Genomic DNA, 115,343 nt, shown 5'->3' on the forward strand with positions numbered 1-115,343 from the left:
GCCGTCTACGAAGATTGTTTTGGCGTGATGTGTAAAACGCCCTATTTCAAAAGCATCTTCTTCTTTAAAAGGATACGGTTCTGACGAAAGAAAAACCAAATCGGGATCGCCTTCCAGACGCATCTTTTTGAGTTCTACTTCAGGATAGCGTCCTTTGTCTTCGTAGATGTTCTGAAAATGATTCAGTTGTAATAACATATTGATATATGTATCTTTTCCGGCCACCATATAAGGATTTTTCCAGATAAAATAAGCGGCTTTTTTAACCGGAATATCGGCTATGTATTTTTTGAAATCGCTTAAGGCGAAAGCCAGTTTGTTGTTCCACTTTTGCGCTTCGGTTCTGCAATTGAAGATTTGTCCAAAATCTGAAATCATCTGAAAATTATCTTCCAGACTTACGATATTGGTCACCCAAACCGGACAGATGGTACTGAGCTGCGCTACGATCTCAGCTGTATTTTCTTCTTTATTACAGATGATAATATCGGGTTGCAACAGCTTTATTTTTTCAAAGTGAATTTTCTTGGTTCCGCCAACCATTTTCTTCGTTGATTTTAAATGATAAGGATGCACACAGAACTTGGTTATGCCAATGATTTTTTCCTCTAAACCTAAATCATATAATAATTCGGTTTGGGAAGGAACCAAAGAAATAATACGTTTTGGTGCCGTTTCAAAGGAATGCAAAGTACCAAGCTGATCTGCGAATTGTTTCATTTAATTTTTTTGTTTCAGGTTTTCTTTGTTTCAGGTTATTTAACCGCGAAGTTCGCAAGGTTTTAAGCTAGGAACGCAAAGCTTTGCTTTGCGTTCCTAGCGGTAAATTATGTTCAAAGTAAAGCAATCTGAAACTTAAAACCTGAAACAAAAAAAACTATTTAGCACCAATAATCGATGCCATTTCCTGTTGTACTTTCAACGCTTCTTCTCTCGCTTTCGCTGCAAAATCAGTTCCATTGGAAGCGTAGATAATGGCTCTGGCGGAATTGACCAAAAGACCGATTTTATCATTCATTCCGTATTTGCAAACTTCCGATAAACTTCCGCCCTGAGCGCCGATTCCCGGAACCAGCAGGAAGCTGTCCGGAACAATTTTCCTGATGTCTGCAAAGTATTCTGCTTTGGTTGCCCCTACCACATACATTAGATTTTGGCTGTTTTTCCATGTTTTAGAAGTTTCCAAAACCTGTTTGTACAGTTCTTTTCCGTTGGTTGTTAAAGTCTGGAAATCGAAAGCACCTTCATTAGAAGTCAGCGCCAGCATAATCGTATGTTTATTCTCGAAAGCCAGAAAAGGTTCTACAGAATCTTTTCCCATATAAGGTGCAACGGTTACACTGTCAAAATTTAAATCTTCAAAAAAAGCTTTGGCATACATGCTTGAAGTGTTTCCGATATCGCCGCGTTTGGCATCGGCAATGGTAAAAATATCAGGATACTTTTCGTTGATATAATTAATGGTTTTCTGAAGCGAAAGCCATCCTTTAATCCCATACGCTTCAAAAAAAGCAGTATTGGGTTTGTATCCCACCGTTAAATCGTGTGTCGCATCGATTATGGCTTTATTGAATTCGAAAATAGGATCTTCGGTTTCTAATAAATGAGGTGGAATCTTCGTTAAATCAGGATCCAGTCCAACGCATAAAAATGATTTTTTCAGAAGAATTTGTTCGTGTAGTTGTTGTGTTGTCATTCTTGATTTTTTAGTCCTTCAGATTGGTAAGAAGCAGTTCTTTTTTAGAAGTATGCAAAAATAAAAAAAGCCACTCAATTAAGAATGGCTTTTTGGTATTATATTCAGTAAGGTTTACAAATTCCCTAAATAAACAATTTCAGTTCTTCTGTTTTCAGCTCTTCCTGAAGCGGTTTTGTTTGACTTAACCGGTTTTGTAGCTCCAAATCCCTGAGAAGTTAAATTAGCAGGATCTACTCCTTTACTAATCAGAAGATCCATAATTACTTTTGCTCTGGCTTCCGATAATTTCTGATTGGCTTTTGCATTCCCTACATTGTCAGTATGACCGTTGATCGCAAATTTAGCATTTGGATAATTTTTCAAGATTTCTTTAATAGCGTCTAATCTTCCTGATGTTTCTCCTTTTCTGGCATCATTAAGAGTCGCTTTTCCTGTTGTAAAAAAGATCGATTTTGCCTCTACACGCAATTGCTCTAAAGTAGCTTTAGAAACTTTCGGACAACCTTTGTTTTCTATCGGACCTGCCAATAAAGGACAATCATCTTCCTTATCGTTGATACCATCTTTATCCGCATCTAAAATCGGACAACCTTTGTTTTCTGCCAGACCCGGAACATCGATACAAGCATCATCTCTATCCAAAACTCCGTCTTTATCGGTATCCGGCCACGGGCAGCCTTTGTTTTCTACCGGACCGGCAACTGCAGGACAGGCATCAACGTTGTCTAATAAAGTATCTCCGTCAGTATCTTTCCACGGACAGCCTTTATTTTCTACCGGACCTTTTGTATCAGGACAGGCATCGTCTTTATCAAAAACTTTATCGCCATCCGTATCCGGCCAAGGACAACCGTTATTTTCTGCAGGTCCGGCTACTTTTTTACAAGCATCTTCCTTATCGATAACGCCGTCTCCGTCTGTATCTTTAAATTTCTTTTCATATACCGGAATCTTAACTCCTAAATGAAAATCAGCTCCTTTAGATTCCTTAGAAACTAAATTACTCACGATAGAACCCGAACCAATAAAGAACGCTCCTACTCTGATTCCGGAACCAACCTGCATTCCGCTATATTCCATCCAGGTCACTGGCAGATAATAACTAAACCATCTGCTCTCGTAACGTGGCGTCAGGCTTACTCTGTCTGCAATACCGTAAGCGTTTACTTTGTTGGCAGACACCATATTAATATCTCCATTCAGATTCAAATAGAATTTTTTGTACATATTCCAGTCCACATCTGCATGAAGCGCTGTTGGCAAATTGGTCTTCGCTCCTTTTGAAGTTGAGGTTTTTGTATAATGCTCGTTTAAAAAGTCGTATAAATTATCGGCATCATCAATCATCTGTTGCGTTACAATACCCGTTACATTATAGGTATCCTGTTTGGAATTTCTATAATCTATAGATCCAATGTCTGTAACAGATAATCCGAAACGAACTTTATATTTATTTAAGTCCCTAAAATTATTATCGGCTGGTTTGGCATTACTTAAATCATATTGCTCATAATCAGGTCTCCATTCGTACACAAGTCCGAAATCAAAACCGAAACCTCTTGAACCGGAATCAAAGTCATAATCCTCGTTGGCTTCAAAATCCTGGCTTGCCCCAATGGTAATTTCGCCGCTCGATGCCAGAACACCCGCCTGCGGATTAGCCGTGTTTTCAACGTACGTTACTTTAACATCTTTACCCTGAACATATCCGTTTACTCCGCCTTGTAAATACTTAGCGGTTAAACCACCTTTCAGAAAATGCTGATTCTTCTGGTATAAAACGGCAGCATAAGAAATGCCAACTTCGCCCCATGTATTTGAAGCTCCGTTTATATTCCCGGCATTGTAGTTAAAATTGCTGGATTGATCCAATCCGTCTTTCACCTGATCGATAAGATATCCGTTTACATTTCTGACATTGCTTACAGATCTCGCTCTTGTAAATACGGCCAGCGTATGTTTTGGAGCAATATTAAACATAAAAGAAGGCCCCATAACATCAAAATTAGCCTGGCCATTATTCGCATAAGAAGGAGTTCTTTTTGCCTGGCTGTCAAAATCGTAACCGTCTTTATAAACATCAAAAAGACGAACACCGTACAAATCATTTTGTACCGATCCGCTTACTGAAAATATATTAATATCCGTTTTAAAACGGGAATCGGCTATAGAAGCCGGATTAAATAGAACACTTTGTACACCTGCGTAATTGTCCTGAAAATAACCCAGGTAGGATTGGGCTTTTACGGTAATGGAGGCGGTAAAAAGTAATAAAATAAGTAATTGTTTTTTCATTCAAATTTTGGGTTTTAGTTTGATTCGGCGGCAAAACTACAATAAATGATTCATTAAGAGGTTACCAAAACATTGAATTCATGTAACATCTTCCACAAATTATGTAAGAAATAAAATGGAACGCTATTCTATTTTTGGAACGAACCGGAAATCAAACAATTATGAGCCCAAACATTGGAATTACAACAAAAAACTTAAAGAAAAGTGCCACCATATTAGCCACGATTTTATCTAACGAAATGACATTATACGTAAAAACCAGAAAATTTCACTGGAACATTTCCGGAAACAGCTTTATGGAACTGCACAAATTGTTTGAAGACCAATACAGGCTTTTAGAAAACAACATCGATGAAGTAGCAGAGCGCATCAGTCAGCTGGGTGAAAAAACAATCGGTACAATGAAGGAATTTATTGAAAATTCAACCCTGAAAGAATCCCCTAAAGAATATGCATCGCAAAAACATATGCTGCAGGAATTGCTGGAAAACCACGAACAAATGGTAACGGAATTCAGAGATTATATTCCCGCTTTTGAAAATGACAATCACGATATAGGTTCTGCCGATTTTATTACCGGTTTATTGCAGCAACACGAAAAAATGGCCTGGGTCCTGCGTCGTTATCAGGCTTAAAAGACCAAATGTGAATTATAAAACATTCTCAGAAATTGATATAAAAGCTATTCGATGATTAATTTGCAATTTTACAATACTATTAATCATTAAAACAAAATATCATGAATACTACAGAAATAAAAGGAAACTGGAACGAGTTAAAAGGGAAATTGAAACAAAAATACGCCGATCTTACAGATGATGATCTAATGTATGCTGAAGGAAAAGAAGATGAAATGTACGGAAAACTGCAGCAAAAATTAGGCAAAACCAAAGAGGAGTTTAAACAAATGTTATCAGAATTGTAAACCTTTTTTGACCCCAGAGAAAATACCGTCTAAATTATAACCTTAGACGGTATTTTTTTGGTTAAGTCAAATAATGACTTCGTAAAATATAAATATATTTAAACCTATAAGCCGTAAAAACCAAAAAAAAAATGATTATCTTTAACCCTATTTTAATCCTATGAAATTATTTATAAAGTTCGATATCAACACGATTTGTTCTCTTTTTCTGAAAGAAAAACTGGAAGAAGAAAACTTAAATTTTAGCACCTTAGGCTTTGGCGAAATTGAATTGGATGAGAACCTTGATATTGAAGGACTTGACAATTTAAAAAGCAAACTGGCACCTTTTGGTTTTGAAGTTGTTGAAAATCAAAAAAGTGTTTTGGTCCAGAAAATTAAGGATGCCATCATTGAACTTGTTTATATGGATGATAATAATAACTTTAAGAGTTCTGTTTTTTTAGCAGAGAAACTAAATCATAGTTACGGTTATCTATCGAATGTATTTTCGGAAGTAACCTATTCCTCTATTGAGAATTTTATCATTTTACAAAAAATAGAAAGAGCCAAACAATTGATGTTAGTCAATGAAATGAGCCTGACCGAAATTGCTTTTTTACTAAACTACTCGAGTGTGGCCCATTTGAGTACACAATTTAAAAACACGACCGGAATAACGCCATCGGCTTTTCAGAGGATTATTAAAAAGAGAAGAGAAAATTTAAAATAAAACCCAAATACCCGAAAAATCAATGCAAAAAAACGCATTACACATTTTACTCGCTGATGACGATGAGGATGACAGACTTTTTTTTAAAGATGCCTTTGAAGAAGTAAGAGTTCAAACCAAAGTAACTTTTGTCCATGACGGTCTTCAGCTCATGGAACACCTGATGACACCGGATATTAAATTACCGGATATTTTATTTCTGGATTTGAACATGCCGAAAAAAACAGGTAAAGAATGTTTGATCGAAATCAAAAAAACCGAGCATCTTAAAAATATAATTATTGCTATCTATTCTACTTCCTCTTCAGAAGAAGATATAGAAGACACCTTTATTGAAGGTGCCAATATTTATATCAAGAAACCAAGTGATTTTAATACCCTGAAAAAAATTATTAATGAAGTCGTTACCTTAAATTGGCACTATCACACCTCCGGTCTGAACCGAGATAACTTTTTGTTGCGCCTAAAATAATAACATTCCATGAAGTTGTTCCCCAAGTTTAATTCTTCAAACTCATTGAGAGTTATTTTTGTGATCGCAGTTTTCATTCTGTTATTTCTTTCTTCGCTTGGATACAAGCACAATCAGGATCTGAATGCATCCAGTAAGGTGGCCATGCATACCTATGAGATAAATATTCAGTTAGAAAGATTAATGTCAGCTATAAAAGATGCCGAAACGGGACAGCGCGGTTATATCATAACACGTAACAGTCGTTTTTTATCTCCGTACATTTATTCGCGCGATAAGGTCAACACTTCATTTATTACTTTAAAAAAACTTACAGCCGATAATCCGGTACAACAGGAAAACCTTCGAAGATTATTCAAATTAATCATTCAGCGTTTTACTTCGTTTGAAAACTGCTTCAAATACAGCGATCCCAAAACATATGATAAGCGAAAACTCGACAATCATATGTTTGGTGGCCGTATCCTGATGGAGAACATTCGTTTTCAGGTCGATAAAATGAATGATATCGAAAAAAAATACCTGGACAGAAGACTGAAAATTTATGACCAGGAGATTTCCCTGAGTCCCGTTTTCTCTATTTCCTTATTTCTTGCCGCCCTGCTTTTTATTCTCTTAGCCTACCGACAAATCAGTAAAGACATCCAGCGCCTTAAAGTTTTCAATAAAAAACTGCTGATCTCTTCCCGATTAATGTCTGAATCCGAATCGATTGGTAAATTCAGCACCTGGCAATGGGATTTAGATACCCAGAAAATTGACTATTCCGACAATCAGTACCGTTTGCTGGGCGTTCGGCCAAATGCTTTTGTTCCCGTTCAGGAAACTTTTCTGGATTTTGTACATCCTGATGACAAAGAAGCAATTGCTGCTTCTATGGAAGAGATTGTCACTAAAAAACATTTACCTTTTATCTATTATAAGGTATTACGTGCCGATCGTGAAATCAGATATTTTAAATCAACCGGAAAATTACTAACGGACAAGCAAGGCAGTAAAATTTTACTTGGAATCAATTTTGACATTACGGATGAACATTTATTGAATATAGAACTTCAGGAGCGTAATGATGAATTGGAAAAAAGCAATAAAGAACTGGCTTCTTTCAATCACGTAGCAAGTCATGATTTACAGGAACCGCTTCGAAAAATCCAGACTTTCATTTCCCGAATTCCTGAGGCAGAAAAAGCAGGAATGTCGGACAGCGCCAAAGATTATCTTTATAAAATTGAAGTGTCGGCCAAAAGAATGCGTGTTTTAATTGACGATCTGCTTTTATTCTCCAGAACAAACACCACCAAAAAAGAATTCATTAAGTCCAATCTGAATGAACTGGCCGAAAACGCCAAATCGGAACTACTGGAAATTATTGACGAGAAAAGAGCGGTGATTACCGTTTCTAAATTACCTAAACTGTCTGTCATTCCCTATCAGATCGAACAGCTTTTTATAAACCTGATCGGAAATTCCCTGAAATACAGCCGTCCGGATACTATTCCTGAAATTCATATTGAAAGCGAAAAAATCAATTCTTCCGATTATCCCGGTTTACTGGATCAGAATACCAGAAAATTTCATAAGATCACTTTTAAGGACAACGGAATGGGGTTTGATCCACAATTTAAAGAAACCATTTTTGTACTCTTTCAACGTCTGCATTCCAAAACAGATTATCCCGGAACAGGAATTGGTTTAGCCATCTGTAAAAAAATAACAGACAACCACAAGGGCTACATTACAGCAGACAGCACACCCGATAAAGGCTCAGAATTTACCGTTTTCCTCCCTGAGTAAATCCTACAAAAAAACACACCTTAAAACGTTATATAAATCCATTATGGGAATTATATAACGTTTCTTTTTTATGCTGTAAAGTAAAATATTCATTTCGTTAGCATCTTTGCAATGTAATACTTTATGAAGTAATTGATGGAAGCAAAACCCATAGTAAAAACAAAAATATTGAGAGTTCTTTTTTTATTGATCATTATAATATGCAGTACATCATGCAAAGAAAATAATCCGATAGAAACCAGCTTAAAAAACGAAGTTTTTATAAAAAGTGACAAAGAACAAAGTGAAGCTTATTTTTTAATTGCGACGGCAAATATTAGTAAGTCCATTATTGCGAAAAGTCAGATTGCCCAACAGGAAAGTTCAGAAAGTAAGATCGGGGAAATTGGTAAGAGATTACAAAATCAGCAAAATCTTTTGTTACAGGATGTAACGAGAATGGCCAATAACAGGCTCGTGGTTGTTGCAGGTATAAATACCGATAATAGAGGGGATTTATATGAACAAATTGAAAAAAATGACAACAATTTAAATAAAGCTTATGTCGATGCTGTCGCAACATCATTAGCAGAACAAATTAAGTTATTCGAATCGATTTCCAGAGACACAAATGATAGGATGATTTTAAAATTGGTATTACAGTATTTGCCTGAGAGTTACCAGCTGCTTAGAGAAGTAGCACAAATTAGAGAACAAATTAATTAAAAGCCCGTAATGCCCATTTATTAACTAAAATTATTTAAAAATTATGAAAATTCAATCAAAATTATTATTCGCCGTAACACTTTTTATGACAGCTGCATTTGGAGCGCTACATGCACAAAGTGAAAATGTAACCACAGAATTTGGTGTAAAAGGTGGTTTCAATATGTCAAACCTATACGATGACAGCAACGATCCTGACGACAACAATGTATTATATGGTTTTAATGCCGGTGTATATGCTACATTACCAATATCTGATTTTATTGCCATTCAGCCAGAGCTTTTATTTACTACAAAAGGTGCTGAGTTAAAATACAACAATGCTTTCGCGGAAGGAAATGCAAAATTCAAATTAAATTATATAGAACTTCCTTTATTAGTGCGTGTAAATGTGACTAAAAACTTTAATATTCAGGCCGGTGGTTATGCATCATACCTGGTAAGTTCTAAAGTTACAGGAAGCGGAGATTTTGACTTCGAGGAAGATATTGATACTGACGACTTAAACAAATTTGACGCTGGTATAGCTGCAGGTGTTGGTGTTGATTTCAGCCCAATTAGTATAGGAGTACGTTATAACTACGGTTTAACAAAAGTTGGTAAAGAAAGAAATGATGGTTTGGGAGGTACTTATACTTTTCCGGATGCAAAAAACAGCAATTTAACGGTATACTTATCGTATAAATTAAACTAAGAAACAAATTAATCATTAACCATAAATAAAAATAACACCATGTCAAATTTATTATACACAATAGCAGTAATCCTGGTTATTCTTTGGGCCCTTGGGTTCTTCGTTTACAGCCTTGGAAGCGTTATCCACATTTTATTAGTCATTGCAGTCATTGCAATTCTGTTCAGACTTATCAAAGGTCGTGACATTTAAAAAAACATTTAATAAATAAATTATATTAATCCATTAAATCAAATATTATGAAAACTAGTAGCACACTTTTAGGAATTTTAGGAGCCGCAGCGGCGGGAGCATTTTTAGGAGTTTTATTTGCGCCGGACAAAGGTTCAAATACAAGAAAAAAAATCTCAGATAAATCTAAAGATTACGGAGATAATCTAAAAACAAAAGTTGACGGAATTATCAGCACAATTACTTCAAACGGTAAAGATATTATCGACGAAGGAAAAGCAAAATTCAATGCTGCAAAAGAAGACTTCAATTCTATTAAAGAGGAAGCAAAAACTGTAAAAACGAACTATTAAAAAGTGAGATTTTTAAATCCTAAAACACCTTTATCATGGAAACAAATGCAACAACAAATGAGAACCTGAATCTTTATGAAAAAGCAGAAGATTATGCAAAAACGAGTTTAGAGTTAATTAAACTCAAAACCATATCGGCTGCCGCTGACGCATTGTCGACAGTAACATCTAGAATAGCGGTTGGAGCTGTTGTTGCATTTTTTACCTTGTTTCTGAATATCGGACTTAGTTTATGGATTGGAAAAGAACTGGGTGAGTATTATTACGGTTTTTTTATAATAGCATTGTTTTATCTGATTGTCGCCATTATAATTCATAAAGCGCAACACAGTCTTATAAAAACGCCAATTGGGAATATGATTATTTCCAGCATTTTAAAAGAAACTAAAAAAGAAATCAATCCTGATTTAAATTAATTGATAATTAAAAAAGACTGTTATGGAAACTGTTTACAATATTGATACATTAAATCAGAGGATTCAGCTATTGGAAAATCGACAGACCGAAGAATGGTGCTCGATAAAGGATGAGATTGAAGATATAAAACAAAATCTGAAACCTCTTAACCTTATCCGAAACACTGTTGAAGAAATCAACGAAACCGTTGGTTTTAAAAGTCATCTGGCGCAATCTGCAATGAGTATCGGAATTGGATACCTGGCCAAAAGATTTGTAGTCGGAAAAAGCGACAATATGTTCAAAGGTATTCTGGGATCTGTTTTACAACTTGTTGTAACCAATTTAGTTTCTCAACCACAATGACGATTCGAAAGAAGAATCATCACAACACGAATCATAACAAAGAGTATTGTCTAAACTTAAATTTATGTATTATGGAAAAGTTAAGCGAAATAGTATTAAAGAACGGTGTGTACATGTACTCTAACCTATATAAATGTTTTGAATTTACAAGAGTATTTTTAGGTATCTAACTCGCTTTATACGTTTTATAAACAAACGGTTAAACAGTTAATATCCTTCACTATAAATCTAATTCTAAATTAGAGCATTAAAAAAAAAAGCAAAGTAAACTAAATGTCTACTTTGCTTTTTTGTTTTTTATGTCAGTTCGTTATTCTTCTTTATAAGTTCGAACCTTAATATCCGGATCACCATTTTCATTTGCATACGATGTTTTAACAAGCAATCCTTGCGAAGAATATTCATAAGCAATTTCGGGGAAATTAGTTACAACGCCGTCTATATCGGTGATAGTTGTTTTAGTGATATTTAAATATAAAAACGGATCTAAAATTTCGTCTTGTGCAATTAAATAAGGCTTGCGCTCACTATCATAGATCGATATTTCAGAATCTTTATAGGTTTCTTCCGGATCTGTATAAATGGTATTTAATTTGTTTTTTTCATACGAATAATGGCGTATCATATAATACATGGTTCCTGTACTATTTCCATAATACGCTACAGAAAGTTTTCCATTTGAATTATATTCAAACGTATCAATTTCCGTTACTTTTCCGGCAGCATTTGAAACGGTAGATTTAGTAATTAAATTATTCGTGTATTCATATACCGTTTTACTCTTTAGAACTCCGTTACCATCATTCTGAATCTTACTCACTAATTTACCTTCATTGTAAGTATAATCAGTAACAGTCGTTAAGGGTTGTAATGTTTTTAAATTAATAGAATGACGAACCGATTGAATTAACGTAGTGTCGGCATAACTGTAATCTATTGTATAATTATAATTGCTATTTTGCGCCGTATAGGTTTCTTTTGTCACTAACTGTGTAAGGTTCTTTTTTGCAGAATCGGTTACGTCAAATTGATAATAACCGCCTGAAAAAGTTATAATAGCTTTCGCCGGGCTTGTGCTGGTTTTATTTACAATAGTACAAGTAAAATCAGTATTAATTTTAAAACTGTACGTTACCGAAATTTCATTTTCTACAATTCCGGTTACCTTATACTCTACTGTCGTATTATCAAAAATATTTGAAAATGAAATGGTTTGAGTTCTTGGATAAAAAATAACAGAAATTGGTTTGCTAATCTCAGTAGTTGGATTTACCTCGCTTGATTTTGAAGCTACCGAGCCCGAAATTTTACTCAATTTTGTACCATAAAAAGCTTTAAACTTAGTCTGAGTAGGTTTTACATCAGCATATGTAATTTCAGAAGAATTACCTTCTTCCGTATCACTTGAACAAGAGGTCAGCCCTACAATCATTACCAGCAAAAGCATCCATTTTTTAAACTTCATAAATATATTTTTAATTCACCCCGTTTATCATGTCAGGCTGTAGCATGTTTTTAACGTAAAATCAATTATTTTCTCATTAAAACGGCGAAATTACATTATTTACAGTAGCAATTTTAAAATGTTTGCAGAAAAAACCGCATTAAATTATAAGGAATTGATTTAAAAGAAATTAGTCCAAAAAAAAGCCGAACTTTTAGTTCGGCTTTTTTATTATGTTTAGTCTAAGAAGTTTAACTTCTAAGATAGCAGAAAGTCTAATTAAAAAACTTCTGACGCTTCCTTCAGTTTCTCCATATTGTTTACCAACTGTAATTCGGAAACAATTTTGTGGATATCACCGTTCATGATGTTTCCAAGATCGTAAAGTGTTAAACCCACTCTGTGATCGGTTACACGACCCTGAGCGTAGTTGTAGGTACGAATCTTAGCCGAACGGTCACCGGAGCTTACCTGAGAGGTACGTTTGGTAGCATCTTCGGCTTCTTTCTTGGCTAATTCCTGTTCGTATAGACGCGAACGTAAAACGTTCAGTGCTTTATCCTTGTTTTTATGCTGTGATTTCTGATCCTGACATTGCGCCACCAATCCTGTTGGAATGTGCGTTAAACGTACCGCAGATTTCGTTGTATTTACCGATTGTCCTCCAGGTCCTGACGAACAGAAGAAATCTACACGAACATCGTTCATATCGATTTGTACATCAAACTCTTCCGCTTCCGGTAAAACCATTACCGTAGCTGCCGAGGTATGTACACGACCCTGAGTCTCGGTCTGAGGCACACGTTGTACACGGTGTACTCCTGCTTCAAACTTCAAAGTTCCGTATACATCTTCACCCGAAACTTCAAAGATTACCTCTTTGAAACCTCCGGAAGTTCCTTCGTTCATATCTACTACCGAAGTTCTCCAACCCTGGTTTTCGCAATATTTGGTATACATTCTAAAAAGATCCCCTGCAAAAATACTGGCTTCATCTCCACCCGTTCCGGCGCGGATCTCGACCATTACGTTTTTGGCATCTTCAGGATCTTTTGGGATCAGCATAAACTTAATTTCTTCCTCAAGTTCCGGCAATCTTTCTTTTGCTTCATCCAGCTGCATTTTGGCCATTTCGGTCATGTCTGCATCACTTCCATCTGCAATAATTTCGTTTGCCTCATCTATATTAGCCATCAAAAGCACGTATTCATCACGCTTTTCAGCCAATGCTTTCAGGTTTTTGTACTCTTGATTCAATTGTACATAACGTTTCTGATCCGAAATAACATCCGGCTGGATAATTAAGTCCGAAATCTCGTCGAAACGTTGTTTTACTATTTGAAGTCTATCTAACATTTTCTAATTCCTTTTATTGGAGTGCAAATTTACGAAATTTTTGTTTAAAATTCTATCATTAACCTTTTGAGTTTTTTAGGGGTGAAATTTAGTGGAATCAGGATGGTTTTTAGGAGCTGTTTCCTGCTCCCGAAGCCTCGGGACGTTATATCTTTTTAGGCAGAAGGTTTACGGTTTAATTTTAGCTGTTTTGGTTTGCCTAAAAAGGATGCCGCTGCTATCAGGGTTAGGGCTTTTTGGGTTTTATGGATTTCCGGGAAAGCATTCTATTCAAAAATGATTTATAAATAATTTATAATCCGTGCTCCACTAGTCTCAATCGTAATCTAATTGAAAGTCTGAAACACATTGAACCGAATTTCGACTAAAAAATAACCGATTATCGACTAATACTTTACTTACAAAATGTATATTTTTGAATTTCTAATTAGAAAACAGGCCTTAATTAATGGTAAAAAAATCATAACCAAAATAAATCTAAAGATGGAACTCAATAAAATAATAAAAATCTTAGAGGAGCATAATTACAAATACCAAGTAAAAAATCAGATTATTGTTGTGTCCCTTGAATTTTCTCAAAATGTTGTCATTGATTTATCAAATTCCTCAAAAATTGTAATCCCTGATGATCTTGTCAATTGGAATTTTCTAACGGGCTGTATCAAAATGAGTTTAAAAAACGCCATTTTGTATAATTTTGTTCTCCTTATCTTTTTTGGCTTTTTTTGCCAATATGCCGCTTTTATAGAGTATAATTTCACCAGTTTGCTTTTGACATTTATTGCCTGGGTGTTATTGTTTTCTATATTCTACTTAATTAAACTGGAAAGCTTTAAATTACAATTTAAAATATTGACAAAGGAAATGTAGTAACTAAACCTTCTTCGTTATAAAATAAAAATGCGCAAAAGTTTTTATGACTTTTTGCGCATTTTTTTATTGTCACTTCTATCAAGGATTAAGTTTTTTTTGGTTTTAATTGGTTTTTATGGATTTACGTAAAATTGTTAAAATGAAAGGTTTTAGTTTTGAAAATAAGTTCAATCAACTAATCTTAATCATGAAAAAAATCTTACTCATTTTAGCAATTTTAGTATTTATGGCCTGTGAAAAAAAATCAAATGTTCCTAAAGATATACAATGGGAAATTACAAAAGAAAATCCAAACGATAATCTAAGTAAAAATAATATCGAAGTGCATTTGAATAAAAAAGTTGATCAAAAAGTGCTTCAGGAAATTGCAATGGAAATCAGAGAAGATCGTACACAATATGACAGGCTTTGGATTTTCTATCATATACCAAATATGACAGAAGGAATGGCTTGGGCTACAACACACTTTACACCAAATTTAGAAATTAATATCATAGGATCAACAGAAAATCAAGATGTAAAAACCTCTAAAACAACAGATATAGAAGGTGAGGTTTTGAATAAATGGCGTAGTGAAAAAAGTTTAATGGGTGCAACATTAATACTTTTTAAAAACTCATTTCAGAAAAAAATAATGATAATTAAATTTAAAGACGGCAGTAAAATGGAGAGTGAAATCGTCGAATCTAATGTAAATGGAAAAGTAAAATATCAAGATGATAACGAAAACGGAGAATATTATATTCTAGAATCAAACGGTAATTTAGGTTTATATGTTAAAAATGGAAAATTTGATGAAGCTATAAAAATTGAATAAAAATCAGGTGTTTTTACTTGGTGGTTAGTTTAAATTAAAGACGATGTTTGTTTTGTATTAAGTTATCTAAAATCGATTATTTCCTAGCAGGCGCGAACATGCCCTCATAAATTAAAGAGTATTAAAAAAAATTGAACCCAAAAAATATGCCTAGACAAGAGTTTATAGATTTAGTTAACAAAGTTAAAAAAGAAGGAAAGCCAGAAAGATTGACAATAAGGACTTTATTATGGGCATTTGGACATTATGAAAAACGTACAAGTGGAAATGTTTGGCGTATCAATGAATATCTAAAAAAAGAAAAGCTTATAATCGTTCCGAATTATCAAGGAGGTTGGGTCGATCAACATGTGGAGTTAAAAGAAATGGATAAAGCACGAATAAAAAGTGGTAATGAATCCGAAGAAGAAAAATTTGATCCGATTAATCGACTTTCTGTTTTAAAAGCTGCAGCGCAAACTCCTCTGTCAATCTCAAGAGATGCAGATTTAGAAAAAGCTTATCACCTAATGTGGAAGAATGATTTCTCTCAGCTTCCAGTTATGAATAATGATCGAGAAATTTTAGGAATAATAAGTTGGCAATCCATCGCAAAGGGCTTGATTGCTAAGAAGAATTCAAATTGTGTTAAAGATTTTATGACAAACGATTATAAAATTCTTTCCGAAGATACCCCGCTTTTTGAAGCTATTAAAGAAGTGATTAAAATAGAAATGGTTTTTGTTAAAACTCGAGAAAATAAAATTAAAGGACCAGTAACTCCATTCGATTTAAATGAAGAGTTTCTAGAACAAATTGAGCCCTTTATTTTACTCGAACAAATTGAAAATTTTATTCGTCTAATATTACATGACAAAATTGTTTTACAAGATATTATTAAGCTTCTTAATATTTCCGATGTATCAAAAAAAATAGAATCAATTAGTGATTTAACATTTGGTGAATATATTTTAATAATAGAGAATAGCGAAAACTGGAATTTACTTGGTTTACCTTTTGTAAGATCCGATTTCACAAATGAATTACATGAAATTAGAAAAATTAGAAATGGTGTAATGCATTTTCATCCAGACAAAATTTCAGATGTTGATTTAAATCATCTCCGAAGTATGTCTAAATTTTTAATGGACTATATTAGAAATTTTAATTTGTAACAAGATAATTGAAAGCTATTATAATCAAACTTTTTTCTTTAGATCTGAATATCGTCCTAATTATGCGAGCTTGCCACTTGAGAACATGAGAATAGTTTCATATTAAAATAAAACCTCTTATAATTTCTAAAATCAAGAATATGAAAATAATATTATTTACTATTTTACTTTTTATAGTTTCCAGCAAATCATTCTCTCAAAATGATGAATTTCAATATGTAACTTCTACAAAAGATGGAACTGAAATATATCTTTATTTTGAAAAAGATAATGATGGCATAAAAGAATTTTGGTTAAAAATGATTAATCCAATTAAAACAGTTAAGAATAAAAAAGGTAAAGTAATTAAAACTGGTGGTGATTCCAGCGTACAATTTTATAAATTAAATTGTTCTGAGAAAAGATATTCAACTTCAGATGGAGTTATTTATGATCGTGAAGGAAAAGTAAGTCAAAAAATTTATACAAACGCATATGATGATAAAATTATACCAGGAACAGTTCTGAGTGCAGTTCATAGATATGTTTGCGAAACTGAATAATCCGCTATCCGAATTGTTCCTTCTTAAAAATCAAGATTGCTGTGCGAAGTTTCCCAATTTCTTGGATAGCACGAGTTTCTCGCTCATACAATAAAAATCATAGTGTAGAAGTGATTACGTTTTAAAAATCCTGCAAAAAATGAAATATAGTAGAAAACAAATTACAAAAGCCGGAGAAAAATTACTTACTTCAAAATCCGACATAGAGATTGAAGAAGCATTAAATTTAATAAATAATTGGAGAGCTAATCATTTACATCCCTTGGTTGTATTAAAAAATAATTTACTACGATTATTAACCAAAAATAATATTCAGCCAAATTTAGTTTCTCAAAGATTAAAGCGTTTAACTTCAATCGAATATAAATTAGATTTAAATCCTACTATGGGTCTAGGAGGAATGCAAGACATCGGTGGTTATCGAGCAGTTTTAAAAGATGTTAGAGATTTGAAAAAACTTAGAGATGCTCTTAGTGATCAAAGAACAAATCATAAACTTGAAAGAATCGTTGATTATGTTAAAAATCCCAAGGATACTGGATATAGAAGTATTCATTTTGTTTATAAATATTCTTCAGTTAGAGATGTTTTTGATGGTTTAAAAATAGAATTACAAATTAGAACTAAATTGCAGCATAATTGGGCAACTGCGGTAGAAACAGCAGGAATAATAACCAGAACATCTCTTAAATCTAATCAAGGCCCAGATGAATGGCTAGATTTTTTTAAGGTTGTTAGTTCATTATTTGCAATAAAAGAAAAACTACCTGTCATGGAAGAACACAAAGACTTAACGATGGAAGAATTGATGGTTAAGTGTTATAATTATTGTCAAGAATTAAATATTTTAAAGAAATTAAAAGCTATAAGAGTTTCAACTAACAAAATTGAGAGTGATAATTTTCCTGGAGACTATTATCTATTAAATATTAATATTACCGAAATGTTTGTCAATATTCAAATATTCAATAAAAATCAATTTGAGGACGCTACTAAGCAATATTTAAATCTTGAAAAATCAATTAATGAAAATGAAAATGCTGTAGTTTTAGTTTCTGCGACGTCAATAAAAACCTTGAAAAAAGCATATCCAAGTTATTTTCTTGATACATCTGAATTTATTCAAGCAATTGAAAAAATGAATTCCAATTGTATTGAATGGAAATATATATAACAAACACTATCTAACCTTCGTGCACGCAATCAAAATCAATATCGAAAACTATTTCACACAAAATACACAATCGAGATAATCGCATTATTCAGTGAAATCATTAAAAAACTTTAAATAACAAATTATGTTTACAGTAACAATAAATTCAGAAAACAGAAAAAGCAGCTATGAACAATTCGAAAGTGATTTTTTTAAAATATGTGATGAACATCGGGAAAACAATAGAGCCTTAGTTTTTTCCTTTATATTGTATGATTTTGAAAATGAACACATTGCAAAAATATTAGAAGACCCGCATTATTGGCTTAGTTTAAATTCGATATCAGGTACCTATTTGACAGTTTTTAGTCTGCATTATAAAGCTGAAGATATGAAATCAAAGTTGATGGAAATGATAAAACAAAGAATGAATCAAGGCACAAAAAAGGAATTCAATATGATTGCAACAGATCAAAATCCATCTCAAGAAACAAATCATTTTATTCAAAAATATTTTGGCAAAGATTTTAAAATAAAATATCCCTCAGTTTTATTTTTTCAAGTAAAAGATGATGCTATTTCAGACAGCCGATTAATTCAATTAGATCAGGAAGGAATTGAAGCATCATTTTTAGAGTTAAAGCAATATATCAAAATTGCAGCGGAAGCTTTATACGAAGTCAACCGAAAAAATAAATACAATGTAAATGAATTATTTAGTTTAGTCGATCAAAATGTTTCTGGTCTAAGACAAAAAATACAAATCAAAAAGGGAATTAAAACTGTAACATCAATAGCAGAGTTAGCTGCGACGGTTACAGGACTAAATCCATCATGATTTTTCCGAGTCTTAGCTTCAAACCCAACTAAAAAAAGTCAACAGACAAAGGTTTAATTCGACAGCTTAAGTGTGGCGCCGATGAATAAAATATGAATAATTAAATACAAAAAACATGGATTACAAAGAAGAACTAGCCAAGCAACTTGAAGAAATTTTCAAAAAACATGACGAAGTTATAATCAATGATAAACTTTCACAGATTTACAGAGAACTTGATGAATTTACTGAGAAAATCAAAGATTGTTTATCTAAAGATCTAGACTTGTCAGAAGAAGATAAAAAGAGAATTGAACAATTGAATAAAGAATATAATACAAATATTGACAAATTTAAAAAACTTAAAGGCTTCTAATTTGTTCTGATAGCTATTTCTTTCAGAGTGATCCCATTCGCAGGCGCGTGCATCCCGCTAGTGAACGTAAACAAATAACCTAAGAAGTCACACGCATCTTTGTGGGCAACTATTACAAATCCAGATTATTGGAGGAAGCCATTCAAAGTTCATTTCTAAAATTAAAAAATTCTATTTATTATCAAAATATGAAAACAATATTTTATTCATGGCAATCTGATTTGCCAAATGCTACCAACAGAACATTAATTCAGCAATGTCTTAAAGATGCTGTATCGGAAATCAACGATCCTAATCTTGAAATAAATATTAGAGTGGATCAAGACACACAAGGACTCTCTGGCTCTCCTGATATCACTCAAAGTATATTTGAAAAAATTGATAATTCAGAAATATTTGTTTGTGATATAAGTATCATTAATAATGACTCTGAAAAAAGAAAAACACCAAATCCAAATGTTTTGATCGAGCTTGGATATGCAGCAAAAACAATTGATTGGGATAATGTTATTTGTATTTACAATACTGCATTTGGAGAAATTGACGACTTACCTTTCGATATAAAACAAAGAAGAATCCTAACCTACAATCTTTCTCAAGGAGAGGATAAATCTTCTACAAGAAGTTCGTTAAAAAAAAATTTAATATCATCAATAAATCGAATTCTTGATTCTGGAGAGCCTAAATTAAAACGTGAACTCTTAAGAATATTTAACGATATAAATCCAGAAATAATTATGTTAGTTAAAGGTGGTCAAAAAACTATTTCAATTAATATAAATAATCTCCATACTTCTGAATTATATAAACATTCAATAAACAAACATTTCAAAGAAGTAATTGAGATGATTCCTAATAGAAATACATTAGGTAATAACACTTGCAACAATGGAGGATTAAACGATAAAGGGCCAGGACAACTAGATGGCTATAATTTCACCTTTAAGGGTGAATGGTAATAAAATACCCCGTTCTCTGAAGTGTTACTTCTTAAAGGTAACGATTGCTGTTCGAAGTCTCTCAACTTCGTACCCACTCCAATAAGCCACAAAGAAAAGTAAAAACTATTGTATTAAGAATATAGCAACGGGTACGAAGTCGGGAGACTTAGCACATCACAGACATCTCGTTGACCAAGAAAAATTAAAAGACATTCACTAAAGACAAATACCAACTAATCAAAACAAACATTATGGGAAGAATTGGAGCACCAGAATTACTTATAATTGCAATTCCTTTTTTAGCACTTTACTTTTTACCATCATTTATTGCACTGAGTCGCAAGAAAACTAATCGTACTGCAATAATATTATTGAATTTCTTTCTAGGTTGGACATTTATTGGTTGGATAGCTTCATTAGTATGGGCCTGCACAACAAATAACGAACCTCAAACAATTGTAGTAAACAATAATCCCTATTCAAAAGAAGAAAGCCCATCCCATTTACAAAAGAATGATTTTGATGAAAAATTAAATAGTTTACAAAAACTAAAAGATCTGTTAGATTCTGGTGTTTTATCTCAAGAAGAGTTCGAACAGCAAAAATTAAAAGTTTTGGCTTCGTAATTTTCTACCTCTCTGAAGTGTTCCCTATTAAAATTTCGCACTCGCTTTGTGAACTCTCCCGACTTAGCAAAGCAGATTAAAAAAGCAAAAGAAAAATGTGCAAAAGTCAAAACAGACATTTGCACATTTTTTATAAAAGACTCATTCGAGTATTATTTTCCTTTCAGTAATTCCACCTTTTCTTTTTCGGCCTGAACTAATTCTTTTTCAGCCTGAATCAGACGTTCGTAAAGTTCTATCACTTTATCAAGAGGATTGAAAGTACAATGGTAGTTACCTGTAGTAATTGAGCCATGATCTTCAAAAGTATTCCCAATAATATTAAAAACAGCTTCTTCCGAAAAGTTTTTAATCGCTTCTACACTTACACCAAGAGCCTTTGCTACTTCAGCTAATTTTTCTTCCTCAATAGTCTCGCTGTTTTCCATAATAGAAACGGCCTGCTGATTGGTTCCTAAAGCCTGCGCTAAGGCTTCCTGTTTCATGTCTTTCAGTTCACGAATACGGCTTATTTTTCGCCCTATGTGATTTGGTTTTGTTGCTGTACTCATAATTCAAAGATATTTAAAATTCTTTTAAAAAATAATACCCGCCCAAAAACAAGATTGTTTTGGTACGATACTATTTGTTTGCTTGTTAGGGAGGAAACAAAAGTGCATTTTTTCGTACATAATTTACTACATCTGCTTATTTTTTCTTTTATCTGATCTTTTTGGAAGTCCTCCTCAATGCGCCAGGCAAAACTTGTGTGAAAGTTTATTTTTATTTTCATTTTCACACAGAAGTTGTGGGAAACTTATTTTTTATTTTCACTTTCCCACAGCGTTGTTGAACTGTATTTGTTTTTTTTATTTTTCAACAGAAGTTGTACAACAGAAGTCTTGCAACACTTATTTTTATTTTCGTTTACAGCGCTCCGAAGTGTTCCTTTTTAAATGTCACGATTGCTGTGCGAAGTCTTCCGACTTCGCACCCACTCCAATAAGCCACAAAGAAAATTAAAAACTATTCTATACGGAATATAGCAACGGGTAGGAAGTCTGGAGACTTCGCACAGCAAAAACATTTCCTAGCTATCTATTCATTTGGAAATCACACAAAATATTAAATCAATTTAAATTTTATAATCAAATTAAATATAATACCTTTGCATTTTAAAATTCAGTTGTATTTTTTTGATTTTTAAATGGAGGACATAAGTTGAAGCAACTAAATTTATGTAGATAGATAAAAAAACTTATTAAATTTTCAATTTATGAAATTTTTTAAGAAAAAAAAGTACCAATGGTTGCGAAAACTATTGATGCAAATTTTAATATTTTTACTAGAGACTGGCATACTACTAATTCTTAAATAGGATTAGATTTTAAAAATCCTCATCAGAAATGATGAGGATTTTGTGTTTAATTACTCCAATAAGTCACAAGGAATAGTAAAATATCCTAAACGGAATATAGCAAGGATACGAAGTCGGGAGACTTCGCACAGCAAATGCATCGAGTACTACCAATCATAAAAAGCCTTCCAAAATTCAGTCTTCAAGTCTTAAATTTAAAGTTGATTTTGTATTTGTAAACTTTATCTTAAAATTATACATTTGGGCTACCCTTTTCCAAAACCTTTCAAAATCACGATAATAATACTCTGGAGGATAGTACGAACAGCTGTAAAACAGATATATCAATCAAGAAATCAATCAATTAAAATGAAGCATTTAACTCAATTTATTCTAATTTGTATTTTTTTTGCAAGCAGCTTAGGAGCGCAAACAACTGCGGAAAAAAGAATCGATTCCTTATTTTCTAAGTATAACTCCAAAACTGCCGGTGTCGCCGTTGGGATTGTTAAAGACGGAGTCCTTATTTTTAAAAAAGGATATGGTATGGCAAACCTTGAATACGACATACCGATTACATCAAAAACTATTTTTAATGTAGGTTCCGTTTCAAAACAATTTACCACTTTCTCGCTTTATCTATTAGAGAAACAGGGTAAAATCTCATTGGATGATGATGTCAGAAAGTACATTCCCGAACTGCCTATTTATGGAAAAACGATAACCATCAGGCATTTATGTTCTCATACCAGCGGGTTAAAAGACCAATGGTCATTGTTGACCTTAGCAGGCTGGAGAATGGATGACGTCATTACTTCTGAACAGGTAATGAAAATAATCTGCAACCAAAAAGAGTTGAATTTTGAACCTGGGAGCCAATTTAAATACAGTAATTCAGGATTTACATTATTAGCCGAAATTGTAAAAAGAGTTTCGGGAAAAAGTTTTAGTGCCTTCGCAAAAGAAAATATTTTCGATCCGCTTGGTATGGAAAACACCTTAATATATGATGACAACGAAAAAATAGTGAAGAACAGAGCCTATTCGTACGGAAATGAAAACGGATTAAATAGTAAAAGAAACCTCAACAGTTCTTCCCCCGGGCCTACAAATGTCTATACAACAGTGGAAGATTTAAGCAAATGGACGATTAATTTTGAAAATCCTATCGTAGGCAATGCCGATTTTATTAACCGTTTTAATGAGCAATCCCTATTAGATGACGGAAAACCAACTATACTGGCAGTGAGAGACGGCGAAACAATTTACCACGCCAAAGGTCAATTTATAAGAAACTACAAAGGCCTTACCGTCTACAACCATACCGGAAGTGATGCTGGTTTTAAAGCTTATTTAGGTCGTTTTCAGGATAATAAATTATCCATTATACTTTTGAGCAATGATGAAAATTTTGTGGCATACAAAGCCGGAATGGATATTGCCGAATTTTATTTAGCCGATCAGTTTAAAAAGAGAGAAAAAGTAACTGAAGCTGAACAGAAAGCCGAAGAAAAGCCAAAATCTACTTCTGACACAAATCTAAAAGATTTCGAAGGTAAATTTCAGAACGATGATTTATCATCCCTTTTTAACGTCAAAGTTATCAATGGAAAGCTAACCATGACCCATAACAGATTAAGCGATGTTGTGCTGACTGAAGTAGAAAAAGATAAATTTTCGGGAGTAATTACATTTTCTGCGGAAGTAAGTTTTGAAAGAAACCAGAAAAACCAGATAACAGCCTTAAGCATTACAAATTTTGGGGCAACAAATGTCAAATTTATGAAACTAAAATAACGACTGCTATGCGAAGTCTCCCAACTTCGAACCCACTCCAATAAGCCACAAGAAAAATAGAACTATTCTATACGGAATATAGCAACGGGTACGAAGTCGGCAGACTTCGAAAAGCAAAATACTTTGCAACGGATTTGAGCATAAAACACCTAATAGACAAAGCTATATTTTGAAATTAGGGAACCACACATTCCATATTGTTTTCTTCCATGATCTGCATATCCATTATTTTTTGGGCGACAGTTCCTCTTTCGAATAAGCGAATGAACTTGAAAACGGCACTCACAAAATATCCGGGGTTTGACACTAATCGAGCAATTTCTGTTATGCGTTGATCTCTTAGCTGTATACAGGCTTCTATTTGGTTTTCGGGAACGGCCACAAATTCGTTGGCAAATTTCCAGGCGCCATCTCTTGCGGTTTGCATGCTAAAATCAATAAAGAAAGTGTCCATTTTGCCTGTCCATTTTAGTATCATGGTGAGCGTTGGCCAAATTTTGATTAAGCATTTTTCGACACCGCCTACCAAATTGCTCAAAATAGCGTTTATCTGATCGAAATCAGATTTTAAATCCCCGATATCTTCTACGGTGCTGACCTGGGCTGAAGCGATTCCTAAATCAAGGTTCACATGTGCATTAATTCCCAACAGTAAATGCTGCAGTACTATGGGCCAAAAGTTTTCTGCTTGTTCAAAAGCAAATCCCCAACATTCAGATGGTTTTTCTTTAGCCTGATATTGATAATACGCTTTTAAATACCGATTGGCAAAAATGACATCCAGTTTTTCCATCCGTTCACCATTTTGAAAAGAACCATCGCGAATACCTTCTTTTACTTTTACAGTAACTTCACGGTATAAAATCGCAAACAAACCTATAGCCCTTTGCTCTAGTTTTGATTTTTCTATTATTTCATCCAGTAACTGAATTACTTCCGCTATAGTAGCTGCTTGTTTTATACTCATTTATAGTGGTTTATAGTTAAATTAAGAAGAACGAATATAATTATTTTAATCTTTTGACGAGTGTTTTTTTTGAAGCAATTATCTTGTTATTTTTTTATTTTAATACAAAACTATTCTAAACGAAAATATAGCAACGGGTATGAAGTCGGGAGACTTCGCACAGCAGACTATTGAAACTTCTAAAACCGCAATTGGATTCTGAAAACTAGCCTTGCAAAAAATCATGCAATTTTTTTTTATATTTACAGAAAACAAAAAAATGATGACATTAATTGCAATTTTCTTTCCCTGTGTTTCTTTCTTTTTGAGAGGAAAAATAGTAACTTCAATTATTTGTCTAATCTTGCAAATAACTTTAATTGGCTGGATTCCCGCAGCAATTTGGGCCGTTATTTCTTTACAAAATTCAAGAGCTGATAAACGTAATAAGCAACTAATAAGAGCGATAAAAACCAAATCTTAAAAAAAACAAAGAACATCTCCAGCTCTCCGATGTCTTCATTCTTAAATGTCGCGACTACTGTGCGAAGTCTCCCGACTTCGTACACACTCCAATAAGCCACAAAGAAAAATAAAATCATGGCAAACGGAATATAGCAACGGGTACGAAGTCAGGAGACTTCGCACAGCAAAAAAAACTTCAATAAATTCATTTAACATTCCTACTTTTATCAGCTCTAAACCCAGAACAAAAAAAGAATGAAAACCTATTTTGTTGACTCGTTTACCAATCAAAAATACAAAGGCAATCCTGCAGCGGTTTGCTTGCCGGAGCGTGATTTAGATGCGGCTGAAATGCAAAGCATTGCGACCGAAATTGGCTTTTCGGAAACTGCTTTTATAAAACCCATAACAGGTAACACTTACAGCATCCGGTTTTTTAGTCCAAAGACAGAGATTCCGTTATGCGGGCATGCAACGCTGGCTTCTTCTAAAATTGTTTTCAGCACCACTTCGTTGGACAGCATAACGTTTATCAACTACGACAATGTGGAATTGGCCATTGAAAAAGAAGATCAGAAAATCAAAATGTTTTTTCCGGTTTATGACACCGAAGAGACAGCCGTGCCGCAAAAGATGCTCGTTGCCTTGGGCATTTCTGAAACGGTATCTCAAAGATATAGTCCCAACAATAAAATAATCTTTATTGAAATTGAAAGCGCCCGCGAACTGGCCGATTTAAAACCCGATTTCACGGCATTGGTAAATTCGCATAGCGGAATAAGCGGAGTGCTGGTGACCGCAGTTTCAGACCACACCGATTTTGATTTTCACTACCGCTATTTCTGGCCCTGGGCAGGAACAAACGAAGATCCCGTAACGGGTGGTGTTCAGACCTTTTTGACCAAATACTGGGCCCTAAAACTGAATAAAACAAAACTGAATGCGTATCAGTCTTCCTTACGAACCGGAACGATGAGTACGGAACTTTTACAGGACAAGGTTGCTATTTTAGGGGAAGCTGTAATTGTTTTGGAGGGTGAGTTTATTTTATAAATCTCACGATTTGAGAAGTTTTTATCTTTAAAAAGCGTTGCTGCTCGCTCCTATTAAAAAAGAAATAATTATAATAAAAATGAACTTAAATAAAGAATATAGTATAATTTTCATTATCCCTTTTGTTTTCTTCATGTTTTACAAACCTGTAATTTGTTTCTTAATGCTGGGAACAATAGCGTTGTTTTATGCAATTTATAGTGTTTTATCTTTAATTCAGATTACCAAAAATGGAGTCGAAAATCATGGAAAAATTTTATACTATGAATCAGATAATGAAGGCTATAAAACGCCAATTATTGAGTTTCAAATTTCTGAAGGGAAAAATTTTAAGGGAAAACCATTTTTACATACATCGTCAGATTTAGACAAATTTCAGTCTTACCAGAAAAACATAAATAAAACTATCAAAATAATCTACGATCCAAAAGATCCGGAAAAATTTGTTCTAAAAAACAATTCTAATTATTTTGGCTTGATAATCCTGATCATTGTAGGTTTTGTTTTTTGTAGTATTTCAATTGGAAATTTGCTAGGATATAATGATATATTTTAGCTAGCTAAATTAAAAAAAGCATAATCTTACTACTTTCCTTTCGTAAAAAAACATACTTTTCTTCATTCCAATACGCAAAACATTCTAACTCATTTTATGAAAAACCGGAAGTCAATATTTAAAGTACTCCTCACCCTATTCCTGTTATGGTTCTTTGGACACGTCCTTTATATTACCATTGATGGTTTGAGTGACAACGGGGAAAAAGCAGATATTGCGGTTATTCTTGGGAACAAGGTAAATGAAGACGGAACACTGTCGGAACGTCTGGAAAAACGCCTGGAATGCGGGCTTCGTTTATACCAAAACCATCGCGTAAAAAAAATAATAGTAAGTGGCGGTTTAGGCAAAGAGGGGTATTATGAAGGCGACAAAATGAAAGAATATTTAATTGCCAATAAAGTTCCCGATTCTGTAATAATTGTAGACAATCTGGGCAATAATACACGGGCAACGGTAGACAATACAATGAGATTGAAAGACAGCCTTCATTTTGAAAGTGTACTTGTGGTATCCCAATATTTTCATGTCACACGAACAAAAATGTTATTTAAAGAGCGCGGCTTTCAGAATGTCAGTAGTGTAAGTCCTGATTATTTTGAGTTTAAAGATATTTATTCCCTACTACGGGAATTTGCGGGTTATTATACACAATAAAAATAAAACCTTCCAAATATTAAATAACTTAGCGACTTCGTACCGTAGTAGCTAAACCCTATTTGAAATGAACAACGACTTCTATTACAAATTTATCCTGCCGGAAAAGCCACTAGCTGACTTTGTAGAAAACATTGGAATGATTCATAACCAATCCGATAAAGCAAAAGAAGTCATTCTGATGCCCGATGGAAGGGTTGATTTATTTTTTTTAGAATCTGAAGCAGCACCTTTTCAAATTGCACTTATTGGTCTGGAAACAGTTCCGGAACAACAGAATATTCCGCCACACACACTGGCTTTCAAAGTCAGTTTTAAACCGCTGGGTGTCGAATATCTTTTAAATACTTCTATTGCCGGACTTTTAAACAGCGCCAAATATTTACCGCAGGATTTTTGGGGCATCACTGTCGATGATTTAAAAGATTTTGATGCTTTTCATGAAAAAATACTGCTCAAACTAAACGCCCTTTTACCTAAAGAAATCGATGAAAGAAAACGTCAGCTTTTCGATCTGATTTATACTTCAAACGGCGAAATAAAAGTACAGGAGCTGTCAGAACGAATAGACTGGAGCAGCAGGCAGATTAACCGCTATTTCAATAAACAATTCGGACTTTCGTTGAATGCATTTTGTAAAATTTTACGCTTCAAGGCATCCCTGGAGCATATTGCAAAAGGCCGGCTTTTTCCGGAACTCAATTTCACCGATCAGACCCATTTCATCAAGGAAATCAAAAAATTTTCGGGCGTAGTACCCAGCGAATTATTAAAAAATAAAGATGACCGATTTATACTATTAACCGTACTCAAAGAGCTATAGTTTTGTTCCGACATAAGGCTGATCAGCCAACGGAAATAAAATTAATCTAAAATTGAAACGGAATGTTACTAGAAAATAAACAAGTTGCCATCGTTGGCGGCGGTCCGGGCGGACTTACCTTAGCCCGACTTTTACAATTGCAAAACGCAGCCGTAAAAGTATATGAAAGAGATTTAAATAAAAATGCGAGAGTGCAGGGTTCTCCACTGGACATGCATGAGGAATCGGGTTTGGCAGCGATTCACAAAGCCCATTTATTTGAAGCATTTAAAACCAATTTTATGCCGGGTGCAGATAAGACGCTCATTCTGGACGAAAATGCGACGATACACCTGAGTGACCACGACACAAACCGTGAGGAAGATTTCGGCAATGCCTATTTCAGACCTGAAATCGATCGTGGCGCACTACGAAAAATGCTGCTGGAATCCTTAGAACCCAAAACCATCGTATGGGACAGTCATTTTATTTCGATGGAAGCACAAGAGGAGGGCTGGTTACTGCATTTCAAAAATGGCTCATCTGTTTATGCTGATATTGTAATTGGTTCTGATGGTGCCAATTCTAAAATCCGTCCTTACATCACCGACATCAAACCCTTCTATTCGGGTATAACGATGCTTGAAGGTACTATTTACGAATCTGAAAAAGCAGCACCTCATATCCATTCCCTACTTAAAGGCGGTAAAATAATGGCCTTTGGCGATACCAAAAATATCCTGATGGGACAAAAAGCCGACGATGCCCTTGGCTTTTACGCCAGCTTCAAAACCGATGAAAACTGGGCCGCAAAAAGTGGTCTGGACTATGCTGATCCAACACAAATACTGGACTGGTTTAAAGAAGAATATCCGGAATGGAGCAGTATCTGGTACGAATTATTCGAAAATGTTTCAGTGCCTTTTATTCCGCGTCCGATTTACTGTATTCCTTTAGATCAGACCTGGCAATCTTTGCCGAATGTGACCATCATTGGTGATGCCGCGCATGTCATGCCGCCATTTGCAGGTGAAGGTGCTAATATGGCCATGCTCGATGCTTTGGAACTAAGTGAATATCTTACCTCTGATCACTATAAAACCATACCCGAAGCTATTGCAGCGTATGAAAGCAAAATGCGTGAAAGAGCAGCAAAAGCAGCACAGGAATCACTGGAAAATGGCGAGAAAATGCATTCGAAAGACGCATTACAAACAATGTTGGGCTTCTTTGGTGGAGAGTAGAGTTACTGAGTTACTAAGGCTCTAAGTTGCTGAGGTTCTGAGAAAAACTTTGCGTCTTCGCTCCCGATAGCTATCGGGATTGCGTGATTCTAATTTTAGCTTTTTAATATAACTGCGAAATTTTCACGCAAAGGCGCAAAGTTTATAGATTAAAGATTAAAAAAAAACTTCGCACCTCTTCGCGAAACAAAACAAACCTTTGAACCTCTGCCTCTTTGCTCCTCTGAACCTATATACTTTACCTATATACCCCAGCCTCTTTGCACCTTTGTACCTCTATAATTTCAATACCAATTTCTAAATCCTTAATTTCGCTCTCAAATAAGAAAGAGAAAATGAAGGTCTGTATTGCTGAGAAACCAAGTGTAGCACGTGAAATCGCATCTGTTTTGGGCGCCAATACCAAACACGATGGTTATTACGAGGGCAACGGTTATGCCGTGACCTATACCTTTGGACATTTGTGCACCTTAAAAGAACCCAACGATTACAAACCGCACTGGAAAAGCTGGGACCTGAACAACCTGCCGATGCTTCCTGATAAATTCGAAACCAAAGTAGTACAAAATGCAGGAATCGAAAAGCAATTTAAAATTATAAAAAGTCTGTTTGACAAAGCCGAGGTAGTCATAAACTGCGGGGATGCCGGACAGGAAGGAGAACTCATTCAGCGTTGGGTGATGAACGAAGCACATTATAAAGGCGAAGTACAGCGCTTATGGATTTCGTCCCTGACTACAGAAGCCATAAAAGAAGGTTTTGAAAACTTAAAACCCTCCGCTAATTACGATAATTTATTCTACGCCGGTTTTTCCAGAGCTATTGGCGACTGGTTATTGGGAATGAATGCCACACGTTTATATACCGTAAAACATGGTGGGTATAAACAGGTATTGTCTATTGGCCGCGTACAAACTCCAACACTGGCCATGGTGGTAGACCGGTTTAAGGAAATTGAAAACTTTAAACCTCAGCCCTATTGGGAATTACAAACCTTATACAGGGAAACGCTTTTTAGTTATGAGGAAGGCCGCTTTTTGAAAAAAGAAGATGGTGAACTGCTGGCGAATAAAGTCAAAGAAAGCGAATTTGAAATTGTTTCCGTTGAAAAAAAGAATGGGAATGAATTTGCTCCGAAGTTGTTTGACCTAACGGGATTACAGGTATTCTGCAATACAAAATTTGGATTTTCGGCAGATGAAACGCTTAAGATTGCCCAAACGCTGTACGAACAAAAAGTAATTACCTACCCCAGAGTGGATACTACTTTTTTACCCAACGATATTTATCCGAAAGTACAGGGCATTTTGCAAAAACTAACAGATTATGCTGCTTTAACCCAGCCCGTTTTAGAAAAAAAAATAAAAAAATCACCTAAGGTTTTCAATGATAAAAAAGTAACCGATCACCATGCGATTATTCCAACAGGAGTACAAAGCAATCTGCAATACAATCAGCAGCAGGTTTATGATATTATCACCAAACGTTTTATTGCTGTTTTTTATGACGATTGTCTGGTTGCCAATACCACAGTAGTGGGAAAAGCGGCCGAGGTGATGTTTAAAACTACCGGAAAGGAAATCCTGAAAAAAGGATGGAGAATTGTTTTTGAAGACCCAAACGCCAAAGAAAAAGAAGCCGATTTGTTACCGAGTTTCGTTGTTGGTGAAAAAGGGCCGCATGAACCTTCCTTTTTAGAAAAGGAAACAAAACCACCCAATCAGTTTACCGAAGCAACTTTACTGCGTGCTATGGAAACTGCGGGAAAACAGGTAGATGACGAAGATTTACGGGAACTGATGAAAGAAAACGGTATTGGGCGTCCGTCAACACGGGCAAATATTATCGAAACGCTTTTTAAAAGGCAGTATATTGTTCGAAACAAAAAACAGGTATTGCCCACACCAACGGGAATCCAGCTTATAGAAACCATTCAGAATGAATTGATCAAGTCGGCTGAACTGACGGGCTCCTGGGAAAAGCAACTGAAAGATATTGAAAAAGGAACTTTTACCGCAGCAGCATTTATTAAGAACATGAAACGCATGGTTGAAGCTTTGGTATATGAAGTACGAAGTGAAACGAGACATGCTAATATTTCGCACGCAGCTGCGACTGAGAAAGAAGTTGTAAAAACAGAAAAGAAGAAAGCAGCCGGGATTTTGGCAGAAACCTGTCCGAAATGCAAAAAAGCCACGCTTATAAAAGGAAAGTCCGCTTACGGATGCGGTAATTATAAATCGGGTTGTGATTTTCTTTTGCCGTATACTTTTGCCGATAAAAAAATATCAGAAAACCAATATTTAAGATTGGTTCAAAAAGGGTCAACCGTAAATATAAAAGGCTTTAAAACCGATGAAGGAACTGTTGAAGGTTTAATTCGTTTTGAAGAAAACTACAAACTCAAATTAGAACCTAAAAAGACGACTCCAAAAGCAAAAGCAGCAACCACATCGGATGCTTTAACCTGCCCGAAATGCAAAAAAGGAACAATTCTGAAAGGAAAAACCGCTTATGGCTGCGGCGATTATAAACTGGGCTGTGATTTTAAAGTCACTTTTGATGCCGTACGGGCGAAACTAAAAGATCAGAAACCGACAAAAGAACTGGTGTATTCCATTTTGAATGAAAGTGTTTAGATTTTTTTTTGCCACTCAGATAGCTATAGGGATAGAAGATTAGAAGTGTTTTTTGCCACGAATTACACTAATTTTCACGAATTATTTTTAATAGCTGATGCGCAAAACGTATATTAAAATCATTTTAATCTTGTATCCAGATATATATATATATCTGGAGTGGCAAGTTTTTCACATTGCAGACTAATCAATTCGTGAAAATTCGTGAAATTCGTGGCTAACTTTTTTTTCATACTTTAGTACTTCCATTTAACATCAAAAACCTAATAAAATATGTTTCAAAAAATCACACTTTTAATGCTTTTAGCAGTCGTTGTTTCCTGTCAGAAAAAGGAATCTGTTGAAAAAGATAAAATCAAAATAGCAGATTGGCTGATCGGGAACTGGGAAAACAAATCACCGGACGGGTTGCTGATCGAAAACTGGCAGAAAGTAAACGATAGTACTTTTAGTGCGACCTCTTATTTTATAAAAGAAAAAGATACTTTGCATTTCGAAAAGATAGTGCTGTCTCAAAAAGGTGAAAAACTAACTTACAGCGCTACAGTAAACGGACAAAACAATGACAAAGCCATTGATTTTCCTTCTACCAGCGAAACTGAAACTAAATTGGTTTTCGAAAATCCGCAACATGATTACCCTCAAAAAATTACGTACACCAAAGGTGCAAATAATACTTTAACAGCTGAAGTTACAGGAAAGTTACAAGGAAAACTGACTACGGAACGATTTATTATGGTGAAGAAGTAATTTGCTTATCAGAATTTCACGCCAAGTCGCGAAGCTTTTTTTTAAACTTTGCGACTTTGCGTGAAAATTTCGCACTGCTATTGAAAAGTAAAATTATAATCACGCAGAGTCGCAAAGTTATTTTATTTGTGGCTTATGGGATTACTACACTCGTTAGAAATACCAAAATGAAGCAATTCTATGGAATTTTTTAAACCTGAATGCAGACCCGATTAAAAAATCGAAACTTTCAACCATCACACAAAAGAAATAAAACCTAGAACCTGAGAACCTTAGCAACTTAGTACCTTTCAAAAAACCTACTCCTTCTCCCCGATCTTATTGACCATTACAATCATCAGTATACCTAAAAGTGCCATTACTAAAAAGGCCCATTTCATGCTTAGGTATTCAGATATAAAACCAACCATTGGCGGTACCAGTAAAAAACCAAGATAACCAATAGTAGAAATAGAGGTTAAGGCAGAACCGGTACTTAGTTTTGATGATCTGCCCGCAATGCTAAATACTAACGGAACGACGCAGGAAACCCCTATTCCGATTAAGACATAACCAAAAATAGTGGTATACACATACGGCAGAATAAAACAAATGGAAAATCCTAAAGTGATGAAAACACCACTGTAAAACAGGATTTTCTTAATTCCGAATTGCATTACGGCATAATCTCCGAACAAACGTCCTAAAGTTACAGCTGTGGCAAAAAATACAAATGCGGCACTGGTTAACTTTGGAGAGGCGTGCAAAATATTTTCAAAATAGATGCCACTCCAGTCGTACATCGTATTTTCACAAGCCATAGAAACAAAACAAATCACGGCAAACTTAATGAGGTTTTTTTCCGGCATTGAAAAGAACTTCTTTTTAACCGGTACAGGTTCATTATGAATACTCAACGGATAAAAACAAGCCGTAAGACCCATCATAAAGATACTGACTCCCAATAAATGATGCGCTGGTGCAATATGTTGTGTTACCATTACATACCCTAAACCTGCTCCCGAAAAAACAGCTATACTCCAAACCGCATGAAAACGGGTGATGATCGATTGCGTATATAATTTCTGAACCTCTAAAGATTGTGCATTAATAGACAAATTGAAAATATTACGAGACGCGCCAAAAATCAAAAGTATAATGACCAGCTGCCATACAAAAGCAGCCAAACCCGGTAATGACAGAACAATATTAAACATAATTGCACCTAACAACATAATATAACGGCTGCTGTATTTATTTAACAACCTTCCTGTAAAAGGCATTGTGAGCATTAAACCAATCGGAAAAGCAAATAAAACAGTTCCAAACTGAGCTTCAGATAAATGCAGCTGGTTTTTTATGTGCGGAATTCGGGAAACCCAGGAAGAATATCCAAATCCGGAAAGGAAAAAAAACACAGTATTGGCCAAACGGAATCCTTTGGGCGAATGCTGTATTTTTTTTAAGAAGGGTAAAATCATGGGGACAGTTTCATTTTAACGCGACAAAATTAAGGTTTTTGAAATGTAACTTCTACCCTTTTTATCTTTTTTAATAATCGTCAGAATTTTAACTCACTTTATTTCCCATTTGCCCAATTTTAAAAAAAAGTGCAGAAAATATAACAAAAAGTACCTCAAATCAAGTGAAATAATATTTGTTAAGGAAATAGTATTCTTTACATTTGCACTGTTTTTATTCAATCTAAATAATAATAATTCTAAACCAAATTTAAAAGCCATGAAATTAAAAACAAGAAAACAGTCCAAATATTTCCTTTTGGTCAGTATGCTATTTTCAGTGTTTACCGTCTTGGGACAACAAAGCAACGGAAAAATAAAAGGGAACATCACAACCTCTGACGGCAAGCCGGCATCTGACGTAAATTTAATCCTTAAAGACTCAAAATATGGTACCAGCGCCAATGAATATGGTGCTTTTGAATTTAGCAAAGTAAAAGCCGGTTCTTATACTTTACAGGTTTCCTTAACCGGATACGAAACCCTGGAACAAGAAGTAAACGTTACAGAAAGCGAAACGACAACGCTTAACCTGCAACTGAATGTTTCGGATAAAGAATTAAAGGAAGTGATCATTAACAATGATAAAATGATTTCCAAAAAAACAGATTATGTATCGCGTATGCCACTAAAAAATCTGGAAAACCCGCAGGTTTACAATATCATCACGAAAGAACTTTTAAAGGAACAAATCGCAATTGATATTAAAAGTGCGGTTCAGAACTCGCCTGGCGCAGTACCCATTATTTTTCCTTCGGGAGGTTTGGGAATTACTTTCAGAGGTTTCAATACGGGTATTAATGCGAGAAACGGAATGGAAACAGTTTCCGGAAGAAGTTCTGTTTCTGTTGACAATGTGGAGCGTATAGAAATCATGAAAGGACCATCTGGAACCTTGTTCGGATCTTCGGTTTCTTCTTTTGGAGGTGTAGTGAACCTGGTGACCAAAAAACCTTTTGAAACACCAAAAACCGAAATAGCCTACACGGGCGGAAGTTTTGGACTCAACCGTGTTGCACTGGATCTTAACACCCCGCTGACAGCCGATAATAAAGTATTGTTTCGATTAAATGCCTCTCTGAGTACAGAAAATAGTTTCCTGAACTATGGCTTTAATAAAACATTTCTTTTTGCCCCGAGCTTTATTTACAAAGCAACAGACAAACTTACTTTAAGTGTTGACACCGAAATTTACAACACCAACAATACACGTCCGATGTATGCACGCTCTTACGGAGCCGGAATTACAAATCCAAATGATATTAAACTGGATTACAGAAAAACGTTATTTAACGATGATGCAGATGCTCAGACCTCTTCATCAAAAGTTTTTGCTCAGGCAGAATATAAATTATCCGACAATTGGAAATCTACTACTCTTTTTTCTTTTGTAGACGAAGATGTAGATCACAGTTACCAATATTATACATCCTGGAGTTCGCCAACACAAGTAACCAGAAGCGTTTCGCGTTATGGCCCGGTAGTTAACAAATACACGAATTTTCAGGAAAATATTAACGGTGAATTTTCCACGGGAAGTATTAAACACAAATTATTACTGGGCGCCAACTACAGATTCACTAAAACAGCTTTCACCTATGGTACAACAGGAGTTCTGGATAATATTGACATCACACAGGCTTACGAACCTATACGCAGAAAAGCTGTTGACGCGGTAGTATCAGAACTTGTTTATGCCGTTCCGGAGGAAAATACATTTAGTGTTTATGCTTCTGATGTTATTAATTTTACAGATCGTTTTTCTGCTATGTTAAGTCTTCGTTTAGACAATTTTGTTCAGAAAAAAATCGAAGATACAAAAGGATATAATCAAACTGCTTTGTCCCCAAAATTTGGTTTAGTATACCAGGTTATTGAAGATCAGGTTTCAGTTTTCGCAAATTATATGAATGGTTTTCAAAATGCCGCTCCGGTATCTCAACCGGATGAATCACAGTTAATTTTGGACCCAATTTACGCCAATCAGTATGAAGGAGGAATTAAAGTGGAAGCTTTTGACAAAAAATTAAGCACGACTATCAGTTATTACAGCATCAATATTGATAATGCCTTAAGAACAGATGGTGACGGTTACAGTTTTCAGGATGGCAAGCAGGTCAGTAAAGGTTTCGATTTTGAAATTATTGCAGCCCCAGTAGCAGGTTTAAACATTATGGCAGGCTATGCTTACAATGACAACCAATTAAAATCTTCAGATCCGGCTATTGGAGAAATGAAATCCTCTAATGCTCCGGAAAACGTAGTCAACTTCTGGCTGTCTTATAAATTTCAAAATGTACTAAAAGGCTTCGGACTTGGGTTTGGAGGCAATTATGTTGACAAGCAATACAAATTTGATGATGAAGGCTTTTTCATTCCATCCTACTCTGTTTACAATGCCGCTTTGTTTTATGACCAGCCAAAATGGAGAGTTGGTGTTAAAGCGAATAATTTAGGGGATAAAAAATACTGGGATGCTTATGGCGTTTCTCAGGCCCCATTTAATTTAGGGGTTAATCTCGCTATTAAATTTTAATCCTTTCAATTCCTTAAAAAATGCCTTAGGCCATCCGAAAACAGGGATGGTCTGAGGCATTTTCTTTTTTATATTTTTAAAGAAATTTACTGCCCTTTAGAAAACAATACTCAAAAAAAGGGCAAAATAAAGTCAAAATTTAATCTTTTATTTTTAATTATTCTAAATAAGGCTTAAGTTTGTAAAAAATAATTATATCAATAATTTAAACTTCATCTTATGAAATCTAAAACTTTAAAGTCAGTCGCTTTTTTATTATTTATGTTAGTAGCAAGTCCGCAACTGTTTGCTCACGCCCTTTGGATTGAAACTAAAGCAACCGGAACAAAAGGAAAGGCTCAGGAAATTTCAGTTTACTTCGGAGAATTCTCTGAAAATGATATTACCAAAGCAGATAAATGGTTTTCTGATTTAAAAGACTTTTCTTTAATACTGGTCAGCCCTTCAAAAAAGGAAACAAAACTAACTGCAAAAGCCCTTGACAATAAGTATCAGGCCTTTTTCACACCCGATGAAGATGGTGTTTATACTATTGTGATGCACCATACCGTTGGTGAAGTTTACGGAACAATGAAATTAGATTACAATTCGAGTGCCACTATAGTGGTTGGAAATAAAACTGCCGGAAATTATGCAACGGCCAATAAAAACCAAATCGGTTTATTCTCTGAAAATGCTGATATAGCCAAAAAGAACGAAAAAATATCCGGATTTGCTTTGTATGAAGGTGCTTCTGCAAAAGAAACAAAGATTAAGGTAATTGCTCCAAACGGTTGGGAAAAAGAATTATGGACAGACGATAAAGGTTTATTTTCCTTTACTCCAATCTGGTCCGGAAATTACATGGTTGAATATGCTCATACCGATAAATCTGCCGGAGAACATAACGGCAAAAAATATGATGAAATCTGGAAAATGGCTACTTACCTGATTACAGTTAAATAATCGCTTTATTTCTCAAAAACCTTGCTCTTTCAGCAAGGTTTTTTTGTTGCTTCAAACTATAAATTTAACAGTAATCATTAACACATATAACAAATTAAAAATATTTTTCCTGTTAATTAAAAAATCAAAATGCTAAAAAACAACAAGTTACAATATTAATAATAATTAATCTAAATAAACTTTGTTAAAGAACATATAGCTAATTATATTTGCAAAAAAATTATTTTTAATTATTCTTAATAAACAACATGAGATATAATTTACTATTCGTTTTATCTTTTTTAAGTTTTGCCTCGTACAGCCAGGAATATACAACTGCTGAAAATACGGCTTCTGTACATGATACCGTAAAAAACAAAAAAGGAGAAGTCCTTAATGAAGTATTGATTACGACCAACAGAGAACCTAAACCTGTTACAGCAGTTCGTTCGGGATTAAAACCGATGGACAATCCACAAAGCCTGCAGGTTATCGGAGCTGAAGTAATCGAGCAGCAACAAGCGATTCGTTTAAGTGAAGTTATCAAAAATGCCAATGGTGTTTATGTGGGTTCTGCCCGTGGTGGTGCTCAGGAATCATTTTTCTCCAGAGGATATGACATGTCTGGTAATAATATGTTTAAAAATGGTTTTCGTTACAATGCCGGTTCTATTCCGGAAGTTTCTTCTTTGGAAAAAGTAGAATTCTTAAAAGGAGGTTCGGCTTTATTATTTGGAAATGTTGCTCCTGGTGGAATCCTGAATTTAGTTACCAAAACCCCAAAATTCACTCGAGGTGGCGAGGTAGCGATGCAGGTGGGAAGCTATTCTTTTTACAAACCTACAATTGATTTTTATGGCCCGTTAAATAACTCCATTGCTTATAGAATTACGGCTTCTTATGAGAATTCAGAAAGCTTTAGAGATTACGTAAAAAACGAGCGTATCTATGTAAATCCTTCGTTTTTATTTAGAATTTCAGATAAAACTCAGATTACATTACAGGGAGATTATTTAAGCGCTGACTGGACTCCTGACTTCGGAACAGGAATCTATGGTAAAACTATTTTAGACTTGCCCCGTAACGAATTCTTTGGTGCACTTTGGTCAACTGGAAATACAAAATCTTCAAGTGCTTCGTTATTATTCAATCATGATATTAATGAAAATTGGAAATTAAACTTCAATTCTTCTTTTCAGTCTTACAGAAGAACACAAACTTCTACAGCGCAGTTAAGTACCATTGAAGCTAACGGAAACTGGAAACGTGGTTTGACAAAAGCAGATGCTGCTGAACAAATTTTTGGTGACCAATTGAGTTTACAGGGAACTTTTAATACAGGAAGCATAAAACACCAAATTTTTACAGGTGTTGACTACGAAAACTCTCTCGCTCCAAGTTATACTTTTGGATTCTATGCTCCCGGAAAACCAGCAGACCTTTTAACAACAGAAGCTACAGCAATAAACTTATACACCTATGATTACAGCACGCAAAGTACTGTTATTCCTTACCCAACAAGAACTACGCAATTAACGAGTACAGAAACACAACGTTTTGGAGCTTATTTTCAAGACTTGGTTTCTATCAATAAATACGTAAAAGTTCTGGCAGGATTACGTTGGTCCTGGCAACAAGGTGAAGCTACCACTACAAAAGAAGTAATCGAGAAACAGAATAATGTAAATGTTATTACAACTCCTTATGAAAATGCAGTTCCTGTAACCGGAGCCAAAACGTTAAACAGAGCTTTTTCGCCAAAGGCAGGATTGGTAATTCAGCCAACAACCGATTTTTCGATTTTTGCAAGTTATTCGAACTCTTTTACGCCTAATACAGGAACAACGGTAGATTCAAAACCTTTAGATCCCTCTATTATTGATCAATTTGAAGTAGGTATTAAAAAAGATTTCTGGAAAGGTCTTTTGAGTACAAACGTTACTGTTTATCAAATAGAGAATAATAACCTGGCACAAACTGCGCAATTTTTACAAGATGGCGTTACGCAAAATGCTAACAGCAATTTAAAAGAATTAGTTGGGGCTACAAAAGGAAAAGGACTTGAAATAGATATCACGGCCAGACCAGTTGAAGGTTTGAACATTATAGCTGGTTACAGTTTTAATGAGACTAAAGTTTCTAAATCATCCGGAACTAATGGAAGTCTTATTGTTGGAGACGTTTTGGCAAGAACTCCAAAAAATACTGCCAATTTGAGCTTTTTCTATAAATTGCAAAGCGGAACATTAAAAGGACTGACTTTTGGAGCAATTGGTAATTATGTTGGAAATCGCACGGGAGGCTGGAACGATGATTATTTATGGACCGCTGTTACGCCAGCAACTACGCCACCTACCTATGTAATTACTATCAGAGATCGTGATATTCCGTTAGAAGGTTATACTACTATTGATGTTTCTGCGGGTTATGAATGGGGAAAATTTTCGTTCTTATGTAAATTATCCAATATTACAAACGAGTTAAATTACACGGTACACGAAAATTACAGTGTGAATCCGATAGCACCACGCCAGATTCTGACAAGCCTTCGTTACAAGTTCTAATAATTTGAATTCGATTTAATTTTTAATATACCAAACCTCATCCCTTACCGGATGAGGTTTTTGCTTTTAACAAAAGAAAGTGATATAATTATATTTACTTTTACCCATCAAATCAAAACAAACATTTTAAACATGTCAGATTCCAAAAAGAACCAATTAAAGAAAAGTCTCGGTCTAAGTTTTAATATTGCAGTGTTAATTGGAGGAACAATTGGAGTTGGGATTTTACGAACGCCCGGCACGATCGCGGGATTGTTGGATAATTATTGGCTCATCATTGCCTGCTGGCTTTTTGGTGGCTTGTTCGTCCTGATAGGTGCCAATTCGTACGCGGAACTGGCTACGATGCTTCCTAAAGCCGGAGGTTCTTACAATTATATCAAAAGAGCTTTTGGCAACTATGCCGGCTTCTTATCAGGCTGGTTTGATTATATTACCAATGCCATTCCACCTGCTTTTTACTGTATTGTCATCAGCGAATATATCATCATTTTGTTTCCGGATTTAAAAAATTATTCGACCGTAATTGCTATTTCGTTATTAGTGGCTTTTGTATTACTGCATTTAAGCGGTGTTAAAAACGGAAGTGCCTTTCAGCAAATCACCAGTTTTCTGAAAGTGATTTGTTTTGTCTGTCTGGTGGTTGCCTGTTTTATGTATTCGGATGTGAAAGTACCGGTTATTCAAAAAGACAATTCTTTCTTTCAGATTGGGTTATTATTTGGAATTTTCAAATCGCTTCAGTTAATCATCGGAACCTATAATGGCTGGAACAGCGTTTGCTTTTTTGCAGAGGAAAATGATGATCCGGGTAAAAATATTCCACGCTCTTTGTACAGTGGCGTTTTACTTGTAATTGCCATTTATGTTCTTTTGAACCTTGCTTTTTTCCACGTTTTATCAGTTGAGACGATTGCAAAATCTAATTTAGCGGCTGCGGATGTTGCTAATATTATTTTTGGAAAAAACGGAGCCGTGATCGTGATCGTCATTTCTATTTTTTCACTGATTAGTATTTTGAATGCTTTTATGATGATTCCCCCAAGAATCTTGTTTGGATTAAGCAGAGATGGTTTTTTTATCGAAAAAGGAACACAAGTCAACAAAGGCGGTACTCCAATTGTTGCGCTTTTAGTTTCGTCCTTATTCAGTTTATTTTTAATTTGTATCGGTTCGTTTGAAGTATTGTTTTCATTCGCGGCCTTTACCTCTATCATCGTTTGGGGACTGGCTTATTTCTCGCTTTTGAAATTAAGAACTACAGAACCTGATTTACCAAGACCTTACCGTTCGAAATTTCATCCCTGGCTGACGATCTTAGCCATTATTGTTTCCCTTGCATTGCTGCTTGGTTTTGTTTACAGTGATCCTAAAGGTTTCGGAATTATAGTCGTGATTACCTTAATTTCTTATCCTTTGTTTTTGGTTTTGAAGAGGAGAAAATAATTTGTCATTTCGAATGAGATTCCTTCATTCCTCGGAATGACAAATAGTAAAAAAAATAGGCTGTCTTTTTGAAGACAGCCTATTTTTTTATAGAAAACCTGATTCTGATTCTTACTTCAAACCGGCTAAACTTTGCTCAATTGTAGCAATTTTTGCCAATGCATCAGCTTCTTTTTGTCTTTCGTTAGCCAAAACTTTTTCCGGTGCTCCGGCAACAAATTTTTCATTGGCCAGCTTCGACTGCACTGATTTTAAGAAACCTTGTGTATATACTAATTCAGCATTCAGTTTTGAAATTTCAGCTTCAACGTCAATATTTCCTGTAATCGGAATAAAATATTCATTTGACTTTACACGGAAAGATAATGCACCGTCTACTTTATCAGAAACATATTCTAAGGAAGTAATGTTCCCTAGTTTCGTGATCACCGAATCAAAGTAAGTGGAAGCTTTATCGTTGTTTACCGCTTTCAATTCAATGGCATCCTTAAACGGAATATTCTTGTCTTTACGAATGGTTCTGATTCCGGAAATTACTTCAATTGAATTTTCAAAATCGCTTATTAATTTTGCATCAAATGATTTTAATTCCGGCCAGGTTGAAACAATTAAAGCTTCTTCCGGAGTTCTTTCAGCAATTAAATGCCAGATTTCCTCTGTTAGGAAAGGCATAAACGGATGAAGTAATTTCAGGTTACTTTCTAACATTTCAATTGCTTTATCAAACGTCTTTTTGTCAATTGGCTGTTGGTAGGCAGGTTTGATCATTTCAAGAAACCAGGAACAGAAATCATCCCAAACCAATTTATAAATGGCCATTAATGCATCTGAAATTCTGTATTTGTCGAAGTTATCTTCAATATCAACAAGCGTTTGCTGCAATTTCGCTTCATACCATTCGATGGCTACTTTTGAGGATTCCGGCTGTGGAATCGTTGCTGAAACTTCCCATCCTTTTATTAGTTTAAAGGCATTCCAAATTTTGTTCGAAAATGCTTTTCCCTGATTGCATAGTTCTTCGTCAAACATAATATCGTTTCCGGCAGAAGCGCTCAAAAGCAATCCTACACGAACACCATCGGCACCGAATGTATCGATTAAATCTAAAGGATCAGGAGAATTTCCTAATGATTTAGACATTTTACGACGTTGTTTGTCACGTACCAAACCTGTCAGGTATACATTTGTAAATGGCTTTTCTCCGGCATATTCGTAACCTGCAATAATCATTCTCGCTACCCAGAAAAATAAAATGTCCGGACCGGTTACCAAATCATTGGTTGGGTAATAATATTTAAAATCTTCGCTTTCCGGATCCATTATTCCGCCAAAAACAGACATTGGCCATAACCAGGATGAAAACCAGGTATCTAAGGCATCAACATCTTGTTTAAGGTTACTGGTTGTTAGCTGTTGGTTATTGGTTTTTTCTTTCGCTAATTTTAAAGCATCTTCAATGTTTTCAGCTACTACGAAATCTTCTTTTCCGTCTCCGTAATAATAGGCCGGGATTTGTTGTCCCCACCATAACTGACGGGAGATATTCCAATCACGAATATTGTTTAACCAATGCGCGTAAGTATTCTCAAAACGTTTTGGATGCAATTTAATGTCTCCGTCAACCAGTACTGACTGAATAGCCGGTTTTACCAAATCTTCCATTTTCAAAAACCATTGATCAGATAATCTTGGTTCAATTACGGCTTTGGTTCTTTCAGACGTTCCCACTTTATTCAAATGGATTTCAGTTTTTGCCAAAGCTCCAATTTCTTCCAATTCTTTTGCGATTTCGGTACGAACCACAAAACGGTCTTTTCCCTGATACTGCAATCCGAAGCTGTTTAATGTAGCATCTTCATTGAAAATATCAACGATTTCAAGATGGTGTTTTTCTCCTAACGTTTTATCGTTCATATCGTGCGCCGGAGTCACCTTCAAACATCCTGTTCCGAATTCGATATCTACATATTCATCTTCAATAATCGGAATTACTCTTCCGCAGATAGGAACGATGGCGCTTTTGCCTTTTAAATGGGTAAAACGTTCGTCATTTGGATTGATACAAATTGCAGTGTCCCCAAAAATCGTTTCAGGACGAGTTGTGGCGATGGTCAGGAAATCTTCAGAACCTTCAATTTTATATTTTAAGAAAAATAATTTGCCTTGTTGTTCTTCGTAAATTACTTCTTCATCAGACAAAGTGGTTTTCGCTTCCGGGTCCCAGTTCACCATTCGGTAACCTCTGTAAATTAATCCTTTGTTGTATAAATCAACGAAAGAACGAATTACGGAAGCAGACATATCGGGGTCCATTGTAAATTTGGTACGTTCCCAGTCGCAGGAAGCCCCTAACTTTTTAAGCTGGTCTAAAATTACACCACCGTATTTATCGGTCCATTCCCAGGCATGGGCCAAAAATTCTTCGCGTGTTAAATCATTTTTATTGATTCCTTCCGCTTTCAGTTTCGCCACAACTTTTGCTTCTGTAGCGATTGAAGCGTGATCTGTTCCGGGAACCCAGCAGGCGTTGAATCCTTTCAGACGCGCTCTTCGTATTAAAACATCCTGAATTGTATTATTCAACATATGTCCCATGTGCAGGACTCCTGTGACGTTTGGCGGCGGAATTACAATTGTATAAGGTGTTCTATGATCTGGTTCTGAATGAAAATAGTTGTTTTTCATCCAGTAATCATACCATTTATTCTCGATCGTCTTAGCGTCAAATTGTGCAGGAATACTCATTTATAGGTTTGTTTAATCGTGGATATGTTTAATCGTTAATTCGTATAATTGTTTAATCGTTAAATTGTTGATAATCGTTGATTTGCTTTTTGGTTGTTTTGAACCACAATTTCAGAAATCAATTAAATGATTAAACAGTTAAACAATTAAACCAAAACAAAATTGGTTCAATTTTTGTAATTGTAACTGACAGCAAAAGTAAATAATTAAGTACATTATAAAAAGAGAAATAATAATTTGTGTATTAATTAAATCAGAGTATATTTACTTACAACTTAAAAACAATTTCGAATGAAAAATGTAGCCACTTTTATTATAATCGCATTGTTTAGCACAATTGGTTATGCACAAAACGGCCCTAAAATTGAATTTGCAGCCCCGGATAATACAATTGATTATGGAAAAATCTCAAAAAATGATAACGGCCTTCGATCTTTCGAATTTACCAATACAGGAGATGCACCCTTATTAATCATCGGAGCAGAATCTACCGTTAGTTCTATAGTAGTAACAAAACCTGCTGCTGCCATTCAACCTGGAAAAAAAGGAAAAATTGATGTAAAATACAATATGGCTGCCGGTCCGATTCGAAAAACAATTACAGTTGAAACCAATGCCGTAAATTATCCTGACGGCAGAGTCGCCCTTAAAATTAAAGGAGAAGTCTTATAAAAAATTAAATTCTAAAAATAACAAAAGCCGTTTCTATTAGAAACGGCTTTTTTATGAAATAAATCCGACAGGTTTTGAAATGTATATTTTATTTTGATTTCTCTGTACAGTCAGCAGTATCAAATTTATATTTCACACGTTCAAAATCGATAGGTTTATCTTTAACCAAATAAGTAACTCCCATCGTCGTCTGCATGGTTCCGTTTCCTAAAATAAGTTGTTTCTCACGTTTTAGAAACGCCATTGGATTTTTGAATGTTTTATTTTTATTGGTTATTTCTATAAAAGTGTAATCTGCAAATAAGGTATCCCCATGAAATTCTCCGGTGATTTCCCCTGTTTTTTCAGGCGCACCAAAAACCTTCATGATCATGTTCCCGCTTAATTTTCCGCTTTTTAAGGTATTCAGTTTTAAATCAATAGTATCTTTTTCGTACACTGCTTTATAACATTCGGTACTTACTATCTTTTCGGCATCCGCCTTAGCAGCTCCTGCCTCTTTCTCGTTTTCATTTTTTTTACAGCTTTGGAGTCCGATACAGGCTAGTAGTAAACAGGAAATCGCTAGATTTTTCATAATTATTTTTTTAAAGGTCGTTGTTATCCTATAAAATTAAATAAAAAAGAAGCTAAAAAAAAGCTTCTAAATTAAAATTTCAATTTATTCAAAAAACAAACCCGACAAGTTTTGAAAACCTGTCGGGTTTGTTTAGTACGTACGATTCGTAAATCTACAAATTCTTAATTACGAATTCGCTTCGTCTGTTCAGTTCGTGTTCTTCTTCCGTGCAGGAGTCATCTGTTTTACATTTTATAATGGGTACTGATTCTCCGTAGCCTTTTGCGATTACCCTATTGGCCTCAATCCCTGATTCCAGTAAAAATTCTCTGGTTGAAGAAGCCCTTTTCTGGGATAAATTTTCATTAAACTTCGCATTACCTCTGGAATCTGTATGCGATCCTATTTCGATAACCATTCCCGGATATTTTTTCATCAGGGCAACAACCCTTCCTAAAACCACTTTAGATTCTTTTCGGATGTACCACATATTGTAATCAAAATAAATAGGATCGGTCTTTATAATCAATCGGTCCTTATCTTTTACAACATCTTTTTCCTGCTTTAAAATCTGCTCGACTTTTTCTTTTTTCTTAATTTCAGAAGCCACTATTTCATCTGCTTTTGCTTTTTTCTCTGCTTCTTTTAAAGCAATAACTGCCAAGGCTTCTTTCTCTTTTTTCTCTTCCACGAGACGCTGCTCTTCTAATCGAATTGCATCCAAAGATTTAAGCGCCATCGAAGCATCGTTGCCGGCATTTCTCGTTTTGCCCGAAGATATGGCTCTGGACTCATTCGTATACTTTTCCTTAAACGCTACAACAGTAAAGGAACTTTCGCAGGCAACCGTAAAACTAAATTTACCATCTGCGGAAGTAGTACTTGTATTGATTGTTTTTTTATCGGCATCCTGCAACATTACAATGGCATTCTCCAGAGCCCCTTTCGTACTAATATCTGTAATCGTACCGGTAATAAATTGTTTGCAGTCCTCTACAATCAGTTCTTTGGTTTCTTTGAATTGATAAATATCGTCACTTCCCTTTCCTCCTTCTCTGTTCGATGCAAAATAACCTTCTTTGCTGTCTGAAATATTAAATGAAAAATCATCTGAATTCGAATTTAAGGGCAAACCAATATTGACTGGTTTTGAATATTCATTTCCGTTAATTTCGGAAACAAATACATCGAGGGAACCATATCCTAAATGTCCGTCTGAAGAAAAGTAAAGTTTATTGTCCGGCGAAGCAAAAGGAAACTGTTCTCTTTTATTGGTATTGATAGCGGGTCCGAGGTTTTTTGGCGTGTCAAATGCTCCTTTATTAATATTGACGGAATAAAGATCAAACGAGCCTAATGATCCGGGCATATCAGAAGAAAAATACAGCACTTTTTCATCGGCATTCAGAGCCGGATGTTCTACCGAATAGTCTGCACTATTAAAAGGCAGTGATGTTATATTTGTCCATTTACCCTCGACTAATTCTGCTTTGAAAATTTGAAGATTGGAAATTTTCTGTTCATTTTTTTTCTTCTTACCGTTTTTAGAATTATTACGTGTAAAATAAATCGTATTCCCGTCTTTTGTAAAAACGGCATTGGATTCGTGCATTCCGGTTTTTAATTCCTTAGCGAAATAATGCACTATTGAATCTGCCGAATTGATGTTCTTCAAGGGTACTTTAACCAAATTCAGATACGTCTCATTATCCCATTTAAACTTTTTATCCAGCAATCCGGGTTTTAGTTTTACTGCGGCAAAGACCAGATTATCCCGGTACTTAACTGCTCCAAATTCAGAGTTAGGCGTATTTACAGCCAGGTTTTTAATTTCAAACCGATTACCAATTGCCGAAACATTTTCTAATTCTTTTAGCTCTTTTTCAAAAGAAACAAGATCTTCCGTATTGGCAGATTTTGCATAATATTCTTTCAATGCACCATTGGCATCATCGTAACTATTACTTGCCTTTAGGGTTTGTGCATATCTGTAGTAATATTCCCTGTCTAAATCTTTATCATAACTTTTAACCAAAAGTCTGTAATATCGCTGTGCTTTTATTAAATCATTTGTATAATAATAAGAATCAGCCAGATTTTTAATGACCTCTTGTGAAGGTTTTTCTTCTGCTAATTTCTCATATAAAATAATAGATTCACTGTAATATGTTTTATCAAAAAATCGTTTGGCTCTCACCAAATCCTGATCCTGGGCGTTTATAAACTGTATTAAAAATACGAATATAACAACGAGTATTTTTTTCATATTTTTCATTTTAGAAGAATCTTGGTGATTTATCATATCCTTTTCCTAATAAATCTAAATCAAAGAGCAGCATAATTTCGTGTGTACCAGAATTAAACTGCCCCAAATTTGAAAGGGTATAATCGTATGAATATCCTACCCTGAGTGAAGGTGTAATATTAATATTGAATAACCCGCTTACTGAATCATCTAAACGGTAAGCTGCCCCTAGTTCAAATTTGCCGTTGTATAAAACATTTGCCGTTAGATCCACAGTTATTGGAGATCCTTTAACAAATTTTGACATAAATGCGGGTTTTAATTTTACCCTGTCATTGATTTGAAAAACATATCCGGCCGTTAAAAAAGTATGAATTTCTTCTGATCCATAGGCATTTATTCCTGATTTTTCCTCAATATGTTTTGAACTCAATATGTTAGGAGCTGACAATCCGGCGTAGAAATTATTTCTGAAATAATAGGCACCAATTCCAATATTGGGCCGGGTCACGTTGATGTTTTGAGCGAATGCAAGATCAGTTTCCGTATCAGTAAAACGAAATCCGTTAAAATTGGTCTGCAAGGATGTAAACCCGGCTTTTAGTCCAAGTGAAAGTTTATTTTTTCCACCTAAATTCAGGACATAAGCAAAATCAGCATAAAAATTATTCTCTTTTTTGGCACCATCACCAATATCATCCGAAATTAACGACAAACCAACTTCTATCTTATCACTTATGGCGGTGTGTCCGAAAAAGGTAAACGTTTTTGGAGCACCATAAGCACCAACCCATTGGGTTCTGTAGAGTCCTCCAACATTCAGCATGGCAGGAGTTCCTGTCGCATATGCCGGATTGACCACACTCATATTATACATATAATGGGTGTATTCCGGATCCTGCTGCGCTGAAACTGAGGTTATATAAAAGAGAAGACTTATAAAAAGTATTATTTTTTTCATTTGAAAATCATATTAAAGAAGGCAACAATGAATCATCTATTTAAATAAAGACGCCCCTGCCTAGGTGGCTTATTATCTTTATTAAAATGGAGAACGTAAAAATAAACCCCGTTAGCTGCTACTCCATTACTAATACCGCTTGTTTCATAATTTATTCCATCCCATCCCAGTTTATCTTTAAAGCCTTTATACATTCGGCTTCCATATCTGTTGAAAATTTCAAGTACATAATCGGGATACAAAAAGTCGATATCCGGAATGACGAAAACGTCATTTACCCCATCTCCATTAGGAGAGAACCCATCGGGGATAAAAAGATTTTCGGGAGCGTCACAATTCGTTAACGATACAACAACTTCAATACTTTTTTCTGAAATACAATTGGTTGCATCTGAAAAATCGAATCCGTAATATCTTCCATTTTGAACCAAAGGTGTGGTTGAGGGCAAGAGGTTTCCATTAGCTGCGGCATCATACCAAACTACCGAAGCAGGTGAATTGGTGCGATTAGTCAGATCTAAAATCGTAGGATTATCCAGTCCGCAAAAACCTGATCCCTCTGAATTTAATTCGGGAGCAGCAGGATCATTTATGGTAACCGAAATCATCGTGGCTGGGGATGTACAGCCAGCCGCAGAAGTTTCTTTTACATAATAATTCTCTGATTGTAAAACATATGCAGGATCAAGAGGTGTCGTTGCCGTTTCAGAAATATACCATTTGTATTGCGCTCCATTGGGCTGCAAGTTGGCAATTGTTGCGTCATCAACCTTACAAAAAGACTGAGGTGCTGCGGATGGGGCAGCCGGGATCGCATTTATTAAAAAGCTATGCGACAAATTGCTGAGATTAACACCACATCCATTTTTATTATCCGTTAAATTCACAATATAAACGGCATAAGAGCCAGGATTTGAAGCCGAAGTGGAAGGAATTATAAAACTGGCATTCCCTCCTGAAACTAACAAATTAATTGTTAGCGGTGTAGATGTTGTGTTATCGGAAACAATATAAGATAGAGAGATATCGGTTAAGGCCCCTAATCCCGTAAGCGAAACGGTAACAGGTTCTTCAAAACATACATTCTTAATCTGCATTCTTAAAGCTGCTGTATAAGGTATATGTTTTATTACAATAGCACCACTCACATTTGCGGTATTAGAGCATTGAGAAATTACATGGGTAATATTCGTAATCGTTATTACTGCATTCCCGGGATTAGGACTTAAATTAGGCGGAAGCGTAAAACTTGCATTCCCTCCGATAAATGTAACTCTGGCTATTTGTCCGGATGCCTGATTGTCTCCTGATAAATTATAAGTAAGGTCATAGATTCCATCGCCAATTTTTACTGCATCGGAAATTTGTATCAGTGCACCCTGATTTTGGCAGGTTGTGGTTTGTGCAATTTTTGCGTTATCCAAATCCGGCAATGGATAGATAATTAAGTCATCCGACAAATTACCCATGATATTAGCACAGATTTTCAAACTATTTGTTTTATAAATACTTATAATATTTACGTTATAAGTTCCGACGTCCTGAAAATAATTTGGATTTATTGGGAATACAAGCGTTCCATTATTAAAATTTGCTGAGGCAATTTCAGTTCTTCCATTGAGTCCTGACACCTGAAATGTTACATAATAGGCACCATTAGGAATAGCTGCAGGTCCTTTTTTAATGGTAACGGAATAGTTTGCAGTTGGTATTTCGGTTTCACAGATATCACTATTGACTGTAACGGTAGCCCCTGTAAAATCAAGCTTTTTCTCGAGTCTGATCCATGCTACTTTTTCGTCGTCTGGACAAATTGGTTTTTGAGATAAAACCTTATAGCCAAAATAATAATATCCTTCACCAAATCTATCGTATATTTTTTCAATATCAACAAAGCGGTCTCCGGCAAATGTCAATTCTCCTGTACTGATACGATTTCCGTCTCTCCAGGTTCCCCCCGGATCTTGGCCTGCCAGTAAATTATTAAGATCAAAGTTCTTGTAAGCTGACAAACCATCTGATCCACACAAAGATAAATTTATATCTTCACCTGCTTTTGGAGCCCTGACAACCGTTATCACTGCCGTTGAAGATACCTCAGGGCAAGTACCGATAGCAGGTATCGTGTAGGTAAATCCGTAATCACCTTCTAATTCAGAAATATTAATAACGGGATCTACTTTTTTATTGGTAGTGTTATCATACCACTGTCCATAATCCTGTGGCCCTAAAAAGAGTCCATTAAAAGCCTCGAAAAGATTAAAAGTTATGTTTGCACTACATTGCGTAGAATTTGAGGCAACACCGGAATATCCACCAATAGTAACTGTTACCACTGAGGAATTATCGGTACAGCCTGCTGCACCATTTACTGTATACGTATAGCGGTACGTTTTGCTTTGGCGAATAAGATGCGCATTTAAAACTCCTGTATTTGCATCTAATCCTCCGGATTCATCATCATCTGACCAAGTTCCTCCAGCCGTTGGCGTTCCTCCCAATGCTGCATATAAATTAATGGATCTATTAGCAAGGTTTGGAATATCACAGACTGTAAGTCCACCATCATCACCTGCACATTGTGCATGAATGTTGCCGGATAATAATGAGGAAAAAACAAAAAATAATATAAATTGTAAGAATTTGATGTAGCTTTTTACCATAGAGTATTATTTTTCTGTAAACATAAGGAAATAGCGGGGTCTTTCAAATAAAAAGAGTATTTTTCTTATTAATTTTAATTACATTTAAATATATCATTAAAAATAAGACTAATTTAATGTTATTTCAGCCAACAACAGATTTATTACAACATTAAAAAATTATAATTCATCCTCAAGCTTAAATCTGAATTTTAAGATTAAGCTATTTCTTTCTACTTCTAAATTAATCCAGATATCATCTTCTGATTTTAAAAGGGCATTGATTTGTTGCAGGGTAAATTTGTATGGAACTACTTTATTGATGCTTACTATAATATCGCCTTTCATCAGACCACATTTTTCAGCAGCAGAAAACTTCCGGATATTTACGATTTCATAGACTGGCTTTAATAAAAATTTATATCTGAAATTATCATTTTTACTTAAAGTTTCATTGACATCCGACATAGACGTAGCCACTTGTACAGTCTGTAGATGAACCGTTTCCTGTACCCATTGCAAACCATTATGCTGAACGGTGATTCCGCTTTTATTATAAGTAAACGGTTCTGAAAATTTGCTGTTTTTTTTCAGATATAATTTCTGATCTGCATAATCTAAAACTACTGTAAATCTTTTCAAAATTTCTCCTCCCACAGAACCTATTCGACCCGGAACCATTTTTACATTTCGAATCGATGTCGAATCAGGAAAAGCAACAATAGAGTTTTTGAAATCAAAGTCAGCTATCGAAAATTTTGGAATTTTAGCCCGATGTCCTTCAATGTCCCCGCTAAAACCTTTTCCTAAAAAATCGGGGAAATTCTTTTTGGGCAATCTTATTTTATCATTTTCAAAAATCCAGAATGCATCACTATTACCAATGTCAATCAGTAATTTAGCAGTCACATCCTGATCCACTACAACCGCTTTTGCTTGAATATAGGGCTTTGATTTTTCTATGGTTATCGGGATAGATTTGAATTTTTTCTGAAGCCTGTCCCTCACCTTTTCGTTATTGGAGTGTACGATAATTTTCTTCTTCTGATAATTGATTTCGACTAAATTATTTTTAAAAAATTTGTAGCCAATAATTCCATTGACAGGAATCCCGATATGGGAAGACAAATTAAAATTCTGATCCAGAATGATATAAACTAAATGGTTTGTTGATTTTAAACCATGGGTTTCTAATATATTATTTGTTGATTTCAGTCCTTCAATTTCTTCCTCACTTCCCAGTCCTCTGAGCTTTATTTTCTCAATATTATTAAAGCTGACTTCCTGCTTCTCTTCCATACTGAACAAAATTGTTTCTTCGACCCCGGAATCCAGTAGGAAATTTAACTCAACCCCATTCACTTTTATAGGAATAAAAATAAGATTGTTTATCAATTTAAAGGGAATAGTAACTTTTGAATGATGGCTGTCCATCAAAAAATCATTTTGCGCATTAAGCACAAAAGGTGTTAAAAGTCCAAAAAACAATACAATATATTTTTTCATTGATAATTTTTTACCATAAAATTAATAAAAATATTGATAATTGTTACATTTTAATAAGTCCACTTATTGTTTACGCTAAATTCGAAAAAAAAATGCAAATTTGCACTTCAATACTAAAGCACATGCCAACAATTTCACTAAAAGGCACAAACATGCCCGAATCACCGATACGCAAACTTGCTCCTTTTGCAGATATTGCAAAACAAAAAGGACACAAGGTGTATCATTTAAACATTGGTCAACCGGATATCAAGACACCCGAGGTGGCCATCGAGGCGGTAAAAAATATTGATTTAACTATTATAGAATACAGCCCTTCTGCCGGATATGAGAGTTATAGAAAAAAATTAGCTCAGTTTTACCAACGCCAGAATGTAAATGTCAACCCGGAAGATATCATAATCACTACAGGTGGTTCTGAAGCCTTGTTGTTTGCCTTGGCCACAATAACAGATCCGGGAGATGAAATCATTATTCCTGAACCTTTTTATGCCAATTATCATGCATTTGCATCATCGACAAGCGCAACGGTTATTCCTGTAATTTCTTCTATCGAAAATGGATTTGCGTTACCAAGCATTGAAGAGGTAGAGAAATTAATTACACCTAAAACCAAAGCTATTTTAATTTGTAATCCCGGCAATCCAACGGGTTATTTATATACAGAAGCTGAAATTAAGCAATTAGCAGGTCTGATCAAAAAGCACGATTTGTATTTAATTGCTGATGAAGTTTACCGTGAATTCCTTTATGATAAAGATGATGTTCATTATTCTGTCATGAATTTAGAAGAGGTACAACAAAATGTAATCATGGTCGATTCTGTTTCTAAACGTTACAGTATGTGTGGCGCAAGAATTGGTTGTCTGGTAACGAAAAACAGAGATGTTTTGTCAACGGTTATGAAATTTGCACAGGCACGACTGAGCCCTCCTACTATTGAACAAATTGCCTGTGAAGCAGCGATAGATACACCTCAGAGTTATTTTGATGAAGTTATTTCAGAATACAAAAGCCGTCGTGATACTTTGATTACCGAATTAAATAAAATTGAAGGTGTCATCGTAACCAAACCAAAAGGTGCTTTTTATTGCATTGCGCAATTACCAATTGATGATGCGGATCAATTTGCACAATGGCTTTTAGAAAGTTATGACCTGAACGGAGAAACTGTAATGGTCGCTCCCGCAGCAGGATTTTATTCCACTCCGGGAATGGGTCTAAATCAGGTTCGAATTGCCTATGTTTTAAATAAAAAAGATTTAATAAGCGCCGTAAATGTTTTAAAAGAAGCACTGCTGGTTTATAATAAGAAATAACCTGAAATAAAACAGCCAAAAAGGCAATAACATGTTGATGTTATTGCCTTTTTTATTTTAAAAAATATCGATTTGCTTTTATTTTAAATTATATCCAAAAACTAACCACTAAATAGTAATAACGATAGAAAAGGTTTGCTTTTTATTAATTATCTTTACCGCCTTAAAAAGATATACCCACTATAATAGTAGTTTTTAATGATAAATAACGAAGATTTTTTAGACGAAATAGGAGACAATCATTTTAGCAGCAATGCACAAAACCCTGTGAGGCAGGATGCATTTGATCTAACTGATGATGAAAAAATAGAAAAAATAAAAAAAGATGTTGAAAACATCCTGCAAACCCTGGGAATGGATTTGACAGACGACAGCCTAAAAGGTACTCCAAACCGAGTAGCTAAAATGTTTGTAAAGGAGATTTTTGGTGGTCTTAATCCTTCAAAAAAGCCAAAAGCTTCTACTTTTGACAATAATTACAAGTACGGCGAAATGTTAGTAGAAAAAAACATTACGCTTTACTCTACCTGTGAGCATCATTTATTACCAATTATAGGAAGAGCCCACGTAGCTTACATTTCCAGCGGAAGAGTGATTGGTTTATCTAAAATGAACCGTATTGTCGAATATTATGCCAAAAGACCTCAGGTTCAGGAACGTCTTACCATGCAAATTGTTCAGGAATTACAGAAAGCGCTTGGTACGGAAGATGTTGCCTGCGTGATCGATGCCAAACACCTTTGCGTTAATTCAAGAGGAATTAAAGATATCGAAAGCAGTACCGTAACGTCTGAATTTGGCGGAAAATTTAAAGATCCTCAAACCAGAAGAGAGTTTTTAGATTATATTAAATTAGAAACTCAGTTCTAGTTTTAAACAATATTTCTATTATATTTATGGTCTAGCCCTGATAGTAGCGGCATCCTTTGATGGTGGGGTTCACCATCAAAGATACAGCGGATAGCAGGATTTAGCTCCTAAAAAACATCAATAAACTAAATATGCCTTTATACACGAGTCAACATTTAAAAATATACAATTCGCTTTCGGGTGAAAAAGAAAGTTTCAACCCTATTCATGAAGGAAATGTTGGAATGTATGTTTGCGGACCAACAGTTTATAGTAATGTACATTTAGGAAACGTCAGGACTTTCATGTCTTTTGATGTGATATTCAGATATTTTTTACATCTGGATTATAAAGTGCGTTACGTAAGAAACATTACTGATGTTGGACATATTGTAGATGATGTCGATGAAGGTGAAGATAAAATTGCCAAAAAAGCACGCTTAGAACAGTTAGAACCTATGGAGGTGGTACAGCGTTACACGGTAGATTTTCATGATATCCTGAAAGCTTTCAACTTTTTACCACCCAGCATTGAACCAACTGCAACCGGGCATATTATTGAACAAATTGAAATCATTAAAAAAATCATTGAGACGGGAATTGGTTACGAAGCCAATGGTTCTGTATACTTTGATGTTGTAAAATATAACGAAACCAACAATTACGGAATCCTAAGCGGCCGAAATATCGAAGATATGTTAGCCAATACCCGTGATCTTGACGGGCAATCGGATAAAAGAAACCCGCAGGATTTTGCGCTTTGGAAAAAGGCAGAACCGCAACATATCATGAGATGGCCTTCTCCATGGAGCGATGGTTTTCCGGGCTGGCATCTTGAATGTACAGCGATGAGTACCAAATACCTTGGCAATCATTTTGATATTCACGGAGGTGGAATGGATTTAAAATTCCCGCACCACGAATGTGAAATCGCTCAAAATGAAGCTTGTACCGGTCAGTCTCCCGTAAATTACTGGATGCATGCCAATATGCTTACTTTAAACGGTAAGAAAATGGCAAAATCAACCGGAAATAATATTTTACCGGGGGAAATTTTAAGTGGAGACAACAATATCTTAAGCAAAGCTTTTTCTGCTTCTGTAACTCGTTTCTTTATGCTACAGGCACATTACAGAAGTATTCTGGATTTTTCTGATGATGCAATTGTAGCTGCAGAAAAAGGATACAAAAGACTGATGGAAGCCGTTGACGCTTTATCTGGAATTTCTGCAGGAACAACAAGCTCCATTGATATTACATCATGGAAAAAGTTGTGCTACGACGCCATGAATGACGATTTTAATACTCCTATTTTAATCGCTCAGTTGTTCGAGGCTGTTCGTTATGTCAATCTGTTGAAAGAAGGAAAAGAAACCATTTCAATTGAAGATTTAAACACATTTACAACCGCAATTAATGCTTTTGTTTTTGATGTTTTAGGCTTGAGCGACGAGAAAGCCGCTGACAATAATAATGATAAATTAGAAGGAGTTGTAAACATGCTTATCGGTATGAGAAATCAGGCGAGAGCGGATAAAAACTTTGCTCTTTCTGATCAAATCCGTGATCAGTTGATTGCTCTGGGCATTCAGTTGAAAGATGGAAAAGAAGGTACGAGTTTTTCATTATAATACATTCAATTTCTAATAAACCATGAAAGTAATCACTCCATTTGTTTTATTAGTGCGTTTTTATCAAACTGCCATTTCGCCGTTTACACCGGCAAGCTGCAGGTTTGAACCAACGTGTTCAAGTTATATGATTCAGGCATTGCAAATACATGGATTATTTTACGGAGGTTATCTGGGAATAAAACGTATTTTGAGTTGTCATCCCTGGGGAAAAACCGGTTATGATCCTGTTCCGGAAAAGAAATGTTCGCACAAACATTAACTTTTCTTAAAGACTTACTCTGTTTTAAATATTTATTTTTACCAAACAAAAAACAATTTAACATATGACACACGCCTTAAATATCATTTGGAATCCTTCAGAAGGAATCGATTTAGGATTTTTTATGATTCGTTATTACAGTTTAATGTTCGTAATCGCTTTTGGATTAGGATGGTACTTAATGAAAAAGATTTTTGAACGCGAAAATGAACCCATCGACAAATTAGATTCTTTATTTGTATGGACTGTTTTAGCAACTTTAATTGGCGCACGTTTAGGTCATGTTTTATTTTACGATTGGGAATATTTCAGAAATCATTTACTTGAAATCTTTTTGCCATTTAAATTTGAACCAAAATTCGAATTTACAGGCTTTCAGGGATTAGCCAGTCACGGTGCTGCCATTGCCATTATCATTGCTATGTATTATTACAGCAAAAAGATCCTGAAACGTCCTTTATTATGGATTTTAGACAGAGTTGTTATTCCGGTTGCAAGTGGTGCCATTTTTGTTCGTTTAGGGAATTTTTTCAATTCTGAAATTATCGGACATGAAACTGCCTCGGCGTTTGGAATTCGTTTTCTTCACGATAAATACAGCAAAGCAGAAGCTGTAAATGCTACCAACATTCCGAATCCAAAAGAAGCTTATAATGCTATTGTTACAGATCCTAAATTCGCTGATTTATTAGCACAGGTTCCGGCAAAACATCCAACGCAGCTTTATGAAGGATTTTGCTATATTTTTGTATTTGCAATCTTATTCTTTTTATACTGGAAAACAAATGCAAGACTTAGATCCGGATATTTATTTGGATTATTTCTGGTCCTTTTATTTGTAGTTCGTTTCGTTGTAGAGTTTGTAAAAGAAAGCCAGGGCGGATTTGAAAATGAATTAGGTATATTTTCAACAGGACAATGGTTAAGTATTCCGTTTATTATAATTGGTCTTTTCTTTATCATTAGAGCTAAAAGAAACCCTTTAGCCACTTCATAATTCAAATAAAATCAAAATAAAAAAGCGTCCGGTATTTCAAATATACCGGACGCTTTTTTATAACGAATAAGAAATCCCAAACTCTATATTTTTAGTATTATAACCTGCGTTTGAACTGCCCAAACCCGCATTTGAAACATGTCTTACACAAGGACGAATATCAAATTGAAATCTTTGGACTTTAGCAGAAAAACCAATTGCCAATACATCCGCAAAAGCAAATCCCTCAGACATACGTTCTGTTTCGGTATCCGTGATCATCGGACCTACACTTGCCAAAACATAAAAAGAGAAACGCTCACTGATTGGTTTTCTGATCAAAAAACCAATGTTTAATACGTATTCGTGAACGTCTTTTAATTGTACATATTTAGCACGCTTTTCTATATAGTCAGGCTCTTCCGGTTTAACAAAATAGAAATTCAATAATTGATGTGTTCCAAAATTAATTTCCGGCTGAACCAAAATTTCATATTGAAAATTGCTGGTTTCCTTTAATCGGTAATACAATTGGGCTTTATAAAAATGATTGGTAAAGGTATAATTCCTATTATTGAATTCACTTCCGAAACCATAATTGAACCGAGTTTGTAAAAGAAAGCCAGGGCGGATTTGAAAATGAATTAGGTATATTTTCAACAGGACAATGGTTAAGTATTCCGTTTATTATAATTGGTCTTTTCTTTATCATTAGAGCTAAAAGAAACCCTTTAGCCACTTCATAATTCAAATAAAATCAAAATAAAAAAGCGTCCGGTATTTCAAATATACCGGACGCTTTTTTATAACGAATAAGAAATCCCAAACTCTATATTTTTAGTATTATAACCTGCGTTTGAACTGCCCAAACCCGCATTTGAAACATGTCTTACACAAGGACGAATATCAAATTGAAATCTTTGGACTTTAGCAGAAAAACCAATTGCCAATACATCCGCAAAAGCAAATCCCTCAGACATACGTTCTGTTTCGGTATCCGTGATCATCGGACCTACACTTGCCAAAACATAAAAAGAGAAACGCTCACTGATTGGTTTTCTGATCAAAAAACCAATGTTTAATACGTATTCGTGAACGTCTTTTAATTGTACATATTTAGCACGCTTTTCTATATAGTCAGGCTCTTCCGGTTTAACAAAATAGAAATTCAATAATTGATGTGTTCCAAAATTAATTTCCGGCTGAACCAAAATTTCATATTGAAAATTGCTGGTTTCCTTTAATCGGTAATACAATTGGGCTTTATAAAAATGATTGGTAAAGGTATAATTCCTATTATTGAATTCACTTCCGAAACCATAATTGAACCCAACTGAAAAATTGCTCTTCCCCTCCTGCCCATGCATTCTAAACAGGCATAAAATAAACACTAAACCTACTAGTAATCTTCTATCCATACATTTTCTTTATGGATTAAATATAGCACAAAAAAAAGATCCAACTTTCGTTGGATCTTTTTTTTATAATAAAACAGCTAATTAAGCTTTGTTATGCTTGTCTTCGATAGTATGTTTATCATCTTTAGAAATCGTGTCAACCAATACCGGTGTAGCGATAAATAACGAAGAATAAGTACCTACAACAATACCTACTAACATGGCAAAGATAAATCCTCTGATTGACTCTCCACCGAAAATAAACATTGTCAATAATACAATGATCATCATTAATGAAGTATTCAATGTTCTTGATAATGTAGTATTAATAGAAGCGTTTACAATATCTTCAAAACTACCTTTACGGTTTCCGATAATGAACTCTCTGATTCTGTCGAATACAATTACAGTATCATTCATGGAGTAACCGATTACGGTAAGGATTGCAGCAATAAAGTGCTGATCCATTTCCATGTGGAAAGGCATGAATTTATAACATAAAGAGTAGATTCCTAATACGAAGATCACGTCATGCGCAACAGCTGCAATCGCACCTAATGAATATTGCCATTTACGGAACGATACCATTAAGTATAAGAAAATCGCTGCCATAGCACCCAAAACTGCCCAGTAAGAGTTCGTTTTGATATCTTCAGAGATAGAAGCTCCAACTTTAGAAGCCTGAAGAACTCCAACTTTTTTACCGTCGTAAGTATTGGTAAATTTATCATAAGAAGTGTTAGGATAATATTTCGCTAACGCTTTGTATAATATTTGATTTACTTCTTCATCAACTGCTACTCCGTCTTCTTTGATTTTGTATTTAGTCGTAATTTTCAACTGATCATCGTCACCTAAGATTTTAGCTTCTACAGGCGTTCCGAAAGCAGCAGATAATTCATCTGAAACTACAGTTGCATCAACTGGTTTTTCAAATTTAACCTGGAAAGTTCTTCCTCCGACAAAGTCAACACCCTGATCTAATCCGTTAACGAAAAAGATAGAAATCAAACTTACTACCACTACAATTGAAGAGAAGATATAAGTAAATTTCTTGATTTTGATAAAATCAAAGTGGAAATTAGTAAACCAGTTTTTAGTGATATTCGTAGAGAAAGTCAAATCACCTTTTCCGGCAATATTTCTGTCAATAAAAATTCTTGCAATAAAGATTGACGTAAACATAGAAGTTACGATACCAATCAATAATGTTAAAGCAAAACCTTTGATTGGTCCTGTTCCGAAAATAAACAAGATCGCTCCGGTTAAAACGTGCGTAACGTTTGCATCAATGATAGAACGCATTGCTCCGTGCCATCCGTAAGATGTAGCTACTGCTTCAGACAATGACTTACCTTCACGTAATTCCTCTTTTGCTCTTTCAAATATAATAATGTTAGCATCTACTGCAGTACCTAATGTTAATACGATACCTGCAATACCTGGCAATGTTAATACAAAACCAAAACTTGCCATAATTCCAAATAAGAAAAGTAAGTTTAATAATAAGGCAAGGTTAGCATACCAACCTGCTTTACCATAATAGAAAACCATCCACAAACAAACTAATAAAAATCCAATTATAGATGACATTGTCCCTGCATCAATTGCAGCCTGACCTAAAGATGGCCCAACCACTGTTGATTGAAGAATATCTGCAGAAGCCGGTAATTTACCTGCATTCAATACGTTTGCTAAATCTTTAGTTTCAGCTACATCAAAAGAACCTGTGATTTCAGATCTTCCTCCTGCAATAGGTCCACTAGTAACACCCGGTGCAGAATAAACAATATTATCTAAAACAATAGCGATATAACTTTTTTGAGAAAAAGCTCTTCCTGTCAGTTCTTCCCAAACTTTAGCACCCTGACTGTTCATTTGCATAGAAACAGCCGGTTTACCCATTTGGTCAAAGGTATCTTTTGCATCAGTTACAAGACCACCGTTCATAGCCGGGATATTATCTCTGTTTCCTTTTAAAGCATATAATTCAACTACTTCAATATCTTTTGCTTTTGCATCTTTTATAGTAGTTGGTTTACTCCATACAAATTTTGCATAATGCTGATCAGCACCCAATAAAATTCTGATTTCAGGTCTCTTGAAGTATGCATTAACAGTTGCAGTATCTTTTGGAGCGAAATAACCTAAAACCGGTCCACCACCCTGACCTAAAATTTTGTCAAATAACGGGTTGTTTCCTTTTTTAGCTTCAGTTGAATCTTTAGTATCAGTCAATAAAGCATTCAATGAATCTTTAGCAACTGTTTTAGTTTCTGTTTTTTTGATTTCAGTCTTTTTCAGTGCTTCGTTTGCAGCTACTAAAAAGTTTCCGATTTCTTCTATTTTATAAGTTTCCCAGAACTCTAACTGAGCTTTTCCACCTAATAATTTTTTAATTCTATCTACATCTTTTGCACCTGGAAGCTCCACTAAGATTCTTCCTGTGGCACCTAATTTTTGGATGTTTGGTTGAGTAACACCAAATTTATCGATACGCTCTCTAAGTACTTTGTAAGCACTTTCGATAGACTCATCTACTTTTTTTCTAATCACTTTTTGCGATTGCGCATCAGTCATTTCAAAAGCAATTCCACCTTCACCCTGTAAGTTTCTGTTGGCAAAAATTTCAGGTGATGCTAATTTTGTTGTACCGTTTGAATTTGCATCAAAAGCCTCAAAAAATTTATCTAAATAACTTTTGTTTCCTTCTAAATTTGCAGTCGCATCAGCTAAAGATTTATTAAAAACAGGGTTTTTAGAATTATTAGCTAATCCTTTTAAAACATCTTTAATAGAAATTTGAAGAATAACGTTGATTCCTCCTTCTAAGTCAAGACCTTTATTGATTTGTTTGTTTTTTACTTCATTGTAAGTAAAATCCGTAAATCCAAGATTCACCACTTTTTCTTTACCAATAGAATCTAAATATTTTAGCTCTTTATCAGGATTATCTCCTGCAAAAGCCTTAGCCTCACTTTTGACATGGCTTGCCACATAAGTGAACGAAAGTTGGTAAATACTTACCAATGCAAATAGAATTGCGAAAAATTTAATAAGTCCTTTATTCTGCATTATTACTAAAAATTAATTATGTTTTATTGTTTGTTTTTGTTTTAAAGTCCCATAAAATAAGCCCTGACATGATTTTTTCAAAACTAAAAAACTAGATCACGAATTACAACATTTTTTTTAAACCGAGCAAATATATAATTTACGAAAAGATTAACCAATTTATTTATTAATTAATCTCAAAAAAAAGACTGCAAAAGTGCAGCCTTATCTTTTTTTTACCAAAATCATTATACTAAAATCGATTTTAGGGCATCATTCATACCTCTAACTGCATCTGCACTTTTAGCGAATAAAGCTTTTTCCTGCTCGTTTAACTGGATATCCAAAATTTCTTCCACTCCGTTTTTACCAATTATACAAGGTACTCCTATACATATATCGTTTTGACCGTACTCTCCTTCTGTAAAAACAGAACAAGCAATCATTTTCTTCTGGTCATTTAAAATACTGTCAACAAGGTATGCTACAGAAGCTCCGGGTGCATACCACGCAGAAGTTCCTAAAAGACCTGTAAGGGTCGCTCCGCCTACCATAGTATCTGCAGCTACTTTTTGTAATGCTTCTTCCGAAAGAAATTCTGTTACCGGAATTCCGTTGTAAGAAGCTAAACGTGTTAACGGAATCATAGTCGTATCACCATGACCACCAATAACCATTGCAGAAATATCATTTGCCGGTTTATCTAAAGCCAAAGACAAATAGGTCCTGAAACGGGAACTGTCTAAAGCTCCTCCCATACCAATAATTCTGTTTTTCGGCAATCCGGTAGATTTTAAAGCTAAATAAGTCATCGTATCCATTGGATTCGAAACTACAACGATAATTGTATCGGGTGAATGTTTTAATACATTCTCCGCAACTGTTTTTACAATTCCTGCATTTATACCAATTAATTCTTCACGTGTCATTCCGGGTTTTCTTGGAATTCCGGATGTAATAACCACTACATCACTTCCGGCAGTTTTAGAATAATCATTGGTTACTCCGGATACTTTGGTATTAAAGCCTGTGTTTGTTGCACATTGCATAATATCCAATGCTTTTCCTTCAGCAAAACCTTCTTTAATATCCAACAACACTACTTCGCTGGCAATTCCTCTATAAGAAATAACATCTGCACATGTAGCTCCAACATTTCCTGCTCCTACAATGGTAACTTTCATATTTTATACTTTATCGGTTATTAATTAATTTGTTTGTTTTATAAATCGACAATTCGTTTAATCGTCTAAGTAAATTTAAACAATTAAACGAATTGATGATTAAATATTATTACGCATCGATATTAGCGTAAACTGCATTTTTCTCAATAAATTCTCTACGTGGCGGAACTTCATCTCCCATTAACATAGAGAAAACTCTATCGGCTTCTGCCAGACTGTCAATGTTTACCTGACGTAAAGTTCTGAAACTCGGATCCATGGTAGTTTCCCACAATTGCTCCGCGTTCATCTCTCCAAGACCTTTATAACGCTGAATAGCAGCACTTCCACCCATTCTTTCGTTCGCCTGATCACGTTGCACATCATTCCATGCATATTCCTTTTTATTTCCTTTCTTCACTAAGTATAAAGGCGGAGCTGCAATATATACGTGACCTTCTTCGATCAGTTCTTTCATGAAACGAAAGAAGAACGTTAATATTAAAGTAGAAATGTGACTACCATCGACATCGGCATCACACATAATGATTACTTTATGATATCTAAGTTTTTCAAGATTTAGGGCTTTACTGTCTTCTGAAGTACCAACGGTAACTCCTAAAGCGGTAAAGATGTTACGAATCTCTTCGTTTTCGAATACTTTATGATGCATTGCTTTTTCAACATTCAGAATCTTACCACGTAAGGGTAAAATCGCCTGAAACGCACGATCACGACCTTGTTTTGCTGTTCCACCAGCCGAATCTCCCTCGACAAGGTAAACTTCACATCTTGCAGGATCCTGTTCAGAACAATCCGATAGTTTTCCCGGCAATCCGCCGCCACCCATAACCGTTTTACGCTGTACCATTTCACGTGCTTTTTTAGCAGCGTGACGTGCCTGAGCGGCCAAAATTACTTTCTGGATAATGATACGGGCATCATTTGGATTTTCTTCCAGATAATTCTCTAACATTTCTCCAACAGCCTGAGAAACAGGAGAAACTACTTCTCTGTTCCCTAATTTTGTTTTAGTCTGTCCTTCGAATTGTGGTTCTGCAACTTTTACCGAAATAATAGCGGTTAATCCTTCACGGAAATCATCTCCTGCAATTTCGAATTTCAATTTATCCAGCATTCCGGATGCATCAGCGTATTTTTTAAGGGTTCTTGTTAAACCACTTCTAAAACCTTGTAAATGCGTTCCTCCTTCGTGCGTATTGATATTATTTACGTAAGAGAAAATATTCTCTGTATAACTTGTATTGTAAATCAGCGCAACTTCAACCGGAATTTCACCTTTTTCGTGATCCATGCTGATAACGTGAGAGATAATTGGCTCACGGTTACCGTCTAAATAACGAATATATTCTTTTAGACCTTCGTCTGAGTGAAAAACTTCAACTTTAAATTCGCCCTTATCATCAACTTCTCTCTTATCGGTAAAAGTGATGGTGATTCCTTTATTTAAGTACGAAAGCTCACGCATACGTGCTGATAAAGTATCATAAGAGAACTCTGTAGTCTGGGTAAAGATCGTATTGTCAGGATAAAAAGTCTGACGTGTACCTCTTTTATCCGTTTCTCCAATTTGTTTTACCGGATATAAAGATTTACCTCTTTCGTATTCCTGCTCATAAATTTTACCGTCTCTAAAAACCGTAGATTTCATATGAACAGAAAGGGCATTTACAACTGAAACCCCAACACCGTGCAAACCTCCGGAAACTTTATAAGAATCCTTATCGAATTTACCTCCGGCACCAATCTTAGTCATTACTACCTCAAGTGCCGAAACACCTTCCTTTTTATGTAAATCAACCGGAATACCACGACCATTATCTTCAACTGTTACTGAACCGTCTTCGTTGATTGCAACACCAATAGTATCACAATGTCCTCCCATCGCCTCATCAATAGAGTTATCAACAACCTCATAAACCAAATGGTGTAGCCCTCGAACCCCTACATCTCCAATATACATCGATGGACGCATTCTTACGTGCTCCATTCCTTCTAATGCCTGAATACTATCTGCTGAATAATTGTTCTTCTTGATTTCTTCGCTCATATAATTTATTCTAAAAAAATGTAATTATTGTCTAACACGCAAATATATAAAAACGCAAATTATATATCCGTTAAATTACGATTTAAAGCTGGTAAGTTATTAACATATTGTCAAAAAAAGCCAATAAAAAAAGGAACAATCGATTTAAATTCCAATTTTTTAAAATTCCAAATTCCAAAAGTTGATTATGCAAAAAAACCGAAACAAACATCGTGATGTCATTTCGGTTTTTGAAGTTTTTATTTTTAAAATTTAAAATGCTAAATTGGAATTTGGAATTTTAAAAAATTGGATTTTTTTTTATTGTTTTTTATTAAAATCACCTACATAAATAGAAGTCATTTTATCCAGACTTAAATACTTTTTCAAAGCACTGTTTACTTCTTGTATTTTCAATGCTTTGACTTTGGTTTCTAAATCATCATAATCTTCCAGTGGTATTCCGTAAGTAAGGTGTGTATTAACCAGACTCATTAAAGTATCGTCACTTCCCAATCTGGTTTTTCTCTTATTCTGCCAGCTTACCAGATTTGTTTTCAGTTCTTCTTCTGTAAATCCGTCTTTTAATGCTTTTGTAATTTCTTCTTTTGTCGCCACTTCAACAGCCGTTTTTTTCGTGGGATTTAAAAATGCATAGTATTCCCAAAAAGCAACATCATTTGTAATCGGAACATCAATAAATGAACCTGCCCCGTAACTGATTCCTTCTTTTTCTCTTAATCGCATTGGAATTCTTGACGTTAAGAAACCTCCGCTTCCAATAATTTCATTAACCATAATGAAAGCTGGATAATCCGGGCTTTTCGTGTCCATTTTTAGACTGATTTTCCCAATAGCCACAGCGTTTTCCTTATCCGGAGTGCTATAATCTTTATCTAATTTCTGAGTATCAAAATAACTTGGTTTGGCAAGTTCATATTTAGATTTGGAATTCCATTTACCAAAAGTTTTTTCAAGAATTTCAGCGGTAGTTTTAGCATCTAAATCTCCGATCACACAACCTGTCCCGTTCTGTCCTCCTAAAATATTTTTGTAGAAATCTACTATTTCAGATTGTTTAATCTTCTTAAAAGCATCTATTTGTTCCTGGATTGTTGATGTATAAAAAATACTTTCTTTCGGATATTTGGAAGTTACTCTTGCAATTTCCGTAAAAGCTACCGACTGAGGATCATTCAGATTAGATTCCAGGTACGTGTTGTATTCCGTAATAGTCTTTGTTAATTCATTTTCCGGAAAAGTAGAATTCACCAGCAAATCAGATAAAATATCCATTACTTCTTTAAAGTTTTCTTTATAAGTATTGATATTGATCGATAGGATTTGTCTTGAAAAACCAAAATTCACACTAGATTTCAACTGATCTAATCTATCCTGAATTTGTTCTTTTGTTCTGGTTTTGGTACCTGTTTTCAGCAATTGTGCCAAAATTCCCCCTACATCAGATTTACCTGCCAGATCTTTCTCGTTACTTACAGGGAATTTAAAACTTGCCTGAACTTTTCCTCCTTTTATTTCTTTTTTAACCAATCCGTATTTCGCACCATTACTCAGCTTGCCTTCTACCAGATTTTGTTTTAAATTTTTTATGGAAGCTTCAAATGCAGCTGTTTCTTTTTCTAAAGCTTTTCCTTTATAATCTTTAGTAATCGCTGCTATTTGTTCATCTGTAATTTCTACAGTCTTTAATCGCTGCTCTTCTTTAGACGGAATAAAAATCCCTACAGTTCTGTTGTTGCTATTGAAATATTTTTCTGCAACTCTTTGTATATCTTCTTTTGTTAATTTCTCAACAGCATCACGATAGATAAACCCAAGTCTGTAATCTCCCGCTCCGATAACTTCTGTCAGATTGATTGCATATGAAATTGTATTGTTTTTTATGCTTTCGATCTGTTTAATAATTTTGGCCTTAGCTCTGGCTACATCTTCATCTGTATATTTTGTTGCAGGGATTTTATCCAGCTCTGCCCTTACGATATTTTCCGTTTCCTTAATGTCTTTATCATTTGGTACCGCTACTCCAAAATACACAAAACTTGCATCTCTTACTGTTGGCTGCCAGCTGTAAATACTAGATACTTTGCGGGTTTCCACTAACGTTTTATACAGGTAACCAGACGGATCTGCCGTTAAAATTTCTGTCAAAGCATCAATTGCAGCATAATCTTTATCAGCGTAAGGAGCTGTATGATACAAAGCACCTACATTTTTACTGTCCCCTGCTCTTCTTAATTCTACAAATTTCTCTCCATCCTGAGCTGGCTCAATGGTGTAGGTTTTATCTAAAACTCTTTTTGGTTTTGGTATCACTGAAAAATACTGTCCTATATATTCCAGTGCTTTTTGCTCATCAAATTTACCTGCAATAACCAAAGTTGCATTGTCAGGCTGATAGTATCTTTCGTAAAAAACCCTTAAAGTATTTGCTTTTACACGCTCGATATCTTCTTTACTTCCAATCGTACTATTTCCGTAATTATGCCATAAAAAAGCGGTCGAAACTATTCTCTCCTGCAAAACGCCGTCCGGATTGTTTTCTCCAATCTCAAATTCATTTCTTACTACAGAAAACTCTTTATCCAAATCTGTTTGCAGAATGGTAGAATTAATCATTCTGTCCGCTTCCATCTCAAGACTCCATTTCAGGTTTTCATCGTTGGAAGGGAAAACTTCATAATAATTGGTTCGGTCCAGCCAGGTAGTTCCGTTGGCATTTCCGCCTTTATCTGAAAGCATTTTTTTTATATCTCCAAGATTTTTTGTACTCTTAAAAAGCATATGCTCCAGTAAGTGAGCCATTCCTTTTTCTCCGTACCCTTCATTTCTGGAACCCACATTATAAATGATATTGACCACCATGTTGCTTTGAGAAGCATCTGAAATCAACAATACTTTCAATCCATTATTTAATGAATATTCTTTCACACCTTCTACATTTGTAATGTATTTAGGGGTTTCCTTTTTTTGAGCATAAACAGAACTCATTACGCCCAGTGAACAGCACAAAATTCCTTTGAGTAATACTTTTTTCATATTTTTCATTCAATTATTAAGACAAGATTAATTATTTATGACTAAACCAAATATAGTACTTTTCTTAGATACAACGAATCATTTAAAAAATTGAATCGCATAAAAAAATCCGAAACAAACATTTCAATGTCGTTTCGGATTTTGTAATCATCTCTTAAAGCCAACTATAATTCGGAATTATTTATTTTCTATTGAAAATTTTATCTCTAAACTCCCACACCTGATTTTGCAATTTTAACATCTGCTTTCAGGTGGGCTGCATTTGCTCTTCCGCTTGGATCCTGATTTTCCTGCCATTTTGGAATCCATTTTCGAACGGTTTGCGCCGCACTGACCTGTGGATAATGTTTATGGAAGATCGATCTGTATAAATAAGCTTCTTTTGTGGTTGGTGAATTGTATGGGAATTCTGCATTTGCACCTTCCAGTTGTTGATCCGTTACCTGCGTAGCACAATAGGCAATTAATTCGTCAATCCAGTTATACCCTACCCCATCTGAAAATTGTTCTTTCTGACGCCATAAAACCTCTGTTGGCAAGTATGGATTCTCAGGCGTATCAAATGCTTTTCTCAGAATATATTTCTCAATTCCGTCATAGGTCTTAGGCTGTTTTTCTTCCGGTTTTATTAACATATTCGCATCCAGGAAATCTTTGTCTAAAAACGGAACTCTTGTTTCGATGCCGTTTGCCATTGTCGATTTATCAGCACGCAATAAATCTGCCGTAAACAATTTCTGAACCCTTTCGATCGTTTCTTTTTGAAATCCTTCTGTCGACGGAGCATTTCTGAAATACAAATGACCTCCGAAGATTTCATCGGCACCTTCTCCGGAAAGAATGGCTTTTATTCCTTTTTCAGCTATCGCTTTCGACAATATAAACATGGGGACACTCGCTCTTACCGAGATTACATCGTATGTTTCAATATTCTGAATTATTTTTTCCAGAACTTCAATTCCTTCCTGAACAGAAAAATGAATTTCGTGATGTTCTGTTCCTAAAAATTCAGCTGCTTTTCTGGCAATTTTATTATCCGGAGCGTCAGCATTTAATCCAATGGAAAAAGATTGTATTTTTTTTCCGCTTCCGGCCAGTAATCGGGCAGCAATTGAAGAAATCAAAGAGGAATCCAATCCTCCCGAAAGCAAAACTCCAACCGGTAAATCGCCCATTAAACGTTTACGGACTGCTTCTGTCAGCGTCTCTCTTATTAAAGATAATTCAAGGTCGTGACTGGCCTTTTCATAATCCTCATATTCAGGCTGATAATATTTTACAAAACCTGTTTTTGGCGTGTAATAATGTCCCGGAGGAAAAGTTGAAAATGTTTTGCACTGATCTGCAATTGGTTTCATTTCGGAAGAAAAATAAATTCTTCCTCTTTCATCCAGACCGTAATACAAAGGCTTAACACCCAACGGATCTCTGCCCGCAATATAATCGTCTCCGTCAATAATTACAAAAGCAAAATCCCCATCTAACTTATTGCAAAAATCATATCCGAATTCTTCGTACAAATGCACAATAACTTCTGAATCTGATTTCGTTCTGAACGTATACTCTTTTAAAAGTCCGTTTTTTAATTCCTGATAATTATAAATTTCACCATCATGTGCCATCCAGGCATTCTTAGTTCCCTGAATAGGCTGTTTTCCAGAATTCAAATCTATAATAGACAAACTTTCATGGCAGATAATACTGCCATTTTCCAGGATCTGATACCCTCTTTCATCAGGACCACGGTGCGACATTCTTTTAGAAAGCTCCCTCACGAGCTGTGGGTCTTTTCCTTTACCTATAACGGCTAATATTCCAGACATACCATTCTTTTTTTTATTTCTATTCTTTTTAAGTAATCTTAAATTTTATTTCACAATACTTTCTAAGTTAGTTTTCAGCTATTCTTTGGGGAATGTCAAATATAAAAAAGAAAGTTAAATAATTGCCAATAATTATTTTTAAGTACCTGAAATAATACAATTTAACATTTAACGAAGAAAAACGTTCCCGAGAGGAGAACGTCTTTCTGATTAACAATTTTTAATTTAATGATTCTTATGCTTTTACGTAGGCGTCATCGTGTACACTTGCCACTGCTCTTCCGGAAGGATCATTCATGTTTTTGAAAGCTTCATCCCACTCCAGTGCAATTTTTGTACTGCAGGCCACACTTGCTTCCTGAGGCACGCACAAAGCGGCTGCATCACTAGGGAAATGTTCTGCAAAAATAGAACGATAGTAGTATTCTTCTTTTGAAGTCGGAGTCTGTAATGGAAATTTAAATCTTGCATTTGCCAATTGTTCATCTGAAACTTCTTTCCCGACTACTTCTTTCAAAGTATCAATCCAGCTGTATCCTACTCCGTCAGAAAATTGTTCTTTCTGTCTCCAGGCAACACTTTCCGGCAACATGTCTTCAAAAGCTTTACGAACTACCCATTTTTCCATCGGGTGTTCTTTGTTGATCATTTTATCCTGTGGGTTGATGCGCATGGCAACATCCATAAATTCTTTATCTAAAAAGGGTACACGGCCTTCAATTCCCCATGCTGCCAGACTTTTGTTGGCACGAAGGCAATCGTACATATGTAGTTTGCCTAATTTACGAACGTTTTCTTCATGGAATTCTCTGGCGTTTGGTGCTTTATGGAAATATAAATATCCTCCGAATAGCTCATCTGCTCCTTCACCGGACAATACCATTTTGATTCCCATTGACTTGATAACTCTCGCCATCAGCCACATTGGAGTTGAAGCTCTAACTGTGGTGACATCATAGGTTTCCAGGTTATAAATTACATCACGAACGGCATCTAAACCTTCCTGAATTGTAAATTTAATTTCATGGTGAATGGTGCCGATATGTTTCGCTACAATCTGAGCAGCCGCTAAATCCGGAGAACCGTCTAATCCTACTGAAAAAGAGTGCAGTTGCGGATACCAGGCATCTGTTGTATCATCTGACTCGATACGTTTTTGCGCATATTTTTTGGCTACAGCCGAAGTAATAGACGAATCTAAACCTCCTGAAAGCAATACTCCGTAAGGAACGTCACTCATCAATTGTCTGTGAACCGCTGCTTCAAGTGCTTTTTTGATTTCCGGAATACTGGTTTCATTGTCCTTTACGGCATCATAGTCTGTCCAGTCTCTTTTGTACCATTGTACAAATTCACCATCTTTACTCGTCATGTAGTGCCCCGGAGGAAACAATTCGATTTTGGTACAATATCCTTCTAACGCTTTCAATTCGGAAGCAACATAAAAAGTTCCGTCCTGATCCCACCCAATATATAATGGAATAATTCCCATGTGGTCACGAGCAATAAAATACTCATCTTTCTCAACGTCATAAATAGCAAACCCAAAAATTCCGTTCATTTCATCAATGAAATGAGGTCCTTTTTCCTGGTAAAGGGCTAAAATTACTTCGCAGTCACTTTCTGTCTGAAAGTTATATTTCCCTTCAAATTGTTTGCGCAATTCTCTGTGGTTGTAAATTTCACCGTTTGCAGCCAGAACCAATTTTTTGTCTTCTGTAAATAATGGCTGTTTTCCTGAAGCCGGATCTACAATTGCCAGACGCTCGTGAGACAGGATTGCTTTATCATTGCTGTAAATTCCGCTCCAGTCCGGTCCGCGGTGGCGAATGATTTTAGACATTTCTAATACTTGAGGTCTTAATGTTTCAGCTTTTTGTTTTAGATCAAAGGCACATACGATTCCACACATAATTATATATTTTTATTTTTAAATTTTATTTTGATAGGGCAAAGATGCAGTAATGGTTATAATTGAAAAACACAAAAGCCTATTTGAGTTACAATTTAAAACCATAAAATCAATTTTACATATAAATTGTAAAATTTTAGCACTAAAAAAAGCTTTGAACTTGAAAATTTTAATTTTGACCTGAAAACCGGTTTAAAATGTAATTTTTCAGAGAGAAGACTGAACTTTTTATTATCTAATTTAATTTTCATTGAAAAATCAACAAAGCTGTGAGTAAAAACAGCGAAAAGAATATTTTTTTAGCCGTAATGCTAAAATCGAAGCTTATTGCTAAATCTAAAAAATGGTACAGGGATTTGGCAGATTAAGCGGATCTACTGCTATTTTAATTATTCTAAAAGGATATAATGATGCAAAACTAAATGTATTTTACAAAACACTTTCAATAGTGTAATGCGTTTTATTGATCTCAAACTGAAACCCAACTTTGTTTCCCATTAAATGAGATCCTAAAGGAGATTGTGGAGAAAGTGCAATAACATTTATACCGTCGATCGTGATTTTGGGAAGGGCGACACTTAAGTACAGGTAAATTCCGTTGGCTTTGACCAGACTTCCGGAAATAATATTTTCTGTCTTTTTTGAAGCATCAATTTTATCTAAAATCGCTTTTTGGGTTATCGCTTCTTTTAGCTTATTGGTTAGTTTTTCCTGTTCGATATGCATCATCGACAGCGCCGTTTCGTGCTTATCGCCGGCGGAACCTTTTGCATCGTTTTTTGAGTCTTCCGTCAGAGCCGAAATCATGTCCCTGAAAACATCTATCCGGTCCTGAACCATTTGTAAATAATGGGTATGTATTTTTCGTTTGAATTCCATTTTTTTAAGGTACTGAGGTTCTAAGGTACAAAGATGCAAAGGTTCTTGTTTCTTTGACACTAATTTTCGCTAATTTTTTTTTGCCACTGATTAAAAGAATCAAAATGATTATTTACTTTAATTTACTGCGGCTTTAATTCGTGAGAATTTGTGACCCGAGCGATAGCGAACAGGCGAAGCAAATTAGTGGCTAAAAAATCATCTGAACTTAATAGTTTTATTTTTGCCACTGATTAAAAGGATGAAAATGATTATTTCATTTCCTTTGATTTAAAAGGCCTCGATTCGTGAGAATTCGTCAAATTTGTGGCTAATTATAAAAACAAAGTTCGCTAAATCTATATGAAAGATTAGCGAACCTTGCGTAAAACTTAGCGCCCTTTACGGTTAATTTTATTAAAAATCGAATTTATAATTGGCTCCGCCTAAGACCTGAAATCCCTGTACAGGATAATTCAGCCATTTTTCGTAAGCCTGATTTCCGATATTATTCAGTTTTAAGAAGAAAGTCAGACGTTCACTGTATTTGTAACCCAAATGTGCATTGGCATCAAAATAACTTTTTAAAGTTACTATAATCGGATCTGTGGCAAGTGCTAAATTCGACTGCATATCCTTACGTTCTCCCACATAAAAAACATTCAGGCCGGCATACCATTGTTTGGTGATATTTACATCCAGATTTGAACTTAATTTGATTGTTGGCAAATTCCAGGCTTCTAAAGCGCCGTCATTTTTGTAGCTGTTAAAAGTTCCGTTGATTCCAAAAGTAACATTTTCAGAAAAATCAGCTTTTAGTTCCCCGTAAAAACGAAAGGTTCTTACGTCCTGATACACCACTCCAAACGAGTTTCCGTAAGCATAGTTTTCCTTTGAAAAATCTTCTGTATAGTCATTGCTTTTAAACAATGCCTTATTTTTTTCATTCAGATAAGAACCGGTTACATTATAATTGATATTATTGGCCAATTTTCCTTTCAAGCCTGCAAAAACAGTGTATTGATTGCTGGTAGGTCTCATATTCAGCGTTGGCGACAAAAACGGATTTTCGGTCACAAAATCAGCGTAGGAGTTCTGATTCAGGCTGCCATTTGCTCCTGCATAAAAAATCATTAAATCACCTACTAATTTATAGGAAGCATTTACTTTTGGATAAAAATAAAATTTATTGCCGCTGTTCTCAGAATCCAAACCGTAATATAATCCGGCTCCTAACTCTAACGTCCAGTCGTTTTCAAGAATTACAAAACTGGGCTCAATTCCAAAATTAGTCAGGCTGTATTTTAAAGGCTCCGTATTATCCTTCGCATAATTGTTTTCGAAACTTCCGCTTACGTGATCTACAATGATATTGGTATTGATAGACTGGTCCATCACGTCTACTTTAAAAGATGGTTTTACGTAAAACCGATTTTCAGAAGAAGAAAAATTATCCGAAAAATGCGTGAATCTGGTAGTTATTTTATTAAAAATTCCTTCCGTGAAATCAATATTTCCGCCTAAAGAAATGGTATTGTAAGAATGATTGGGATTAATTTTATTTACTAAATCCATACGTTGTTCGGGAAGCAAAGTCGAACCAAATGCAGCCGGTAAACCGTACAAGTTGTAGATCTGGTTTTGATAACCCAAATCAACAGCCCAGGACATATCGCGATTGTTTGCGCCGTAACCAATATTCAAAGCAGTATCATAAAATTCATCATTTAACTCTGCGTCTTTTATTCCGCCTTGAGAGGAATGATGACGGAACATTCCGGAAAGATAATCGTTGTTTCCTAAATCCTGCGTGACAAACAATTCCGCATTTAGAGTGGAATAATTACCCAATCCTACAGTCGCATAATTGCTAAACAAACGTTCCTGTTTTGATTTCTCTACTCCTTCTGCTTTTCCTTTTGAAGGCGTAAAAGTGGAAGCCACAGGAACAGACAAAATACTGTATTTAATCGTTTCTTTTGGCTGATTTCCGGCATCGTCCAGCGAAGGAGTTTCTTTTACTTTAAAAGCATCCAGGACTTTTGGCGAATAGGGTTTTACAACATTTACCGTTTCTGTTCCGATGCTTTCTTCTTTCGTCTGCGAAAAGGAAAGCTGAAAAACAAACAGCAAAATCAAAATGATGGTTTTATTCTTGAAATTAATTTTCATATTTATTTTATTTTGTAAAATGTAAAATGTGATTTGTGAGATGTAAAATATTTTTACGACTTACATTGTACAATTATTTACACATTATCTAATTTTCTAATTCTCTAATTATTACGCTTCCCAATCTCCTTTTGCAACAAATTGAGATTTTCCTCCTATTTTAATATCAAATTGATTTTCGGTTAATTTTCCGTTGAAATAAATTTGAGACGGGCGATTGATATAATCTCCCTGATAATTAATCATTTCAATTTCAGCTGAATGATACTTCAAAAGAAAAGCTTGTAAACAGGTACTTGCACTTCCCGTCGCGGCATCTTCTACCAGCTGATTGTGTTCGACACAAAGCATTCTGCTTATAATTTTTGAATCTTCCAGACAATAAAAATATAAGGCCCTGTGATTTGTTTTGCAATTCCTGATCAGCCAGTCATTCATTTTGTCTTTGTCTAAAACCAACGCTTCTAAAGCTTTTTTATCTTTTAGCGGAACAATTACAAAAGCACTTCCCGTTGTGACTTCCTGAATGGAATACTGATCATCAAAATCTGTACTTTTCAAACTGCTGAAGGCCACAAAATCTTCTTTATCAAAAACATTTAAAAATTCCGGCTGAGCGGCTTTTAACCAGATCAGATCTTCTGTTTTACGAATCGGAATTTCTCCAATCGGCACTTTCAAAGTAATCGATTCAGGCTCATTCCTGAATATTTTATGGATCAGAACCCAGGATGTTCCAATAATGGGATGACCTGCAAATTTCATTTCGCTTGCCGGAGTAAAAATTCTAATCTCAGCACTATTGTTTTCAAAATCCAGCTTTGTAATAAAAGTGCTTTCGGCAAAATTTATCTCTCTGGCGATACGCTGCATTTCTTCCGGACTTAGATTTCCTGCATCTGAAAAAACCGCCAATTGATTCCCGGCATATTTATTTTCAGCAAAAACGTCGATGATATAAAAAGGTAAACTCATTGTTCTATTTTTTTGAGAGCATAGAAAAAAGAACATAGAAAATAAATTTTTTACCCAATCTACCTCTATTTTCTATGCTCTGTAATCTATATTCTTTCTTCTATATTCTTTCTTCTATATTCTTATTTAATAATCGAGGAATTCGTTTTAGACTCTTCCAGTTTAATAGCGTTCAGTTCTTTTTTGGCTTCTTCTACTACATCCGGATAATCGGTAAAATTGTTGATGACGTTATCTAAAATATAAGTGGCCTGATAGCTGTCTTTCAATCCGTAGAAATTTCTCGCCATCAAAACCAGACTTTTCGCACCGTAATATTTATAAGCCGAATAACTCTTCGCTAATTTTTGGACTGCTGCATTCGAAGCGTCAAATTTGCCTTCCTTTGTTTTAAAATACGCATCATAATACAATGCCTCCGCTGCCAGTTCTCCTTTTGAAGTTGTGGACAATTTCGCATAGGCTGCTTTTGCTTTATCTTCATCACCGGTCTGCATTGCGGCACGGGCTACGATAATCTGTGCATCTGCTTTTACGTTTGCATCTGCTTTTGGATTTTGCAGTACTTTGTCAGCGTAGACTACTGAATTCGTATAATCTTTTTTATCATAATAACACTTCATCAGGTTGGCCTGTGCAAAGTTTTGATTCTGAGCTAAATCGGCTTCATCATCTAAACGAACCAATACCGGAATCGATTTATCACAATCTTTGGCTTTCAGGAAAATCTGGGCTAACCTGTTTAAGGATTGTTCCGTAAATTCATTTCTTGGCTGATCTGTTACGTATTGGTAATTCGCAACAGATTTCGTTTCTGAACCTTCTGCATAATACAATTGTGCTAAATAATAGTTCGCCTCCAACGCATGAATTCCGGTTGGAAATTTGCTGATATAACCTGTAAAACCAGTGATAGCAGCCTTGTTGTTCTTCTGACTGTATTGTTTGAAAGCGCCTTCGTAAGTATCATTATCGAGTTCTGCATCTGTAACAGCCACAAAATCCAATGTACGGACCCAGATTGCATATTCATCTACTTTTCCGGAATCTACGTAGATTAATCTCGCGGTAGAGACTGCTTCCAAAGCTTCGGGTGTTTTTGGAAATTCAGCAGCAACTTTTTTAAATTTCAATAAAGCTTCCTGATCGCGATCTGTGTTGTAATACACCAAACCTTGCTTCAGGATTGATTTTGAAGTAAACGCTCCATTTTTGTATTCAGAAATTAACTGATCGTATGTTTTAATGGCTAAATCGTTCTTTTTCTGCGCTACATACGTATTTGCTAATTCATACAAAGCATCATCTCTGTATGATGATTTTTTATACATGAGCAGAAAATTATTCAGCTCGTCAATTTTTTTATCATTTTTCGACATCAGACCATAAGAAAGTGCTTTCTGATATTGGGCATAATCAGCGTCAACACCTTTCGCTTCCATTGCCTTTGCGTAAGCTTCCATCGCCGGACCGTATTTTGCACTCACAAATCGGCAATCTCCCAAACGCAGGTACGAATCATTTAAACGTACTTTATCTTCTTTTGAATTATCAATTTGTGCCTGGAAAGAATTACCGGCCTGATCGTATTCTTTCAGTTTAAAATAAGTGTAGGCAATGTTATAATTGATGTTTTTGTATTCTTCAGTAGTTTTTGCACCAGCCAATCCTGCAAATTGTTTGTAACTCAGTAAAGCAGCATTAAAATCATCTGTTACGTATTCTGATTCTGCTTTCCAGAAAGTGGCCCTGGCTGTAAAGTCAGGATTTTTTTGTTCTTTAATGGCACTATTGAACATTTTTAATGCTTCACTATAATTAGCTTCATTGTACAATTCCACACCTCTGTAAAAAAGAACTTTTTGGTAGGCTAATTTATTTTCAGGCGTCCTGTTTTTCTCCAGTAAAACTAATGCTTCCTTATAATTTTTAGAAGAAATATAAGAATCAACCAATAGCTTTTCTACCTCTGATTTACTGGAATTGTTGGGGTATTTTTTTAAGAAATCAAGCAGAATACCGGGAACTGTCTGGTAAGCGTTTCCAATTTCATAACTCAATTTAGCATAATTTAAAGCGGCGTCTTCCTGAATCTGGGTATTGAAATCCATTTCGGAAGCATTTTTAAAAGCATTTAATGCTTCTTGTTTTTTTCCGGTATTCAGATAACTCAGACCTAAGTGATAATAGGCGTTTTGGGCTACGAAATCTTTTCCTTCAATAATTTTATTGAATTGGGAAATTGCACTTTCGTAGTTTTTTTGCTCATAATAAGCATACCCTAACTGATAAAAATCGGTGTTGTTCCATTTTCCTTTTCTTCCTTTATATTCCTGTAAAAACGGAATCGCTTTGTCATATTGCTTTAAATTGAAATAACTTTCCCCAATAATTTTATTCAGTTCCGATTGTTCAAGGGCATTTGATTTTGCCATTGCTTTTTGGCCCAAATCAATCGCTTTTTGGAAATTCCCTAATTTGAAATTCATGTCGGCCTGATAGTACGACAGCTTTTCCTTGTATTTTTCTTCACCTGAAACTTCATCAAAATATTTAGTGGCTTCTTTGTAATCGTCTCCTTCATACGCCATAAAACCTAAGTAATATTTGGCCTGAGAACCAAACTCGGGAGAATTAACCACCTTATTAAAATAGGTTGTGGCTTCTTTTTTGTTCTTAGCATTAAAGTAGCTGTATCCTTTTTGAAAGTTGAATTTATCCAGATCAGACTTACTCATATAGCTTTCATCTACCTTGTCAAACCACTGCAAAGCTTTGGGATAATTTCCCTGTTCGAAGAAAAAATGAGCCACTTCTACATAAGCCTGGTTTTGTTTTGTGCTTGTCGGATAATCTGTGACAAACTTCTCCATCAGCGCATCAGCATTGGCCTGATTGGTTCTGATGGCGCAATTGGCGATATAATAGGCACAATCGGACTGAACCTCTTCTGTTGTTGCGCTATTTTTTACATATTCGAAAATATGTTGTGCCGAAGCGTATTGTTTGTCGTTGTATAAAGCCAGTGCTTTGTCAAAATCCTTTAAATCGTAAGTATATATAGCTGATTTTTGTGCTGAAACTATGGTTGAAATAAGGACAATTGGTAATAAAAAGAACCAGAAAAGTTTACGCATTTTATTGTTATTTAGTATTCAAATTTATCATTTTATACCGTTTATAACGAAACGTTTCCGCCTTTTATTATAAAAAAACATTTTAAAAACTTATATCTGACAGCTTCTGCAAGCATATCTCTTAACCATATAAGTTGTGTAAGTTATTATAAGTAAGACTCTTTAACAAAGCGCTCAATGAGATTGAGAGTATATCAATTTCATGAATAAAAACCTTACCCATCATTTCCTAAAATGAACTTACATCACTTATATGGTTCAATTTTTCACGGGCTAAATGCTTTTATAACGTACTTATTCCTTCAGAATTCAATACCAACAATCTTCAGCACCATTTCCTAAAATGAACTTATATCGCTTATGTGGTTCAATTTTTCACGGACTAAATGCTTTTATAACGTACTTCTTAATTTAGAATTCAATACCAAAAACGTTCAGCACCATTTTTTAAAATGAACTTATATCGCTTATATGATTTAATTTTTTTATTTCTTTCTATTATAGCTTTTCTTCAGAAATGATTGAAATTTATTTTGAATCCAACCGTTATCTTAGTACTTTTACCATTCAAATCAATTTATTATGTCACAAATCGTACTGTCTCTTAAAGAAGTCACTATATATCAGGAAGGAAGAAAAATTTTATCTCATATTAATTTAGATGTTCAGCATGGTGAATTCATTTACATCATTGGGAAAACCGGTTCCGGAAAAAGTAGTTTCATGAAAACGCTGTACGGTGATTTACCTTTAAGTGAAGGAGAAGGTCATATTGTTGAATTTGATCTGGCAGCTTTAAAAGAAAGTGAAATTCCGTTTTTGAGACGTAAAATCGGAATCGTTTTCCAGGATTTTAAATTACTTCCGGACCGTTCGGTAAAAGACAATATGCTTTTTGTGTTAAAAGCAACCGGATGGCATGAAAAAGACGCCATGGAACACAAAATCGATGAAGTTCTGGACAAAGTCGGTATGAAAGAGTTTGTAAACAAAATGCCGCACCAGCTTTCGGGAGGAGAACAACAACGTGTTGCCATTGCAAGAGCGCTGCTAAACGATCCTGAATTTATTCTCGCCGATGAACCAACCGGAAACCTTGATCCGCAAACCAGTTCTGAAGTATTGGAGGTATTGAAAAAAATCAACGCCAATGGTAAAACCGTTATCATGGCCACTCACGATTATGCCTTGTTGATGAAATTCCCATCTAAAACCTTAAAATGTGAGGATGAAAGAATTTTTGAAGTAGTGCAACGCAGCGTGTAAGACCCGATTATTTTTTATAAACATGTGGGTTTTCACGAATTCCCTTTTTAAAGAACTTTCTCAGATTCATTCTTAAAAAAGTATCTATTTTTAAAATTGCATCCGTAAATTTATGTTCCGGTCTTCCTCTAAAGGAAGTAACGTGAAATTGGTCTGTTGCGTAAACCGGTACTTTTGAAAAGTAATAATTGGAAATACAACATCTGAATCCGTCAAAAACGATTGGTGACACCGAATGTAACGATTGATTGTGCGTCACCATAATGACCAATCTGTTAAATTTACTGTGAATTGTCGTGGGGCTTTTCTGCAAACCGTCGGGCCACAACTCCAGATTTCCGCCATATTCCTCTTTCCAATCCGGGGTAACGTAATACAATAAATTCAGTACACGCCAACGCTCCCTGTCTTTATCGTGCGAGTTATCTAAATGTGGGTTTAAAAACTGTTTGTTTCCCATCATCGAGAGTCCGCCCGCATACAAAAATTCATCCGGAATTGGCGCTTCAATCTGGCTGATTTCTCCAATTAAATCTACAATTTTACAATCCTGAAAGGCATAAATAATCTCTTCCAATACAGGATTATAACGGTTCATCTGGACCGCTACGTACTTATCTTCCTTGATGCTTTTCTTTAAAACCATCTCTTCTTTCTTCGGGAAAACATTGTATAAACTAACAGCTATTGCTTCAGGAAGCAGATCATCGATAAAAAGATAACCAATTGCCTTTTTTGACGCGGCAAACTGGCTGGCTAAAAGAGTTTTATTAGCGTTGATTTTATTATAAATAATTTCAGCAAGCTCAATTCTATTTATAAATTCCATACTTTTGAATGTTCTGTTACGTTGCAAATATATTACTAAAAATTGCTATTAATGCTCTCCATTCTTATCCCGACATACAATTATAACATCTATCCGCTTGTTTTAGAATTACACAATCAATGTTTAGGTTTAGGGATCATATTTGAACTTATCGCAATTGATGATGCTTCGACAATTCCATCTGCTGAAAATGACAAAATAAATACTTTAACATACTGCAACTATGAAGTACTGAGCACCAATATTGGCAGAAGCAAAATCAGAAATTTACTGGCCCGAAAAGCAAAGTATGACTGGTTACTTTTTCTGGATGCCGATGTTTTTCCAAAAAATAAAAACTTCATTTTAAATTACATAAATCACCTTAACGATGATGTAAAATTGGTAAATGGCGGTTTATTGTATCCTGATGAAAAACCAGAAAAAAGCAAACTGTTTCGATGGGTTTACGGAAAAAACAGAGAGGCATTAGATTATAAGATAAGGGAAAAGAATCCTTATCTGAGTTCTCTGAGCCTTAATTTCATCATTCATAAATCGATCTTTAAAAAAGTTTCGTTTAATGAAACCATTCCAAATTTAAGACATGAAGACACTTTATTCTCTTATAGTTTAAGCAAAGAAAATAGTAAAATAGAGCATATTAATAACCCGGTATATCATTACGGAATGGATGATTTTGAAGTAGCCATTCGCAAAGAAAATGAATCATTGCACGCTTTAAAATATTTAATTGACAATCAATTACTGTCTCCGGATTATGTCCGGATTTCTAAATTATTATTGAAAATTCAAAAAAAACACCTATTATCGGTTTTTGCCTTTTTTCATAAAATAACGCTGTCTCTTTTTCTTAAAAATTTAAGCGGTAATAATCCTTCTTTGTTTATTTTTGATTTATACAGATTGGGTTATTTATGTCAACTTGAAAAAGAACAAAAGGGTCTCATTTCAGCCCGTTAAACATTAAAAAAAATGCCGTTTTTTTCTATCATTATTCCGTTATACAACAAAGAAAACTTTATCGAAAATACGATACAAAGTGTGCTGGCCCAGACTTTTCAGGATTTCGAAGTGATTCTTATTAATGACGGATCGACAGACAAAAGTGAGGCAAAAGCACTTCAGTTTAAAGATCCCCGAATTCACTATTATTCCAAAAAGAATGAAGGCGTTTCACTGGCAAGAAATTTCGGCATCGAAAAAGCTAAATCTCCAAACATCACTTTTCTTGATGCCGATGATTACTGGTACCCTGATTTCCTGCAGGTAATGTTCGAAAAAATCAGCCAGTTTCCGGAACAAAAAGTTTTTAGTGCCGCCATCGAAATTGAAACTTCAAAAAAAACATTTCCTGCTCAGTACTCAATACGCAAAACTAACAGTTCCGAACTTGTCAATTACTTTCGTGCCAGCACAAAAGAACCTATTATCTGGACTTCATGCGCTGTATTTCACAAAAGTGTTTTTGACGAAATCGGAGTTTTTGACCCTAAAATAAAAAGCGGCCAGGACACGGATCTCTGGATTAGAATCGGATTGGTTTATCCTGTTTTGTTCTCATGGAAAATTCTGGCGCGTTATGTCTATGATAACAACAGCTTGTCTAAAAACGATACATTACTGCATGCAAAAATGGATTTGTCTAAATTTACAGCGCTTGAAAAAACGAATGCTGACCTGAAGTATTACTTAGATTTAAATCGGTTCTCGCTCGCCATCAAAAGCAAATTAACCGGTAATAAAGCCCTTTTTACTCACTTTTATACCGGAATTGATTTAGGAAAAATAGGATTCAAAAAAAGAATTTTATTAAGCCTTCCCTCCTCTTTATTATGGCTTTTGATTGAGATAAAATTAAAAATGGCTGACCTGGGTCTAGGTTCATCGGTTTTTAAATAGTTTGAAATTTTTATATTCCCTGATGTAATCTTCTTCGTCAAATTCGTCCGAAGCCAAAACCAGACAAACGGCCCCGGAAGAAAAATTTTGCAGTTCCCGCCATATTCCGTCCACAATTAACAAACCTAAGCTGGGTCTGTTTAGCGTTACCGTTTGTGATGATTTTCCGTCTTTTAATACCACGTCAAAACTTCCGCTTAAAGCGATTAAAAATTCCTGTTGTTTTTTATGGGCGTGCCCACCGCGTTTGCTTCCACCTGGAACATCATACAAATAATACACCCGTTTTGAGGCAAACGGAATGGTATCTCCTTCTATAACTGAAAGATTGCCGCGTCTGTCCTGAATTTTTGGAATTTCGATTAACTGAATATCAGTATTTGTAGTCATAGTTTATGTTGCGTTATTTCTCTGAATTTTGCGATTCCTGCTAAACCGCTTTTATATTTTTCTCCAGCTTCAGAAAAGCGAATGTACTTTTTTCTAATCAAAAAAAAGATATATTTTGCCAGCCAGATGTAAGCGAAGCTTCCATGCAATTTATAAAACAAAGCCGCTCTCGAATAAATTAAAGTATCAGATCCTTCGTTTTTTCCGGATGAAAATTCAGGATGCGAAACTATAATTTCCGGGCTAAAATAAACGTTCCCTTTTTGATTTAAGACTGCTTTTAAAAATAAAAATTCTTCGGCAGTTTCAAAAAAGGAGCCAAGTCCAAAATTGGTATCAAAAGTGATATTCTTTTTTTTAATCTCTTCTACTTTAAATGCAATTTCAATAGAACTCACATTCCAGATTGTTTTCGAAGTATGTCTAAAAGCTGAATCCCACTTTTTTTGCGGCTGCACAGCACCAATTCTCTGGTGATTAAAGGTAATGATATCTGCTTTCTCCTGATTTTGGAACGCTAAAAGAATATCTTTTCTGAAGTTTTCTGCAAAAACAACATCGTCATCGGAGATTAAACAGATTTTTTTTGAAGCATTCTGAATGGCTGTGTTCCTGCTTTTAGACAATCCCTTTTCAGTACTATTAATCACCCTAACGGAATCAAAATCAGAAGACAAAACCTTATTTAAAGATTGGTTTATAATCAAAATATTGAAATTTGAAAAATGCTCAAACGGAAACATAGGCAGCAAAAAATCAAAATTGCTTCTATCTTTGGTAGCAATTAAAATTTCGAAGTCCTTTTCAGAAAAAACATTTAACATTTTCATATATATTTACGTAAATATAAATATTTCCAGCACAAATGAGAATACTATTGGTAGGAGAATATAGCCGACTGCATAATTCTTTAAAAGAAGGATTGGAAGTCTTGCAGCATGACGTCACCATTATCGCAACCGGAGATAGTTTTAAGCAATTTCCTGTGGACTATTCCATTTTTCCCAGGTATTTTATGGATAACAAACTTTTAGTATTTTTAAACAAAATTTTGTTCCGTCTTTTCAAACTAGATTTGCCACTGGCGGAAAAAGGAATTCGTTTCTGGTTGTTTTTACCCCGATTAAAAGAGTATGATGTCGTTCAGTTAATCAATTCCAATGCAATTGAAACCTATCCTTTTTTTTCTAAATTTTTATTAAAAAAACTCTTTCGTCAGAATAAAAAAAGTTTTCTGCTCGTTTGCGGAGAAGACACGCCCATAATCGATTTCATGCTAAAAGATTCTTTACCATATTCTATTTTGACACCTTTGTTAAAAGACAGAAAACTTGGTTCTTATTATCGTTTTTCAATAAAATACACTCAAAAAAAGTATCGCGATCTCTATGATTTCGTAAGCGAAAGCGTTTCCAAAACCATAGTTTCTGATTTAGATTATAAAATTCCATTGCCCGAAAAAACCTTACTTCCGAATCCGGTAAATACCGCTAAAATTGCTTTTGAAGCGTTGGATAGCGTCCAAAAAGTCATCGTTTTTTTAGGCGTAAATAATACGAGCAGCATAAAAAAAGGCACTGGATATTTTGAAAAAGCACTTCAGATTATTCAGCAAAAATATGGTGACAAAGTAGGGATCATCAAAACTGAAAATGCTCCTTATAAACAATACATCACCCTTTACAATCATGCTCAAATTTTATTAGATCAGGTTTATTCGTACGATCAGGGATACAATGCACTTGAAGCAATGGCAAAAGGAAAGGTAGTTTTTACAGGTGCAGAAACTGAATTTACAAACTATTATAACCTTACCGAAAGAGTCTGCGTAAATGCGCTTCCGGATGTAGATTATCTGGTTCAGGAATTATCGTATTTAATCGAAAATCCTGAAGAAATAACAGCAATAGGCAAACGTGCCAGGGCTTTTATCGAAAAGGAACATGATTATGTGAAAATTGCTGAGAAGTACCTGAATGTTTGGAATGAAAGTTAAATCAAAATCTTCCTAAAATACAAACACAAAACAATCCAATACATAAAATTATCAAATGCCTGAGCCATTACTATGCCTTCAATTCCGTAATAATGCATAAAAAATAAACTGGCAAAATATAAAACGGTAAGAGAAAATAGTTCCGAAATTATAAAAGCTTTCGTTAGCTTTTTAGCAAAAAACTGATAGCCTAAAATAAGGGAGGCCACTTTAAAAACATCACCAATCAATTGCCAAAGAAACAAATTGGTAACCGGTAAAAACTCTTTCGTAAACAATACGTGGATTATGAAAAATCTTAAAAAATAAACCACAACTAATCCTCCGGCAAAAACAGGTAAAATTGATTTATAAAATCTCCAAAAAACAGTTTTAGTTTCTTCATTAGTTTGTGCTATTGAAAGTTTCGGTAAAAAATAGACGGTCAAAATTGTACTAACGAACATTAGATAATAAGAAGATATGCGAGTCATGGTTTCCCAGAAACCTGCCTGATCCATACCTAAATTTTCAATAATTTTATTACGGATAGCCAGAAAAACAATAGGTCCTAAAACAGAGGAGACCAGTGCCATTAGAGAATAAGAAGACAGATTTTTAATGATTTTGAAATCAAACAAATGCAAACGAACTGAACCTAAAAAGTTAATTTCTCTATTTAGAAAATAAAAAGTGACGAAAAACAATACTGCTGGTGTTAGTACAATTGCCAATAAAGCACCAAGAGTTTTAAATTGTAAAATCATAAAAACAGATACAAGCAAACCAATGGCATTGCCAATAATATTGATCCATATTACTTTTTTAAACTGGCTCAATCCATTTAAAATAGCGAGTAAAAATACCGAAACGGCATACCAGGGTAAGGCTAAAGCTAAAATTTTAAAAACGAGGGAATAATCCAATTGATCGCTGAAAATTTTAGCATTCCAGAATGCTGCAAAAAAATATAAAAGAAGACTTAAGATAACAGCAACGGTAATCAAACTTATAAAAACAGTGGCGATTATCTTTTGAAGTTCACTTTTATTCTTTTGATTTTCGGCTACATATTTTACTATTCCGTTCTGAAAACCAAGTGTAGAAATACTCTCTAAAGAAGTTAAAAAATTACGCAAATTCCCAACCAAAGCCATACCGCCCGGACCAACAAAAATGGCTAATATTTTAGAGGTAATAAGCCCAATTCCTATTTTTAGCGCTACACTAAAACTGTTTAAGGAAGTGATTTTAAACAAGGTTGTATGCGTTATTTTTTTTAAGGAATTCAAATTAATATTTATTTAAAACCGCAATAATAAAATCCACTTCGCTTTCTGTCAAAACCGGACTCATGGGCAAACTCAAAACCTCTTGATGAATCTTTTCCGTAATCGGAAAAGATAAATGATTCCAGTCTGGAAATGCTTTTTGCTTGTGTACCGGAATTGGATAATGAATAACGGTCTGAATAGTATTTTGGGTTAAATATTCCTGTAAATCTTCGCGATCTGAAGTCCGGATAACAAACAAATGAAAAACATGACTGTTCGAAAAATCCCAAACCGGAAGAACTATTTTTTCGTTCTTGATTTCAGATAAATATCTTTTGGCTACACTTCTGCGTTTGCCATTATCCGCATTTAAATTCGGTAATTTTAGATTTAAAAAGGAAGCCTGAATTTCATCCAGCCTTGAATTTACACCAATATATTCATTATAATATTTTTTTTCAGAACCGTAATTCCGCAGCGAAAAAAGCACTTTTGCTAATGCTGAATCGTTTGTAGTTATCGCTCCACCATCTCCTAATGCACCCAGATTTTTCCCGGGATAAAAGCTGTACGCCATTGCCCCCAAAGACTTTTCAACTTCGATCAAAGTGGTATTGTTGGAATTTGGAATTTTCACCCTATTGGAATTTTCAAAAGCTCCATGCGATTGCGCGGCATCTTCCACCACCAGCAAATTATTCTGGTTTGCAATTTCATTAATTTGATCCATTTCGGCCAATTGCCCGTACAGATGCACAGCCAAAATAGCTTTTGTTTTTAGAGTGATTTTTTCCTGAATCAGATCCGGGTTAAGATTGTAGGTTTCTAATTTTGGTTCGACCAAAACCGGTACTAAATCGGCTTCAATAATGGCTAAAATACTTGCAATATAGGTATTTGCAGGAACGATAACTTCATCGCCTTTTTGGAGTTTTCCTAATGTTATATATCCCTTGAAGATTAATGTCAAAGCATCAAAACCATTGCCTGTTCCGATACAATACTCGGTCTTGCAATAGGCCGCGAAAGCTTTCTCAAATGTTTCCACCTCTTTTCCTAAAATATACCAGCCGCTATCCAAAACCGATTTCAGTTTTTCCTGAAAAGCAGTTTCATACGGTTTGTTTATTTTTTTAAGATCCAGAAAAGGTATCATGTATTTGTTTGATTAGATAAAAACCGTTTCTAATTTACTATAATTGGCTGTTTCAACTTCATAAAAATCATGAATTATGGTACCGGCACCAAAACTTTCTTTCCAGTACGATAATCCTTCATTAAGATTTTTACCCTGATTTTCATTCGAAATTCCAAAATCGAAAAATCTTTTCCCGGCAAATCTTTCCTGAATTAGATACTGAAATAAGTAATCTAAACTGCCCAGGTTGTCACGCTTTTCGTTTTTCGAAATATATTGACAATGCGCTACCGTTTCGGTTTCAAAAATAGTAGTTCCTGCCACAATTTTATCAGCTGCATAAACATTAAACTGATAAATATTATTCGGAAAATGCGCTTTTAGCTGATTCATTTCTACTATCGAATGAACTGGTTTTGCCTGGTGTTTATGTGCTAAATTCGGAATTAGGACTTCATTCCAAAAGGATTCAAAATCATTTTCTTCCTTAATGATCAATTGATTTGAAATTGCCTTCTGAAAACCTCTTTTCCTGATTTTGGAAATGTTTTTTTCCTGTGATAAATCAATTACAGAAAGGGAATCGCGCCGGACTAATTTGGCTTCAGCTAAAAACAGACTGTATAAAATTTCTTCAGCGGGCTGGAGATGATAAATGGAGGGAATAGTTTTGTAATGCAATTTTTCGAATTCATTTTCATTCAAAAAAAACAAAATAGCCTTAAAAATTTCGATTACTGATGCTAGTTTTGTACTTCCTTCATACACCAATCCGCCATATGTTAATCCCTGATGCGAATACAACAAATTTCCTTGTTTATTAAGGGGTAAAACTGCTTTTACTTTTTGATTTTCGAATACCAAAAGCGAAAAATCTTCAAAACGATCTGCATGATATTCCATGAAATCCCGGTGAAATAAAAACGTAGCATTTTTGGCCTGAGCAATAAACGCATTCCAGGTTGTATAATCACTTTTTTGATATTTCCTTACGGTATACTTTGTCATTTTCCTGCCACAGATTTTAAGGATTCTAATCCTTTAAAGTGGCTAATATATTATTTTAAAATCTTATTTGTGGTCAAATGCCGGTAAATACCATTTGAATTTTACTGCCATTAATCGAACTGAAATAATTACAACGGAAGTAACTAGATATAAAATATCATTTTCCAGATTCAGCTTTTTCAGAATAAAGAATACAATTCCACCCAAAATACAGATCGTGGCATAGATTTCCCGTCTGAAAATAGTTGGAATTTCATTACATAAAATATCACGGATTACACCGCCAAAACAGGCTGTCATTGTTCCTAAGGCGATACAAATTACGGGATGCAGTCCGATTGAAATTCCTTTTTCCAAACCAATTAAAGTAAAAACGCCCAACCCAATCGTATCAAATAAAAACAAGGAGGTTCTTAGTTTATCAAATTTTTTCCGGAATAGAATCGCAAGTCCAAAGCCTAGAATAATCACATAGACATATTGCAGATCCTGCATCCAGCCTACCGGCGTTCTGCCAATGAGAACATCACGAAGTGTTCCGCCGCCCACTGCAGTAACAAAAGCAATAATAAAGACCCCAAACGGATCGAGCTTTTTATGCATTGCCGTTAAGGCACCGGACATGGCAAAAGCCATGGTACCGATTATATCTAATAAATGGAACATTTTATATTTTTAACAGCCGGAATTTGAATTCCCCGGTTGGATTAAATTTTCTATCTTTTTACGTAAATCGGACTTCTTTTTAATAAATACGAAACAGAATCTATCCAGCTGTCTTTTAAATTTAAAAAAGGCTTTCTGGTTTGTGAGTAAATTTTACTGCCGTTTTTGTACATATCAAAATACACCGTATAATAGTAGTACATCTGAGTGTTAGCAGTGGTTGTAGAAATATCGTTTGTTTTTATTTTTTTGTCGTTGTCGCTAATTTTTGCATTTCCGCTGTTATAAGTGGTAGCCGTTGAACTTGAAGACATGGTAAATGAAACTTTGGCAGCCACAATATTATCAACCCCTAAGATTCTTTGAAGGTCCTCGATCGGCGTATCATCAATATTAGTATGGTCGATTCCGGCTTTGTGGAGTAAACTATTGGTAGTCCTTAAATCCTGAACGGTAAGCGGCAAAATATTAGCCGACTTGTCTAATAATTTATTGTAAAGGTCATTCTGGGCAAATTTTGACATGTCTTCCGAGCTTTGCAGATTATCCGAATTTACATAAGGAACCGGCAGTACAGCAATCGTATTGGTTTTCATTTCTGCATTGGCTGTCACCTGATTTGATGAACCGCTATTGCTAACAGGATTACTGTTCGCAGCAACATCGAAAGTCTGGGAACGGCCGCTTGAAAAATCAATTCTGGCAATCTGGGAAACATCCAATGAAATTTGTAAAGTTTCCCCGGGTAAGGAATATTCGACTGTTTTATCAGACATTTTTGAAATTGTACACTCAATAATCTGATAATCACGTTTTATTATTTTATCTAATTTTTTACCTCCGCCCTGAGCAAAGATGCTTACTGAAAAAAGCAACATTATAATCGTAAAAATTTTTGTAATTCTCATAATCTTTATTTTTTAAGTTACCCTACTCTTATGGCTTTTCGGTTACGCCCTGATGAATTCTTTATCGTTTCTATATAGTACTACATATTCTGTGTATAAAAATTATAATCTTTTAAAATCACCCGAAGAAAATCACGCTCATTGCCGGATTGATTTTTGATCCCGGAAACGGTTTCAATTTTAGAAACCAGTTTATGAATCGTTTCGTAATCATTTCTACTATCTGCTTTTTGAAATGTTTCCTTAATAATTCGCATATCATTATCAGACAATTTTATCACCAAAGGATAGGTTGGCACATACGCTTCCCCTATTTCTTCGAGAATAGTATGGCTTATATTGATTGTGCTTTTTAAGGTAATCACAGCGGTACCGGCCACCATATCGCCCAAACGCTGTCCTTTTTTACTGGAAACTACGGTTACCACAGCAATAATTCCGCTCAGAATTGAGATATCTACCAGCCTGAAAAACCATCGCATCAGATAATCTCCGAATCCGGCCTGATAACCATCAATTTTTACTACTTTTATTTTAACCAGTTTCTTGCCAATGGTCTGTCCTTCAAAAATGCTTTCCAAAGTGATCGAATAAATTATAATCGGAAAATAAAGGAACAAAAGAATTGACATTCTGGACCAGGTATCTAAACTATCTAATAATTTTCCCAATTGTAACGCATAAAAAAAGATAAGCGAAATCACTATCCCATAGGCTATTTTAACCGCTAAATCGATAAAATAAGATCCTATCCGCTCGCCGGCAGAAGCTGCTTTAAAATTTATTTTGACATTTTGCGTCGTATTAATTGATAATTCTGACATATTTTATATTTTAGCCCTTAATGAGAGAAATCGCCTTCATAAAACAAAATAAAGAAAAATGGCTGGAATTTGAGCTAGCTATTTTCGGTAAAGCTAAAAAAAATCCTGATGAGTTAGCTAATTTATACATTCAAATGATGAATGATTTATCTTACGCCCAAACTTATTATCCAAAAAGTAAAACGGTGGTTTACCTGAATCATCTGGCTTCACAGATTTATCAGAAGATTTACAAAACCAAACGCGCTGAAAAGAACAGGTTTACGGAATTTTTTAAAACGGAAGTTCCATTGCTTCTTTACGAATACAGAAGGTATCTGCTGTATTCTTTCGTCCTCTTCTTTGTTACCGTTGCAATTGGTGTGATTTCTGCGCGATACGATCAGAATTTTGTGCGGTTGATTTTAGGTGATGGTTATGTCAATATGACTTTGGAGAACATCAAAAAAGGAGATCCCATGGCTGTTTACGGAACCGGAAGTAACTGGGGAAGCTTTATCGGCATCACCATGAACAATCTTTATGTAGGCGCCAGATGTTATATTTACGGAATTTTTGGCGGAATTGGAACTTTTTATATTTTCCTTCAAAACTGCATTATGCTCGGGTCTTTCCAATACTTTTTTTACGAACAGGGCGTTTTCTGGAAAAGCGTTCGCGGGATCTGGATTCACGGTTCCATGGAAATTTTTGCCATTGTAATTGAAACTTCTGCCGGATTTATTTTAGGGGCTTCTATTCTTTTTCCTAAAACTTTTTCGAGAGTAAATTCTTTTAAAATTGGTTTTAAAAACAGTTTCAAAATATTCCTGAGCACTTTTCCGTTTACCATAAGCGCCGGGTTCCTGGAAGGTTTCATCACCCGATATTCTATCGATATGCCCAACTGGCTCAGCAGTTTTATCATACTTTTTACTTTGAGCATAATTTCATTTTATTATCTGGTTTATCCCTATATTGTTCACAAAAAGACACAACCACTATCAGCCAAATTGACTTAATCAGAACCGGTAATGAATAAAATTTTCTTTGTTTTATCTTTTCTTTTTTTCTTCAGCATTTCCAATGCTCAGGATTCTTTGACCGTTAAAACCGATCCTCCCGAAATTTCATCCGTAAAATACACGGAGAAAGATATTAAAATCGATACCACTACGGTTGAAGGGAAAACCTTTTCTAAAAATTTCAAAAAAAAATATACCGACTCCGATTTTGTATACGAATACAAAGCGCCGGAAAAGAATGCCTGGGATCATTTTAAGGAATGGCTGGCGGGAATTTTAAGAAGCCTATTCACTTTTAACAACCCTGCAGCAGCACTCCATTTTGTATCAATTTTGTTGAAAGTACTGGCTGTCCTGATTATTATTTTTGTGATTTATCTGATTGTAAAAGCCTTAGTTGGTAAAGAAGGAAGATGGATTTTCGGAAAAGATTCCAACAAAAAGACGATTTACTATTCGGAACTTGAGAAAAACATTCATCTCTTAGACTTCAAAAAACTCATTCAGGAAAGTATAGAAAGAGGCGAAAAAAGAATTGCCATCCGTTACTATTATCTCTGGCTGCTGAAAGTGATGGCGCAGAATCATTATATCGAATGGGATATCGAAAAAACCAATTCCGATTATTTGTATGAGCTTCAAAGTCCCGTTTATAAAGAAGAGTTTACGTATCTGTCTTATTTGTACAATTACATTTGGTATGGTGAATTTGAAATTGACGAAACTACTTTCAAAAAAGCCGAAAACCGTTTTAAGAATTCCATAAAAACCTTTGGCAATGAATAAATCTATCAAAATTTACATCGCTATACTGGTTTTTGTTTTTGCCATAATTTTAATTGCAAGTTCCAACCAGCAAAAACCTATTGATTGGAGGCCAACGTATTCTGTCAATGATAAAATCCCTTACGGATTGTATATTTTTGATAAGGAAATCAATGGCGTATTAAAAAATCAAAAGATTGAAAGGGTTTCCACCATAACGCCCTATGAATTTTTAGATTCAAAATATGTACCGGATACAATTGACGGGAAATATAAAATAAAAGGAACCTTCTTAAACATAGCTCCATCGGGAGAAATTGACAATCAGTCGGTAACGGAACTTTTCTATTTTGTATCTCATGGAAACAATGCGTTCCTGAGTATGAAAACATTTCCGCAATCTTTATTAGACAGTCTGAAAATTGAACTAAATACAAATTTTCAAAATTCTGATCCCAACGTAAAAATGTGGATAGCTAATAAAAAAGTAAGTACTAAGAAATACCCTTTTAAAGACATTGATACAGAAAATTATTTTGCAAAAATTGACACTGCAACCACTACGATCTTAGGATATCAGGGCAATGAAAAACAAAAGCATATTAATTTTATAAAGGTTCCTTACATTCATGGTTATTTTTACCTGCACATGCAGCCTGTTGCTTTTACCAACTATCATCTTTTAAAAGCAGATCATTATCAATATACTCAAAACGTGCTTTCTTATGTCCCAAAGGGGAATATTTACTGGTATACAAAAGGGCAAAACAGCGAATCGATTTCGGATTCTCCTCTACGGTACATTTTAAGTCAGCCGGCACTAAAATGGGCGTGGTATTTATTTTTAATCGGAATGCTGATTTTTATTCTTTTTAATGCCAAACGAAAACAACGAATTGTTCCGATACTCAAACCTTTACCCAACTTAACAGTAGATTTTACCAAGACAATCGGGAATTTATACTATCAGGAAGGGGATCATTATAATATAATCGATAAAAAAATCATTTACTTTTTAGAAAGAATGAGAAATGAATATATGCTCGATACCACAAAACTCGATGATGATTTTATTACAAAACTGCATCATAAGTCCGGAAAAGACGAAAATGATATCCGGGAACTTGTATTTTTGATCAACGAACACCGGAAAAGTTATCACGGAAGCCTCGAAGAAGATTTAATCCGGATTAATAATGCCATCGAGAAGATTTTAAATTAATATTTTTAACAGCAATTCATTCAAAAGAAAAACATACCAAACATGGACGATTTTAATACATCAGAAACAGAAGTTACCAACGAAAACGTAAATTTTGAAACCAGATTAAATTTAGCACCACTTTTAGAGCACGTTAATACGATCAAAAAAGAGCTTGAGACAGTAATTGTTGGTCAGCATAAAATGATCGATCAGCTTTTGGTTGCTATTTTATCCAACGGACATGTTTTACTGGAAGGTGTTCCGGGAGTTGCCAAAACGATTACCGCTAAATTATTATCCAAAACTTTAAATATTGGCTTTAGCCGAATTCAGTTTACGCCGGATTTAATGCCTTCGGATATTTTAGGAACTTCTATATTTAACCTCAAAAATTCTGAATTTGAATTTAAAAAAGGACCTATTTTCTCCAATCTGATTTTGATCGATGAGATCAACCGTGCCCCTGCCAAAACACAGGCCGCCCTTTTTGAAGTTATGGAAGAACGCCAGATAACCATTGACGGATCGGCCTATATTCTTGAGACTCCTTTTTTGGTTATTGCTACACAAAACCCAATTGAGCAGGAAGGAACCTACCGTTTACCGGAAGCACAATTAGACCGTTTTTTATTCAAAATCACCATTGATTACCCTAAACTGGACGAAGAAATTCTGATTATACAAAGAGAGCATTTATTGCAAAATCACGGTAAACTAGAAGCGATAAAAACGATTCTTTCCGCTGAAGAAATCAAGGCATATCAGGCACTGATCAAACAAATAAGAGTAGAGCAGAACCTGTTGGAATACGTTGCCAGAATCGTAGTGAACACCCGTGAAAATGCCTTCTTATATCTAGGAGCTTCTCCACGTGCCTCAATAGCAATCCTAAACGCATCCAAAGGTTTTGCAGCCATTCGTGGCCGTGATTTCGTAACACCGGAAGATATCAAAGAAGCAGCAGTTCCCGTTTTACAACACCGTGTTATTGTAACACCGGAACGCGAAATGGAAGGAATTACAAGCGCTGAAATCATTAAGCAGATTATCGAAACTGTTGAAATCCCGAGGTAAAAAAGAGTCGCAGTTTACAGTTTTCAGTCGCAGTCTGCACACTGAAAACTGAGACTGAAAACTGTTACTGTGACTAAAAACAGACTAAAAAAACATAAAACAAAAAAAATTGAAATTCATAAAAAGTCTATACCTCAATAACTTCTTTTTCTACGTGCTTTTAGGCATTATAGGAATGTTTGTTTGCGCTTTTATTTTTCCGAATTTATACAATGGCGTCTGGTTTGTCGTTCTGGGTTTAAGTACTTTTCTGCTGCTTGATATTTTGCTTTTATACCTGGCCAAAACAGGTATTGAAGCAACGAGAAATACTCCTGAAAAACTTTCGAATGGTGATTTGAACCCTATTAAAATTGTACTAAAAAATCACTATACTTTTTCAGTTTCAGTGAAAATCATTGACGAGATCCCCTTTCAGTTTCAGGTACGGGATTTTAAAATTCTGAAAAATATAAAAGCTTCTGCCCAGGAAGATATCAAATATGATTTGCGTCCGACAGAACGTGGTGAATATTATTTCGGAAACCTGAATATTTATGTTTCTTCCCCGTTAAAATTAATTTCCAGAAGATTCACTTTCGATAAAGACCAGATGGTTCCCACCTATCCGTCTTATATTCAATTGAAAAAATATGATTTGTTTGCTTTTTCGAATACGCTGTTTCAATACGGAATTAAGAAAATTCGCCGTATCGGACATACGATGGAATTTGAGCAAATTAAGGAATATGTTCAGGGCGACGACCTTAGAACCTTAAACTGGAAAGCAACGGCAAAGAAAAATGCGTTAATGGTGAACCAGTTTCAGGACGAAAAATCGCAGTCGGTTTATCTGGCGATTGATAAAGGCCGTATCATGCAAATGCCTTTTAATGGCTTAAGTTTGCTGGATTATGCGATAAATTCGACTTTGGTTTTATCCAATATTATCCTGAAAAAGCAAGACAAAGCAGGGATTTTTGCGTTCTCTAAAAAGGTTGAAAATCGGGTTTTCGCTGAAAAAAGAGGTTCACAGATGCAAAAAATCCTCGAAACATTATACAACATCAAAACTGACTTTTTTGAGAGTGATTACAGCAGATTGTATGTGGACATCAAAAAAAATATCAATCAGAGAAGTTTGATTATTCTGTACACCAATTTCGAAACCATGGATGGACTGAGCCGCCAGTTACCCTATTTGAAAGGAATTGCCAAAAGCCACCTTCTGGTGGTTATTTTCTTCAGCAATACCGAACTCAACGAAATCATCAACAAAAAAACCGACACGATTCAGGAAGTCTATGATAAAGTCATTGCCGAAAAATTCATGTTCGAAAAGCGTTTAATTGCCAATGAACTCAAAAAATACGGCATTCATTCGATACTTACACAACCGGAAAACCTGACTCTGGATGCCATTAACAAATATCTGGAAATTAAGTCACGTGGAATTTTATAGCTGATCCTTTTGTTAATTTATGGTTATTTTTAAAACATAAATTAAAAACGCTTTTATTGTTTCGAATAATATTTGTTAGTTTTGAATTATTTATTGGTACCAATTCTTAATTTTAAACTTCATCTAAAATAATAAAAATGAAAAAATTACTTCTAATTCCATTCATTTTAATCAGCTTTTTGGCAACGGCACAAAAAACAGAAAACATTATTATCATAACCACAGACGGTTTTAGATGGCAGGAAGTTTTTAAAGGAATGGACCCGGCAATTGCGAATGATAAAAACTTCAATCAGGGAGACAGTACTTACATTTACAAAAAATATTATAGCACCGACAGCAAAGAAAGCCGCAAAAAGTTAATGCCTTTTTTATGGTCTGAAATTGCTTCCAAAGGTCAGATTTATGGCAATCGTGCTTTAGGGAATAAAGTAGATGTTGCTAACCCGTATTGGTTCAGTTATCCCGGATACAGCGAAATCATGACCGGAAATGTGGATCTTTTGGTCAATTCCAATTCCTATATGGCGAATCCAAATGTGAATGTGCTGGAGTTTTTAAATCAGCAGTCCAAATTAAAAGGAAAAACAGCCGCTTTTGGTGCCTGGGATGCTTTCGATCGGATTTTAAATGAAAAAAGAAGCAATTTTCCTGTAATTTCTGCTTTCGATGCTGTTGGAGGAAATAAACCTACGGCTGTTCAGAAATTATTAAATGAAATGCGTGATAATTCGTTTAAGCCGTTTTATGAGGATGAATGCCTGGATGTTTTTACCCATTATGAAGCTTTAAACGAACTGAAAACCAACAAACCAAAAGTACTTTATATTGCCTACGGAGAAACCGACGAATGGGCACATGCCGGACATTACAGATCTTATTTGGATGCGGCAAATCAGGTAGATACCTGGATAAAAGAAATCTGGAATTTTGTACAAAATGATCCCCAGTACAAAAACAAAACGACACTCTTAATCACAGTAGATCACGGACGTGGCGATAAAATAAAATCAGAATGGACAAGCCACGGTGACAAAATTGCCGGCGCCTCCGAAATTTGGTTCGCCGCAATGGGTCCTGAAATTGCCCCAAAAGGCGAGATCAAAACAGAATCTCAATTGTATCAAAAACAATTTGCCCAAACCATCGCCAAAATCATGGGATACACCTTTACGGCAGAACATCCTGTTGCGAGTGAGATTAACGAAGTTTTTAAGAAATAAACTTATGGGATACAGTGCTTTTTTTTTGCCACGAATTTCACGAATTTGCACTAATTTTTAATTCGTAAAAATTCATTACCGAACGATAGCGAACAAGCGAAGTAAATTCGCAGCTAACTTTTTATTTTATTTCTTAAATACCTATAACGTTTTAAAAACCTTGCAAAAGAAACCTATGAACCTTTGCAACTCTGAACCTTTGCCCCCTATTTTAAAAAAAAATCTCAGTACCTTAGCCCCTCAGAAGCTTAGCCACTATTTTAAAAAAACCTATGAACCTTTGCAACTCTGAACGTTTGCTCCTATTTTAAAAAAATCTCAGTACCTTAGCCCCTCAGAACCTAAGTACCTTTAAAAAAAATGAAACAAATTACTTCAGTACAAAATCCGTTTATAAAATCACTTGTTTTACTGCAGGAAAAGGCAAAAGCACGTAAACAAACCGGAACTTTTTTAATTGAAGGATTACGTGAAATTTCAATAGCCATAAAAGGCGGCTACGAAATCGAAACGGTTTTATTTTTACCGGAATTAGTTACTGAAAATCAAATCAATACATTAGTCGGCACACCGGTTCCATTAATAGAAATTAACAAAGAAGTGTACCAGAAACTGGCCTATCGCGATACCACCGAAGGCATTCTGGCCATCGCCAAAACAAAATCAATGCAGTTATCCGATTTAAAATTATCGGATAATCCACTAATCCTAGTAGCCGAAGCCCCTGAAAAACCGGGAAATATCGGAGCCCTTTTGCGTACAGCTGATGCTGCAAATCTTGATGCCGTTTTAATCGCCAACCCCAAAAGTGATTTATACAATCCGAATATCGTTCGTTCCAGTGTCGGCTGTCTGTTTACCAACCAAATTGCAACAGGAACTACTGCCGAAATTATTGCTTTTCTGAAAGAAAAAAAGATTGCTTTTTACTGTGCTACCTTACAAGACTCCACTTCCTATCATACACAGGACTTTACAACACCAACAGCTTTAGTGGTCGGTACGGAAGCCACTGGCCTGACGCAGGATTGGCGTGATGCTGCCACAAAAAACATCATCATCCCTATGCAGGGTGAAATCGACAGCATGAATGTATCTGTTGCAGCCGCCATTTTGATTTTTGAAGCCAAACGTCAGAGAGGGTTCTGATTTTAGATTCTTAGATTCTTAGATTCTTAGATTCTTAGATTCTTAGATGAAATTAAAAGCCTGCGGCTTTACTTTTTTTGCTTTTAAATATTTTTACTATTTATTTTTGAACAAATAATAAACATTTCTCTTGTCAGACTGAGCGAAGTCGAAATCCTTTTTAAAAGGCAAAAATCTAAAATCTAATATCATAAATCTACAATCCATTCCCTTGCGTATGTTCTAACTTATGCTTATTTTTAGTACTTGAACTATGCCGTTATGATAGAAATAGATATTGAAAAAGAAAATAAAGCAATTGCGCAGGAATACAAAGAATTACTTCGAATTAGCTACCAGACTTTATCCCCTGCCGACAAAAAATTAATCAGAAAAGCTTTTGATGTTGCAGTTGATGCCCATAAAGAACAACGCCGCAAATCCGGAGAAGCGTATATCTTTCATCCTATTGCAGTTGCAAAAATTGTGGCCTCAGAAATTGGTTTGGGAGCGACCTCAATTGCAGCCGCTTTATTACACGATGTAGTGGAAGATACGCCAATAACAGTTGAAGATATTGAACGATTATTCAATCCGAAAGTAGCACAACTGGTCGAAGGGCTTACCAAGATTTCGATGGTTCAAAAAGATCTGAATGCCTCCATGCAGGCTGAGAATTTCAGAAAAATGATCCTGACTCTTAACGATGATGTACGTGTTATCCTGATCAAACTGGCCGATCGTCTGCACAATATGCAAACCATGGATTCGATGGCGGAATATAAACAAACCAAAATCGCCTCCGAGACGCTCTACATTTATGCTCCGCTCGCCCACCGTTTAGGTCTTTACAACATTAAAACGAAACTTGAAGATTTAGGTTTAAAATATACAGAACCGGCTGTTTACGAAGATATCGTAAGTAAAATCAGGGAGACTAAAGAAGAACAGGACGCTTATATCAAAGATATTTCAGATGTTTTAAAGAAATCTTTAGACAACGAAAATATTGACTACATCATCAAAGGCCGTCCGAAATCTATTTATTCGATTCGTAGAAAAATGCGTGCACAAAGTGTAAGCTTTGATGAAGTATACGACAAATTTGCCCTTAGAATTGTCTATAAATCAGACCCTCACGATGAAAAATTCGTAGCCTGGAAAATATATTCTATCGTAACAGATCATTACAGACCAAGCCCAAGTCGTTTGCGCGACTGGATTTCATCTCCAAAATCAACTGGTTACGAGGCATTGCACATCACCGTCATGGGGCCAAAAGGCCGTTGGGTTGAAGTACAGGTTCGAAGCGAGCGTATGGATGAAATTGCCGAGAAAGGTTACGCTGCCCATTACAAATATAAAAATGGAGCTACAGAAGAAAGCGGTCTGGATGTCTGGCTGAATTTACTTCGTGAAGCGCTGGAAAATCAGGAAACCAATGCAGTTGATTTTGTAGAGGATTTTAAAATGAATTTATATTCAAAAGAAATCTTCGTGTTTACCCCAAAAGGAGAAATCAAATCCCTGCCAAAAGGTGCCACTTCACTTGATTTTGCTTTTAGCATTCACTCCGAAATCGGAATCAAAACCAGAGGAACACGTGTAAACGGACGTCTTGTTCCCTTAAATCATGAACTAAAAAGCGGTGATCAGGTCGAAGTTATTACCTCTGCCAATCAAAAGCCAACCGTAAACTGGCTGGAGTACGTAACGACTTCAAGAGCTAAAAATAAGATCAAAAACGTTCTTAACGAGAACACCAAAAAAATTGCCGAAGAAGGGAAGGAATTGCTTACCCGAAAACTTAAACATCTAAAAATTACAATAAGTGAGCAGGTTATCAATGAATTGGTTAACTTCTTCAAGCTTAAAACGAGTTTAGATTTATTTTACAGAGTTGGAATTGGTGCTATCGAAAATCAGCAGTTAAAAGATTACGCTGCACAAAAAGGCAACACGTTTATCAATTTCTTTAAAAATAAAATCAAAAGAAATAAAGATACTGCTGCCGATGATATTCATAAACCCGTCATTAGCAGTAATTATGATATGTTGGTTTTTGGAACCGAACATGATAAATTAGATTATAAACTTTCACAATGCTGCAACCCAATTCCGGGTGACGATGTTTTTGGTTTCGTAACGATCAACGAAGGAATCAAAGTCCATAAAAAAGATTGTCCGAATGCGATCGGAATGCAGTCGAATTACGCGTATCGTATCATGAGCGCGAAATGGATTGATTCGTCTCAGGAAGAATTCAAAGCGATTATCAATATTACCGGAATGGATGTTTTGGGACTTACGAACCAATTGACCAGAGTGATTTCGAACAATATGAGTGTCAATATTCAGAGTATTTCCCTGAGTACGGATGCCGGAATTTTTCACGGTCAGATTGCGGTAATTGTCAAGAATAATACGATTTTGAAAAAGATGATCAATGCCATCAAAAAAATTGACGGTGTTGACAAAGTAACCCGCGAATACAGAACGTAAGCCTTAATAAAAAAGATCTCATGAGAAATGACCATTTAAAAATACCCGAATTAAATTTTGATGAAAACGGAGTACTTATCATTACAGCCTCTGATTCTTCTTCTAAAAATGATTTTGATTTTTTTAAAGGCAAGTCCAATATCATCAATAAAAAACTAAAAAAGAGACTTTGTAATTGTACAGAGTGGATTGAATTTCCGTCGACTCAGGAAATGTATACTATTTTGAAGGGAATTGGCAACATCGATAATTTTCTGGCCACTTTTGATGGAGAACCTTTTGAAGGAATGACCGTCCGTTTATTTAATCCGTTAACAAAACTATGGAGTATTTATTGGTCAGATTCGAACACGGGAGTTTTAGACAGGCCCGTAGTTGGTTCGTTTGAGCATCATGTGGGACACTTTTTTTCGGAAGATGTTTTTGAAGGCCAAAATGTAATTCAGGTATTCCGATGGGATGCCAGAGATGAAAAAAATCCGGTGTGGAGCCAGGCGATGAGTGCTGATAAAGGAAAAACATGGGAATGGAACTGGTACATGTTTATGACAAAAACAGAATAAAAATTTTGTTAGTTTTATCTCATATAAAAATAAATATGTTAATAAAGTTTCTGCAAATCCATAAATAAAACACGATGTAAAACCCTTAAACAGGAGTATTGACAGCGTCTAAATCGAGATTTGAAAGTTAAACTTTGAACCTTAAACTTTTATTCATTAAAATAAAAAATTATCTTTGCCAGATTATGACACTAATTTCAACTGACAATACTAAAAATCAAGAAATTGTAAAAAATGTTTTTACAATGTATCTTGAGCAGAAAGGGCATCGCAAAACTCCTGAGCGTTATGCTATACTTCAGGAAATTTACGATAGCGAAGAGCATTTTGACATAGAAAACCTTTATATCAAAATGAAAAACAAAAACTACCGTGTGAGTAGGGCAACTTTATACAACACGATCGAGTTACTGTTAGACTGCGCTTTGGTTAGAAAACATCAATTTGGGCAAAATCAGGCTTACTACGAGAAATCTTATTTTGATAAGCAGCACGATCACATTATCATGACAGATTCCGGTGAAGTGATTGAGTTTTGCGATCCAAGAATTCAAACCATCAAAAAAACAATCGAGGAAATCTTTGACATTGAGATCACCAATCATTCATTGTATTTCTACGGAAACAAAAAACAAAAACAATAGTCCGGAAAGGAATTATTCAAAAAATAAAAAAAAGAAAATTAACTACATTAATCAGTAGGGCAACTTAAATTGTCTCAACGCAAATTAAAACAGAATGACCGTAGATTTATTACTAGGATTACAATGGGGAGATGAAGGTAAAGGAAAAATTGTTGACGTTCTTACCTCAAATTATGATATTATTGCACGTTTTCAGGGAGGACCAAATGCAGGACATACATTAGAATTTGACGGAATTAAACACGTTCTGAGAACGATTCCTTCCGGGATTTTTCATAAAAAATCAATAAACATCATTGGAAATGGTGTTGTAATAGATCCGGTAGTTTTTCAAAAAGAAATTGAAGGTCTAGAAAAATTTAACCTTGATATCAAAAGCAAATTGATCATTTCAAGAAAAGCACATTTAATTTTACCAACACACCGTTTGCTGGATGCTGCTTCTGAAGCATCAAAAGGAAAAGCGAAAATTGGTTCTACCTTAAAAGGAATCGGGCCAACTTACATGGACAAAACCGGTAGAAACGGATTGCGTGTAGGAGATATCGAGTTAGAAGATTTCAAAGAAAGATATAGAGCTTTAGCAGACAAACATGAAGCAATGATTGCTTTTTATGATGTTGCAATTCAATATAACCTCGAAGAACTTGAAAAAGAGTTTTTTGAAGCTGTTGAAGAATTGAAAAAATTAGATTTTATTGACAGTGAAGAATACATTTATCAGGCTCAAAAAGCTGGTAAATCTATCTTATGTGAAGGTGCCCAGGGATCTTTATTAGATGTTGATTTTGGAACTTATCCTTTCGTAACTTCATCCAATACTACTGCTGCCGGAGCTTGTACCGGTTTAGGAATTGCTCCTAATAAAATCAAAGAAGTGTACGGAATTTTTAAAGCTTACGTTACACGTGTGGGCAGCGGACCTTTCCCAACGGAACTTTTTGACGAAGTTGGTGCTACAATGGCAAGAGTCGGAAACGAATTTGGATCTGTTACAGGAAGACAAAGACGTTGCGGATGGTTAGATCTTGTAGCTTTAAAATATGCTGTTCAGGTAAACGGAGTAACACAATTAATGATGATGAAAGGTGATGTTCTTTCCGGATTTGAAACCTTAAAAGTGTGTACCGAATACAATTATAAAGGACAAAACATTTCTCACTTTCCTTATAACATCGAACCTGAAAACGTAACTCCGGTTTATAAAGAATTTAAAGGCTGGAAAGCGGATCTAACAGGTTTGACTACTTACGATCAATTGCCAATCGAGCTAAAAGAATATATTGAGTTTATTGAAGAAGAAGTAGGTGTACCAATCAAAATTGTATCGGTTGGGCCAGACAGAAAACAAACGATAACAAAATAACAAATACGAAACGCTCTGATAACCAGGGCGTTTTTTTTATATAAAACTATTTTCGCCATGAGAAAAAACCCAGAAATCAAAATAACAGAAACTAAATTATTATCTGACAATTGGTATGTACTAAACAAGGTAACTTTTGATTACCAGAAGAATGATGGTAAAACAGAATCGCATATTCGTGAAGTTTATGACCGCGGAAACGGAGCAGCTATTTTATTGTATAATACGGCCAAAAAAACAGTTATTTTAACACGACAATTTCGTTTGCCTACTTACCTTAACGGAAATAAAACCGGAATGATGATCGAGGTTTGTGCGGGACTTTTAGATCATGATAATCCCGAGCAAGCTATCATTCGGGAAACAGAAGAAGAAACAGGATATCGTTTAAGTAAAGTTCAGAAAGTTATCGAAACCTATATGTCTCCGGGTTCTGTAACAGAAATTCTATACTTATTTGTTGGAGAATACGACGAAACAATGAAAGTGAATGAAGGCGGCGGATTAGATGCTGAGCAGGAAAACATCGAAGTGCTTGAATATACTTTCGACGAAGCTTATGCGATGATTGAATCCGGTGAGATTTCAGATGCTAAAACGATTATGTTGTTGCAGCATGCTAAGATTAAAGGTTTAATTTAATTTTTTTCCTCTGCAATGTGTTATTTTTAGATAACATAAACTATGACATTATTCTAAATGAAATTACTTAAATACGGAAAAATAATTTTCACAATACTATTCGCTATTTTTATAATAATGAATACTATTGCTTTTTTTCATGCATACAAATTCACCCATTTTTCGAATAGCAAAGCTGAAAAAACTAAAAGCCCGGAAAAATTAACTTCGTTTGAAAAAGCGAAAATTTTATTTTTTGGTGTTAATAACCCGAAACCAAAAAGCACAAAATTCCCTTCTCAAGAATACCAAACTTTAAAATTGCAAAGTAATAAAGAAATTGAATGCTGGTTAATTAAAACAGAGAAGTCAAAAGGAACCGTAATATTATTTCATGGCTACGGTGGTGAAAAATCTTTAATGATTGAAAAATCAGATAAATTTATAAAATTAGGTTATAGCACAATGCTTGTCGATTTTATGGGAAGCGGAAATTCAGAAGGAAATCAGACTACAATTGGTTATAAGGAATCTGAAGAAGTTAAAACAACATTCGACTATTTAAGGCAAACCGGAGAAAAAAACATTTATCTATTTGGTACTTCTATGGGAGCTGTTGCCATAATGAAATCTATTCATGATGACAAAATAAAACCAAAAGCAATTATACTTGAATGTCCGTTTGGTTCGATGTACGAAACTGTATACGCAAGATTTAAAAGAGCCAATGCACCAACTTTTCCGATGGCCAGAATGCTGTTATTCTGGGGAGGAATTGAAAATGGATTTTGGGCATTTAGCCATAATCCGACTGCCTATGCAAAAAGTATAACTTGCCCCACTTTATTACTGTATGGACAAAAAGACAAAAGTGTAAGCCTAACAGAAATAAATCAAATTTATGCCAATTTGAAAGGTTCTAAAAAACTCAATACTTACAAAGATACAGGACATGAAAACTATTTGATTAAAAACAAAATTGAATGGGTGAAAGATATTTCTGGTTTTCTAAAATCAACTTAAAATGAAAATATAGCAAACAATTCAAAAAATTGTGTAAGCGATTTGAGAGGTGATTAAAATAACTTTACACCAATCAAAAAACCAATTTATGAAAAAGTTATACTATACATCCAATATCCTTCTTTTACTTGTTTTAGGCTTAGTAGGTTCTTGTAAAAAAAATGAAACTGCCAAAGAAAAAAACGGAGCAAAACCACATAAAACTGTTGAATACAAGAAACCAAAATCAATCGGTTTTCATTTTGAAAAAACAAAACAATGGCTTGAAGCCAACAAAAGCGATTCGACTAAACTGGATATCGCTTATGCTATAAACAGAACGGACAAAGCTAATTTTGCTAAAATGGATTCCGTTATTGTTCCTGCTGACTTTAGTGGTGATTTACCTTCTTATCTCCCTTTCCCGATTCATGTTTCTAATTTAGAAAATGTTGATAAGGTTTTAATTTTCTCTTACCCGACCCAAATTTTTGCTGCTTACGAAAATGGCGAATTGGTGTACACCGGTCCGACCAATATGGGAAGAAAAAACGACCAGACGCCAACCGGGTTATTTTTCACCAACTGGAAAGCCGAAAAAACAACCAGTACTTTTAATGACGAATGGGACCTAAAATGGAATTTCAATATCGAAAATAAATTAGGAGTTGGTTTTCATGAATATGAATTACCGGGCTATCCGGCTTCGCATTCCTGCCTGCGTTTATTAGAAAAAGATGCTAAATATCTGTACAAATGGGCCGATGAATGGATTTTGAAAGACTCCGAAAATGTAAAAGTAAAAGGAACTCCGGTAATTGTTTTCGGAAGCTATCCTTTCGGTTCGCCAAAACCCTGGTTTGAATTAGTTAAAAATCCGAAAGCTTTAGATATTTCCGAATCGGATCTTGAAAGTCAGACAGCTACTTTTATTCAAAAAATAATAGACAATCAAAAAATTAGAACAGGAGATGAAACTGCTACACCTTAAAAAATCTTGACACTCTATATATACTTACGAAATCAGCTATAACAGTATTGTTTAGCTGATTTTTTTAATCATTACTAATTATAGTGTGTTTGTTTGTGAACAGGAATTTTTAAATAAAGTTAATGCTGTTTTGACAAGAAGTCTCTTTAATTTTCCTATTTTCGTTAAAGAAATTTACCCTCAAGGAAATAAAAAAGACCAGAGAAAACTTAAACGCCTAAACCCATAACCAAAATGTTAAATAAATTAATACTGTTATTTCTGCTATCCGCTACCTGCATGACAGGACAAACTAAAAGCAATACAAAAGTAGAAACGTACACTAGTCGAAAAAAACTTTATGAAATAAAATATGCCCCTGAAAGATGGATACGCGCAGATACATCAGATTGGGATGTTGAATTTCATGATCAATACAATTTAGTGACTGCATATTTTATCGAGTATGATTATTTCATCAGCGATAAAAAATTAAAAAGCACTATAGAAGATGAATACAAAGAGTTTGGTAAAATCAAAAATCTTAAAATCTACAAAAAGAAAATAAATGACTTAACGGTTAATTATTTCGAATGTGAACTGGATTATAATGATCTGTTATACAAATATCAGGGTTTTATCTACAACGGAAAAGGTGGCTCGATACAAATGCAGTTTGGCGCACAAGCCGAAGCCATAGAACAAAATAAGGACATTATCGATGAACTGAGTAATGGAATTTCTATCGTTAAGTAAAAACAAAAAAAGGCGTAAAAACTAAATTTTACGCCTTTTGATTTATATGGAAAACTGAAAATTATCTGGAATAATTTGGAGCTTCTTTTGTAATCGTAACATTATGCGGGTGACTTTCCGTAATTCCACTTGAAGTGATTCTCACAAAACGCCCTGTATCCTGCAAAGTCGGAATATCTTTTGAACCACAGTAACCCATTCCGGCACGAAGACCACCTATGAATTGAAGCATACTTTCATTTAATTCTCCTTTGTATGGAACACGCCCTACAATTCCTTCCGGAACCAATTTTTTAACATCATCTTCCACATCCTGGAAATAACGGTCTTTAGAACCTGTTTGCATCGCTTCTACAGAACCCATTCCGCGGTAAGATTTGAATTTTCTTCCTTCAAAGATAATAGTTTCTCCAGGAGATTCTTTTGTTCCTGCTAATAGAGAACCCAACATTACACAGTCAGCACCTGCAGCGATTGCTTTAGGAATATCTCCTGTATAACGAATTCCACCATCTGCGATAACCGGAACTCCGGTTCCTTTTATAGCTGCTGCAACTTCAAGAACTGCAGAAAACTGAGGAAAACCAACACCTGCAACAATACGTGTTGTACAGATAGAACCGGGACCGATTCCAACTTTTACACCATCGGCACCATTTGCTACTAAATATTTAGCCGCTTCCGGAGTTGCAATGTTTCCAACGATTACATCTATTTGCGGGAATCTTGATTTTACTTCTTTCAATGTATTTACAACACCTTCCGTATGTCCGTGAGCAGTATCGATAATGATGGCGTCAACACCCGCAGCAACTAATGCAGCGGCTCTTTCGACAGCATCTCCGGTAACTCCAATGGCAGCAGCAACTCTCAAACGTCCAAAGATATCTTTGTTTGCGATTGGTTTTTGAGTTAGTTTGGTAATATCCCTGAAAGTGATTAAACCAACTAATTCGTATTTATCATTTACAACCGGTAATTTTTCGATTTTATGGCCTTGTAAAACTACTTCAGCCTGCTCTAATGAAGTTCCTTCTGCTACAGTAACCAGATTGGTACTTGTCATTACTTCTACAATGGGTCTGGCTCCGTTTTTTTCGAAACGTAAATCACGATTGGTAACAATTCCTTTTAAAATTCTGTTTTCATCAACGATTGGAATTCCGCCAATTCCGAATTCTTTCATGGCATTTTTAGCATCTGCAATGGTAGAAGTCATTGGTAAAGTTACAGGATCAATAATCATTCCTGCTTCAGCACGTTTTACTTTTCTAACCTTCGCCGCTTGCTGCTCGATGGTCATGTTTTTATGTAAAACACCAATTCCGCCTTCCTGTGCCATAGCAATAGCCATTGCACTTTCAGTAACGGTATCCATAGCAGCTGATACTATTGGAACGTTTAGTGTTATGTTTCTTGAAAATTTTGATTTGATACTCACTTCGCGTGGAAGCACATTCGAGTAGTTAGGTACTAATAATACATCGTCGTAAGTTAAACCTTCGCCGATAATCTTGGAGTTGTGTGCTATCATGTTGCAATTTCTAGTTGAATTGCGTGCAAATGTAGTGAATAAATCGGCAACTTGTTCACTAACTTAATCATAAAATTGTATTTACAGGAAAGGTCTTACAATGATTTAAGCGATAAAATCCAATTTTTAAATTCCAAATTCCAATAAAGGCGAGGGAAATTTCAATACTAAAAAAGCCAGATTTGGTATTTGAAATTTTGAAATTGGATTTTTTATTTTTATTAATCTTCGGAATCCTGAAAAACGAAATTCAATCCGAACTGAAAGGCCAGACTATTGGCTTTGGTGACATCTTTGTACTCTAAAACATTGTCGACAAGAGCATAGATGTTAAATTTCCCAATCGTTCCGGCGACTCCTAAACCAATATTTTTCTTCGAAAAGGAATCGAATGTATAGGTGGCTTTTATATCTAATTTCTCCAGAATACTGCGTTTGTAAAAAACGGTGAAAGCTGTAAAAGGTGCTCTTGGCATTGTCATCAGAAATAACTGCCCTCCAACTGAATTCAGGTATCTTCGGCCCACTTTTCCCTTACAATTACAATCGGCATCAGATCGGTATTCTCCAAACGAATATTGCATTGACGAATAGAATTTTACAGGCCGCCAGGTGGTGTATTTGTTATAAAGTGTGTCACGTGGAATGGCTTTTTCGAAATCATCAAAAACATTTTCAGGTTCATTCGTATCAGAGAAAATAGGGTTTACACCTTCATATTCATAATACCCTTTGTAAGTTAATGTCTCGATATCTTTGGACTGTTTTATGAAACCCACATCAACAACACTTGCGGTAAATTGAAGGTTCTCTTTGAAATAGTACGTAATTCCGGCATCGAAACCCAAGCCTAAACTTCCGTTAAAAAAAGTATTGTGTGCTATATCTCCCGCAATACTTCCTTCGTATTCGTCTTTTGTAAAACTTGCAATTCCTGAGGTTTTAAGTTCTAAATCAGAAGAAATGATCTGATTATAAACATTAGCAGTTCCTGCATCTTTACCGGTATAAATATAACCGGAATTCTTTGTAGATGTTGCATTGGCGCCACTCGAATAGATTTTGGCACGACCACCCAAAACCAGCTTTTCATTTACTTTTTTATGAAATCCAATATGGAATACGGAAAGTACTTCGGCTCTAAGGTTTACATCCCTCAGATTGAATAATTTACCGATATAATCGCGGTTCCCGTCTAAGGCAAGGACTCCAATATCTTTTGGGAAGTACATTAAAAAATCGAATTCCTGATAAACTCCAAAGGAAACATAAGATTTGCTTTCTTCCCCTCCTACTCTAAAACCGCCCGAAAACAATTCAAGTTGCTGGTTGATCTGGGTTTTATCATTGTTGGATGACCGGTTTACGATTCTTCGGACTTTATCGTTAAAATCAACTCCATTATTAGCAAATAAATCATAAGCCGAAAAGCTTTTGGAACCGATATTTGCCGAAACTCCTGACAATGCAGGGATTCCGAAATAAAATTTATACGAAACATCGGCACCCGGATTTACAAGTGAGGACTGTGGAATAGAGGTAAAATTATACAGTACTTCTTTATTTTGGGAAAAAGAAGCAAGCTGAAAAAGCACTGTTAAAATACAGAGTACCTTTTTCATTCGATTTCCAGATAAGCGGTTGCACCAGATTGCAATTTTAAACTTCCCTGACTATTTTCGTCCAAAGGAGCTCCCGATCCCATTGTTACTACAAAACCGATTTTAACAGTTTGTTTCAACAAATCTAATCGTTGTCCTTCGAATATTTCAGTAGTATGTTTTATAACATCAGGATTTCCTGAATACGCAGGGGTTTCCAGTGTTATCGTTTCAAGGACGTCATCATTTTCATTAAAAAGTAATAAATCAATCGTAAAGGCACGTGCTATGGTGTTTTCAGTTTCGCAATCCAGCTCCAGTTTTACGAGATTATCTGTGAAAAATTTCTTTTTGAAAACATCAAATTCTTTTTCGTCAAAAGCAATCAGCTGTTCTTGTCCATTATCTGTAAATTCATTTGCAGGCACATCAAAATGAGCCACATTGGCAACAAAAACGGGCTTTAGTTTCAAATCATCCACCTGATCAAAATCTAAATCACTGGAACATGAAATAAATAACAGAGGAAAAAAAGCAAATAGAAAGATTTTATTTTTGAGGTATAATCCCATGACTGTAGACAATTAGATTTAAACTACAACGGATGAAAGTTGCTGATTATTATTCCTTTGTCATAAAGATACTTTATTTTTAATGAAATTTCCCAAACAATTTTGACGCTTCATTATAAGCACTTTCAAAACTTAAAGAATTGAGTCCTGTTATTTTTTTGTTAGCCGTAAAATACGAAATGAGTTTTTCTGTAGGCATATTTCCGGTCAGTTTATCGGTTGCCATTGGACATCCTCCAAAACCCTGGATAGCACCATCAAAGCGGGTACAGCCTGCCTGGTGTGCAGCCTCTATTTTCTCAAACCAGCTGTCTGGTGTGGTATGCAAATGGGCTCCGAATTCTATTTGGGGATATTTTGGAATTAAATTTGAAAAAAGATACGTAATAACCTCCGGAGTAGAACTGCCGACTGTATCCGAAAGGGATAAGATTTTTACGCCCATTTTAGACAATTTTTCAGTCCATTCCCCTACTATTTCTACATTCCACGGGTCTCCATACGGATTTCCAAAACCCATAGAAAGATAGGTAACCACTTCTTTCTTTTTCTTATCGGCAATTTCAAGGATTTCTTCCAGTGTGACTAAAGATTCAGCAATGGTTTTATGTGTATTCCGCATCTGAAAATTTTCTGATATCGAAAAAGGAAATCCCAGATACTGAATTGGTTCATGCTCTGAAGCGGAGGCTGCTCCCTGTGTATTCGCAATTATGGCTAAAAGTTTGCTCGTTGTCTGAGACAAATCGAGTTGGGCCAGAACCTCTGTTGTATCCTGCATTTGCGGAATAGCTTTTGGCGAAACAAAACTCCCAAAATCAATGGTATCAAACCCTACCCTCAGCAAAGCCTGGATATAGGAAACTTTATTTTTGGTGGGAATAAAATCCTTGATACCCTGCATGGCATCACGTGGACATTCGATAATTTTGATTTCTTTATTCAAAGCTTATTCTTTAGTGAAGGCTAAGTTAGTTTCTTTTTTAAAGAAATAAAAGTTATAATTTTCTTTAATTACAATATTCCCTAATAGTGTAACATTTTTAAATGTTACTTAAAAGCGTAACAATTAATAATATTACATAAAAACGTAACATTAAAAAATAGTATCTATATTTGTACTATTATTATTATCTATTTATTTTAATTATATTTGAATCTATGACCAGTGTAATTACAGGAGACATAATTGACTCGAGAAAGCAAAAATCCAAAGACTGGGTAGAAGGTTTAAAAAAGATCCTCTCCCCTTTTGGCGAAACCCCTGCAGAATGGGAAATTTACAGAGGTGACGAATTTCAAATCGAAATAAAAAACCCTGAAGATGCGTTATTGTCAGCAATCCTGATAAAAGCACATTTAAAGGCTATAAAACTAGACGCCCGTATGAGTATCGGTTTTGGGGATAAAACACATGATGGTGAAAAAATATCTGAAAGTAATGGTTCTGCCTTTATAAATTCAGGAGAACTTTTTGAAACTTTAAAAAAGCAAAGAATGACTTTAGCCATGCGAACAGGCGACATGGTTACAGATGAAAAAATGAACCTGATGATCCGGCTGGCTTTAACTTTTATGGACAACTGGCCTGCGCCATCTGCAGAATTTACAGCCATTGCAATAGAAAACCCGGGTTTGTCGCAAGAAGAATTAGCCCCGAAATTAGGTGTTAAAAGAGCTGCCGTAAGCCGAAGACAAAAACGGGCCCAATTTGATCTGGTTATGGATTTAGATCGCTATTTTAGAAAACAAATAAACAATTTATAATCTTATGATTTTATTTATAAAACTGCTTTTAGCACACTTATTAGGCGATTTTATATGGCAGCCCAACTCATGGGTAGCCAATAAAGAAGCTAAAAAACACAAAAGCATTTATTTATATCTTCACATCCTGCTGCATGGGACTTTAGCAGCAATTCTTGCCGGAGAAATTCAATTTATACCGTATGCTGTTCTTATTGCCGTTACACACGGAATTATTGATTTGGTCAAACTAAATTTTCAGAAAAACAAAACAAAACGCATTTGGTTTATAGCCGACCAGGTCCTGCATATCATCGTGTTAGCCGGAATAACAATCCTTTATCAAAACAAATCCATAAACCTGAACTGGTTTGACAATCAGTTTTGGATTTTAATAACGGGAATTTTACTGATCACAAAGCCAACTTCCATATGTATCAAAATAATAATTTCGATATGGAGTCCTGAAAGCAGCAATAATCATAGTGATCATTCGCTTGCCAGTGCGGGGAATTACATTGGCATATTAGAGCGATTGTTTGTTTTCTGTTTTATCCTGACCGGCCACTTTGAAGCCATAGGTTTTTTATTGGCAGCAAAATCTATTTTTAGATTTGGAGACCTGAAAGAAGCCAAAGACCGAAAACTTACCGAATACGTTTTAATCGGTACTTTGTTAAGTTTTGGAATTGCAATACTTACGGGATTTATAGTACAGGCGCTACTTTTACAACTGCTGTAAAACCTTTTTATTTATAGCCTTAACCAAAGCCGGACCTTCATAAATAAAACCGGTATACAATTGCACCAGGCTGGCCCCCGCATTTAACTTTTCGATCGCATCATCGGCGGAATGAATTCCTCCTACTCCAATAATAGGGAATGCCTTATTGCTTTTCTCAGAAAGAAAACGAATAACTTCAGTAGAACGATTTGTCAATGGTTTGCCGGACAAACCTCCCATTTCAGTTTGATTTGCAGCTTGTAATCCATCACGTGAAATTGTAGTATTAGTAGCAATTACACCGGCAATCTGAGTTATTTTTATAATATCAATAATGTCTAACAATTGTTCGTCTGTTAAATCCGGAGCAATTTTCAGAAGTATTGGCTTTATTTTTTGAGTGCTTGTTTTTTGCTTTTCTATGTTTCTGTTCTGCAAAGTCTGCAGTAAAGCCGTAAGCGGTTCTTTATCCTGTAAAGCTCTCAAATTAGGTGTATTGGGCGAACTTACATTCACCACAAAATAGTCTACATGATCAAATAAGGCATCAAAACAAATGATATAATCATCAACAGCATTTTCGTTTGGGGTAATTTTATTTTTACCGATGTTTCCACCGATTAAAACGCCTGAATTCTTTTTCAAACGTTCTACCGCTTCCAGAACCCCTCCGTTATTAAACCCCATTCGGTTAATAATAGCCTGATCTTCCTTTAGTCTGAACAATCGTTTTTTAGGATTTCCTTCTTGTCCAACCGGGGTTACAGTTCCTATTTCGATAAAACCAAATCCAAAATCAGAAAGTTCTTTATACAATTTGGCGTCCTTATCAAATCCTGCTGCAAGTCCAACCGGATTTTTAA

General features: G+C 35.1%; 100 protein-coding genes and 1 pseudogene (2 of these 101 cut by a window edge). 61 read left to right on the forward strand and 40 right to left on the reverse strand.

Annotation, left to right across the window (positions count from 1 at the left end):
* From EV142_RS11380 to EV142_RS11390, 3 genes are all read right to left on the reverse strand, one after another.
* Window positions 1-720: the 5' portion of an ABC transporter substrate-binding protein gene (locus tag EV142_RS11380; protein WP_132035725.1), read on the reverse strand. The gene continues 81 nt to the left of window position 1, outside the view; 720 of the gene's 801 nt are visible here — the first part of the coding sequence; its start codon is at window positions 718-720; its stop codon lies beyond the left edge, outside the window.
* A gap of 157 nt (window positions 721-877) precedes the next feature.
* Window positions 878-1,696, reverse strand: a complete 819-nt coding sequence (pyrF, locus tag EV142_RS11385; protein ID WP_132035728.1) for an orotidine-5'-phosphate decarboxylase — start codon at window positions 1,694-1,696, stop codon at window positions 878-880.
* Between the two features lie 114 nt (window positions 1,697-1,810).
* The gene (locus EV142_RS11390; RefSeq protein ID WP_132035730.1) at window positions 1,811-3,994 is read right to left on the reverse strand and encodes a DUF5723 family protein; all 2,184 of its coding nucleotides are present in this window, start codon (window positions 3,992-3,994) and stop codon (window positions 1,811-1,813) included.
* 161 nt (window positions 3,995-4,155) lie between these two features.
* Between EV142_RS11390 and EV142_RS11395 the strand changes: the two genes are divergently transcribed.
* The 11 genes from EV142_RS11395 (at window position 4,156) to EV142_RS11445 (ending at window position 10,582) form a co-directional block, all read left to right on the forward strand.
* Window positions 4,156-4,629, forward strand: a complete 474-nt coding sequence (locus EV142_RS11395; protein ID WP_132035733.1) for a Dps family protein — start codon at window positions 4,156-4,158, stop codon at window positions 4,627-4,629.
* 104 nt (window positions 4,630-4,733) lie between these two features.
* Complete coding sequence (locus EV142_RS11400; RefSeq protein ID WP_132035736.1) at window positions 4,734-4,919, forward strand: CsbD family protein; 186 nt, start codon at window positions 4,734-4,736, stop codon at window positions 4,917-4,919.
* 160 nt (window positions 4,920-5,079) lie between these two features.
* A complete protein-coding gene (locus EV142_RS11405) occupies window positions 5,080-5,631 on the forward strand; it encodes a helix-turn-helix domain-containing protein (protein WP_132035739.1) in 552 nt (183 codons plus the stop codon).
* A 22-nt stretch (window positions 5,632-5,653) separates the two neighbouring features.
* Window positions 5,654-6,103, forward strand: a complete 450-nt coding sequence (locus EV142_RS11410) for a response regulator (protein ID WP_127336991.1) — start codon at window positions 5,654-5,656, stop codon at window positions 6,101-6,103.
* 9 nt (window positions 6,104-6,112) lie between these two features.
* Complete coding sequence (locus EV142_RS11415; protein ID WP_132035742.1) at window positions 6,113-7,897, forward strand: sensor histidine kinase; 1,785 nt, start codon at window positions 6,113-6,115, stop codon at window positions 7,895-7,897.
* A gap of 135 nt (window positions 7,898-8,032) precedes the next feature.
* Entirely contained in the window at window positions 8,033-8,602 is a 570-nt protein-coding gene (locus EV142_RS11420) for a DUF4142 domain-containing protein (protein ID WP_132035745.1), read from the forward strand.
* Window positions 8,603-8,645: 43 nt separating this feature from the next.
* A complete protein-coding gene (locus tag EV142_RS11425; RefSeq protein WP_132035747.1) occupies window positions 8,646-9,296 on the forward strand; it encodes a porin family protein in 651 nt (216 codons plus the stop codon).
* 39 nt (window positions 9,297-9,335) lie between these two features.
* Complete coding sequence (locus EV142_RS11430) at window positions 9,336-9,488, forward strand: lmo0937 family membrane protein (RefSeq protein ID WP_132035750.1); 153 nt, start codon at window positions 9,336-9,338, stop codon at window positions 9,486-9,488.
* A gap of 47 nt (window positions 9,489-9,535) precedes the next feature.
* Window positions 9,536-9,820, forward strand: coding sequence for a YtxH domain-containing protein (locus EV142_RS11435; protein ID WP_132035753.1), 285 nt, complete (start codon window positions 9,536-9,538; stop codon window positions 9,818-9,820).
* Window positions 9,821-9,855: 35 nt separating this feature from the next.
* The gene (locus EV142_RS11440; RefSeq protein ID WP_132035756.1) at window positions 9,856-10,236 is read left to right on the forward strand and encodes a hypothetical protein; all 381 of its coding nucleotides are present in this window, start codon (window positions 9,856-9,858) and stop codon (window positions 10,234-10,236) included.
* Window positions 10,237-10,258: 22 nt separating this feature from the next.
* Complete coding sequence (locus EV142_RS11445; protein ID WP_238698704.1) at window positions 10,259-10,582, forward strand: hypothetical protein; 324 nt, start codon at window positions 10,259-10,261, stop codon at window positions 10,580-10,582.
* A 310-nt stretch (window positions 10,583-10,892) separates the two neighbouring features.
* Here the strand turns inward: EV142_RS11445 and EV142_RS11450 are convergent, their stop codons facing one another.
* Together EV142_RS11450 and prfA are read right to left on the reverse strand one after the other, a co-directional pair.
* Window positions 10,893-12,047: a hypothetical protein gene (locus EV142_RS11450; protein ID WP_132035759.1), complete on the reverse strand. Its 1,155-nt coding sequence runs from the start codon at window positions 12,045-12,047 to the stop codon at window positions 10,893-10,895.
* A 258-nt stretch (window positions 12,048-12,305) separates the two neighbouring features.
* Window positions 12,306-13,382: a peptide chain release factor 1 gene (gene prfA / locus EV142_RS11455; RefSeq protein ID WP_132035762.1), complete on the reverse strand. Its 1,077-nt coding sequence runs from the start codon at window positions 13,380-13,382 to the stop codon at window positions 12,306-12,308.
* Between the two features lie 483 nt (window positions 13,383-13,865).
* On the opposite strand from prfA, the gene EV142_RS11460 reads away from it, so the two are divergent.
* The 9 genes from EV142_RS11460 to EV142_RS11500 all read left to right on the forward strand — a co-directional run bounded on the left by EV142_RS11460 (window position 13,866) and on the right by EV142_RS11500 (window position 20,681).
* Window positions 13,866-14,252, forward strand: coding sequence for a hypothetical protein (locus tag EV142_RS11460; protein WP_132035765.1), 387 nt, complete (start codon window positions 13,866-13,868; stop codon window positions 14,250-14,252).
* 118 nt (window positions 14,253-14,370) lie between these two features.
* Window positions 14,371-15,072, forward strand: coding sequence for a hypothetical protein (locus tag EV142_RS11465; protein WP_132035768.1), 702 nt, complete (start codon window positions 14,371-14,373; stop codon window positions 15,070-15,072).
* A 131-nt stretch (window positions 15,073-15,203) separates the two neighbouring features.
* Entirely contained in the window at window positions 15,204-16,226 is a 1,023-nt protein-coding gene (locus EV142_RS11470) for a CBS domain-containing protein (RefSeq protein WP_132035771.1), read from the forward strand.
* 140 nt (window positions 16,227-16,366) lie between these two features.
* Window positions 16,367-16,768 (forward strand): surface-adhesin E family protein, encoded by a 402-nt coding sequence (locus tag EV142_RS11475; RefSeq protein ID WP_132035774.1) that lies wholly within the window; start codon window positions 16,367-16,369, stop codon window positions 16,766-16,768.
* A gap of 139 nt (window positions 16,769-16,907) precedes the next feature.
* Entirely contained in the window at window positions 16,908-17,942 is a 1,035-nt protein-coding gene (locus tag EV142_RS11480) for a RelA/SpoT domain-containing protein (RefSeq protein ID WP_132035777.1), read from the forward strand.
* A 124-nt stretch (window positions 17,943-18,066) separates the two neighbouring features.
* Window positions 18,067-18,759, forward strand: a complete 693-nt coding sequence (locus EV142_RS11485) for a hypothetical protein (protein WP_132035780.1) — start codon at window positions 18,067-18,069, stop codon at window positions 18,757-18,759.
* A gap of 115 nt (window positions 18,760-18,874) precedes the next feature.
* Entirely contained in the window at window positions 18,875-19,114 is a 240-nt protein-coding gene (locus EV142_RS11490) for a hypothetical protein (RefSeq protein WP_132035783.1), read from the forward strand.
* 188 nt (window positions 19,115-19,302) lie between these two features.
* Window positions 19,303-20,073 carry a hypothetical protein gene (locus tag EV142_RS11495; RefSeq protein WP_132035786.1) on the forward strand — a complete coding sequence of 257 codons (771 nt, stop codon included), beginning with the start codon at window positions 19,303-19,305 and terminating at the stop codon, window positions 20,071-20,073.
* A gap of 233 nt (window positions 20,074-20,306) precedes the next feature.
* A complete protein-coding gene (locus EV142_RS11500) occupies window positions 20,307-20,681 on the forward strand; it encodes a superinfection immunity protein (protein WP_132035788.1) in 375 nt (124 codons plus the stop codon).
* Window positions 20,682-20,833: 152 nt separating this feature from the next.
* Here EV142_RS11500 and EV142_RS11505 read toward each other — a convergent pair whose 3' ends face one another.
* Window positions 20,834-21,232 carry a helix-turn-helix domain-containing protein gene (locus tag EV142_RS11505; protein WP_132035791.1) on the reverse strand — a complete coding sequence of 133 codons (399 nt, stop codon included), beginning with the start codon at window positions 21,230-21,232 and terminating at the stop codon, window positions 20,834-20,836.
* 1,154 nt (window positions 21,233-22,386) lie between these two features.
* Between EV142_RS11505 and EV142_RS11510 the strand changes: the two genes are divergently transcribed.
* Window positions 22,387-23,814, forward strand: a complete 1,428-nt coding sequence (locus EV142_RS11510) for a serine hydrolase domain-containing protein (protein ID WP_132035794.1) — start codon at window positions 22,387-22,389, stop codon at window positions 23,812-23,814.
* Between the two features lie 175 nt (window positions 23,815-23,989).
* Here EV142_RS11510 and EV142_RS11515 read toward each other — a convergent pair whose 3' ends face one another.
* Window positions 23,990-24,781, reverse strand: coding sequence for a DUF5995 family protein (locus EV142_RS11515; protein ID WP_132035797.1), 792 nt, complete (start codon window positions 24,779-24,781; stop codon window positions 23,990-23,992).
* Window positions 24,782-25,043: 262 nt separating this feature from the next.
* Here EV142_RS11515 and EV142_RS11520 point away from each other — a divergent pair, with 262 nt between their 5' ends.
* The 8 genes from EV142_RS11520 (at window position 25,044) to EV142_RS11555 (ending at window position 32,926) form a co-directional block, all read left to right on the forward strand.
* Window positions 25,044-25,244, forward strand: a complete 201-nt coding sequence (locus EV142_RS11520; RefSeq protein WP_132036275.1) for a YqaE/Pmp3 family membrane protein — start codon at window positions 25,044-25,046, stop codon at window positions 25,242-25,244.
* Between the two features lie 236 nt (window positions 25,245-25,480).
* A complete protein-coding gene (locus EV142_RS11525) occupies window positions 25,481-26,278 on the forward strand; it encodes a PhzF family phenazine biosynthesis protein (protein WP_132035800.1) in 798 nt (265 codons plus the stop codon).
* A 79-nt stretch (window positions 26,279-26,357) separates the two neighbouring features.
* Window positions 26,358-26,834 (forward strand): DUF3592 domain-containing protein, encoded by a 477-nt coding sequence (locus EV142_RS11530; protein WP_132035803.1) that lies wholly within the window; start codon window positions 26,358-26,360, stop codon window positions 26,832-26,834.
* Window positions 26,835-26,930: 96 nt separating this feature from the next.
* Window positions 26,931-27,491 carry a YdcF family protein gene (locus tag EV142_RS11535; RefSeq protein WP_132035806.1) on the forward strand — a complete coding sequence of 187 codons (561 nt, stop codon included), beginning with the start codon at window positions 26,931-26,933 and terminating at the stop codon, window positions 27,489-27,491.
* 67 nt (window positions 27,492-27,558) lie between these two features.
* Window positions 27,559-28,314, forward strand: coding sequence for a helix-turn-helix domain-containing protein (locus tag EV142_RS11540; protein ID WP_132035809.1), 756 nt, complete (start codon window positions 27,559-27,561; stop codon window positions 28,312-28,314).
* A gap of 62 nt (window positions 28,315-28,376) precedes the next feature.
* Entirely contained in the window at window positions 28,377-29,537 is a 1,161-nt protein-coding gene (locus EV142_RS11545; RefSeq protein ID WP_132035812.1) for an FAD-dependent oxidoreductase, read from the forward strand.
* 335 nt (window positions 29,538-29,872) lie between these two features.
* Window positions 29,873-32,176 (forward strand): DNA topoisomerase 3, encoded by a 2,304-nt coding sequence (locus tag EV142_RS11550; RefSeq protein ID WP_132035815.1) that lies wholly within the window; start codon window positions 29,873-29,875, stop codon window positions 32,174-32,176.
* Window positions 32,177-32,449: 273 nt separating this feature from the next.
* Complete coding sequence (locus EV142_RS11555) at window positions 32,450-32,926, forward strand: DUF6265 family protein (protein ID WP_132035818.1); 477 nt, start codon at window positions 32,450-32,452, stop codon at window positions 32,924-32,926.
* Between the two features lie 299 nt (window positions 32,927-33,225).
* On the opposite strand, the gene EV142_RS11560 is transcribed toward EV142_RS11555, so the two are convergent.
* Window positions 33,226-34,386 carry an MFS transporter gene (locus tag EV142_RS11560; protein WP_132035821.1) on the reverse strand — a complete coding sequence of 387 codons (1,161 nt, stop codon included), beginning with the start codon at window positions 34,384-34,386 and terminating at the stop codon, window positions 33,226-33,228.
* Window positions 34,387-34,645: 259 nt separating this feature from the next.
* Here EV142_RS11560 and EV142_RS11565 point away from each other — a divergent pair, with 259 nt between their 5' ends.
* The 4 genes from EV142_RS11565 to EV142_RS11580 all read left to right on the forward strand — a co-directional run bounded on the left by EV142_RS11565 (window position 34,646) and on the right by EV142_RS11580 (window position 41,895).
* On the forward strand, window positions 34,646-36,961 hold the full coding sequence (locus EV142_RS11565; protein WP_132035824.1) for a TonB-dependent receptor: 2,316 nt from the start codon (window positions 34,646-34,648) through the stop codon (window positions 36,959-36,961).
* Between the two features lie 219 nt (window positions 36,962-37,180).
* On the forward strand, window positions 37,181-37,906 hold the full coding sequence (locus EV142_RS11570) for a DUF4198 domain-containing protein (RefSeq protein WP_132035827.1): 726 nt from the start codon (window positions 37,181-37,183) through the stop codon (window positions 37,904-37,906).
* A gap of 248 nt (window positions 37,907-38,154) precedes the next feature.
* Window positions 38,155-40,449 carry a TonB-dependent siderophore receptor gene (locus tag EV142_RS11575; protein ID WP_132035830.1) on the forward strand — a complete coding sequence of 765 codons (2,295 nt, stop codon included), beginning with the start codon at window positions 38,155-38,157 and terminating at the stop codon, window positions 40,447-40,449.
* Window positions 40,450-40,581: 132 nt separating this feature from the next.
* Window positions 40,582-41,895: an APC family permease gene (locus tag EV142_RS11580; protein WP_132035833.1), complete on the forward strand. Its 1,314-nt coding sequence runs from the start codon at window positions 40,582-40,584 to the stop codon at window positions 41,893-41,895.
* 111 nt (window positions 41,896-42,006) lie between these two features.
* Here EV142_RS11580 and EV142_RS11585 read toward each other — a convergent pair whose 3' ends face one another.
* Window positions 42,007-44,640 (reverse strand): valine--tRNA ligase, encoded by a 2,634-nt coding sequence (locus EV142_RS11585; RefSeq protein ID WP_132035836.1) that lies wholly within the window; start codon window positions 44,638-44,640, stop codon window positions 42,007-42,009.
* Window positions 44,641-44,931: 291 nt separating this feature from the next.
* Between EV142_RS11585 and EV142_RS11590 the strand changes: the two genes are divergently transcribed.
* Entirely contained in the window at window positions 44,932-45,312 is a 381-nt protein-coding gene (locus tag EV142_RS11590) for a DUF1573 domain-containing protein (protein ID WP_132035840.1), read from the forward strand.
* An 88-nt stretch (window positions 45,313-45,400) separates the two neighbouring features.
* Here the strand turns inward: EV142_RS11590 and EV142_RS11595 are convergent, their stop codons facing one another.
* The 5 genes from EV142_RS11595 to EV142_RS11615 all read right to left on the reverse strand — a co-directional run bounded on the left by EV142_RS11595 (window position 45,401) and on the right by EV142_RS11615 (window position 53,225).
* A complete protein-coding gene (locus tag EV142_RS11595; RefSeq protein ID WP_132035843.1) occupies window positions 45,401-45,889 on the reverse strand; it encodes a hypothetical protein in 489 nt (162 codons plus the stop codon).
* A gap of 154 nt (window positions 45,890-46,043) precedes the next feature.
* Window positions 46,044-48,137 (reverse strand): OmpA family protein, encoded by a 2,094-nt coding sequence (locus tag EV142_RS11600; protein WP_132035846.1) that lies wholly within the window; start codon window positions 48,135-48,137, stop codon window positions 46,044-46,046.
* Window positions 48,138-48,147: 10 nt separating this feature from the next.
* Window positions 48,148-49,077 (reverse strand): PorP/SprF family type IX secretion system membrane protein, encoded by a 930-nt coding sequence (locus EV142_RS11605; RefSeq protein WP_132035849.1) that lies wholly within the window; start codon window positions 49,075-49,077, stop codon window positions 48,148-48,150.
* A gap of 32 nt (window positions 49,078-49,109) precedes the next feature.
* The gene (locus EV142_RS11610) at window positions 49,110-51,740 is read right to left on the reverse strand and encodes a gliding motility-associated C-terminal domain-containing protein (protein ID WP_132035852.1); all 2,631 of its coding nucleotides are present in this window, start codon (window positions 51,738-51,740) and stop codon (window positions 49,110-49,112) included.
* Window positions 51,741-51,899: 159 nt separating this feature from the next.
* Entirely contained in the window at window positions 51,900-53,225 is a 1,326-nt protein-coding gene (locus tag EV142_RS11615; protein WP_132035855.1) for a PDZ domain-containing protein, read from the reverse strand.
* 122 nt (window positions 53,226-53,347) lie between these two features.
* Here EV142_RS11615 and EV142_RS11620 point away from each other — a divergent pair, with 122 nt between their 5' ends.
* The 5 genes from EV142_RS11620 to lgt all read left to right on the forward strand — a co-directional run bounded on the left by EV142_RS11620 (window position 53,348) and on the right by lgt (window position 58,283).
* The gene (locus EV142_RS11620; protein WP_132035858.1) at window positions 53,348-54,544 is read left to right on the forward strand and encodes a pyridoxal phosphate-dependent aminotransferase; all 1,197 of its coding nucleotides are present in this window, start codon (window positions 53,348-53,350) and stop codon (window positions 54,542-54,544) included.
* A gap of 198 nt (window positions 54,545-54,742) precedes the next feature.
* A complete protein-coding gene (gene folE / locus EV142_RS11625) occupies window positions 54,743-55,414 on the forward strand; it encodes a GTP cyclohydrolase I FolE (RefSeq protein ID WP_132035861.1) in 672 nt (223 codons plus the stop codon).
* A gap of 131 nt (window positions 55,415-55,545) precedes the next feature.
* Entirely contained in the window at window positions 55,546-57,024 is a 1,479-nt protein-coding gene (gene cysS, locus EV142_RS11630) for a cysteine--tRNA ligase (protein WP_132035864.1), read from the forward strand.
* Between the two features lie 22 nt (window positions 57,025-57,046).
* Window positions 57,047-57,286, forward strand: coding sequence for a membrane protein insertion efficiency factor YidD (yidD, locus tag EV142_RS11635; RefSeq protein ID WP_132035867.1), 240 nt, complete (start codon window positions 57,047-57,049; stop codon window positions 57,284-57,286).
* Between the two features lie 64 nt (window positions 57,287-57,350).
* Entirely contained in the window at window positions 57,351-58,283 is a 933-nt protein-coding gene (gene lgt / locus EV142_RS11640) for a prolipoprotein diacylglyceryl transferase (RefSeq protein WP_132035870.1), read from the forward strand.
* A gap of 57 nt (window positions 58,284-58,340) precedes the next feature.
* Here lgt and EV142_RS11645 read toward each other — a convergent pair whose 3' ends face one another.
* Window positions 58,341-58,922: an acyloxyacyl hydrolase gene (locus tag EV142_RS11645; RefSeq protein ID WP_238698705.1), complete on the reverse strand. Its 582-nt coding sequence runs from the start codon at window positions 58,920-58,922 to the stop codon at window positions 58,341-58,343.
* Here EV142_RS11645 and EV142_RS24390 point away from each other — a divergent pair.
* A pseudogene (locus EV142_RS24390) lies at window positions 58,868-59,008 on the forward strand (prolipoprotein diacylglyceryl transferase); the annotation flags it as partial. The gene EV142_RS11645 and the pseudogene EV142_RS24390 sit on opposite strands and share 55 nt — an antisense overlap.
* Window positions 59,009-59,065: 57 nt before the next feature.
* On the opposite strand, the gene EV142_RS11655 reads toward EV142_RS24390, so the two are convergent.
* The 11 genes from EV142_RS11655 to EV142_RS11705 form a co-directional block, all read right to left on the reverse strand.
* On the reverse strand, window positions 59,066-59,680 hold the full coding sequence (locus EV142_RS11655; RefSeq protein ID WP_132035878.1) for an acyloxyacyl hydrolase: 615 nt from the start codon (window positions 59,678-59,680) through the stop codon (window positions 59,066-59,068).
* Between the two features lie 81 nt (window positions 59,681-59,761).
* A complete protein-coding gene (gene secDF, locus EV142_RS11660; protein ID WP_132035880.1) occupies window positions 59,762-62,734 on the reverse strand; it encodes a protein translocase subunit SecDF in 2,973 nt (990 codons plus the stop codon).
* A gap of 227 nt (window positions 62,735-62,961) precedes the next feature.
* Window positions 62,962-63,897 carry a malate dehydrogenase gene (gene mdh, locus EV142_RS11665; protein ID WP_127336948.1) on the reverse strand — a complete coding sequence of 312 codons (936 nt, stop codon included), beginning with the start codon at window positions 63,895-63,897 and terminating at the stop codon, window positions 62,962-62,964.
* A gap of 109 nt (window positions 63,898-64,006) precedes the next feature.
* The gene (gene gyrB, locus EV142_RS11670) at window positions 64,007-65,947 is read right to left on the reverse strand and encodes a DNA topoisomerase (ATP-hydrolyzing) subunit B (RefSeq protein ID WP_132035883.1); all 1,941 of its coding nucleotides are present in this window, start codon (window positions 65,945-65,947) and stop codon (window positions 64,007-64,009) included.
* A 300-nt stretch (window positions 65,948-66,247) separates the two neighbouring features.
* Window positions 66,248-68,983, reverse strand: a complete 2,736-nt coding sequence (locus tag EV142_RS11675) for a M16 family metallopeptidase (RefSeq protein ID WP_132035886.1) — start codon at window positions 68,981-68,983, stop codon at window positions 66,248-66,250.
* A gap of 206 nt (window positions 68,984-69,189) precedes the next feature.
* The gene (gene asnB / locus EV142_RS11680) at window positions 69,190-70,806 is read right to left on the reverse strand and encodes an asparagine synthase B (RefSeq protein ID WP_132035889.1); all 1,617 of its coding nucleotides are present in this window, start codon (window positions 70,804-70,806) and stop codon (window positions 69,190-69,192) included.
* A gap of 235 nt (window positions 70,807-71,041) precedes the next feature.
* Window positions 71,042-72,718 carry an asparagine synthase B gene (asnB, locus tag EV142_RS11685; RefSeq protein ID WP_132035891.1) on the reverse strand — a complete coding sequence of 559 codons (1,677 nt, stop codon included), beginning with the start codon at window positions 72,716-72,718 and terminating at the stop codon, window positions 71,042-71,044.
* A gap of 429 nt (window positions 72,719-73,147) precedes the next feature.
* The gene (locus tag EV142_RS11690) at window positions 73,148-73,597 is read right to left on the reverse strand and encodes a hypothetical protein (RefSeq protein WP_132035894.1); all 450 of its coding nucleotides are present in this window, start codon (window positions 73,595-73,597) and stop codon (window positions 73,148-73,150) included.
* 396 nt (window positions 73,598-73,993) lie between these two features.
* The gene (locus EV142_RS11695; protein WP_132035897.1) at window positions 73,994-75,748 is read right to left on the reverse strand and encodes a TonB-dependent receptor; all 1,755 of its coding nucleotides are present in this window, start codon (window positions 75,746-75,748) and stop codon (window positions 73,994-73,996) included.
* 111 nt (window positions 75,749-75,859) lie between these two features.
* Complete coding sequence (locus tag EV142_RS11700) at window positions 75,860-76,723, reverse strand: PhzF family phenazine biosynthesis protein (protein ID WP_132035900.1); 864 nt, start codon at window positions 76,721-76,723, stop codon at window positions 75,860-75,862.
* Window positions 76,724-76,845: 122 nt separating this feature from the next.
* The gene (locus EV142_RS11705; protein ID WP_132035903.1) at window positions 76,846-79,860 is read right to left on the reverse strand and encodes a tetratricopeptide repeat protein; all 3,015 of its coding nucleotides are present in this window, start codon (window positions 79,858-79,860) and stop codon (window positions 76,846-76,848) included.
* Between the two features lie 582 nt (window positions 79,861-80,442).
* On the opposite strand from EV142_RS11705, the gene EV142_RS11710 reads away from it, so the two are divergent.
* On the forward strand, window positions 80,443-81,126 hold the full coding sequence (locus EV142_RS11710) for a cell division ATP-binding protein FtsE (protein WP_132035906.1): 684 nt from the start codon (window positions 80,443-80,445) through the stop codon (window positions 81,124-81,126).
* A 7-nt stretch (window positions 81,127-81,133) separates the two neighbouring features.
* On the opposite strand, the gene EV142_RS11715 is transcribed toward EV142_RS11710, so the two are convergent.
* Window positions 81,134-81,955 carry a 2OG-Fe(II) oxygenase gene (locus EV142_RS11715; protein ID WP_132035908.1) on the reverse strand — a complete coding sequence of 274 codons (822 nt, stop codon included), beginning with the start codon at window positions 81,953-81,955 and terminating at the stop codon, window positions 81,134-81,136.
* A 51-nt stretch (window positions 81,956-82,006) separates the two neighbouring features.
* Here EV142_RS11715 and EV142_RS11720 point away from each other — a divergent pair, with 51 nt between their 5' ends.
* Both EV142_RS11720 and EV142_RS11725 read left to right on the forward strand, forming a co-directional pair.
* Window positions 82,007-82,918: a glycosyltransferase family 2 protein gene (locus tag EV142_RS11720; protein ID WP_132035911.1), complete on the forward strand. Its 912-nt coding sequence runs from the start codon at window positions 82,007-82,009 to the stop codon at window positions 82,916-82,918.
* Between the two features lie 12 nt (window positions 82,919-82,930).
* Window positions 82,931-83,857, forward strand: a complete 927-nt coding sequence (locus EV142_RS11725) for a glycosyltransferase family 2 protein (RefSeq protein WP_132035914.1) — start codon at window positions 82,931-82,933, stop codon at window positions 83,855-83,857.
* On the opposite strand, the gene EV142_RS11730 is transcribed toward EV142_RS11725, so the two are convergent.
* Together EV142_RS11730 and EV142_RS11735 are read right to left on the reverse strand one after the other, a co-directional pair.
* Window positions 83,840-84,247 carry a sugar 3,4-ketoisomerase gene (locus EV142_RS11730; RefSeq protein WP_132035917.1) on the reverse strand — a complete coding sequence of 136 codons (408 nt, stop codon included), beginning with the start codon at window positions 84,245-84,247 and terminating at the stop codon, window positions 83,840-83,842. The genes EV142_RS11725 and EV142_RS11730 overlap by 18 nt on opposite strands.
* Window positions 84,244-85,077 carry a glycosyltransferase family 2 protein gene (locus tag EV142_RS11735; RefSeq protein WP_132035920.1) on the reverse strand — a complete coding sequence of 278 codons (834 nt, stop codon included), beginning with the start codon at window positions 85,075-85,077 and terminating at the stop codon, window positions 84,244-84,246. Before EV142_RS11735 ends, EV142_RS11730 begins: the two co-directional genes overlap by 4 nt.
* Before the next feature lie 35 nt (window positions 85,078-85,112).
* Here EV142_RS11735 and EV142_RS11740 point away from each other — a divergent pair, with 35 nt between their 5' ends.
* Window positions 85,113-86,243 carry a glycosyltransferase family protein gene (locus EV142_RS11740; RefSeq protein WP_132035923.1) on the forward strand — a complete coding sequence of 377 codons (1,131 nt, stop codon included), beginning with the start codon at window positions 85,113-85,115 and terminating at the stop codon, window positions 86,241-86,243.
* Here EV142_RS11740 and EV142_RS11745 read toward each other — a convergent pair.
* The 6 genes from EV142_RS11745 to EV142_RS11770 all read right to left on the reverse strand — a co-directional run bounded on the left by EV142_RS11745 (window position 86,240) and on the right by EV142_RS11770 (window position 92,040).
* Window positions 86,240-87,514, reverse strand: coding sequence for an O-antigen translocase (locus EV142_RS11745; protein ID WP_238698706.1), 1,275 nt, complete (start codon window positions 87,512-87,514; stop codon window positions 86,240-86,242). The two genes, EV142_RS11740 and EV142_RS11745, sit on opposite strands and share 4 nt — an antisense overlap.
* Window position 87,515: 1 nt before the next feature.
* Window positions 87,516-88,652 carry a DegT/DnrJ/EryC1/StrS family aminotransferase gene (locus tag EV142_RS11750; protein ID WP_132035926.1) on the reverse strand — a complete coding sequence of 379 codons (1,137 nt, stop codon included), beginning with the start codon at window positions 88,650-88,652 and terminating at the stop codon, window positions 87,516-87,518.
* A gap of 12 nt (window positions 88,653-88,664) precedes the next feature.
* The gene (locus EV142_RS11755) at window positions 88,665-89,642 is read right to left on the reverse strand and encodes a GNAT family N-acetyltransferase (protein ID WP_132035929.1); all 978 of its coding nucleotides are present in this window, start codon (window positions 89,640-89,642) and stop codon (window positions 88,665-88,667) included.
* A 63-nt stretch (window positions 89,643-89,705) separates the two neighbouring features.
* On the reverse strand, window positions 89,706-90,308 hold the full coding sequence (locus EV142_RS11760; protein ID WP_132035932.1) for a trimeric intracellular cation channel family protein: 603 nt from the start codon (window positions 90,306-90,308) through the stop codon (window positions 89,706-89,708).
* A gap of 50 nt (window positions 90,309-90,358) precedes the next feature.
* Window positions 90,359-91,216, reverse strand: coding sequence for a hypothetical protein (locus EV142_RS11765; protein WP_132035934.1), 858 nt, complete (start codon window positions 91,214-91,216; stop codon window positions 90,359-90,361).
* A gap of 80 nt (window positions 91,217-91,296) precedes the next feature.
* Window positions 91,297-92,040: an RDD family protein gene (locus EV142_RS11770; RefSeq protein ID WP_132035936.1), complete on the reverse strand. Its 744-nt coding sequence runs from the start codon at window positions 92,038-92,040 to the stop codon at window positions 91,297-91,299.
* A gap of 20 nt (window positions 92,041-92,060) precedes the next feature.
* Between EV142_RS11770 and EV142_RS11775 the strand changes: the two genes are divergently transcribed.
* The 15 genes from EV142_RS11775 (at window position 92,061) to EV142_RS11845 (ending at window position 108,303) form a co-directional block, all read left to right on the forward strand.
* A complete protein-coding gene (locus EV142_RS11775; protein WP_132035938.1) occupies window positions 92,061-93,041 on the forward strand; it encodes a stage II sporulation protein M in 981 nt (326 codons plus the stop codon).
* Between the two features lie 12 nt (window positions 93,042-93,053).
* The gene (locus tag EV142_RS11780) at window positions 93,054-93,830 is read left to right on the forward strand and encodes a DUF4129 domain-containing protein (RefSeq protein ID WP_132035940.1); all 777 of its coding nucleotides are present in this window, start codon (window positions 93,054-93,056) and stop codon (window positions 93,828-93,830) included.
* Window positions 93,823-95,031: a DUF4350 domain-containing protein gene (locus EV142_RS11785; RefSeq protein ID WP_132035942.1), complete on the forward strand. Its 1,209-nt coding sequence runs from the start codon at window positions 93,823-93,825 to the stop codon at window positions 95,029-95,031. Before EV142_RS11780 ends, EV142_RS11785 begins: the two co-directional genes overlap by 8 nt.
* A gap of 42 nt (window positions 95,032-95,073) precedes the next feature.
* Complete coding sequence (locus EV142_RS11790; RefSeq protein ID WP_132035944.1) at window positions 95,074-96,087, forward strand: AAA family ATPase; 1,014 nt, start codon at window positions 95,074-95,076, stop codon at window positions 96,085-96,087.
* Window positions 96,088-96,196: 109 nt separating this feature from the next.
* A complete protein-coding gene (locus tag EV142_RS11795) occupies window positions 96,197-97,528 on the forward strand; it encodes a DUF58 domain-containing protein (protein WP_132035945.1) in 1,332 nt (443 codons plus the stop codon).
* Window positions 97,529-97,665: 137 nt separating this feature from the next.
* Window positions 97,666-98,751, forward strand: coding sequence for a phosphoglyceromutase (locus tag EV142_RS11800; RefSeq protein ID WP_132035947.1), 1,086 nt, complete (start codon window positions 97,666-97,668; stop codon window positions 98,749-98,751).
* A gap of 360 nt (window positions 98,752-99,111) precedes the next feature.
* On the forward strand, window positions 99,112-99,900 hold the full coding sequence (locus tag EV142_RS11805; RefSeq protein WP_132035949.1) for a TrmH family RNA methyltransferase: 789 nt from the start codon (window positions 99,112-99,114) through the stop codon (window positions 99,898-99,900).
* 261 nt (window positions 99,901-100,161) lie between these two features.
* Window positions 100,162-102,381: a RelA/SpoT family protein gene (locus EV142_RS11810; protein ID WP_132035951.1), complete on the forward strand. Its 2,220-nt coding sequence runs from the start codon at window positions 100,162-100,164 to the stop codon at window positions 102,379-102,381.
* 20 nt (window positions 102,382-102,401) lie between these two features.
* Window positions 102,402-102,944 carry a hypothetical protein gene (locus EV142_RS11815; RefSeq protein ID WP_132035953.1) on the forward strand — a complete coding sequence of 181 codons (543 nt, stop codon included), beginning with the start codon at window positions 102,402-102,404 and terminating at the stop codon, window positions 102,942-102,944.
* 185 nt (window positions 102,945-103,129) lie between these two features.
* Complete coding sequence (locus EV142_RS11820) at window positions 103,130-103,588, forward strand: Fur family transcriptional regulator (protein ID WP_026981862.1); 459 nt, start codon at window positions 103,130-103,132, stop codon at window positions 103,586-103,588.
* 94 nt (window positions 103,589-103,682) lie between these two features.
* Window positions 103,683-104,954, forward strand: a complete 1,272-nt coding sequence (locus EV142_RS11825; RefSeq protein ID WP_132035955.1) for an adenylosuccinate synthase — start codon at window positions 103,683-103,685, stop codon at window positions 104,952-104,954.
* Between the two features lie 57 nt (window positions 104,955-105,011).
* On the forward strand, window positions 105,012-105,596 hold the full coding sequence (locus EV142_RS11830; RefSeq protein WP_132035957.1) for an NUDIX domain-containing protein: 585 nt from the start codon (window positions 105,012-105,014) through the stop codon (window positions 105,594-105,596).
* 57 nt (window positions 105,597-105,653) lie between these two features.
* Window positions 105,654-106,598: an alpha/beta hydrolase gene (locus EV142_RS11835; protein ID WP_132035959.1), complete on the forward strand. Its 945-nt coding sequence runs from the start codon at window positions 105,654-105,656 to the stop codon at window positions 106,596-106,598.
* Window positions 106,599-106,686: 88 nt separating this feature from the next.
* Complete coding sequence (locus EV142_RS11840) at window positions 106,687-107,568, forward strand: L,D-transpeptidase (RefSeq protein ID WP_132035961.1); 882 nt, start codon at window positions 106,687-106,689, stop codon at window positions 107,566-107,568.
* A gap of 234 nt (window positions 107,569-107,802) precedes the next feature.
* Window positions 107,803-108,303: a hypothetical protein gene (locus tag EV142_RS11845; RefSeq protein WP_132035963.1), complete on the forward strand. Its 501-nt coding sequence runs from the start codon at window positions 107,803-107,805 to the stop codon at window positions 108,301-108,303.
* Window positions 108,304-108,364: 61 nt separating this feature from the next.
* Here EV142_RS11845 and guaB read toward each other — a convergent pair whose 3' ends face one another.
* From guaB to EV142_RS11865, 4 genes are all read right to left on the reverse strand, one after another.
* Complete coding sequence (gene guaB, locus EV142_RS11850) at window positions 108,365-109,837, reverse strand: IMP dehydrogenase (RefSeq protein WP_132035965.1); 1,473 nt, start codon at window positions 109,835-109,837, stop codon at window positions 108,365-108,367.
* A 221-nt stretch (window positions 109,838-110,058) separates the two neighbouring features.
* Window positions 110,059-111,459, reverse strand: coding sequence for a DUF5723 family protein (locus tag EV142_RS11855; RefSeq protein WP_132035967.1), 1,401 nt, complete (start codon window positions 111,457-111,459; stop codon window positions 110,059-110,061).
* Window positions 111,456-112,010 carry a hypothetical protein gene (locus EV142_RS11860; protein ID WP_132035969.1) on the reverse strand — a complete coding sequence of 185 codons (555 nt, stop codon included), beginning with the start codon at window positions 112,008-112,010 and terminating at the stop codon, window positions 111,456-111,458. The genes EV142_RS11855 and EV142_RS11860 overlap by 4 nt, the downstream gene beginning before the upstream one ends.
* A gap of 79 nt (window positions 112,011-112,089) precedes the next feature.
* Window positions 112,090-112,956 (reverse strand): hydroxymethylglutaryl-CoA lyase, encoded by an 867-nt coding sequence (locus EV142_RS11865; protein ID WP_132035971.1) that lies wholly within the window; start codon window positions 112,954-112,956, stop codon window positions 112,090-112,092.
* 215 nt (window positions 112,957-113,171) lie between these two features.
* Between EV142_RS11865 and EV142_RS11870 the strand changes: the two genes are divergently transcribed.
* Together EV142_RS11870 and EV142_RS11875 are read left to right on the forward strand one after the other, a co-directional pair.
* On the forward strand, window positions 113,172-113,777 hold the full coding sequence (locus tag EV142_RS11870) for an RNA polymerase sigma factor sigma-70 region 4 domain-containing protein (protein WP_132035973.1): 606 nt from the start codon (window positions 113,172-113,174) through the stop codon (window positions 113,775-113,777).
* 4 nt (window positions 113,778-113,781) lie between these two features.
* Window positions 113,782-114,498, forward strand: coding sequence for a DUF3307 domain-containing protein (locus tag EV142_RS11875; RefSeq protein ID WP_132035975.1), 717 nt, complete (start codon window positions 113,782-113,784; stop codon window positions 114,496-114,498).
* On the opposite strand, the gene EV142_RS11880 is transcribed toward EV142_RS11875, so the two are convergent.
* Window positions 114,484-115,343, reverse strand: partial view of a quinone-dependent dihydroorotate dehydrogenase gene (locus EV142_RS11880; protein ID WP_132035977.1) — the 3' portion only. 175 nt of this gene lie beyond the right edge of the window; only the last 860 of its 1,035 coding nucleotides appear in the window; its start codon lies off the right edge, out of view — the gene reads right to left on this strand; the stop codon is at window positions 114,484-114,486. The two genes, EV142_RS11875 and EV142_RS11880, sit on opposite strands and share 15 nt — an antisense overlap.

This window comes from Flavobacterium circumlabens, from assembly GCF_004345565.1.
In the GTDB taxonomy this organism is placed as follows: Bacteria; Bacteroidota; Bacteroidia; order Flavobacteriales; family Flavobacteriaceae; genus Flavobacterium; species Flavobacterium circumlabens.

What these genes read in the sequence shown, in the direction of transcription:
- pyrF (WP_132035728.1), bottom strand. Translation starts at nt 1,696, where the DNA reads ATGACAACACAACAACTACACGAACAAATTCTTCTGAAAAAATCATTT.
- EV142_RS11390 (WP_132035730.1), bottom strand. Translation starts at nt 3,994, where the DNA reads ATGAAAAAACAATTACTTATTTTATTACTTTTTACCGCCTCCATTACC.
- EV142_RS11395 (WP_132035733.1), top strand. Translation starts at nt 4,156, where the DNA reads ATGAGCCCAAACATTGGAATTACAACAAAAAACTTAAAGAAAAGTGCC.
- EV142_RS11400 (WP_132035736.1), top strand. Translation starts at nt 4,734, where the DNA reads ATGAATACTACAGAAATAAAAGGAAACTGGAACGAGTTAAAAGGGAAA.
- EV142_RS11405 (WP_132035739.1), top strand. Translation starts at nt 5,080, where the DNA reads ATGAAATTATTTATAAAGTTCGATATCAACACGATTTGTTCTCTTTTT.
- EV142_RS11410 (WP_127336991.1), top strand. Translation starts at nt 5,654, where the DNA reads ATGCAAAAAAACGCATTACACATTTTACTCGCTGATGACGATGAGGAT.
- EV142_RS11415 (WP_132035742.1), top strand. Translation starts at nt 6,113, where the DNA reads ATGAAGTTGTTCCCCAAGTTTAATTCTTCAAACTCATTGAGAGTTATT.
- EV142_RS11420 (WP_132035745.1), top strand. Translation starts at nt 8,033, where the DNA reads ATGGAAGCAAAACCCATAGTAAAAACAAAAATATTGAGAGTTCTTTTT.
- EV142_RS11425 (WP_132035747.1), top strand. Translation starts at nt 8,646, where the DNA reads ATGAAAATTCAATCAAAATTATTATTCGCCGTAACACTTTTTATGACA.
- EV142_RS11430 (WP_132035750.1), top strand. Translation starts at nt 9,336, where the DNA reads ATGTCAAATTTATTATACACAATAGCAGTAATCCTGGTTATTCTTTGG.
- EV142_RS11435 (WP_132035753.1), top strand. Translation starts at nt 9,536, where the DNA reads ATGAAAACTAGTAGCACACTTTTAGGAATTTTAGGAGCCGCAGCGGCG.
- EV142_RS11440 (WP_132035756.1), top strand. Translation starts at nt 9,856, where the DNA reads ATGGAAACAAATGCAACAACAAATGAGAACCTGAATCTTTATGAAAAA.
- EV142_RS11445 (WP_238698704.1), top strand. Translation starts at nt 10,259, where the DNA reads ATGGAAACTGTTTACAATATTGATACATTAAATCAGAGGATTCAGCTA.
- EV142_RS11450 (WP_132035759.1), bottom strand. Translation starts at nt 12,047, where the DNA reads ATGAAGTTTAAAAAATGGATGCTTTTGCTGGTAATGATTGTAGGGCTG.
- prfA (WP_132035762.1), bottom strand. Translation starts at nt 13,382, where the DNA reads ATGTTAGATAGACTTCAAATAGTAAAACAACGTTTCGACGAGATTTCG.
- EV142_RS11460 (WP_132035765.1), top strand. Translation starts at nt 13,866, where the DNA reads ATGGAACTCAATAAAATAATAAAAATCTTAGAGGAGCATAATTACAAA.
- EV142_RS11465 (WP_132035768.1), top strand. Translation starts at nt 14,371, where the DNA reads ATGGATTTACGTAAAATTGTTAAAATGAAAGGTTTTAGTTTTGAAAAT.
- EV142_RS11475 (WP_132035774.1), top strand. Translation starts at nt 16,367, where the DNA reads ATGAAAATAATATTATTTACTATTTTACTTTTTATAGTTTCCAGCAAA.
- EV142_RS11480 (WP_132035777.1), top strand. Translation starts at nt 16,908, where the DNA reads ATGAAATATAGTAGAAAACAAATTACAAAAGCCGGAGAAAAATTACTT.
- EV142_RS11485 (WP_132035780.1), top strand. Translation starts at nt 18,067, where the DNA reads ATGTTTACAGTAACAATAAATTCAGAAAACAGAAAAAGCAGCTATGAA.
- EV142_RS11490 (WP_132035783.1), top strand. Translation starts at nt 18,875, where the DNA reads ATGGATTACAAAGAAGAACTAGCCAAGCAACTTGAAGAAATTTTCAAA.
- EV142_RS11495 (WP_132035786.1), top strand. Translation starts at nt 19,303, where the DNA reads ATGAAAACAATATTTTATTCATGGCAATCTGATTTGCCAAATGCTACC.
- EV142_RS11500 (WP_132035788.1), top strand. Translation starts at nt 20,307, where the DNA reads ATGGGAAGAATTGGAGCACCAGAATTACTTATAATTGCAATTCCTTTT.
- EV142_RS11505 (WP_132035791.1), bottom strand. Translation starts at nt 21,232, where the DNA reads ATGAGTACAGCAACAAAACCAAATCACATAGGGCGAAAAATAAGCCGT.
- EV142_RS11510 (WP_132035794.1), top strand. Translation starts at nt 22,387, where the DNA reads ATGAAGCATTTAACTCAATTTATTCTAATTTGTATTTTTTTTGCAAGC.
- EV142_RS11515 (WP_132035797.1), bottom strand. Translation starts at nt 24,781, where the DNA reads ATGAGTATAAAACAAGCAGCTACTATAGCGGAAGTAATTCAGTTACTG.
- EV142_RS11520 (WP_132036275.1), top strand. Translation starts at nt 25,044, where the DNA reads ATGACATTAATTGCAATTTTCTTTCCCTGTGTTTCTTTCTTTTTGAGA.
- EV142_RS11525 (WP_132035800.1), top strand. Translation starts at nt 25,481, where the DNA reads ATGAAAACCTATTTTGTTGACTCGTTTACCAATCAAAAATACAAAGGC.
- EV142_RS11530 (WP_132035803.1), top strand. Translation starts at nt 26,358, where the DNA reads ATGAACTTAAATAAAGAATATAGTATAATTTTCATTATCCCTTTTGTT.
- EV142_RS11535 (WP_132035806.1), top strand. Translation starts at nt 26,931, where the DNA reads ATGAAAAACCGGAAGTCAATATTTAAAGTACTCCTCACCCTATTCCTG.
- EV142_RS11540 (WP_132035809.1), top strand. Translation starts at nt 27,559, where the DNA reads ATGAACAACGACTTCTATTACAAATTTATCCTGCCGGAAAAGCCACTA.
- EV142_RS11545 (WP_132035812.1), top strand. Translation starts at nt 28,377, where the DNA reads ATGTTACTAGAAAATAAACAAGTTGCCATCGTTGGCGGCGGTCCGGGC.
- EV142_RS11550 (WP_132035815.1), top strand. Translation starts at nt 29,873, where the DNA reads ATGAAGGTCTGTATTGCTGAGAAACCAAGTGTAGCACGTGAAATCGCA.
- EV142_RS11555 (WP_132035818.1), top strand. Translation starts at nt 32,450, where the DNA reads ATGTTTCAAAAAATCACACTTTTAATGCTTTTAGCAGTCGTTGTTTCC.
- EV142_RS11560 (WP_132035821.1), bottom strand. Translation starts at nt 34,386, where the DNA reads ATGATTTTACCCTTCTTAAAAAAAATACAGCATTCGCCCAAAGGATTC.
- EV142_RS11565 (WP_132035824.1), top strand. Translation starts at nt 34,646, where the DNA reads ATGAAATTAAAAACAAGAAAACAGTCCAAATATTTCCTTTTGGTCAGT.
- EV142_RS11570 (WP_132035827.1), top strand. Translation starts at nt 37,181, where the DNA reads ATGAAATCTAAAACTTTAAAGTCAGTCGCTTTTTTATTATTTATGTTA.
- EV142_RS11575 (WP_132035830.1), top strand. Translation starts at nt 38,155, where the DNA reads ATGAGATATAATTTACTATTCGTTTTATCTTTTTTAAGTTTTGCCTCG.
- EV142_RS11580 (WP_132035833.1), top strand. Translation starts at nt 40,582, where the DNA reads ATGTCAGATTCCAAAAAGAACCAATTAAAGAAAAGTCTCGGTCTAAGT.
- EV142_RS11585 (WP_132035836.1), bottom strand. Translation starts at nt 44,640, where the DNA reads ATGAGTATTCCTGCACAATTTGACGCTAAGACGATCGAGAATAAATGG.
- EV142_RS11590 (WP_132035840.1), top strand. Translation starts at nt 44,932, where the DNA reads ATGAAAAATGTAGCCACTTTTATTATAATCGCATTGTTTAGCACAATT.
- EV142_RS11595 (WP_132035843.1), bottom strand. Translation starts at nt 45,889, where the DNA reads ATGAAAAATCTAGCGATTTCCTGTTTACTACTAGCCTGTATCGGACTC.
- EV142_RS11600 (WP_132035846.1), bottom strand. Translation starts at nt 48,137, where the DNA reads ATGAAAAAAATACTCGTTGTTATATTCGTATTTTTAATACAGTTTATA.
- EV142_RS11605 (WP_132035849.1), bottom strand. Translation starts at nt 49,077, where the DNA reads ATGAAAAAAATAATACTTTTTATAAGTCTTCTCTTTTATATAACCTCA.
- EV142_RS11610 (WP_132035852.1), bottom strand. Translation starts at nt 51,740, where the DNA reads ATGGTAAAAAGCTACATCAAATTCTTACAATTTATATTATTTTTTGTT.
- EV142_RS11615 (WP_132035855.1), bottom strand. Translation starts at nt 53,225, where the DNA reads ATGAAAAAATATATTGTATTGTTTTTTGGACTTTTAACACCTTTTGTG.
- EV142_RS11620 (WP_132035858.1), top strand. Translation starts at nt 53,348, where the DNA reads ATGCCAACAATTTCACTAAAAGGCACAAACATGCCCGAATCACCGATA.
- folE (WP_132035861.1), top strand. Translation starts at nt 54,743, where the DNA reads ATGATAAATAACGAAGATTTTTTAGACGAAATAGGAGACAATCATTTT.
- cysS (WP_132035864.1), top strand. Translation starts at nt 55,546, where the DNA reads ATGCCTTTATACACGAGTCAACATTTAAAAATATACAATTCGCTTTCG.
- yidD (WP_132035867.1), top strand. Translation starts at nt 57,047, where the DNA reads ATGAAAGTAATCACTCCATTTGTTTTATTAGTGCGTTTTTATCAAACT.
- lgt (WP_132035870.1), top strand. Translation starts at nt 57,351, where the DNA reads ATGACACACGCCTTAAATATCATTTGGAATCCTTCAGAAGGAATCGAT.
- EV142_RS11655 (WP_132035878.1), bottom strand. Translation starts at nt 59,680, where the DNA reads ATGGATAGAAGATTACTAGTAGGTTTAGTGTTTATTTTATGCCTGTTT.
- secDF (WP_132035880.1), bottom strand. Translation starts at nt 62,734, where the DNA reads ATGCAGAATAAAGGACTTATTAAATTTTTCGCAATTCTATTTGCATTG.
- mdh (WP_127336948.1), bottom strand. Translation starts at nt 63,897, where the DNA reads ATGAAAGTTACCATTGTAGGAGCAGGAAATGTTGGAGCTACATGTGCA.
- gyrB (WP_132035883.1), bottom strand. Translation starts at nt 65,947, where the DNA reads ATGAGCGAAGAAATCAAGAAGAACAATTATTCAGCAGATAGTATTCAG.
- EV142_RS11675 (WP_132035886.1), bottom strand. Translation starts at nt 68,983, where the DNA reads ATGAAAAAAGTATTACTCAAAGGAATTTTGTGCTGTTCACTGGGCGTA.
- asnB (WP_132035889.1), bottom strand. Translation starts at nt 70,806, where the DNA reads ATGTCTGGAATATTAGCCGTTATAGGTAAAGGAAAAGACCCACAGCTC.
- asnB (WP_132035891.1), bottom strand. Translation starts at nt 72,718, where the DNA reads ATGTGTGGAATCGTATGTGCCTTTGATCTAAAACAAAAAGCTGAAACA.
- EV142_RS11690 (WP_132035894.1), bottom strand. Translation starts at nt 73,597, where the DNA reads ATGGAATTCAAACGAAAAATACATACCCATTATTTACAAATGGTTCAG.
- EV142_RS11695 (WP_132035897.1), bottom strand. Translation starts at nt 75,748, where the DNA reads ATGAAAATTAATTTCAAGAATAAAACCATCATTTTGATTTTGCTGTTT.
- EV142_RS11700 (WP_132035900.1), bottom strand. Translation starts at nt 76,723, where the DNA reads ATGAGTTTACCTTTTTATATCATCGACGTTTTTGCTGAAAATAAATAT.
- EV142_RS11705 (WP_132035903.1), bottom strand. Translation starts at nt 79,860, where the DNA reads ATGCGTAAACTTTTCTGGTTCTTTTTATTACCAATTGTCCTTATTTCA.
- EV142_RS11710 (WP_132035906.1), top strand. Translation starts at nt 80,443, where the DNA reads ATGTCACAAATCGTACTGTCTCTTAAAGAAGTCACTATATATCAGGAA.
- EV142_RS11715 (WP_132035908.1), bottom strand. Translation starts at nt 81,955, where the DNA reads ATGGAATTTATAAATAGAATTGAGCTTGCTGAAATTATTTATAATAAA.
- EV142_RS11720 (WP_132035911.1), top strand. Translation starts at nt 82,007, where the DNA reads ATGCTCTCCATTCTTATCCCGACATACAATTATAACATCTATCCGCTT.
- EV142_RS11725 (WP_132035914.1), top strand. Translation starts at nt 82,931, where the DNA reads ATGCCGTTTTTTTCTATCATTATTCCGTTATACAACAAAGAAAACTTT.
- EV142_RS11730 (WP_132035917.1), bottom strand. Translation starts at nt 84,247, where the DNA reads ATGACTACAAATACTGATATTCAGTTAATCGAAATTCCAAAAATTCAG.
- EV142_RS11735 (WP_132035920.1), bottom strand. Translation starts at nt 85,077, where the DNA reads ATGAAAATGTTAAATGTTTTTTCTGAAAAGGACTTCGAAATTTTAATT.
- EV142_RS11740 (WP_132035923.1), top strand. Translation starts at nt 85,113, where the DNA reads ATGAGAATACTATTGGTAGGAGAATATAGCCGACTGCATAATTCTTTA.
- EV142_RS11750 (WP_132035926.1), bottom strand. Translation starts at nt 88,652, where the DNA reads ATGATACCTTTTCTGGATCTTAAAAAAATAAACAAACCGTATGAAACT.
- EV142_RS11755 (WP_132035929.1), bottom strand. Translation starts at nt 89,642, where the DNA reads ATGACAAAGTATACCGTAAGGAAATATCAAAAAAGTGATTATACAACC.
- EV142_RS11760 (WP_132035932.1), bottom strand. Translation starts at nt 90,308, where the DNA reads ATGTTCCATTTATTAGATATAATCGGTACCATGGCTTTTGCCATGTCC.
- EV142_RS11765 (WP_132035934.1), bottom strand. Translation starts at nt 91,216, where the DNA reads ATGAGAATTACAAAAATTTTTACGATTATAATGTTGCTTTTTTCAGTA.
- EV142_RS11770 (WP_132035936.1), bottom strand. Translation starts at nt 92,040, where the DNA reads ATGTCAGAATTATCAATTAATACGACGCAAAATGTCAAAATAAATTTT.
- EV142_RS11775 (WP_132035938.1), top strand. Translation starts at nt 92,061, where the DNA reads ATGAGAGAAATCGCCTTCATAAAACAAAATAAAGAAAAATGGCTGGAA.
- EV142_RS11780 (WP_132035940.1), top strand. Translation starts at nt 93,054, where the DNA reads ATGAATAAAATTTTCTTTGTTTTATCTTTTCTTTTTTTCTTCAGCATT.
- EV142_RS11785 (WP_132035942.1), top strand. Translation starts at nt 93,823, where the DNA reads ATGAATAAATCTATCAAAATTTACATCGCTATACTGGTTTTTGTTTTT.
- EV142_RS11790 (WP_132035944.1), top strand. Translation starts at nt 95,074, where the DNA reads ATGGACGATTTTAATACATCAGAAACAGAAGTTACCAACGAAAACGTA.
- EV142_RS11800 (WP_132035947.1), top strand. Translation starts at nt 97,666, where the DNA reads ATGAAAAAATTACTTCTAATTCCATTCATTTTAATCAGCTTTTTGGCA.
- EV142_RS11805 (WP_132035949.1), top strand. Translation starts at nt 99,112, where the DNA reads ATGAAACAAATTACTTCAGTACAAAATCCGTTTATAAAATCACTTGTT.
- EV142_RS11810 (WP_132035951.1), top strand. Translation starts at nt 100,162, where the DNA reads ATGATAGAAATAGATATTGAAAAAGAAAATAAAGCAATTGCGCAGGAA.
- EV142_RS11815 (WP_132035953.1), top strand. Translation starts at nt 102,402, where the DNA reads ATGAGAAATGACCATTTAAAAATACCCGAATTAAATTTTGATGAAAAC.
- EV142_RS11820 (WP_026981862.1), top strand. Translation starts at nt 103,130, where the DNA reads ATGACACTAATTTCAACTGACAATACTAAAAATCAAGAAATTGTAAAA.
- EV142_RS11825 (WP_132035955.1), top strand. Translation starts at nt 103,683, where the DNA reads ATGACCGTAGATTTATTACTAGGATTACAATGGGGAGATGAAGGTAAA.
- EV142_RS11830 (WP_132035957.1), top strand. Translation starts at nt 105,012, where the DNA reads ATGAGAAAAAACCCAGAAATCAAAATAACAGAAACTAAATTATTATCT.
- EV142_RS11835 (WP_132035959.1), top strand. Translation starts at nt 105,654, where the DNA reads ATGAAATTACTTAAATACGGAAAAATAATTTTCACAATACTATTCGCT.
- EV142_RS11840 (WP_132035961.1), top strand. Translation starts at nt 106,687, where the DNA reads ATGAAAAAGTTATACTATACATCCAATATCCTTCTTTTACTTGTTTTA.
- EV142_RS11845 (WP_132035963.1), top strand. Translation starts at nt 107,803, where the DNA reads ATGTTAAATAAATTAATACTGTTATTTCTGCTATCCGCTACCTGCATG.
- guaB (WP_132035965.1), bottom strand. Translation starts at nt 109,837, where the DNA reads ATGATAGCACACAACTCCAAGATTATCGGCGAAGGTTTAACTTACGAC.
- EV142_RS11855 (WP_132035967.1), bottom strand. Translation starts at nt 111,459, where the DNA reads ATGAAAAAGGTACTCTGTATTTTAACAGTGCTTTTTCAGCTTGCTTCT.
- EV142_RS11860 (WP_132035969.1), bottom strand. Translation starts at nt 112,010, where the DNA reads ATGGGATTATACCTCAAAAATAAAATCTTTCTATTTGCTTTTTTTCCT.
- EV142_RS11870 (WP_132035973.1), top strand. Translation starts at nt 113,172, where the DNA reads ATGACCAGTGTAATTACAGGAGACATAATTGACTCGAGAAAGCAAAAA.
- EV142_RS11875 (WP_132035975.1), top strand. Translation starts at nt 113,782, where the DNA reads ATGATTTTATTTATAAAACTGCTTTTAGCACACTTATTAGGCGATTTT.